The sequence below is a fragment of the Acinetobacter sp. YH12219 genome, assembly GCF_013417875.1.
In the GTDB taxonomy this organism is placed as follows: domain Bacteria; phylum Pseudomonadota; class Gammaproteobacteria; order Pseudomonadales; family Moraxellaceae; genus Acinetobacter; species Acinetobacter amyesii.
Window position 1 is genome coordinate 1 of record NZ_VPDC01000014.1, and the last position, 114769, is coordinate 114769.

Consider the following 114769-nt stretch of genomic DNA (forward strand, 5'->3'; position numbering starts at 1 on the left):
AAAACCTTCAAAATTCTTGCTGAGCGATATCGCAATCGAGGCAAAAGACTAGCATTAAGATTCAATCTAATTGCTGGAATTTATAACTTGGAGCTGAGTGAAAAATGACTTATGAAAGAAATCTAATATTTGTATTATTCGATGTAAATTCTTTATTTGAGTTTCTGTGTATAAAAATATAATTGATTATTTTATAAATTTCTAAATATTTTTTATTATTAGTAAAGATGTATTGTGTACTAAGATTTTCCATGATTTCCAAAACTAATTTTCTTTGTACGCCTTCTCCAAGAACTAAATCATCTATTCTTTTCTCTGAATTTTTTGAGTTAAGGTCAAATAGTGTATCAGTTTTCGCTTCTCTTGAAATCTTTGCATGTATTTTTTCAAAATAATTAAAATTAATCATAAAGCTGTTCCAGTAATTAAAAATTTATATTTGATATACTCTTAAAAAACAATTTAAGTAATATCGATAACTGCTAAAGTGACCTTGCGTTAGCCTTTATTTCCAACAAAAGTTAGTTTTCTTCACTTTTTTTTAACAACTCTTCAATCATTTGAAAATATTTGTTGTTATTTTCAATACTCTGTTTTAATAATTCACGAAGATCATTTACTTCGTGTTCACTAGTAATAGGTTCTTCAAAACTTTGCTCCAAACGAGCGACAATATCCGCATTCATAGAGCGGTTCAGCTCTTTAGCAGATTCTGCAATTTTATCCTTTAGTTCTTGGGACATACGCATTTTGTATTCCACACCAAGATTTCTTCCCATATTTCAAACTCTGAAGTTGAATGATTTTTTTAAATAGTAATATCCCCAGCAGGGATTGACAAGTGGTTATTATAAGAATAAATTTAAAAACATCCCTAGCAGGGGTATAAAAACGCCCCGAATAATCTTGGCGGATCACGGGGCGAGTTACCAATCATTTTCGAGAACAATTGATATGAACAGTCTAACATTTAATGCAATGCAATTTCATCCAATACAAAGCAATGATGATCAAATTTGGATTACATCATCTGAACTCGCACGTGCTTTAGGATATGCGCGAGAAGATTCAGCGTCTCGTATTTATGATCGTAAGTCAGATGAATTTACTTCTGATATGACAAAAGTTGTCGCTAACCCTCAGACCGTCAATTTGACGGTACGGGTTTTTTCATTACGTGGCTGCCATCTCATCACATTCTTTGCCCGTACACCAGTCGCCAAAGAATTCCGCAAATGGGTACTCGACGTACTGGAAAAAGAAGTCCTGCAGCAGCAAATCGATACTCGAGTAAAAATCAACGCAGAGCAGCAAGTCGAACTTAAAGAAATCGTCGACCGACGTGCTCAAGGTGAACGCAAACTTCATGCAGAAATGTGGTCACGTCACAACAAACACTTCCGCATAACACGCTATAGTGATCTGTTGGCCATTCATTTCCAAGATGCAGTGAATTACCTAGAAACCCTAGAAGTTAAGTCAAAAGGGAACATCTATATAGATGAAAAACAATCCCTAGAAATGCTTTGCGTACATGCTCGATTCTTTCAGGCATGGTGGAACACGCATAGTCCAGCATTGGCCAAACTTAATCCATTACTGGTGACCATGTTAAACGACAATATGTTCTCTATGAGCAGTGCCATATCAAACGTAAGTAAAAATGTGGATTCATAATGCCAAACTATGATTACGACCACATGTTTGAATTACAGACCCTTTCACATGCAAGATACGGACTGCTCAAGTAAAAAATAAGCCACCTTCGTACGGTTTTTTTATATCAATGGATAACAAAAGGAAATGGCAAAAGTGCTTTGTACATCTTACGATATAAATGAAAAATCATTGATGAAATTTAGAATTTCACATGATTAAAAATGATCAATTTAAAAATGGCACATAGTGATGAAAAAATTAACTTTGTTAGGTTCAATAACTTTGGCTTTGTCTGCGGCGGTTTCGCCAAGTGTATCTGCTGCACCAGTAAAACCCATTCAGTTTGCAAAAGGTGCTATTGGTACTACAGTTGCAGGATCATTTAAAGGCTACGATGACATTCAGTATAGTTTGAATGCTAAGGCTGGACAAACTTTAAGCTATAAGCTGACAAGCAATCATGATTTAGCCCAAATTAATATATATGCTCCTGGTGATAAACCAGGAAAAACAGAAGCTTTAGTGATTGGATCTACAACAGGAGCATCTGGAAAATTCAAGCTGCCAGAATCAGGCAATTATTTGATTCAGATCTACCAAATGCGGAATACGGCACGGAATAATAGAACGGTTAATTATAAATTGCATGTTGAAGCAGTTCGCTAAACTTACTTTATCTGGATCTGGATAACTTAGAAAGTAACCGAAGAAAAACCAACCAGATGAAATTATATAAGTGATAAAAAATGTTCAAAAAACCACCAAAAAGTGGTTTTTTGAGTTTTGTATTAATTGGAAAATTATAAGAAATTAAGAAAAATGATATTGATAAATATAATGAATTTAGAATGAAGACATTAAATTGATCGTTTTCTTAATTTGATAAATTGCTTAATATTTAATTTAGTATCTAAAAATATGATAACATGTGCACATTCTAAACAGTGGCTTAGATTGAGTTAGCCTTTAATTTTCAATTTATGCACATGAATATTTTTAATATTTATCGTATAGAGCGAAATTACAATCGCCAGCACTCATCTTTACAAGCCTGTTTCTTCCGCAGTTAGCGGATATCTCTTTGATCAATTTTGATCTGTCTTACAAATAAAACGGAATAGGGAAGGTATGTCTTCATTGAAACCGTCATGGTATTCCAATGTGAATCCAAATGTGTTTATTAGCACAGTTGTTATTATCGGCATTTTCATTGCCATTGTATTTTTAGCTCCCAATGCTTTTGATCTAATTACTAAACAACTAAATCAATGGGTTACAAACTCATTCAGTTGGTTCTATGTGCTATCTGTAGCCATTTTTCTAATAGTGCTTATTTATATTGCTTGTTCAAATATGGGTAAAATTAAATTAGGTTTAGATCATAGCCAGCCCAAATATAGTAATAGTTCTTGGTTCGCTATGCTATTTACTGCTGGTATGGGTATTGGCTTAATGTTCTTCGGTGTCGCGGAGCCAGTGATGCACTATGTATCACCTCCAACTGGTGATCCTGAAACGATCCAATCAGCGCAGCAAGCCATGCGCGTAACCTTCTTCCACTGGGGACTTCATGCATGGGCAATCTACACCATCGTTGGCTTAGCGTTAGCTTACTTTGCTTATAGACACAATCTACCTCTAAAAATTCGCTCTGCGTTATATCCTCTCATTGGAAAGAGAATCTATGGTCCAATCGGTGATGGTGTAGATACCTTTGCGACGATCGGTACTGTATTTGGTGTCGCAACGACATTAGGTTTTGGTGTAACCCAAATTAATTCTGGCTTGAATTATCTATTTGGGATTGAATATTCAACGACGACACAGCTAATACTAATAGTCATTGTTACAGCTATGGCCTCTTTGTCCGTATTTATGGGCTTAGACAAGGGTATTAAACGATTATCAGAGATCAATTTAGGCTTAGCATTAACTCTCTTATTATTTGTATTTTTTGCTAGTTCAACAATATTTATATTGCAAGCGACTATACAAAATGCTGGTCAGTATTTTTCAAACTTATTTAACATGACCTTTAATTTATATGCCTATCAATCTGATGGTTGGATTGGTGGTTGGACCATTATGTACTGGGCATGGTGGATTTCATGGTCACCATTTGTAGGTATGTTCATTGCCCGTGTGTCTGAAGGCCGTACTATTCGTGAGTTTATTGTAGGTGTTTTACTTATTCCAACAGGGTTCACCTTGATTTGGATGGGAGTCATGGGGAATGCTGCACTCTATAGTATTTTAAACGAAGCGAACACCTCGCTGATTTCTGCAGTGCAACGAGATTCATCCGTTGCGTTATTTGAATATTTAGGGACCTTGCCATTCTCAGGCATTATGAGTTTTGTTGCGACTATACTGGTTATGCTTTTTTTTGTGACTTCAGCTGACTCTGGTGCACTTGTTACAGACTATTTAACAGCAAAATCGGAAAATTCTCCGACCTGGCAACGATTGTTTTGGACAACGTTAATGGCTGTACTTGCGATTGTTTTGTTGTTTGCAGGAGGTTTAGGAGCTTTGCAATCTGCAACAATGTTAAGTGCACTACCATTCACCTTCGTAATGCTTTTAATTTGCTGGGGCTTAGTCAAGGCTCTACATTTAGATGCAACCAAGATGCAAGCATTACAGGATGCGCGTATTACACCTAGAGCAATTCATAATCCAAGAAGTTGGCAGCAACGTTTAGGATTGATTATGCATTATCCGCATACACGTGAAGAAGTTGAACAATATATTGATACAACGGTAAGCCAGGCATTTTCAAATCTACAGAAAGAGTTTAAGCGTCGTCATTTAGATGTGACGGTAAACACGATAGATGATGGCTTGCAGCTTCGTGTAAACCATCAAGATGAGATTAACTTTATCTACCAAGTAGTTGTCCAAGAAAAAAATACACCAAGCTTTATGATTGATTCAGGAGAAATTACGCAAGATTATCAAGCTGAAGTATTTTTGAGGGAAGGTGGTCAAAATTATGACATCATCGAATGGACGCAAGAAGATATCTTGCAAGATGTCATTGATCAATATGAGCGTCATCTGCATTTTTTAAATTTAGTTCGAACTAAGAGCCAATAGATAAAAAACCGCCCAAATGGGCGGTTTTTATTAACATATGAGAGTTTTATAGGTAAAAATAACATATTGTTTAATAAATAGAATAATGAGGAAATTTGATATTTTGATAAAATTGTACAAATTTTGAAATAATTTAATTAAAATAAATTTGTATACTCGTCATATCCTAACCAAGCCTTTTAGATGCAAAAGCATACAACTCTGAAAAGTTTATAACTTACTGTAAATACTAAGGAATACAGTTTGATGCTTAACATTCCAATCCAATCCAAACTCGGTGGATTCTACTTTTTCTATAACACACCTGTGGGGTTTTTAAATCTAATATACTAATAATAAACAATGAGTTATAGTTGAAATAATAGGGTGTTTATAGCTTGAAAACTTGGCTTGTAGACTATTTGTAGACTGTTGTAAATGGTGTTTAAATTAAGCATCAATAATTTTAGATGCAACCATGAAACTAAATAAATCTAATGTTGACGCAATAACATTAACAGAAAAAGGTCAAAAAATTTATCGTGACCAGGATCTAATAGGTTTCGCTGTTCGCGCTACAACAAAAAGTAAATCTTACATTATCGAACGACGTTTTAATGGTGAACTCTTCCGAGTTACATTAGGCAAAACTTCAGACTTACCAGTCGCTGCAGCTCGGGCAAAGGCTCAGCTTATTTTAGCGCAGATCGCAAATGGCACCTACAAAGCAACTTTGAAGGGTGCAGTCAAAGATAATCCATTAGACATTACAGTAGCGGAAGCTTTAAACATTTATATCAGCCGAAATGATTTTAGACCTAAGACGATACGACAATATAAAAAATACTTTGATCTATATTTGGGTTGGTCAAATAGAAAGTTATTTGAAATTACCAAAGACGAGCTTTTGAATAAATTTTTAGAAGTCTCTGAAAAAAGTCCTTCTGCAGCAAATGGGTCAATATCTCTTTTGGGGACACTTTGGAAATATATGCACGTCGTTTATTCGACAGATGAAAAACCCATCCTGAAATCTAACCCTGTAGACGTCATTGCTGTAACAAAAGGGTGGAATGTACTTCAGCGTAGAGAAAAATATCTTCATAAGGATGTGATTTTTAAATATTACAATGCTGTGCTGAATTATCAGGATGAATTGAATTTAGAAAATACAGCTCGTTCAAATACCAATAGAGATATTATTTTATTCGCGATGTACACAGGCTGTAGACGCCAAGAGGTTTGTGGTCTCAGCTGGGCAGATGTTAATTTCAAGAATGGTACTGTGTTGTTCCGCGATACTAAAAATGGTACCGACCATCTTTTTCCAATAGGTGACCACTTACTGTCAATCCTAAAAGATCGATATTTACTAAGAGAAAATGATTGGGTTTTTCCTGCAACCAAAATGCCTACTTCTTCAAATGTTCATGCCACTAAGGTGGATACATTATTGAAGCGAGTTGGAGATGAAGTGGATTTTTATGTATCTATGCATGACTTCCGACGTACCTTTGCGACGATCTGCAACCTATTAAGGTTCAACATCTATGTAACGAAACGTCTTCTTAATCATACAGCTAAGCCAAGAATTGATGTAACTGGTGGTTATGTTCAAATTCCAATGGAAGAACTTCGTGCTTCAATGAATATGGTTGAGGCTGTATATCAAGGAAAAATTGATTGCTTCAATTATGAGAGCGTTTGGAGTGAGAGACTAAAACAAATAAAGGCAGGGTAACCCTGCCTTTATTTTATGCATATTGTGCTGTGGAATTTACTGTCTTGCTTTCCTCAAAAGCCAGCACATCTGACTTTTTATATGCAACACGTCGTCCAATCTTTTTAAATGGTAAGGCGTTTGATTCGCAGCGCATTTTTGCCAAAGTCCAAGGTGAGCAATCTAAATATAAAGCTACAACTTCTTGAGGGAAGTTTTGTTCCAATGGCGCGGCAATAAAGCGTTCCAATACTTCTTGACGGTCATTTTCATCAACTTTATTTAACGTTTTAAGAGCCATTAATTTCTCCATGTCGCTTCTTTAAATTTCGCATCAGTAAGCAGCTCTTCAATTTCACCAGCGCCTACATTGTTAAATATGTGAGTCATTTTTGCCCCGTATACAGTCAGTATTCGAGTCATTGATTAGTAGTTGAATTTCATTGGACAGTAAGCGTCCGCTGAACCCCATGCCTATTTTTTAATTTGAGTTGGATTTCCAGCGATGTGGCAGTAATTCTTCAATCTGAGTCACTTTATGTGTCGGCAACCTTTTCAGCACATCACTTAAATAGGCATAGGGATCCAGCCCATTCAGCTTTGCTGACTGGATTAATGTCATAATATTGGCTGCTCGCTGACCGCTGCGCAGCGAACCTGCAAATAACCAGTTCTTACGTCCCAACGCCCAGGGGCGCATCTGGTTTTCCACCCAGTTATTGCAAATCGGTAGATTGCCATCATCCAGATAGCGGCTTAAGGCTGGCCAACGCTTCAGAGTGTAATTGATGGCCTTGGCGGTAGGAGAACTCGATGGCACTGTCAGATGATGTTGGTTGAGCCATTCATATAGTTGTTGCATCACTGGTTGACTATGCTGTTGTCGGTATTCGCGGCGGTCTTCCGCTGTACCATCGGTCTTTTTCCTGAGTTCTGCTTCTATCGCATACAGTTTCTGAATCAGCACTAAGGCCTGTTCAGCGACCTGACTTTTCCCAGTTACATGCAGTTCATGGAATTTACGACGTGCATGGGCCATGCAGCCCACCTCTATGACCTGGCCTGATTTAAAGCGTGCTTTATAACCACTGTAATCATCACAGACTAGATAGCCCTGCCAGCCTTTCAAGAACTCTGCAGCATGCTGGCCTGAACGACTATCCTGAAAGTCATAGATCACCGCCTGAACTGGATTGTACTGTGTGGTGGCATAGGCCCAGACATAACCTTTCTTCGGTTTTTTATCATTCTCACCCATCCGCATGATGGTGACTGGTGTTTCATCTGCATGCAGCACCTGCTGTTGTAGTACCACCTCTTTTAAGGCATTGGCCAGAGGTTCCAGTTCCACACCGCAGCGACCTATCCAGTCAGATAAAGTTGATCTAGAAAGTTCGATTCCCGCCCGCTGATAGATCAGACGTTGACGGTACAGCGGCAAATGATCGGCATACTTCGATACCAGCACATGGCTGAGCAATTCAGGTGAAGCAATGCCTTTATCAATCACATAGGCGGGCATCGCTTGCTGAGTCAGAGTGTCACACTGATCACAGACCCATTTACCACGCACATGCTGTTCCTTATAGAACTGTGCCGGTCTGAAATGCAGTTTTTCACTGATATCTTCGCCGATACGACGTAACTGGCAGCCACAACTGCATTGGGTTGATGCAGGTTCATGCTCAATACGGATGGTGTGTAGATGATCTGGCAGCAGTCGACGTTTAGGTTTGTTGACTGTGGCTTTCTGTGTCGCTGCATGGGTTTTATCTGCATTTAATCGTTCTAATTCCAGATCAACGGCTGCGATATCTTCTTCGACCGCCTCATCCCACAGATGGATTTGTTTTGCGGTGAGATGTTCGTTTTTACTGCCGAATTTATGCTGTTTAAACAGCGCCAGTTCATGCTCGTATTTTTGATTGAGAATAGAAAGATGCTGAACTTTAGAATCTAATTGCTGATTGGTGACTTCAAGATGTTGAACTTTGGCATCTAATTGTTGATTTGATACTTCCAGATGTTGAACTTGAGCATCTAATTGTTGTTTATCTTCTGCGAGTTGTTGATGCTGCATCGCCAACTGCCGGGTGAATTCCAGCAGTTGTTCATGGGTCAGTTGGCTTAAATCTGGCAGCGTATTCATGACCGCAGTATGCCTGAGGTCATGAGAAGAATGAAATAGAACGTTTGGAGGATGGCAGAATAGCCGAGCTTGGTTTAGAGCATCGTGACCACCTGCTGTCGTCCAATGCGCTGCCAAGGCAAACCCTGGATTAATGCCTGTAACTGTTCCGGGTTGAGAGCTACGCTTTCACCCTGGTGAACTTTAGCCCAGTGGAATTTTCCCTGTTCCAAACGCCGGGCACACAGCCAGATGCCCAGTCCATCATGTACCAGCACTTTCATGCGATGGCCACGTTTATTACAGAACAGGTAAGCACAATGCGGTTTAATGTAGCCAAAGGCTCTCACCACCTGAGCCATGACAGTATCCATCCCTGCTCGCATATCCAGAGGTTGGGTAGAAAGCCAGATTTCATCGATACGGATCATGTTGCCAGCACCTTGAGTAATTCTGCCAAGGCAGGTATTTCTGATACTTGCCATTTCAAGCCAATTTCTGCTTTTGAGTGGGGTAAAGTAATTTGAACTTTTAACATGTCAGTAGGAGTAGGATCTAATGGTGCAGAGCAAGATAAGGCAATAAATGCAGGTTTATTCGGTAGTGGTGAGCGATCACTCCCTGGCTTAGCATCAATTAAGCGAATCCATTTGGATACAAGATTTGTATTCAATCCATGTTGCAAAGCGACTGAAGCAATTGAAACGTCCGGTGCTTTACAAGCCTGAACGATCTGCTGTTTAAATTCAGCACTGTATGTTCTTCGTTTTTTCGCAAGAGATGCGATGGATGTCTGATGATTTGTAGTCATAAATTTAAGTCCCCACTTGTTTCTAAGTGGGGACTAAATTAAGGCTTATAGGATGAATTCAGAAGGTGTGTTCAGCGGACGCTTACATTGGACAACCTCACTTGCTTGATTTTCAAGCTCGAAGCGGCGCTTTTTAACGTAGTCCATTAACTTTGGTTGAATTTCAGGACTACGTGCAGAAACATCAATTTCCAATGCATCTAATGCCGTTAAGTCTGGTGCATTTTGAATCTGAACCATCAGTGAAGGTGGAGTTTTAATTTCAGCTTCTGCAGGTGCAAGCTCACGTAAGCGCTTATGAATAGCATCCAATAATGGTTTGCGCTGTGCTTCAGTCCAGTTGCGTGTATAGCCGGTAAGGACGGTAGCTTCTTTAGGTGTTTGAGCATTTGTTGCACTGGTTATTAAATCTTTCAAAAGATTTTGATACTCGGCGTCTGCTGACTCACTAGCTAACTTTTTCTCTACTACTAACTTTTCAGCCTCAACCTGCAAACGTTTGAGTTCTTCTACACTTAAGTTGTTAGTCGTATGTTCTGGCTTAGGTGTATATTGCTCTGGATCTAGTTCAAGCAGCTTATCCTCAGTTAACTTACATAGGTGCTGAGTGTGTTCACGTTCTAAATGACCATTTGCCATAAACACCGGACGTAATGCCAAGACTGCTTCGTTGGTGGTACATGCATTAATTTGCATAGTGAACTTTTCAACCAGTTTCACTGGATCTGTTTCAATCTCTTCAACTGCAGGTTCAACCGATGTCTTTTCTTCAACATCATTTGATGTTTGAATTTGGCTATTTTCAGCTTCTGTAGCCGGTTCATTTTCCCAAGGCAATGATGTGTCAGAGACAGGTTCTTCTGTACTTAAAGAGCCACCACTTACCGAAATCAATGCCTGAGCATGAACTACCGCATTATCTTCATGTAGATGAACTAAACCACGAGTAAGTAATTCCAAGTCAGATTCTGAGTTTTTCCATTTGAATGATTTACTCAATTCAGTTATTAAAAGTGATGGGGCAAAACATGGTGTGCCTTTTGCTGGTGCTTCGGATATGGCTTCTGGAACTTGCATGGTACCAATGGTCATATATACGACAGCAATACGGAATTCATGATCAGGGTCAAAGTAAACAGTCGCAGGGAAATTACGAATGCTATCAAAATCTAAATCAGATCCAGTATGACGACACTCAATGTTTTGACCTGCAGCCATGGCAGCAAATGCTTCTTGTCCGTTTAAGATAATCATGAATTTACTCCCGCTTTAGCAATTTGATCTATTTCCTGTTTTACTTCTTGAATTTTCGATACATCGATCTGCATCAGTGAATCTATACCTAGATGTTCGCATACAGTTTTTGTATCTAATCCACGCTCATCGATGAAGGTTAATAGGTCATCACGTTGCGCATCTGATATGCCATTAAATTCAGGTGGACTAATCCATGTTTCTTTATGCTTATCAAAGGTACAATTCAGTTCTTTGGCTTTGAGTAGCATGGCTTGGCGCATGTTTTGGTAATACATATGGCTCTTATCAAGAGACTCAGTTAACTGGTTTAGATCACTGGCATATAGCGCTTCATCACAGCTTTGTTTCCAGTTTTCTAAGTCTTCAAGCGCTTTTGCGGAAGCCAATTGCGCAGGGGTTAATGTATTGATGTGTGCCTTAGCTGCTGAAATTAATTGTGCTAAAAACATCGGTTCTGTTTTTAAGTCAGGTACCCAAACTTCACCAGTTTCTCCACCAAGAGCACCTGAGTTTTTTGCATGGTGAGTGGGAGATGGTTTGAAGTTGATGACACGAGCATTTTTACCTTCACCAGTAGTGACAGTAGTCATATAACCCATCATATCTGCGATACGGTACAGCTCATTTCTATTCTTACCGCCTAAGTCAGGACGGTAGATGATCTGATCATTATTTTGGTCCTCAGAGGCGTGAGCAATAAAAACAACATCCTTACCCATGCTGATTAGAGTGTTCACATACTGCTTGAATGTTTGATTGGCCAAACCTTGGGCTTTAAGTTTTAAAGCGCCATCTTTCTGCCGGTTGTTAGGATGAAGTAGTAGGTGGGTTTTAATGCATTCAAGCATCGCGCCTACTGTATCAATAACGACAGTGTTGTAAGGTGCTAAGTCTTGAGTTGTAAGACCTGCAACGTCAGCCCATTGTTGAACTGGAATTACTGCACCACGACGAAGCTCACCGGTACGATGAGCACCACGGTCGAAGTCAAATGAAACAGCTTTATCTGCAGTAAAGCCTAAAGAGGATTTACCGAGGCCTGGATCTGCATAGATGTAAGTGATGATGGCACTGACATTTAGAGCTTGGTCTGCTGGAATAATGTTAATAGTCATCACACTTCTCCCAACAAACGGTTTTTAATCATGTGCTGCACCAACATTTCATTGATGTTGCGGTGGTCGTTGTAGTCCGTGAAGTCAGGGAAAGGATTGCCGTATTCATCGGAGATGTGATCTACAGATAACTGGGTGATTTCAGCCGTATCAAATTCACTACCGGGTACGCCGTAGCTGTCTTCAAATGGTTCAAAGTCAAAGCTTACGTCTAGAGTGAAGTTGTCTAAACGGATAACAGCATTACCTGAGTTTTTAGAAGTTAGCTCCATTGCAGCAACAGTAGTAAATTCAGGAATACTTTTGTGAAGCACCTGAGTGTTACTTAAAGCAGGCTTGTAGGCACATGCTAAAACACCGATTGTTACGGTTGCAGCGACAAGTGTTACCTTGAGGCTATTGAAAGGGGTTAAGGTTTTGTTCATACTTATCTCGCAGTTTGCAAAGCACATCGGGGGTAGAAGATCGATGTGCTTTTTTGTTGTTTGTGAGATAAATATTACCTAAAAGGTAATTTAATGCAATATAAAATTATCTTTTTTTATCTTTTTGGTTGTTTTTGCTTTGTGGTAGGCAAAAGAAAACCCACGCTAGGGGGGGTTAGATTCTTCGACTAGATTGACTTAACTACAACTGATCTTTAGCTTTTCTTTATAATAATACTCGGTTGTCTTATGATCTTTTAGTAGGCCTGGCTCGGTATAGTCTTTGGGCTGAAGCATCAATAGTGCTGGCATATAGTTGTTTGTGTATTCAGCTGGAAAATCCTTGCAAATTATCCGGATTTTTTCTCTTTGGGTTATATCTGGGTTATCAAGCTTAGCTAAATATTTTCCGAGTTGATCATCTGATTTTTCAAACTGGGTTTTGACAGCTTCATCAACTTTTGGTTCTTCCGTATTCTACTTTTGGCAGCCAGTGAGTGTCAAAGTGATGAGTAGTGTGCTTAGAATTGTAGTTTTCAAATTTTTGTATTGTTGTTATTGGTGGATGAATTATAAGGGGAAATAGGGGGAATAAAACCTACCGCTGAGATTTTATTTGATTTAATTAAAATTCTCAGCCTACTCAATATCCATAAGTAGATAAAGGAAGGCCACTTATAAAAGTGGCCATCTAAGGTGTGTGAGATCGAATTTCATTGTGTAAAAGTTGAAATATATGAGTTAAATTCTGTGAGATATTTCTCATAATTTTTTGTATTTAATAATTTTTTTGTATCTTGCAATGTGTAAATTTTGGAACAGGATTTTTTAAACTCGTCTATTAATGGGTGCTCCATTGCTCCTAAAAAAAGTTGAGTATCATTTGGCAGATCTTTTTTAAATGAATTTAAAATTCGTTGGTAATTTTCATTAGATTGTTCTTGCTGATTTGGAGTGTCTATAAATAATGGTGAAATAACTTCATCTGAATATTTAGATATTACTGAATATAGTGATAGATAGTACATTAGTAATGACCTAGCACTATCAGCCGCTCCACCATTTTTTTCATATTTTGAATATTGTTTAAAGCTCGGAATACTTTGATCTGGTATAGAAATAGAAAGTTTATTAGAGTAATGTTGTACTGCTTCCTTGAAAGAGCTGTTAATTGATTTTTTATCAATTAGATCTTCTATTTTTTTCAAGTCATCTTCAAGATTAGCAATGGAAATAGTATTTTCTCCAATGATTTCAATTTGTTTGGTAATAAATTTTTGTGATTTATCCTCAATTATCTGACTTGAATAGAAATTAATTGTATCTTCAAAATTGTTAAAAGAATGAATTTTATTGTCATACTCTAAAAGCTGATCATCTAATAACTGTATAGAATTTTCAATTTCACTAGCATCCTTTTCTTTTGCTTCAATTTCTAAATTTACTTCAGATAAAAGTGTATTAAGTTTATCCGCATCCAATAGTATATCTGTTCTATTTTCAAGATTATTGTTGTGATTAACACCACATAATGGGCATTCAACTACATCATCCAGACTTTCAACAGAAAAATAATAATCATTTTTTAATTCAGTAATATTGCTATTTATAAACTTAGATTGATTTTTTAACTCAATTAGATTTTCTTTAACTAACGTGAGTTGATCATATTTTTCTTTTCTAACATTAAGGCTGCTTTCGTATAATTTTTTTATTTCATTTAATTCATCAGTATTTGATAGGTTTGAATTATCTTTTTCTTGAGTTAGATCAAGATTAGGTAATGGCGATGTATCAATACTAATTGAACTATCCTTAGGTATTTCGTTTTCAAGAGCATTGATTTTATCAGTAAGCAATTCCTTTACAAGAGAAATTGAGTCTAAAACTTTTTCTTTTTTACTTTCGGCAGAGTGATTTAGTTTTTTGTATTCAGATATTTTTAACTTATAATTCATTATGTTGGAATTTGTATACCCCACATGGTATTCAAGAATAGGATGATGCCATCTCTCATAATGCCCTAGTTTATCCAAACTAGCGAAAGCTTTTCCCCATCCTTTAATTTGATCAATATAAAAGGAAATAAAGTAGTATGCTGGTGGAGCTATATCGTAAATATAATCATCGCCTCTCGTCTTAAGGATTGGGTTGAAATTTAATAACTCTGAGAATTTTTTTGAAAAATCTTTAAAGTTATCATAATAGAATTTTTTATTATCATTTGATAAGTAATACTCATTTTTTAATCTAGCAATCTGATAGTTCTTATCTGCAATACAAAATTCTATGAGGTAATTACATTGCAGATCTCTCCATCTTTTATCGTAAAATGGTTCCGCTCCAAAAGAGCTAAGGATACTTTTGATTAAGGAGCTTTTTCCAACACTATTTTTAGAGCTTGTTATTAGATTTATACCGTTCCCAAAAGTAAATTGATTCCCTGACTTTTCTGTAGTCGCCAAGATTGTAAGCTTCTTTAATATTAATTTTTTTGCCATTTTTAATTCCCCGTAAATTTCTAACCAATAAGCGAAAGTTCTTATCTTTCATTGTTTAATCTCTCAATTATGTAAAAGATCACAGTGCATTGAAAGTCAATTTCATCTATAAATTGATCAAATAACTCTTTTGGAGAATTACTTCTCATATAGTTGATTAACTCATCCGTATCTTCAGTTAAATTATAACCTTTATCGAAAATTGGCTTAAAATTTTTCTCCAAAAAAATGTTTTTTTGGCTTGTTGTGCTATTACTAATTAGGATATCTCTATATCTATTATGATATTTTAATCGTACTCTTGCTTTTAAGTTAAGCTCATCTAAAAAATCATTAATTTGTGTAGTATCAAGCGAAGGAGATATGACAACATTTTTGATTAAGTTATTTATTTTTTCAGAGGAAATGGCTTTTTTATCCACAGCTTCATCCCAATCCTTATAGTCACATACTTTTTCACCCTTTTTACAAATTTCATCAAATACAGATTGGTATATTGTTGTTGCATTAAAATTTGATTTTGGATGCTTTTCAGTTAGTACATCAGATATTCTTCCGATAACAGCATATCTCTGTGTTGCAGGTGGTAATTCTGGATCAATAAAGTTTAGATTTTTTGGAAGTTCTTCTAGAGACATTTCATTTATTAATTTATCTTTATATCCTTCTGTATCGTTAATATCATTTATATTAATTTTAGAAATTTTTGTTCCATCTTTTATTTTAAAATTATAACCACAACTTGCTACAAGGTTTAGATTTTTAATTCTGGAACTATATGTATGTGAGTTATTGTTCTCTAGTAACTTACCTAGGATTGAAGAGGTATTCTTGGAAGGACTTTTATACACTAAATCAGCTAAAGTATATTTCTCACCTGTTTCAATACATTTGACTTGGTTAAAATCAAAAAAAACTTCATCAAATTTTGTTGAATTTCCAATCACAATATCTTCATGTAGCTCTGGGAAAACAACATATTGAGAGTCATTTTTATAAAAATCAAAAATTGTAAAAATAGCCCAATTATATTGATATAAATATTTATGAAATGTTTGAGCACCAGAGTATTCTCTTTGTTGAGCATACAATGGGTTTGTTCCAGTACTCATATATTTGGGTCCTTTTATTACACGTCTCTATATAATCCAACAACCTTACCAACCAACTTACAACCATCCTCTAAAGCAATAGTTTTCTCTGGCCAGTCAGGATTCAAAGGTTGCAAATACATATTCCCACTTTCAACAATAAGCTTCTTAAACGTCGCTTCACTATCACCTTGGCAAGAAACAATAACTAAATCACCTGTTTTTAAATCTGTTATTTGAAAGTCAGGATTTACATAAATCTTATCGCCAGGCCTAAAGTCGGGGAGCATTGACTCTCCAACCACTTCCAAACCATAGCCATTCTTTCCGCATTTAGGATTTGGCGGTAACCATTCCTCAAACTGAGTACCTGCGGGTACGGAATCCACCGTAGTCCATGCACCGGCTTGTACCCAAGAAATTACTGGTACTAATTTTCCTATTAATGGGATTGGGTCTGACACATTCTTTTCAATATTTTGTGTGCCTTCTTGCGGTAAATCTAACCAACCATGTGGCTTACCAAAAGCCTCCTCGATTTCTCGGGCAACTTTATTACCAATACCTTTGATTGGATTTGTGCCTGCAAATTGGCTTGTTTGAGATTGTCCTTTCCCAATTTTGTCAGCAAAACTGGATACACCACCAACTTGATCAACAAGTAAGCGAGTGTTTTGGTATCTAATTGATTTGCTGTCCATAAATTTCCTGAAATTGTTGTGACACGTCACATTTGTTAATTGTAGTTTCATCACCAAAAAGGTAAACAAGAAAAAAGGTTGTATTTACATTACCTAAAAGGTAATATTTGGATTGATACGAGAGGATCAATCTATGAATTTCCGCGACTTTATTCTTAAGAAAAGCCCAGAAGATTTAGAAAAATATGCAAAAGATGCAGGAACAACAGTTGGTTATATAAAGTCACATTTGCTGTATGGATATAAAGAACCGCGTAAAACGCTGCGTAAAGCATTGTCTACAGCTAGTAATGGTGAGGTTTCTGAAATGGAAGTACTTCAACATTTTGGGTTATATCCTAATCAAATTCCTAATAACCAAAATGGTAATAACCCAGCCCTCCAATAACCACGTTCAAAGGACACCGATATGAACATATTGGACGCTGCTTACAACACAGTTCACGACTACCAAGGTGGAGCGAATGCATTAGCGCCACGAATGGGCATCAAAAGCCCAGCGGTGCTGAACAGTAAAGTGAATCCCAATACGGAAACACATCACATTACTTTGCTTGAGGCTTCAAAACTTATGGAGCTGACAGGGGATTACCGAATTCTGCAAAGACTGAATGCTCAACACGGAAAAGTGGCCATTAACTTGCCATGCATACCCGAATGCCGTGATACAGCGCTCACAGACCTAGTGTTGAGTATTGGAATGGGCGGTGGGGATATATGTGCGCAGTTCAAAGAAATGATGGCAGACGGTCGGATCACCCGAGGTGAAGCGATAGATATGTCAAAGGTCATTCACATGCTGCACGAAATTTTGGCAGAGCTAGAAATGCAAATAAACAAATGTGTCGAGCAATAAAAAAGCCTGATCTCGAACATCAGGCTTCCAATTCAATTTATGAGGCAAATCACAAATGAATATGAAACCAAATATACCACAAAACAATCACATGGCAAACGATGGGTTTCTTAATGGCGACGTCGTGGTCTTCACAGACCCAATCAAACCAGGCCATCTAATGACCGTACATAAAGTCCAAGGTGATGGCGTATTGCTAGATGGAAATCACAACTTTGCACTGAGCCATTTAGTGCGTCCGGCAACGGTTGCAGAGATCTTGGCCAAACGTCGTTTGACTGCTGCTGAACAAGCGCTTGCGGAGGTTCCATGATCACCAACAAGGCAATCAAAAAGCAGCCTGAGCATAAACACCTGCAAGGCGTTCAGAGTTGGTATAACCCAGCGCTACGCACGCTCAATGGTTTATTGGATATCCGAAAGGCCAACTTACGCAAGATCAATCGTGATGAAGCCAATGCTGCAGTCACACGTGATGAGTTTATCGAAATGCTAACCAATGAACATCGGATCTCGGCCTGGTATGCCGGTGAAATTATCTCAAGCTTACTGCGTTCAGAAATGATTTTGATGTTTGGACGTTTTATACAGATTAATGAAGGGGTGGGTGAGGTATGACACTTGATGATGTGATGAGTTTCATAAACGAAGCGGATGAAAGTGATCTTGAATCAATTGCTGAAGAATTGATGGATCGCGGTGTTGATTTCCATTGCTCTGAGTGTGAAAACCATGAGTGTGAATGCGATTGTGACGAATATGATGGTGATCATGAAAAAAATGAATTTATTCGCCATCTCATCAATAGAGCAAATCAATTTGGACTGCAAGACTTGCTTGATGAGCTGAAATATGAGGGCGACAGAGTAGGCGCTCTCTTAAATATTAAAGGTGGCGTGCTATGAAAAAAATCACCAAAATTAAGCAAGACATCACGGTTTCACCAGCACCGATTGAATCGATTATTTCTTTGCTTGATCCAGTAAAAATTTATTCAGCAAAAGAATTGGCGGCGATGCCATTGTCCCAAATGAACGCTGCTATTGAAGCTCAAGAATCATATTACATCTTGGAGCACACCACCCAAATGGGGGGGCGAGCTATTTCTATTCGTCGACAAATGCAAAATGGCGAGAAGCTTGTTCAGGTCAAAGAAAAGTCACGTGTACGATACAAGATAAACAACGAATTTGTAGAGCCTCGAATTATTCGCCAATTGGAGAAACGTGGCCTGGTCAAATTGGAGTGTGCTAAGTGAGCCATTATTCAACATTAAAAGGGCTTGGTAGAGCGATTGCGTACTTCCCACAGCTTGGTATTCACCTTGGTAACCCTTTGGCTGGTATTTTTCTAAGTCAGCTTATTTACTGGCACGATAAAACAGACAATGAATTAGGTGTATACAAGACATCTGAAGAGTGGTTGATGGAGACTGGCCTAACTTATAGACAGCAAGCAACCGCGCGCACACTGCTTAAAAATTTAGGTATTTTGAGTGAAACAGAGAAGCGTTTAGAGCATAAATTATACTTCAAATTAAACATTCAAGCGTTCGATTTATGGTTTGAGAACTGCATAAATTCCGATCAAATTAACATGGAAAAAGAGAGTAATTCCCGAACTGCGGATGATGCATTTCCCGAACGACGAATCCGCAATTCGGGGGAATACGAAAGCGCAATCCGCGGAGATACGGATGCGCAATTCGTTACTACAGAGAATACAACAAAGAATACAACAGATATAAACACACACAGTAACGCGCACGTTGAAAATCAAAACGTGGATTCGTGGACACCAGATCTTGAGCAGTTGGCATTCGCTTTGAAAACCACAAAATACTCACAACGAGTTTCTGAAATTCTAGGCATGGCAGATTTTCAATTCCATCTTGGGAACTTCAACGCTCACCACGAAAATAATCACCAGATCACGAACAACCAAAAACTTCGCAAGTTTGCACAATGGATTTTTCAGGAATTTGAAAAACAATTGGCTAAGACTGAGCGTGAAGCTAAAAAATCTACAGGCCGTATTCCTGAAAAACAAAATTCACGAAACGTAAACGATGCATGGGGTGAAGTTCAGCACTACGCACCTGCCAGTGACAACATTGAATTGGAGGATTTGGTATGAACGCATCAATCCTGAATACAAAAATTCAAATGAGTGCTGAGTTCTGTGAAGCTCACAAGGTTCAAAAAGTTCGAGTAGGACAAACAGCAATTTGCAAGCAATGCGCTTCAGAGATTTTAAACAAAGCTCACAAGGATCACGAGGTTGAAGTAAATCGCATGGTTCGTGAAAAGCATTTTGAGGGGGCTAAGTTACCAGCTCGTCATGCGAATAGCGGCTTCAAAGATTACATCGTAAAAAACATTGGTCAGCAGAACGCCAAGCAACACTGCACAGCATTCACAAAGGACTTCAAGCAAGGCGTTAACCGTAATCTGATCATGGTTGGTCGTACAGGCACAGGCAAAACACACTTGGCATGCGCTGTAGCTCGAAACATCTTGGAATCACGCAAATATGCTCGTTACATCACTTCGGAAGATATGGGTAATGAGATTGCAAATGCGTGGAAAAAGCCTGATGACACAGAATCAAACGCAATTCACCGATTCACTGAATATGACCTGTTAATTCTTGATGAATATGGCTTGCATGACCGTCATGAAAATCGGTTGCAGCTTGTACACAAAGTTTTATATGCGCGTTATGACGCTGCTAAGCCAACCATGTTGATTTCGAACATGACGATGGCTGAGTTGCAAAAGGATTTGGGTGACCGTTTATGGTCTCGTTTTCAGCATGATGGCCTGGTGATTGTTGAATGTAATTGGGCGGATCAGCGTGTAGGAGGTGGGGTGTGAGTTTTACTGTTCCAGAGAAATACAGAATTAAATCAGGACCATTGGCGAGCAGTGATAGCTATGGAAATAATGGTGCATTTTGGGTGAAGACCAAGAAATGTGTTTTCACTGTCATTGCTAGCGATCAAATGGGCTGGGAGCATGTCAGTGTTTCACTTCCGTCACGTTGTCCAACTTGGGAAGAGATGTGTTTCATCAAGTCCTTGTTTTGGAGTGAAGATGACTGCGTAATTCAGTATCACCCACCTAAAAGTGACTATGTGAACAACCATCCGTATTGCTTACACCTGTGGCGACCAATAGAACAATCGTTACCTACTCCACCAAGCTTTATGGTTGGTAAGGCAGGTGCAGCATGAACGAATTACTACAACAGCGTATCGAATCCGTGCAAGCAGGTCGAAATACAACTCATGCTCAGCTTGAAGCTAAACGCAGTCTACGTGAGCAGCTTGATAGTGATCTTGAGGCTTTCTTAAAAAACGGTGGAGCTGTTGAGCAATTACCTCGAGGCTTTTCAGGTGAATGCAGCAAAGGATGGAATGGCTCAAAACCAAAATCTCAAAAGACTATGCGTCAAGTGATGGCGAATTCTGTTGCGCAGACAGATAAAAAGCGTGCTCGTCAAAAAGAGGATCAGGCAGCCTTAGTAGAGATTAAGGCTTTGGATCAGTGGTGCAAAGAACGCAAAGGCCGTGGTGGTGATTTGTGTCGAGAGTTGAAAGTGGCTCATGCGTTCATATCGCAAATAACCAATCAAACTAGACCATGCTCAAAAGAGCGTTATGAGCAAATTAAGTTAGCAATGAAAGCGATTGAACAACGGGAGAAGGCAGCATGAACCTAACAATCGAACAAATGCGGGAAATTGTGGAGCGACATCGCAAACTTGGAACTCATTTTACTAAATTCAAATATTACTCAGCAGAAAAAGACGATTTCTTTTTGTCGCAATTGTCTACTGATTTTATCTGTGTCAACGACCTTCGCGCTGCCATCGCAGACCACGACCGCACCGACTTTGTAAGTGACATTGCTAATCATATAGCGCCGACGACGAAGGTGATTGAGGGATGAGTGAATTTAAGGACGTGAAGCCATACACACAAGCCGAGCTAGATCAGCAGGCGATTTGGGTGAATGAATTTGATCAATGGTGGGAAAACGAAGGTCAATACCAACGTGCAGGTGGTGGTCAATATGAGAGAACTTTTGCTTGGTGGGCTTGGTTGAATCGAGAGCAAAAGCAACAAGCCATCATTGATGAGCTAAAAGCCCAGCTCAACAACATAGAGGCTTGTTATATCGAGAAGAAGAAGCAGGTTGAGGACCAACAAAAGCGAATTGATGAATACAAGAAACTTACCACCAGTATAAGAAATGAATTTGATTTGTGGTCTAACGATAGCGAGTTTGCGGATGTTATCGAGGCTCAAATTGAGAATTTAGAAGCCCTGCGAGGTGATCATGAGTAATCAGGACTTAGAAAAAATTGGAATGATGTTTATTAACTGGATACAAGTACATCGAGACGCGTGTAACCGGTTTGAGGATTTCCGAAATTATTTTGATACCGAAAATCCTGATGCTCCGATTCATAGCAGAGAGGAATTAAACAAAGCATTTGCTATTCAGGAAGAAGCTTCGAATTTAGCGGCTGAATCCAAGAAGCGTTACAACACCTTGCTAGAAGAAGTGGATGTTTATCTGGCCCGAGAAAGAACAGATGTTCTAGGACGAGGTGCCAATGACTTACTCACTGATGCGCGTCAGAAAGCGGAAGATCAAATAAACAATGGTGCTCGCCTTACTAAGCACCAGATCGATTTGCGAGATGAGCATGAGTAAATTCCAACAAGAAGTAGTGGTGCTTCTGCTCTGCAATGTGATTCTTTTTGCTGAATTTAAAACGACTTGGCTTGGCTTTGTGATGATTTTTTTGACAGTAGCATTTGTGGTGATGATGTGGCGAGGTGCCAATGACTAAATACAACAACAAGAAGGTGATGCTTAACGGCATCACTTTCGATAGTCAGAAAGAAGCAAGGCGTTATCGGGATTTATCGCTGTTAGAGCGTGCAGGGGAGATTAAAAACTTAGAACTGCAAAAAGCATTCATATTGGCTGAGTCGGTAAAGTTTGAAAGTGAGCCAAGACGCAAGCCAGCAATCAAGTATGTCGCAGATTTTGTTTATCGGGAAAAGGGACAGCTGGTCGTTGAGGATGTCAAAAGCAAGATGACACGGAGTTTGCCAGTTTATCGCTTGAAGAAGCACTTAATGAAATCGGTTCATGGTTTAGAGATTAGAGAAATTTAGGGGATTGGGATGAATGCAGTAACAGAAAGATTTGAACCGTTTGAGTGGTTAACCAAAGGTATTACAGCGAAGTCACCAAACTTTGAACCACAGGCACATGGCACTGGGGAGAAGCCTTTGAATTATGAAGATCGTTTGGGTGCGATTGCGAGTATGGAGACGCAATTAGAAAAATCCGTAACGTCAATAATTATCTTTGGAATAAAGTCAGAAATTGATTATCGGTGTGTTCAATCTCATCTTGCTGCAATTATGCAAAGCAATGCGCTTACTGATGGGCGTAGAGAGCCAGAGAAAATCAAAATTTCCGAATTGGCGGATATGATGGCGCGCATGGTAATTGATTTTTCATTAAACCCAGAATTGGAAGCGAATTTCACAAAGCAAGGTCGATTGTATTATGCGGGCATACGCTCATGGCAGATGACATTGAAAGCGTATGATTGCACTTGGAAGCAATACGAAAACTTGATGGTAATAGCGCTTGAGTCAGCTATTGATAGTGCCGCAAAAGCAATCGAGGCATACCGAAAAAAAACTTACAAAGAGTCGAAAAATTAATGCTAGGAAAATTTTCCTGACTAAGGTATAGTTTTACTATACTGGTCGTATTACGCAGTTTCTGACCATGATTAAATTAAGCTCACTAAAAGGTGGGCTTTTTTAATGCCCTGAGAAATGTTTTTGTGTAAGCAATATCAGGGCACCCATGGCGGTTCCTATTAATTTCTAGTGGTTTTTAAATTGATTACCGCCACCCAATGCGCTTATGGCAGAAAGGATTATGCATCGGACTTCTATTCCGACTTATGTGGGTTCGAATCCTACTGGGCGCGCCAATATTCAGGAGATTCACATGCTCCAATTTTTAAAATGCTTATTCGGCTTTCATGGTGCGGTTGAGATTGACCACACGATCGATGGTGATGAGATAAAAGTTTGTCGTAGTTGTTTGAAAGAAGTTGAATAGCAAAAACCCCATTAAGAAATGGGGCCTGAGCAAGAATACATCGCCTGTGTTTTATTAAAAATTAAAAGGATCATATTTAGTATCCTTGATTTTTAGGCCCACTAAAACTGCTGACAAGGTGAGAAGCCCTGAAATTTCTAAAAAGAATATGTCATGTGAAATTGTTGCTAATACCAAACAAGCCACAGATACACAAATAAAAATGCCTAATACGGAATATAGAAAAGAGAGTTTCATGATGAGATATATATTCAAAAAATAAAGCGTGATCAAATTAACATAAAATTTAAGTTATTATTAACGTAAATTATACACAAACAATACACTTTAATCGAAACCTTAAATAGCCGAACGTATTACGGCACGCAAAGCCCCTCGCATTCTAGATGTTGAGGGGTTTTTCTTTTCTTATTTGGTGGTGGGTATGGCTTATATCGTAGTGGGTTTAGTTTCATTCTTATTTGGGTACGGGTTGTGCTTTAAGTGGTTTAAGAAAGACATTGTTGAAAGTAAGCCGATCGCATTTAACGAAGGTGTTTATGTAGCATCTAAAAAGAAGATTGAGCTATGACAGATAAAGTACAAGCAAAACATGACTTAGAAATTTGCATGAAGTGGTGCAATGTTTATCACCTAGATATTGGATAGCTAGCAGAAGGAGAATATATAAATCACAAATATAAATAAAATTGAAATAAAGTTAGGTAAATATTAATATATCTGATATAGTTTGTTTGATCGAATCCGTAAGCGGAACGGTAGTGTTTGAGTTGTTAACGGAATTGCGTATTCCCTCCATTCTGATGTTCAAGCATCAAATTCAAACAGTTAACGCATAGCATGAATTCGCATCATGCCGATCAAGGGAAGCCTGCAGCTATCCGTGGGTTTTCCTTAAATTTTATTTTTAAGATACTAATTTAATTTTTATATCTTTTTTAAATTTCACAGCTACTGTAAATATCATAAGTTTAAATATCTTCTTAAGTGAATTATCTCCAACCTTACAATTGGTTTTATCTTTAAATACTTTCTTGTTTGCAAAAGCTCATCACATGAGTGATTAAATGAACATTTCAAATGGGTGGACAACCGCCGCAGCAATCAATGGCGATGTTATACGTGTAAACATTATTCCATTAAACAAAATTCAAAGCACAATGAATGGACATACTTGGGTTGAAGTTGCAAAGCAAGTTGAACTTGAGTCAGGCAAAAAAATTGAACTGAATTTAGATGGTAAGTCTTTTTATACTGAATTGAATAAGCTTTATAAACTGTACTCTTAATTCGTCAACATTATTCAATACGTCACATAGAGTAAGATTTTTAATTTATTTTTTGTTTTTTACATTTTTAAACTAAGGGTATTTCGAATTTTTCTCTATCACAAAAAATCTATAAGGAAAAATATATGTCTAATTTAACTACTGGCACTGTGAAGTGGTTCAATGATGCAAAAGGTTTTGGTTTTATTGCCGCAGATAATGGTAATGAAGTTTTTGCACATTTTTCTCAAATTATGTCAAATGGTTTTAAAAGCTTAGCTGAAGGGCAACGGGTTCAGTTTTCACAATCTAAAGGACAACGCGGATTTCAGGCAAGTGAAATTGTAGCGATTGATAATTAATTATGAATACGCCATTAAATAAAGTAATGCTGGACGTAGTTGATCAACATGGTGCTGTTTATACAGTAGAAGCTATGTGTGAAAAATCAACTGACGAGCCAAATAGTTTCGGTGATTGTGTCCGTTATCTAAATATAGATGATGAAATAATTAAGCCTAGTTTTGATATGCATTTTTACAGTGATAAAACTGGGAAAATTTTTAAGTTGTCTTGATTTGACTAAGTAATTCAAAGAATCTCCTTCGGGAGGTTTTTTTATGGGTGAAATATGGAACCTGATGCATATAAAGCCCTAACCAACAAGATGCCTCCCAAAAAGAAACCACGTACCAGGCCATTACCTAAGGCCAGTGAAAAATACTTAGAAGCATTCGACCGACTAAAAGAAATATTAGACCGGATGGAAATGAAGTATGAGGAGTACTTTCATTTCAAAAGTACGAAACATTGGCGCTTTGATTTACACCTAATTGAACATCGCATGCTAATTGAAATAGCAACTGGTCCATGGTCTGGCGGTCGTAAGGCCAAACTTGCAACAAAAGCTTGGAGTATGGATCGCTATGACCATGCAGAAGAAATGGGGTATCGATTTCACCGGTTTGAACTTGCAGATATCAATATGGGGCGTGCAACGGCCTGGTTAAAAGCTTTAAAAAAAGATGAATTATTATAAGTTAGATATTTCAAAGCTTATTGTTTCAGGATGTTTGATTACTTTAACTTTCTCATAATATCCGTTAGTTTGGGATTTCAACCTTAACAATTATGAGAAGAAAGTCATGAATAAAAATTTTGAATTACATGTTTTAAGCCAGATTTATGATTTTCTAATAGAGCGAACTGAACATTCACATCAAGGTTTGCATAACAAGGTTCTTGAGTTTTTTAAAGAACTGAATTTAGGTAATGATGATGATTTTGAAATAGTCGATCCTAAAAAGATTGCGGGTAAATTCGGTGCAGTCAATTTCATTCACTTAATTAATGTCCCAAACTTTGATGATAAAGATAGATTTCTAAAGTGGGCATACACGCAGTTGAATCGGTAGTTAATACCAATATGATTTAAAGATATATTTTAAATGCATATTTGATTAAATAGCCCTATAATCCGCTGGCTCATATCAGCGCAAATGAATTGGGTGAAGCCTCACATGAATATGTGGGGCTTTTTTATGCTGATACCTTATATTTAATGCAGAATAAGTAATTTGAACTGTTTTGCATTTCGGCATAATTTGTTGAATTAAACGATTTTGCTCTTGATAGGTTACTTTTAAAATCCAATTTTCAACACACGAATAACATATGTATCAGGATGTTTTAGATTGATTGTTTATATTGGTATAGCTTGATTATTAATCAGATTAAACAAGCGTATTCATCATTAATATTTAAAACATCTAAGGATAAGTAATGACAAATTTAACAACTGGCACCGTCAAATGGTTCAACGAAGCTAAAGGCTATGGGTTCATTCTTAGTGATGCAGGAGAGGATCTTTTTGCACATTATAGTGAGGTCAAAATTGACGGTTTTAAGGTTTTACGTGAAGGCCAAAGAGTAGAGTTTGAAATCACGAATGGGAAAAAGGGAAAGCAAGCTAGTAATATCAACATTATTTAAATCTAATTTCTCTTAAAATGACCCGTCATTAATTGACGGGTTTTTGTCATTAATTGCCATTAAGTTTTAATATTGAAATGCTTAATTTAGGTGAAAATGACATTATAAGAGCAATAAAAAATGACCTTTACTAGAATGCAATTATTGATTGGTGGCTTAATCATAAGTGTCTTTATTTCCACAATATGGATCTACCACGAAAAGAAAAAACAACGTCGTGAAGAGATTCAAAAAATCATTATCGAAGCTAGAGCAGGATTAAGTCACGCTCAATAACAGGAGCTAAACTTATGGATCCCTTTAGACCATTCCCACCGACTGAACTTCTAGATCAGGCTGAGGAAGAAGACGCTATACGCCTTGCACCAGCACAAGAATTACTGGCCTGGGTGAAAGACAATTATCTAACTATGGGTGGCCAACTTCATAACCCAGACCATGATCATATCGCTGAGCTGCTACACGACAATGAAGAGTTTTTGGCATTTGCATGGGCATCTTCAGCGGCTATGGCCAAAAAGCGCATGGTACTGGGTCAATGTGAAAAAGTGATGTTTAACCAAGGCGGATGGAAGAAAGCCCGTCAAGAACAACAAATGCGAGACTGGTTTGGCTTCGTACCTCAGTACTTAATCACAATTGATGCGGCATTCTGTGAGCAAACCTCTGATCGTGAATTCTGCCGTTTGATAGAACACGAGCTATATCACATTGGTGTAGAGCGAGATGAAGATGGCGAGATCATTTATAGCGATGTGACTGGTTTACCAAAGCATTACTTAGCTGGCCATGATGTTGAAGTGTTCTTTGGTGAAATACGTCAGCATGGAATTGATAGCTCAGTACAACGATTATTGGATATTGCTAAAAATGCTCCATTTGTATCGGAGACAAGCATTGCAGCGTGTTGCGGAAACTGTGTGATTAACTGAGCCGAAAGGCTCTTTTTTTTGCCTATCTTGCTATACGTAGCTATACAAAGAGGTGTTTATGGCAGCACTAAAAGAGCCTGTAAAAATGTTTATTGTTCAGTCTCTTGCATGCTTTGAAACCCCTCAACAAGTAGTAGAAGCTGTAAAGCAAGATTATAAGATTGAAATTACCCGTCAACAGGTTGCACTTTATGACCCAACTAAAGTGGCTGGACGTAATCTAAGTAAAAAACTCAAGGATCTATTCAAGCGAACTCGCGAAGATTTTAGGAAAAATATCGAAGACATCGCGATTGCGAATAAGGCTTTTCGACTCATGGAACTTCAAAAGATGTATGAAGACTCAGGTCGAAATAAACGGGCTAAACAAAACCTACTAAAGCAAGCATTCCAAGAAACTGATGGTCGTATCACCAAGCAAGAGATTACGGGCAAAGGTGGCAATCCGATTGAAACTGAGCATAAACATGCACTACCGGCTTATACACCTGAGCAACTGGCAGGAATGAGCGCTCAGGAGCTTTCGCGTTTAGCAATTAATGGTAAATTATGAGTTATTCAATTGAGGAAATAGCACCGCTCATTAAAGAGTGGACCATAAACACTCGTTTACCCGAAGTAATAGCTGAAATGACCAGACGCTATTACTACCGAGCTTTAATTGAACAGAATGAATTAAGTCGCCAGGCCGAAATATACAAATGCAGTCAAGATCCGATTCATTGGTTTAATCATTGGGTCTGGACATACGATCCACGCGGTATGCCATTTGGTTTACCTGCCAACATCCCATTTGTGTTGCGGCCTGGTCAGGTTGATTTGGTTCATTGGCTATTAGAGCGAGAAAGTACCCAAACCCATGGACTGATTGAAAAGTCGCGAGATGAGGGAATGAGTTACGTACTACTCGGTTTCTATTTACACCGTTGGCTGTATGTAGATGGATTTGCCGGTGGAGTTGGAAGCCGTAAAGAGGATTTAGTCGATAAGAAAGGCGATCCAAAGACGCTATTACACAAATTCCGCGATATGTTTTCAAAACTCCCTGATTGGATGAGGCCTGAAGGTTTTGTGGCGAAAGTCCATGATAACTACCTTCGAATCATTAACCCTGATAATGGCTCAACTGTTACGGGTGAAGCCGGTGACAACATTGGTCGTGGTGGACGTACCACAATGTACTTTCTAGATGAATGGGCATTCGTAGAACGTCAGGAAGCGGTGGATGCTGCAATCTCGCAGAACACCAATGTACATATCAAAGGGTCAACTCCCAATGGTATTGGTGACCGCTTTTATCAGGATCGTTTCAGTGGTCGATATGCTGTATTCACAATGCCATGGCGCTTGAATCCAGATAAGAATTGGCAGGTTGAGCTGAGAGGCAAGTTGATCTACCCATGGTACGAAAAACAAGTGGCCACCTTAGATGATGTGGTATTAGCTCAGGAAGTAGATATTAACTATGCGGCATCGGTCGAAGGCGTCTTGATCCCATCAGCTTGGGTTCAATCTGCTATTGATGCTCATAAGAGACTCGATATACGCCCTTCAGGTGATCGAATTGGTGGCTTAGACGTTGCAGATGAGGGTAAGGATAAAAACTCATTTGCAGGACGTCATGGTGTTGTTTTGAATTATCTAGACACATGGTCTGGTAAGGGTGATGACATCTTTGGGACGACTCAGAAGGCAATTGATATCTGTTTGGATCTGAATATTCGAGCATTTCTCTATGATGCAGATGGCCTGGGCGCAGGTGTACGTGGTGATGCACGAGTCATTAATGAGCGCAATGAGGATCAAGGTATTGCTGAAATTCAAACTGATCCATTTAGAGGTTCAGGTTCAGTTCATGAGCCTGATGAAGAAATGGTAGAGGCTCGCAAGAATATTGATTTCTTTGCCAACCTTAAAGCCCAAATGTGGTGGTCGCTTCGTATGCGTTTCCAAAATACATACAGGGCATTGAATGGCATGGAATACGATCCTGATTCAATCATTTCACTGAGCTCTGATGATTTGAATGAGTCTGAGCTGAAAGCATTGACCGTGGAATTATCTCAGCCGACCTACACCAAAAATGGTGCAGGGAAGATATTAGTCAATAAACAACCTGCAGGTGCAGCTTCACCAAACAGAGCTGATAGCGTGATGATCTGCTTTAGTGATGTGCAAGAACAAGAGACTAAGCAACCTTATGTTGCTGGTAATCGAATCTTTTAATTAGGTGCTGACATGGCTAAGTCTAAAAAGGACAAAGAATCTAAGAAGGCTTTGTCCAAGGGGAGTCTGTACTCTCAAGAAGCTGTTTTTAATTTTCTAACCAATTTCGGCCGTCAGCCTGATAACGATGAAGTACTTCGTAAAGCTGGCATTTCTCGACACAAGCTACGTGTACTGTTAGATGACGATGAAATTGCCCAGGCCGTTGAAACACGCATTGATGCATTGCTTTCAACCCCATATCAGTTGGAACCTAGTGATTCTGCTGCTTCTAAAACGTTAAAGCTCATACTTGACGAATGGTACTGTGAAATTGCTACTGCATCTCTGAATGCTTTGTTCTTTGGTTATGCAGTACAAGAGGCGGTCTACGAGCTTAAACCCGAAGGTTATATTGGTTTGCAGTGGATTGGTGAAAAGCCAATGCAGTGGTTTGAACCTAAGAACGACGGACGTTTGATTTTACGCAAGGAAGGAAATTCTCAGGAACTTGTCGTTGATCAGATGTTTAAGTTTTTCCTTACACGTCGTAAAGCCACATATGAGCAGCCATACGGTAAAGCCATGTTGGCAACCCTATATTGGCTTTCATTCTTTAAACAAAACGGCTTTAAGTTTTGGGCTAAGTTTCTTGAACGCTTTGGTACCCCAATCCTAGTGGGTAAAGTTGGCAGTAAAATCACAACCGAAGCAATGAGTCATGCACTGTTAGATGCTCATGCTCAAAGTATTCTATCGATCGATGCCAAAGACAGCGTTGAGGTGCTATCTGCTCAAGGTGCAAATGGTACCGCAGGATCTGCCTTTGAGATGTTTAATAAGACATTGATACAGCAGATTCAAAAAGTTGTACTCGGTCAAACTCTTACCAGTGGTACTGATGGTAAAGGGAGTTATGGCCTGGGTAAGGTTCATGAAAATGTACGACTTGATAAGCTTAAATCTGATATTCGTTTAGTGACTCCAACTGTTCAGGCTGTAGTAAATGCTTTGTGTGTTCTGAATAATTGGGAACCGCACAAAATTAAGTTAGGCGAGAAAGAAAAAGTACTGAACGTCGAGCAGGCCACTCGCGATACACATTTAAAAAATGCAGGTGCAAACCTTTCAGATCAGTACTTCATTCGTGAATATGGTCTACAGGAAGGTGATTTAAAACCCGCTATAGATGCGTCTCAGCAGTTATTTTCAGCTTTACCTAAACGTGCATTTAGCTTTAAAGCCCAGGCCAATAAACTTTCAGCTGAACAGCAAAAAGTTGAGGAATTAACCGATGGCCAAAAGGATCTGCAGCTTTTAAGTAATGAGCAGATTAAGCAACTTGTTGCTGAGTCGGATAGTCCTGAAGGCTTGGCATTCAATTTAATGCAGTTGATTCCGTCTGTATCTGAATCTCAGTTTAAGGCCAATTTAGATCAGGCTTTATATGCTGCAGATGTATTGGGGTATGCGACAGCACAGGGTGGGAAGTGATGAATAAGAAATGTGATTCGTGTCGCCGTGGCTTTAATGGTCGAAATGGTAATGGCTACTCACCATGCAGTTGCAAAAAAGCTATTTATGCTACTCCAATGACGGCACTAGAGTGTGAAAATTTTAAAGCTGCCATGAAAAAGGATTTGAGTGAAAATCCTCTTTACTCAAAAAGAAGCCGTATTGAAGCTATTCCTGAGTTTGTGCCGCCACCTCCTCTGGTTGCTTGGAATAATTCTGAATATAAAACGATTTATCCATGGTTCTATCATGCCGCCATTTACTTTGTGTTGGGTTTAATAGTCGGGATTGTGGGGTGTTTATATGCAACCGGTTACATTCCTTGAAGCGCTTCAGTACGCGCATGACAAAAAGATTGTGCTACCTGATGAGTTTTACTCAATGGACTTAAAGACTAGGCAGATGGCTACTACGGTGAGTTTTCTATCGAGTCTTGAGCAAGTTGAGACGGTCATAAAGTCATTGAATAAGACTTTGGCCAATGGTGGAACGTTTAATGATTTTCAGAAGCTCGTTGCTGAGTCAGAGATCATACTATCTAAGCATTATCTAGATACCGTATTTCGTACCAATATCCAAAGTGCTTATGGTCATGGGCGATGGCAGCAGCAGAATCGAAATAAAGCCAAACGCCCTTATCTAATGTACTCGGCTATCGATGATAGTCGTGTACGTCCTGCACATTTGGCATTGAATCGAATTGTACTGCCGATTGATCATCCATTTTGGCTGACACATTACCCACCATTAGGCTTTCGTTGCCGTTGTACAGTCATCGCACTTACAGAAGCTCAGGCACTCAAATACGGTATTACACCGGATGATAAGTTGCCGGAAGTTGCTGAGGCCTTAGACTGGTCATCGCATCCTTTGCAATTTGGTGATTTGGAAGCATTGGTTGATAAAAAGATCAATGTGTCAGTACTAGATAAGGAATACCTCCTCGAGCAGAAAGAAGTCATCAAGGCTGAATGGACTGCATCGAATAAGCTTACGAGTCTATTAGCTCCTATGGATGATAAGACTCGGGACTTATTCAATACGGTGGCCAATGAAGTAATTCCATTAGATCCATCGATTCGACCAAGTGCTATTCGTACTTTCTTGGATTATGTACTAGGCAATGACCAGGCCATTACAGGTTATTTGAATAGTAAAACCTCATCCAAGGCTGCCCAAGTGCTTAAGCAATGGTTGGTTCAGGATATGGCAGCGATTCATTCAGTGGCCAAAAACTCCTCAGATGTTATTACAGGTGCAACCTCACTGGCTTACGCAGCTTCACTTGAAGTAGGCAAGGTGTTGACCTTGGATGCACCAATGCTTTTGGCAGGTCAGTCAAACATCATGATTCAGATTGAAAATGCTAATGGCCTGGGGATTGATCTTGAATTACTAAATGCCGGGGAAGGGATCTTGCTACCTTCGGGAATAACTTTTGAAGTTGTTTCGATAGAGATGGTTGAGGGGAAAATGGTTTACACACTGAAGGCATTGATAAATTAAATTGAAATTAACTAGAGACCGTCCGAAAGGGCGGTTTTTTTATGGAGCATGAAAATGCCAATAGATGAAAAACAGGATCACTACTGTTTTCGGTTGGGTGATTTAAGTGTTGATCCAGCTGAAGACGGAAAAAAGAAGCGAACCTTTTCAGGTATTGCGTATAGCGGTGAAGTTATTACGGATCACTGGTATTGGACTCGCGTCATCTTTGATTTGGACAGCATGCAAATTAAAGGGCGAATTCCTGCACTACTTGAGCATAGCTCTCGACAACGTGCAGGAGCTATCAATAGCCACACGATTAGCCATCAGGATGGTTTAGTTGTGCAAGGTGATCTGATGAGTAATGAGTTTGGTGCTCAGGTTGCTCAGGATTCTGACGATGGCTTTCCATGGCAGATGTCAGTTCGAATTGAGCCAGCAAAAACGGAAGAGGTGGCAGCCGATCAGACGGTCATCGTGAATGGCAAGACTTTGCAAGGACCAATCACAGTATTTCGTGGTGGTCGTATCCGCGAAGTTTCATTTTGCGCTTTAGGTGCAGATGAAAACACCATGGCTGTAGCTGCAAGCCATAATCCACAAACGTTTACCCCAACCCAAGAGGACACTAACGTGACCGAATTAGAACAAACCCAGGCCAAATTAAAGCAGGCTGAAACAGACCGCGATGCTGCACAAGCCGAACTTAAAAAGTTCAAAGCAGATAAGCGTGAAGATGACATTAAAAGCTTAGAAACAGCAATGAATAAACAATTCAGCGCTGAAGAAAAGAAATCCTACACCGATATGGATGACGCTGCTTTTGCATTTATGTCTCAACAGTTAATGCAATTCTCTGCAGGTAATCAACCACCAGTTGGTCAGCAGCAACAGCAAAACAATACGGTACCACTGCAATTTGCACACTTGTTTAGCCATCAGGCCACAGGTGGTCAGGGTGATCAACAAGGGCAAGGCAATCAGCAGGGTACAGCCCTAGACCAAGCTTTTAGTAAGTTCGCAGCCTCTCAGGAGCAAAAATAATGGGAACCATTACTCAAACAATCACGACTACACAGCTTGTAGTGGGTGATGGCGTTCGTACAGAAAACGCCAAAGTAAAAACGGCTACCGCATACAAACGTGGTGATTTGCTGAAGGTGGGGGCAAATAATGTTGCTGACCATCCCGAAATTGCGCTTGAAGTCGTGGGTGATTGGAATGCGATTGCGATTTCTGACTTTACTGCAGAGCAGGCAACTTACCATGCAGCCAATGGCCTGGAAATGCCAATTTACGTACAAGGTGCATTTGATATTGCTGTTGTGACTGTGAATGGCACGCCATTAACGGAAGCTCAATATGACGCAGTACGTGCCCAAGCTTTAATCAACAAAATCGAACTTCGTAAAGTCGTGGGGAAATAATCAATGAGTCAGTCGTTTACTTTTCAAAATGCACCAGTTGAACTACTGGATGTACCTCAGTTGGTACTATTAACGGATACTACTCAAAAGGTGGACACATGGTTGATGGATCGTTTCTTCCCTCAGCGTGTGTCGTACACTAAAACAGAAGTACCTGTAGGTGAGTTAAATACCGCAACTCCGCTTGCGCCATTTGTTACACCGACAGCTGCGGGCCGTCAAATTAAGGTTGGTGAATCTGGCAACGTGAAATTTGTTAAACCGGCTTATTTAAAGCCGATGATGACGGTCATGCCAAGTGATGTGCAAAATACTGCGCTAATCACTCAGCTGCGTAAATTTGGTGTCATTGCAACAGGTTCAAATCGTTTAAGCGATGCAGATCTTCTATTGATTGATCAGGCTCAAAAGGCTTTATACCTGCGCCAGTCCATTGAAAATCGAAAGTTGCTGATTGCTCGTGATGTATTGCTCTATGGTAAGACAACATTCGCTTCTGCTGACTTCCCAATGTATGAAGTGGATTATGAGCGTAATGCTGCCTGTACTTTTGCACCATTAATCAAATGGGGGCAAGTGGGTGCAACGCCTGTGAAAGATATTCAATCGATGATTGATCTATCTGTAGAACATTCAGGTACGTCTCCAAACATGGCACTGACCACATCGAAGGTCTACAACACACTAATCAAAGATCCTGAGTTCAAGGAGAAGTTCATTGCGCCTTATGCAGGCATTAGTGTTCCTCTTACCCCAACGTTTGATCAAATCGATAAGCCACAATTCCGTGGTACGGTCGACAACATTGAAATTTGGACGTATGACGTTCAACACAGTATTGGTGGCGGTACACCAGATCGTTTTATTCCAGAAGACTTCTTCGGTCTAATCTCTGATGCTAATGGGTGGATTGCTCACTGTGCTATCCAAAACGTAGAAGCTTTTGGCCAAGCTCTAGAGTTCTATCTAAGCCAATGGCAAGAAAAGAACCCTTCAAGCATCCAAATGCTTGCTGAATCATCTCCATTGGCGATTCCAAACAATAAGAATGGCCTGGTAGGCGGTCGCGGGTTCGTATAAGGAAAATTATTATGACGAAGTATATTGCAAAGCAGTCGCTTGGGCATTTCCGTCCAGGCCAAGAAATCACAGGGCTTGAAGCTAAACAACTTCAGGCCCTTTTAGCATCTGGGGCGATTGAAGAATATCAAGAACCTTTAGCACCTGAGGCCGATGGTGCAGCCGCTCGCTTAGCAGAGCTTGAAAAAGCCAATACTGATCTTCTTACAGCAAATAAGCTGATGACTGATGAAAAGGTCAAATCAGATCAGGAGAATGGCGAGCTTAAAGCGAAGGTTGCAGAGCTTGAAAAAGCATTAGCTGCACCTGAAACTGCCATAAAAAAAGCAACTGCTGAAGCGAAGAAGGCTGCTACAGAAGCCAAGTAGGTGATCCATGTATGCGACTAAATCTGACTTAGTGGCGCGATTTGGTGATGAGTTGGAGCAATTGTTAATGATGCTACCCAATGTCACCGCTGTAGATGATGCCATTCAGGACGCGACAGAGGAAATTAACGGTCACATAGGTGGCCGTTATTCTTTGCCGTTACCCAATGTGCCAAGTAACTTGAAACGTATGGCATGTGATATTGCACGCTATCGCTTGTATTTCCAGCAACCAACGGAAGAAGTCCGAAAGCGCTATGAGGATGCAATCTCATTCTTAAAGCGCGTGGCTGAAAACAAGGCGCATTTACAGATCCAGTCTGAGGAATCGGACGAGATTATTGATGATGAGCCTACAAAGAAGCCAAGTACTTTACCTATTGGTAGTACTTATCGTGGTGGGGTATTTGGTGACGATGTCTTAAATATGATGCCTAGCATCAAGTGAGGCTGATATGTCAGGCGTAGCAATTACCATTGAGGCAGATGGTGAGTCTGCCGTTATGCAGGCTTTGGAACGTTTATCAAATTTCGATCAAAGCAAACCAAAGCTCTTTGATGCTATTGGTCATTCGGTTGTGAGCAATATTCGCAACCGGTGGACCAATGGTGAGGGCTTGGAAGGTAAGTGGCGTTTATCAGGTCGGGTTGCCCGTAAAGGTGGTACCACTTTGCGTGATACATCAAGGCTTATGAATTCTATTACTCATAATGTACTAGGTGGTGGTGTTGAAATTGGAACTGACGTGGAATATGGCGCTATTCATCACTTCGGTGGCGAAATCTACTATGAAGCGCGTATGCGTCGCACCTACTTTCGACAAAATCAACGCACCGGCCTGGTTGGCAATAAGTTTGTACGTAAAGCGCGTTCCAATTTTATGCAGGAAAGCATGAGTAAGGCCTACAAGGTGAATATGCCGCGTAGACCATTCCTAGGCCTAACCGAAAGCGATGAATTGCAAGTGATGGATTTAATTGTGGAGCATTTAACAAATGACGGATGAAGATAATTTCTTTGCTGTGCGAAGTGAAATTGAAGAAAAGCTAAAAGAAATTCCTGATTTCAAGGAGATCTATACACCGGCTAATTCTGCAAAAGTAACAGAGCTGTCACAGGTCACCCCGAATGCTCAAATATATTACCGACGCGTCCGAAAGTCAGATGATGTTGGGCGATCTGCAATGATGAGTTTAGGGCAGCAATGGGAAGTCACAATTTGCGAACGTCATGCCGCTTCACAGCAAAAAGATGGCTCGGCCGTATTAGATCGTGTAGGCAAGTTAACGATGAAAGTATTAAAGCTTTTATCCGGTTGGAAGCCTGCATCCAGTAATCGTCCATTAAGTATGGTCGCGATCGAAGAAGATTATTCACCAACGTGTGTATATATCACCTTGGTGTTTGAATCAAAAATGTTTGTATAGGAGCCATTCATGGCAAAACAATATAAAGCCCGGCAACCAGTCGGGCGTTTTAATTCAGGGGATATCGTTGGTGGTTTAAACGAATCTCAAATTCAGGATCTACTTCAGCGTGGTGTGATTGAATTGGATAAAAAGCCTACCCAGGCCAAAGCAACTCAAGCCAAAAAAGAAGAGGTGAAAACCGATGGCTAAAAATTATATCTCACTGCAGGGCAAATTCTATTTGTCAGAAATTGCCAATGGTGTCGCAGGTGCTATGCGTCATATCGGTAACGTGCCTGAATTTGAACTTGAAATCACAACTGATCAGGTTGAGCACACAGAAAGCACATCCGGTCAGCGTACAACAGACTTTGTGCTAACCAAGACCACAGGTGTTAACTTCTCGGGGCAACTTGAAGAAGTGGATGATGCCAACCTTCAGTACATCCTTTCTGGTATGAAGTCAGAAGTTGCAAGCGATACGGTGACAGATCAAGCACTTGGTACCGTGAAAGTCGGTGAAGAAATTAAGCTCAATGGTTACAGTTTATCTGCTGTTGCATTTACTGCAGGTTCAACAGCTATTGATGAATCGAAATATGAGCTTGATGCTGTGTTTGGTACCGTCATCTTTAAAGAGGCGATTGCTGAACCGATCACGGCCACTTATACCACTGGTGCAGTAAGTCATACCACCATTGCTAGTGATTTCAACAAAGAATATGAATTGTTCTTTAAAGGGATTAACACCGCAACCGGTGACAATATGGCTGTTCGCTTATGGCGTACCAAAAAATCACCAGAAACCACCTTCCCATTGATTCATGAAGACCTTGGCCAATATGAAATTTCGGGTCAAGCCTTATCTGATGTGACGAAGGGAGCGGATGCAACACTTGGTCTATATGGCCATGTTGTGACAATTCCGGCAGCTGTCTAGCCCATACAGGCACAAAGAACTCCACGGCGCATTAGCGTCTTTTTTTGTGCCCATAAAAAGCAAAAGCCCAGCGACTGCAATCGCTGGGCTTTTTTTATTTCCAATACTTTAATAAGGATTAGAAAAAAACTTGTATGAATGATTTTATCACAAACTTAAATGGGTTGTTGAAAATGACAGCAGATATTTCGATATGGCGATTAGTATTTTTGTTATTGGCTGTGATAGTTTGCATTCTTGCTTGGCAATCACCGCAGTTTTTTAAAGCTTATCTTGAGTATAAAAAACACAAGGGCGGTGATAATGAATGAGTTTTTTTTAGTAAATAATCGAAGCATTACGATTGGCGATATTAATATTCGCCAACTGTGCATGCATAACTTTGACGAATGGGGCCTGGCAGCGCAAGCCGTTAAAGGTTATTTAAAAGGTCATTCAGATGAAATTAATGGCGAGCTTCTGAAGGCGCACACAAGCCACGTTTTTACATTGCTGAGTAAATCCACACACCTAGATGAAACAGCGCTTATTTCGATGGCTGAGGCGTCAGAATCATTATTGATTCAGCTTGTTGGCGCAATGATTAAAGTGAATGATGCATTCTTTAGTGAAAAAGAGTCAAAACGCAAATCTAGGCGAAAGTCACAGAGTAAAAATGCGGATCAGGCCAATTGGTTTGATAGTTTCCAACTGCTTATTGAGTCTGGTCATCACTCCGCAGACATAATGCAAATGAGCTACGGTGCTTTCACCAACTATCTAAAAGCAGCTCAAAAGCAACGATCACAAAACCTCTTAACAAATACACATCTAATGCGTGCAGCACAGCATGCGAAAGATAAAGCTTATGCAAAACTAACAGATGAGCTGAAACCGAGTGAAGATTAAGCATTGTTATGTGTAATTGATCACGCTAATATCCAGTAAATACTTAAAACACTGGGGGATATAGTGAAAAAACTACTTGTTGCTGCAACATTGATGACTGCATTTTCATTTGCCAATGCAAATTTAACCAACGCTGGCATTAATGGTGAGCGTGTTCGTGTGGGTGATACTTACGGGCAGATCGTTGGAAAACTTGGTCAGCCATCTTCTACATACGACTTCACTAAAAATGTGAATGGCAAAGAAACACCGGTGCGCGAAGTGTCATACAACAGCGATGGTAAGACCTACACGATTACTATTGAGAATGGCAAAGTGACAAGTATTAAGACTTCGCGTTGAGGGTTTGATTGTGAATATTAAGGTTTTGATTGTAGCTGCTGTATTAATTGTTGGTGGGTTGTTTTACTTCGTTAATCAGAGCAATAAGGCAGATGTAGAGCGACTAAAGCAAGCTGAGATTGCACACCAACAGAAGCTCGAGAAGGAAAAAGCTGCGGAACTAAATGAGCAATATGGTGGCTCCCCAATTAAAGAAGAAACTATTAATAAGATTGTTGATGCCAAGATGGAAAAAACAGTGGAGGTTACTCCACAGCAAGCACAAGAGTTAAATAAAATTATTCTTGAGTGGGCGGATGCAGCAACAGTAGCAGGTGCTACAAGTAGAATTGCTTTATCGCAACCAGTGGCAAAAATGCAGGAAATTAAAAGAGGTATTTCTTCAAAAAAGTATCAGGGGTGTGTTGAGTCTACACGCTTATTATATATGGATGCCATGTCAACAAATATTAATGCTTATCTGGAGTTTATGAAGGGTAAAGAATATGAGTTTCAAGCAGCATCACTATTAACAGACTATCAAAAGCAATTGGAAATGGCTGAAAGAGAGAAGAAAAATTGCACAATATTGCAATAATAAAAAAGCACCCTAAGGTGCTTTTTGTATATTTGATACATACCCACCATTGAGTGGGTTTTTTATTGCTAGAAATTTGAGGTTCGCCATGTCTGGAAAAAATCTAACTTTTAAATTAGTGATGGATGCTGATACCAAGACATTTATTACCAACATGAACCAGTCGGAAAAGGCTGCTAGAGGTGCGCTTGATGCAATTAGAACCGGCTCAGCCAACATGGTTGCTGATACTGGTAGCGCCGCAAAGGAGGTTGGTGAGCTTGGAACGCAATCACAAGAGGCAGCTCAACAAGTTAATAAGCTTGATCGAGAGCTTGGAGAAACAAATAAGGAATTACAACAAACAGAATCATTTACTCAGCAAGCATCAAATGAAATACAGGGTTTAAAAACTGGTTTCACTGCTTTAACCGGTGCGCTTGCCGCTCTTGGTATTGGCACTTCTGCAATGGAAATTGCTCAGACTGCGGATGAGTATAAGAATTTATCTGGACGTATTAATATCGCAATTGGTGAACATGGCAATCTACAAAAAGCCATGGATGATGTAAAAAACGTAGCAATTGCGACTAATTCAAATTTAACTGCTACAGGTGACTTGTATTCTCGACTAACCAAGATTGGTCAGGAAATAAAATGGCCTCAAGAGCAGGCTTTGGCTCTTACCGAAACTATTAATAAAGCAATTCAAGTGGGTGGTGGATCGGCGGCATCTAATGAAGCAGCTATTACACAGTTAAATCAGGCCTTAGGTTCTGGTGTTCTACGTGGTGATGAATTTAACTCCATAATGGAGCAGTCACCACGTTTAGCGCAGGCTTTAGCAGATGGTTTAGGTGTAACAACTGGTAAGCTTCGTGAACTAGCAGGCGAAGGAAAGCTCACAACAGATGTTGTGACAAAAGCCCTTCTAAGTCAGGCCGAAGTAATCAACACTGAGTATGCAAAGTTTCCAGCAACAATAGGGGCTTCAATTGAAAACCTTAAAACAGCATGGACTGTATATATTGGTGAGGCGGATGCGGCTACCGGTGCAAGTGAGAAGGTTGTTAATGCAATCAAATATGTTGCTGAAAACCTAGATACCATTGTTTCAACATTAACTTTAGCCGGACAAGCTTTCATTGCTTATAAAGCATTAAATATTGCAAGCGTGTTCCTTGATAAAGCAGCAGGTGTGAGAGCAGCTTCTACTGCAATTGCACAAGAAACAACGGTGGTGGTTGCAAATACACAAGCTCAAATTGCGAATGCAGCAGCCACGCGAGGTGCAGCTGCAGCCAAAACCCAGCTTGCCACCAATTCAGCGGCTGCAAGCACATCGATGGCCGCTACTGGTGGTTCAGTTATGACTTTAATTAGTCGGCTGGGTGCTTTAGGTGTGGCGATTACTGCTGTGGGTGTGTTAGTGGGTGCAGTCGCGGTTCCAATTGGTACTGCACTCGGAGAGGGTTTTGCTAAGCTTAAAGGGTATGGTAAGGCGTTTGAAGATCTTGAAAATCAAATTGCTTTAGAAACAGCAAGAGCAAAAGTCTCAGCTGAAATTAAAGAGGAGCAGGCAGCTGCAGCTGAAAAAGCACGAGACAAAACCTATCAACTAACAGAAGAATGTAAAAAATTAATTGCGCAGTTTGATGAGTTAATCAAAAAAGGTGAACCAACCAAAGAGGCTTTGGAGAAAATATCCAATGCTATGAAATTTGATTCAACTAAAGGGATTAATGATTCAGTAACTGCACTAATTCTTCTACAAGAACAAGGCAAAATTACAAGTGAGGAATTACAACTCAGCTTAAGCCAGGCCTTAGACGGTAAAGATCTCTTGGTATTCGAAACAAATGCCAAGGCTGCATTTGCTGGAACATCTAAGGAAGCAGAAAAAACAGCCGCATTAACTGAAGCTGTAATGAAGGCCTCATTAGAGCGCACGGGGCTTAGCACAGAGCAACTGCAAGGTAAGTTTTCACTTGCATTTCAATCGGCCAGTAATGATGTGCAGGTTGTGCTTAACAATCTTGATGCTTATAAGGCAAAGGGTATCGATACTGGTCTTGCATTATCTGCAAACCTTAATAAAGCAATTGATACGGCTCAAACACGCGCTGAATTGGATTATGCGAAAAGCAAACTGATTGAACTTGAAAAACAAGGCTTAATTACTGGCGAGCAGGTCGCTCTTGGCTTAACTAAGATTGAGCAAAAAGCCAAACAATTGCCGGTAGCATTAAATCCAGTTCAAGCAGCTTTTAGTGCACTTGGGATACAAACTAAAGAGCAATTAAACGATGCTGCAACAAGTGCTCAACGTAATTTTGATGTGGTGAGTAAAAGTGGTCAGGCAGCAGCAGATGGTATTCAGCAGGCATACAAGTTAATGCTGGATGCAACCATTGCTACTGGTGATAAAGCCAAAATTGCTATAGCTCAAGCAAAGGCCGCAAGCCTTGGCCTGGAGGTCCAACTCGATGCAACTGGAAAAGCCACTGTTTCTAAACTCGGTGAGATTCAGCAAGCTGCAATTGCAACTCAGCGCACTATGAGTCAGGTTTCTAGAGCTGAAACGCCAAGTAACCCAACAGGGGTTTCAGACGGTCTTGCTGGCCAAGACTTCTGGGAAGAATTCAAAGCTGAACGCGCCAAGATCAATGAGGCTACCAAAGCGCGGATGGCGCTGGTTAATGGCAAAGGAGGCGGCAACTTTTCACAGCTTACTGTCAATCCTGCAGTGTCCGCGATGGCACCATCTGTGGAGCCTGTAGACATTAATACCGAACCGCTGGAAGCAACATCATTCGGTACGGTTCAAGTGGATCTGCGTACAGATAGCGGAACCAAGCCAGTGCAAGTCATGGCTGGCAGCGAACAGAACCTGCTGGACGCCTTGGCTGAAATGAAAAAACGATCTTAAGGGCCCACCGATTGGTGGGTTTTTTTACATTCAAGGAAAAGCATGAAACTGCAGAAATTGACTGGCGCTGGATATGTGCCGGAAGGCGAAGCTATTGAGCTGAGTGATGAGCTGCTTTGGGTAGACGAATTCAGTTGGTCCAAGGTGGCATCGAATGACAGTGAATACACCATTGCCGGCGCACTCATTGTTGAACAAAGCGAAAAACTGGCGGGTCGCCCAATCACGCTGGAGCGTCCAGATGACAAAACTGGTTGGGCTAAGCGCGGTATCGTAAAGACATTGCATGAGTGGGCAAACTTAAAAGGCCAGCGTTTTCGCTTGACCTTTGAGCGCGGCGGCAGCCGAAGTTTCACAGTGATGTTTAAAACTTCACAGCCGCTCAAGTCTGAACCAGTGAAAGGCTTTGTAGGCACAAATAGCGATGATGAGCTGTGGTTCTGTAATTTAAATTTTATTGAGGTTGACTGATGGCTGAGATTAAAAGCGGCGATATTAAGTTAATGAAGTCACAAGTGCTGCTAGACACACCGGACGGCGGTGGGCAAATGACGGCCAATGAAATTATTGACGGGCAGTCTAATAACCTATTTCCAGATGTCGATGAAATGGATCGCTTGTATGGGCGTGTTGGACTACGTAAGTTTTTCCCAGCGATTAAAACCCCAATGACACCGACAGCATTCGGTGTGCATGTGATTATTTCGCGCATGCCTGCCGATCCGAATGTTTCAGTGAATTTGTTTACCACTAAGAATTGGTTTGATCGCCGTACAAATGCGCAGAATCAAGTTGAACAATATTTGGCGCGTGATGTGAAGTGGGAAGGTCATTTACTTGAACTTCAATTGCAAGGCCAGCGTTCTTTCCAAATTTCCCTGAACGAAAACAGTCAGAACATTCCAGCGCAGGGCAAAACCGTTGTTTTGATTGCTAATGAAAATAAGGCTACTGAAAAAGTTCAATTTGTACGTGTAACTGAGATTGTGGCCAATGAGGTGCGTGAGTTTGAAATCAGCGGCCGCGTCGTGAAGCGCCGTATTGTAACGTGCGGTATTTCAGATGCATTACGCAATGATTTTGAAGGCCAGACAGTACAGCAATTTCTCAACGGTAACACACCGATTGCTTTTGTACGTGATACTCGTGTTGCAGATGCTACAAACTACTACGGCATTAAAAAACTGGTGCAGGATATTCAGCTGGGATCAACCAAGATTCAAGTTGATTCTATTTATTCTCAGCTGGTGCCGAGCGCGCAAACTGAAACACCGCTTTCAGAAATTGATGCAGCAGGGCAATTGAATTCTTTGGTTGCTGGACGTGGCACACCATTAACCAAACAATATTCGATTACGGTCAGTAGTTCACAGGGCTTTTATTTGGGTTCTGCTGTATTGCCTAAAAGCGTGTCATTTACGTTATTTGGTAGTGCAATTACGGATGTTGGTGGCGAGCTAAAAAATAGTGCTGGCACCGTCGTTGGAACAATCGATTATCAAAATGGTTTGATCAGCTGGAATGCTAATGCGGGAACTGGTGCAACCACACTGAATTTAAGTTTTACGCCTGCTGCTTCACCGAGCTTTCCACAAGAATCAGCATTGATTTATGTGACCGCTGAAAACCGTGGTTATAACTGGCTTCGCAATATTCTGCCTTTGCCAGCACCCGCATCATTACAAGCATCCTACGTGGCCCAAGGCAAGGTTTACACTTTACGTGATAATGGTGCAGGGCAATTACGTGGTGCAGATTCAGCCTATGGTTCAGGAACCATTAATTATGAAACTGGCGCAATGGTGATGACTACGGGTGCTTTGCCAGATGCCAATACTGCAATCCTGCTGACATGGGGGAATAAGGTTTCAGTATTTGAGCGTGCAAGTTTGTCGATTAAAAAGGCCTACATCGAGTTTGATTCTGGCACTGATTTTGTACCGGGTACTTTAACCGTGAATTGGCTGCTGAATGGTGTAGAAAAGTCTGCTGTCGATGATGGTGTTGGTAACTTTACAGGCGATGCAACAGGCATAATTAACTACGCTGACGGCATTGCGAAAATGATGCCGGCATTATTGCCTAATGGCGGCACTACGCTGAATTTATCTGCTCAAAAGGGCGATAAGCTTGCAGAAACAGTTTCCGTGGTACCGAGCAATGGTGCTGTTAATTTTGTGCTTGAAAATGGCAGTCAGGCACTGATTCCAAAATCGATTCGTGTGCGCGTACCGGTGCGCTCAGAAGATGGAAAATACAGCGGTGAAGTCGATTTATATGACAAGCCGATTAATGCGACAACAGGTCGATTGGTTACAGCGTCTGGTATACAGCAAGGCAATGTGAATTATGCAACCCGCACATTCAGCATTGCGCCGTCATCCAGTGTTGATTCGTACAGCTATGAGCTTGAGGCCGAAGTTCGTCAAAAAAATATGCTGAGCTCACAGGTTAGTTACGACATTGCACCGCGTAAAGACGTGGTGCGCCAGACAATCACAATCAAGAAAGAGCATTCACTGAATTTAAGTAATGTTGTGACTGCGATTTCAATTGCTGTTTCATATCGCGATACATCAGCCGCGCAATCGCTTACTGATGAAATTGTTATGTCTACGCTTAAGCTTGATTTAACTGAAGGTTTTGCTGAGCAGATTCTTTCTGGATCTGTGCGTTTCACCCTGGGAGGCTCTACATACATTGACCGCATGGGATCAATTTACCGCAATCCATCCGTGACAACAGGTTCGGGTACGATTGCAGGTCAAATCCACTACGGCAACGGCAATATTGAATTAACTGGATGGGATGCGGGCGCTGCAAACAGCCCAGCGCTTGAAAGCTTGGTCACGCAGATTGAACCGAGTACGACGAATCAGGTTTCATTCCGTGCACCGATGTTGCCGCTGCGTCCGCAGTCACTGACATTGACTGCAACCAAGGTAGAAGGTGGGCAAATCAATGTAATGCCCGATGCGGATGGCTATGTAGATACTACAGACTGCGAAGGATATTTCAATTTCGATCAGGCGGTTGGCCAGTTTGTATTTCGCAACAAAGTTCAGATTACTTCTGCCAACCGTCCAGAAATAGAAGCTCAGCCGTGGTATGACGTGGGCATGGAGTTTACGGAAAATGGCGTAACGTACATTAATACGCCAGTGTTTGTGCTGCCTGAGACGATCCGCTTTAGCGCAGTGGCATTCAGCTATTTGCCACTGAATGCTGATCTACTGGGTCTTGATCCAGTGCGTCTGCCAAGTGATGGGCGTGTACCGATTTTCCGCCGAGGTGACATTGCTGTGATTCACAATACCCAGCGGATCAATGTTGATTCAGCTGTGGCGCTAGCAACTTTCAATGTTGGGCGCACACGTTTGTCATACATTAAATTGTATGACAGCACGGGGCTGCCCGTGGATCAGAATATGTATCAAAGTGATCCTGATTTGGGTGATGTAACGTTCCTTGGCACTTTCGATGCATCAGCATATCAGCTGCCTATTGTTGCAGAGCATCGCATTGAAGATGCAGGAATGTGCCTTGATGTTCAGATCAACGGTGAGCTAACGCTGAATATCCCAATCTCTCATGCATACAGCGCTGGGCAGACCTTTGTGTCTTCCGCAATGATTGTCGGGGATATGCAAGCGCGAGCACATACCGTATTCAGTCAAGCATCTTGGTCGAATACGTGGAGTGATGAGCGTGAAGGCAGTGCAATCAATGCGCAATACAATGAGGTGCTTTATCCAATTGAAGTCTCAAACAAGTCTGCCAATGAAGAAAACTGGGCTTTAATTTTTACGTCAGCTACAGAGTTCCGAATCGTGGGTAAAAATTTGGGTCAAATAGGAACGGGCAATACTTCTGCAGATACAGCGCCGCCAAATCCAATTGATGGCAGTCCATATTTCAAAATTAAGGCATTGGGATTTGGTGCTGGATGGAGTGCTGGCAATGTTCTGCGCTTTAACACCGCCGCAGCGAATTATCCTATCTGGGCTGCACGAACAGTGAAGCAAGGGCAATCAACCGTTATAGATGATTCATTTCAACTGCAAGTGCGCTGCGGTGTTGACCGAGTTTAGAAAATTTCATAAGACCGCTTCTGCGGTCATTTTTTTGTGAGAAAGAAATGATTAAGCAAACTCAAACCAAGATGTTTGATTTCTCTGATGCTGATTTAGATTTCTGCGCTGGATCTAAAAATAAATTTCCTACAGCATTTAAAAAGATGTTGGCGCAAGGATATAACGGCAAAGTAGTGTCAAGTGTTTCGGTTGTCGGCGACCAAGTGACTCTAGATTATGGTGTTAACCATGGCTATGCTGCTGATCGCGTTTTATCAATCAATACCCCTGGATTAGTTGGCGAGTTCTATATTGATAGTGTGACGTCTAATACAGTCACATTGACTGTTCCTGGTGCATTAACTGGGATTGCCGGTGGTTTTACAACAAAAGTTGCACCGCTGGGCTGGGAGCTTGTTTATGAGTTAGATAATATTCAAATATATGCGATGCGGCAGCTTGATGACACTGTGCGCTATGTGCGTTTCTGTTTTCAGAATAATGCTGCACACAGAAATGCGATTGCTGTTTGTGTCGGTAAAACTTTTGATGCTGAAACAGGATTTATTAATGATCCACTTGCATTACAAAGCACAGCGGCGGTTGCTACCCCTAATATTGCCAACCTCCCTCGATGGGATGGAGATGCTGCAGGTTCGACATACAATAATTACACATACGCTCAAGGTTTATCACTTTTCGGCAAAGCGATGGTTGTTGGAAGCTTGTATCACATAGCATTACTTATGTGCTCTGGTGAAACGTATCCGCTAAATGTGTACGGTATTTTTGCTGCTCACTGTCATGAGTACGAGGCTCTTGATTATCCAGTGCTTCTTGCTAAAAATAATCGGTCAGGCACTTCATCTTCAAGTGGGGTTTCCTACGGCAACTTGAGCGGTTCCAGCGGTTATGGTCATGCATCGGTTGGTAATATACTAGTTCGTTTTTATGGTTCAAGTGTTGCGACACAAACACCGGGGCCACAATTTACCCCCGCATCCAATGCTTCCGTGCTTAGTTCAAATATCGATAATTTTGATACCACAACTGCAAAGCCTCTTGATGTGTTTGAAGCGGCAACCGGGCAGTATCTGGGCGGGTGTTATGGTGTATATGAATGCATGTTTAGCGGTGATTCCAAAACACCGGCGATTTCAAAGACAACACTCCCTCTCGTCATGACAGATATAGATTTTAATAATCAAATTATCATCTATAACGCCAGAGATTCCAGTAAAAGCAGCACAACATTTTTAGGATTTCCAATTGAGGAGATTAAAGTTGGCTATTAAATTGATGCGTATTTTTTTGGGTGGATACACCCCAAGTGCTGAAAAAATGGAAGAAAAAGGCTATTTGATTCGCCGCCTGATTCGTCCTTTAATTTTAGTTTCCAACTCTAATCACGGACTAGGACAAATAAAAGGCATTACGACAGAAGATGATGCTGATAGTACAAGACTCTTCCCGAACGCACAGGTCTGCGTTTTCAAGAAAAGCACGCGTGAACTGCTCTGGGAAACCAAGTCAAAAGCTAATGGCGATTATCACATTAGAAACATTGCGGTTGGGCTTGAATGCTTTGTTGTGGCCTTTGATCCAACCCGCGAATACAACGCAGTCATTGAAGATGCAGTGGTGGCAAAATGAGTATTTCTTTTAGTAATGCGGTTAAGTCAGATCGCTTGCAAGCTTTTACACGTGCACTCGACGCTGGCAGCGCCGGCGGAAAAATCAAATTATATGGCGGAGCTCAGCCACCAGCTGGTACAACACATTCACAACAGCTGTTGTGTGAACTAACTTTACCAAAGCCAAGCGCATCGGGCGTTACAGATGGAATACTTACGATTGCTGCACCATTTTCTGGTATGGCGCTTCTGGATGGTACGGTAACTTGGTGCCGGCTAACGGATGCTGCTGGTTTGTGGGTTGCTGACTGTAATGCAGGTGGCTCGGAATCAACTGCAGTATTTCGTATCCAGAATGTGAATGGTGAAGTGTTCGCTGGCGGCCAAGTGATTGTGAGTCAGGCACAGCTTAAAGAGGTGTAAGCATGTGGATGAAAAAAACGCCCATAATCTAGTTTTAGGCTTTAGTAAAAAGTTAGAGCAAAAAGATTCACATAATTTAGTTTTAAAGTTTGGAGAAAGCGGCATATCAAAAGATGTGACCGCTTTTTTTGCAGTCAGTATTCCATCGCCTTTACTGAGTATCACAGCAGATATTTTTCAGACGGGCAATGCGCTGGTACACATATCAGTAAATATTCCTCAGCCAGTTTTTGAAATAACGGCTGAGAGTACAGCGATTCCACCAGCGAATGCAGTACTTGCTGCAGAGGTGTCTGCGCCAGTTTTAAGTGTTGATGCGAAATATACGCTGTCATCTGTATCTGAATTTTATGCAGAGATAGCAGCACCATTGCTCAGTTTTACTGCTGACTATGATTTCAATGTTTTGCGATATACAACTGCAGGTATCAGCACTGATTATCAATTTACCAATCCTGTTGCAGGCTTAACATATGCAGCGCATCAAGCATCAAATTTTTATAAAGATCAGTTTGGCTTAAATCATCAGCTTGCTCAAAAACTAGATGCAGCTGGCGGCGATGTCTATCAGAACGTGGCTCAGTTTAAAGATCAGATAAATTTTAAATGTGAGCAAACGGGTGCTGCTCAAGTAACCAGCGGTGATGCTTATCAAAGCAATATGTTGCGCAGAAATTCAAGTAAGCAGATTTGGCAGGAAACCGATGCGCATACATTGGTTGCTGCTGATCGCTATGACTACAACGTAGCAAAAAGTCGGTCTAATTTGAGCTGGTGGCAGCAGGCAATTCAAAAAGGCATTACATGCGGATTTGGGTTTAATGCATCTGTTTGGCTGCAAGTCATAGAACGTCTGCGCTATCAGCAGACAGTAAGTCCCAAAACTGGCGCCTGGGTTGAGCCGCCGGCACCCGAGCTAAACTCGGATTATGCGGGTAGCTCAGAACTGCATTTTTGCTGCAAGAAAGCTGCCGTTGATCCGCTGAATGTTGTTCTGAATTTCACGCATGAACGATGCAAACCTGGTCAACCTGAGCAACTGGATAATAAAAAGGTTTATTTCATTATGAATGAGGGATATCTAAAGCGTGTCAGTGATGGTGCGTCGATTGAAGTGAAAAGCCTAAATCTATCAATCGACCGTGATTCTTGGTGTTGGAGCTTCAGTGCATCATTACCGTTTACTGAAGAATTAAAAGTAAATACTGATGATGAATACATTGAAGTTGAACTGGGTTTGAATGGCTTTATCTGGCGCTTCTTAATTGAATCTAATACTAGTAATCAGCAATTTGCCAGCACGGATATTCAAATCAAGGGGCGTTCGGTGACTGCGATGCTAGCAGAGGAAGCAGGAACCCGCAGCTACAATCAAACAATTGCCGCATCATCTGTGCAATTAGCGCAGGCAGAATTGCAGCGAATTACTTTAGATTCACCGTTTAGTCTTCAGTGGTCATTGGTAGATGAGCTGGGCTGGAATGTGCCGGCAAATGCTTGGTCCTATGCTGAATTGACACCAATTAAAGCTATTCAGGAAATTGCTGAAGGTGCGGGCGGGTTTGTTTCATCTCACATGAAAGACCGTAAGCTGCTGATCCAGCCGCGCTATGCCTATGCTCCATGGGAATGGGCAGGGCTTACGCCTGACGTATCCATTCCATTCAATTTGGTGTTGCAGCGCACGCGGGAGAAAGACTTTAAGCCAAACTATAACGCTGTAACCGTGGCTGCTGAACACCAGGGCATTCAAGCTATTGTTAAGCGCGAAGGCACAGCAGGCGACAAAATGGCGCCGACAGCGGTCACGCCTTTTATCAACTCAGAACAGCCTGCGCGAACCATGGCCAGAGCAGAGCTTTCAAAATACGGCAAGAAGCGGATATACCAGGACACAATTCCGCTGCATCCGAATATCGGAGTTATTCTTCCGAGCCAAATTATTAGTATGCAGGACAGGGATTTAGGCACGTGGAATGGCCATAGCTACGGCACATCAATTTCAGCCAGCTGGAGCAGCGATGCCGGCCTTAAAATCAGGCAAACATTTACGGTGGAGCGCTATATTGCATGAAAAATATTTGGAAGCAATTCATAGATGATGTGCTGCCTAGTCAGCCGATGAATTTAGGGGAAGTCACCGCAGTTTATGGCAATGGCCAATATTCAGTAGGTCTGATCGGCGGTGGCTCAATACGCGCTGTTTCAGATAGCAACTTGAGCACAGGAGATAAAGTCAAAATTGTCGGCAGTCGTATCGAATCCAAAGCGCCCGATCTGCCGATCTATCAACTTGAAATTTAATCAACAGCATCCTAAAGGGTGCTTTTTTTTGCCTATAAATTAGGGGAATTTAATGGAGCCTGTCTCTACAAGTGGTTTCGCAGCTTTTTTAAAATTTTATGGTGCTGCAGTTGCAGTTACATTGGCCATCTGCTTGGTTGCAACAGTCGTCATTATGATGCGTCTACCGCGTTCACCACAGGAATGGGCTGTTGGCTTAATCTGTACTGTCGTTTCGAGTCTGACTGGTGGTGCATTCATTATCGTGAAATGGGGCTTACATGAATGGGTAACTGATATTTGGGGAATGATTGCCTTAGGCGGTTTCTTCTTTATTTGTGGTTTACCCGGTTGGGCTATTGTGCGTTGGACCTTTAACTTCATCAATAAGCAAGAAGGTAAAACTATTGTTGAAGTTGTGAAAGAGCTGAAAGATGCGAGAAATGATCTTAGAAAATAATCAAAAATTTTAAAAAGTAAAAAGCCCGTGATTCGCAGTCATGGGCTTTTTTGTTTCCCACAAATTGACAAGAAATAAGTGAGAACATTAGTGAATTTTAACACCAAACCCGATATCAGCATAGAGGGAAAAATGAGCGAAAAAGATACAGGAAAAGTAGCCATCATTATGGCGTGGGGTAAGTCTATTTCACTGGTGGTTGGTAGTCTTACAGGCGCAATAGTCGCCATAACAGCATTAATGAAATGGATTGTGTGATATGGCAGTATGGCGATTTATAGCAATTCTTTTCACGATCAATGTCTGTACATTTATTTCGAGAATGTGAATCGGCTACTGAGAGGTTGGTTTTATTACATACGCACCGAAAGGTGCTTTTTTTATGCCTAAAGAAAAACCCCAGTGTTAGAGCACTGAGGTCTTTTGATTCCAACCCACAACGCAGACTTGAGGATCAGAACATATATGAATCTTAACCTAGATTTAAAGGTTGATAAAGCAGTGAATAAAATTTCTGAAAGCAAAACGCTAAGGATTTGGACATACATAATTGCTTGTTTTGTGGTATTGGGCTTAATTGTATGGCAGACCGCACCAATATTGAATGCAATTGCCACACTTGTTGAAGTCCTGAAATAAAAGTCAGACTTCAAGTGTCGGTTTCTTTTTGCCCACAAAATTAGTATCTTGTTCTAAATTATAAATTTGGGGTTGGGTGTGAAATCCAAACTATTTGTTTTTATAACCTTATTTTCTTACTCAATAGCTCATGCTGATTTAATAGATAAACATACTAAAGTGCTTAAAGAAGGAGCGTACTACCCAGAACCAATAACAACCAATTCTGATGTAGAGAGCGATCCAGAATTAAAAAACAAAATATGTTCTGCGGTTTTTAGATTTGCGGAAAACTCCTTTAAAGCAAGACAAAGTGGTGCTAGCGCAGAGGAAATGTTCTCTGTAATTCGTGAGAAGGATGAGCCTTCAGTAAAAAAAGCTATGCAATCAATAATTGTTGATAGTTTCAAATACCCAATAATTATGTATAGCGAAGATGGGTTAATTTCTGCCGCATCTGAGTATGCAAGCCAGTTTTACATCGACTGCATGGATTAACTTTAAACGATACAAAAAACCGCCCATTGAGGTGGTTTTTTTATGCCTGAATTTTAGGAAATAGTTCCACATTTAAGTGTGAGCTTGGGCCGATATAGTGGCCTAGAAAAGCAAAAAGCCCATGACGGCAATCACGGGCTTTTTAAATCTCAACCCACCGACAAAAGTAAGAGGAGAAACATTTCGTATGGATGATGTTATCAAATTGGCTAATTTCTGTCTAATGGAGTTAAGGAAAATGTCAGCATGGCGATTTATAGCAATTCTTTTCACGATCAATGTCTGTACATTTATTTCGAGAATGTGAATCGGCTACTGAGAGGTTGGTTTTATTACATACGCACCGAAAGGTGCTTTTTTTATGCCTAAAGAAAAACCCCAGTGTTAGAGCACTGAGGTCTTTTGATTCCAACCCACAACGCAGACTTGAGGATCAGAACATATATGAATCTTAACCTAGATTTAAAGGTTGATAAAGCAGTGAATAAAATTTCTGAAAGCAAAACGCTAAGGATTTGGACATACATAATTGCTTGTTTTGTGGTATTGGGCTTAATTGTATGGCAGACCGCACCAATATTGAATGCAATTGCCACACTTGTTGAAGTCCTGAAATAAAAGTCAGACTTCAAGTGTCGGTTTCTTTTTGCCCACAAAATTAGTATCTTGTTCTAAATTATAAATTTGGGGTTGGGTGTGAAATCCAAACTATTTGTTTTTATAACCTTATTTTCTTACTCAATAGCTCATGCTGATTTAATAGATAAACATACTAAAGTGCTTAAAGAAGGAGCGTACTACCCAGAACCAATAACAACCAATTCTGATGTAGAGAGCGATCCAGAATTAAAAAACAAAATATGTTCTGCGGTTTTTAGATTTGCGGAAAACTCCTTTAAAGCAAGACAAAGTGGTGCTAGCGCAGAGGAAATGTTCTCTGTAATTCGTGAGAAGGATGAGCCTTCAGTAAAAAAAGCTATGCAATCAATAATTGTTGATAGTTTCAAATACCCAATAATTATGTATAGCGAAGATGGGTTAATTTCTGCCGCATCTGAGTATGCAAGCCAGTTTTACATCGACTGCATGGATTAACTTTAAACGATACAAAAAACCGCCCATTGAGGTGGTTTTTTTATGCCTGAATTTTAGGAAATAGTTCCACATTTAAGTGTGAGCTTGGGCCGATATAGTGGCCTAGAAAAGCAAAAAGCCCATGACGGCAATCACGGGCTTTTTAAATCTCAACCCACCGACAAAAGTAAGAGGAGAAACATTTCGTATGGATGATGTTATCAAATTGGCTAATTTCTGTCTAATGGAGTTAAGGAAAATGTCAGCATGGCGATTTATAGCAATTATTTTTACGATCATTGTCTGTACATATATTTGGAGAATGTAAATCGGCTCTGATAGTCCATTTCTATTACATAAGCACCGAAAGGTGCTTTTTTTATGCCTAAAGAAAAACCCCAGTGTTAGAGCACTGGGGTTTTTTTCATATCAACCTAAAGGAAAGGAGACATGATCAATCTATGTTCGAATATTCTAAACCAATAGTGGAGCTTATAAAAGTGTCTATTGAAAAACATGGATTATGGCAAACTATTTTTGCCTTCTTGGTATTATTTTCCATTCCAATTCTATTTTGGAAATTGCCTGAAATTATCTTAGCTATCAAATCTTAAACCGACTTCTTTTAAAGGTCATTTTTTTATTGTCTGTGCGCCATAAGGCGCTTTTTTATACCCAAAGAAAACCCCGATGAGGCAAACATCAGGGTTTTGTTTTTCCCCAATCCACAGAGCGAGAAAAGAGGAAAAGGATGTATGCCTGAAAGTATAACAGTGATTATTAAATTTGTAGAGGCAATCATGGATAAATATGGTTTCTGGAAGGTAACACTCATCGTCATATTAATGATACTGGCATGGAAATCCCCTGAATTGGTATCAGCAATCAAAGCTTAAGCCGACCCAATACAAGGTCGGTTTTTTATTGTCAGTGTATGCGTCATAAGGCGCTTTTTTTATGCCTAAAGGAAAGTGAAATGAGTAAAAAATTAACAACAGCACAAATTGCAACCCAAGCAAAATTGCTAGGGGTTGAAACTGCAGCATTGCGGGCTGTGATAGAAGTTGAATGTAAAGGATCAGGCTTTAATGCTGACAACACACCAGTGATTCTATTTGAGCGTCATGTGATGCGGCAGCGCTTGATTGCCAATGGCCAAGCAAAGACAGTGGAACTTATGATGGTCAAGCGACCGGATCTATGCAGTAAAAGTACAGGTGGATATGGTCTGTATTCAGCTCAACACGGTCGCTTAAATGCTGCAGCACAATATCATCGGGCTTCAGCCTTAGAGTCGGCGAGTTGGGGGATTGGGCAGGTCATGGGCTATCACTGGAAGGCTTTAGGATATGCATCTCTACAAGCATTTATAAATGCCATGTATAAAGATGAAGCCTCGCAACTTGATGCTATGTGTCGATACATTCAAGTGAATGGCCTGGTCAATGCATTAAAAAATAAAGATTGGAAAGCCTTTGCACGTGGCTATAACGGGGTCGCATACGCTAAAAACTCTTATGATGTGAAACTGGCCAATGCTTACAAAAAGTGGTCAGTTCAATAAATTCTATTTTAGATTTCTATACATATTTTCCAATGTGGTGTATATTGTATATATATGCTATACGAATGGATGCTGAAGCTTGATTAAGAGTTTTAAACATAAAGGTCTTCAGGCTTTCTTCCAAACTGGTACAACAGCAGGTATTCAAGCAGCACATTCTTCTAAATTACGTTTAATACTTGCTGCATTACATGCCGCATCTACAGTAAATGATTTGAGAACACCGCCCAATTGGCGCTTACATAAGCTGAATGGGAATTTGCAAGATCAATGGTCGTTAACTGTAAACGGTAATTGGCGGGTAATTTTTAAATTTGAAGATGGTGATGTCTACATCGTGGATTATCTGGACTATCACTAGGCTTTCAGCTCAGGAGTACTAATCATGAATATGATGTTTAATGCACCTCATCCAGGGGAAATGCTTCGCGAGTATATTGGTGAAACCCCAGTGACTGAGGCTGCTCTTGCATTAGGTGTAACGCGGGCCAATCTATCTCGTATTTTAAATGGCCATACAGGTATTTCTGCAGACATGGCTATCCGTTTAAGTGAGGCTTTGGAAACTTCTCCAGAGTTTTGGTTGAATTTGCAGATGCAGCATGACTTATGGAATGCAAGTCAGCGCCAGCGACCAGTCATAAAGAAATTGGTTCAGGATTTTGCATAAGTAGAGCGCCGTGAGGCGCTATACTAATAATCAATATGAATTTCTTGTTCGTTTTGAGACTTCATTTCACAAAGCCTGCGTGCCCATAATGGCTTTATTCCTTCATTAAGAAACATGAAACCTGCTATAAATAAAATAAGACTGTATAGAATTATAAGAGTGACATTACCGAAGGATATTTTTTGCAATAATAAAGCTTGTTGCTTTGTGTTTAATAAAGAGTAGTAAAAGTATGGTAATGCAGCAAGAAAACTAAAAAATAAGTAAATCAGTAATCCGACGAACCAATTCAGATGAATCCGCCAAGCAGGGAATCTTCCATCAAACTTTGGCAATTGTTTTAGATTATCCCATGTTAATAAGCTTTTTGTTGATTTATATCTTTGAATTGCTATTCCAACTTCCTCTCTAGTAAGTAAATAATGTGCCATTTGTTTAGAGCATGTTGAATCACCAATAGTCGCTTGTAATTGTATTTCTGAAAGATATTGGGCAAGCGTTGATTTTAAGTCATTATTACCATCGTAAAGGTCCGCGATTTCAATTTCCGTTTTAAGTTTATCGATTAAGCGTTTTTTAGAAATATCTCTTAGTTCAAAAAAGAAATAGATTAGATCTCGGCCTTTATATGCAACTAGAATAAATACAAATAAAACAATTACGAATGGTGAGGGATTCTCTATAAAGAATTTTGTTGTTTCTAAAGCTTCTGGAACCATATCTATACCTTATCTTTTCTTCTTCAGGCACTTCTTCCCATTTCCACCCGGCAGGCAATCACAGGCCTGGCCATCGCCGTCGCGGTCTAAGCTTTTCCAGCCTGTTTGTCCTGATTTTTTCCTTTGTTCATACCATTTCTGTGCTTGCTGTTGAGTACTAAAGTCAGCGCACTTTTTTGCATAAACTTGGATAGAAGTGAACCCCAAAACGAAAATGAGTAAAAATTTCATAAATTATTTTAAAGTCAGTGTATTAGACGAAGTTTAACGACTTTTAGTTTGTTTGTTCAATGAATCTAGGTAGAAAGTATTATTAAAAGTGATTGCATTTAGTAAGAACAATTTAAGTCAAAAAATGTTAGTTGACAAAAATTAAAATTGAACCTAGATTTAGAGTTCTTTTTGACCTGTAACTAATTTATATTTAAAATAATTTATGAAGCTTTTATCAAGAAATAAACGAGATTATCTAAAGAGAATTCAGCGATTTCGGGAGCTTCGAAGAATAAAACTTAATTCTTTAAGAAATCGAAAGAAAGAAAATTATAGAAGAGCTTCAAAAATTGATAAGCCTAAGGTTGTCATTGATTTAAAATTAGCAAGTCAAATTGCTTTATTGAACCCTAAGTCTAGAAAAAGACTTAGAAAAATTACTAAAAAATTTCGAGAATACTACTTTAGGAAAGATGTTTGCCTACGTTTGAATTTTAAAGATACTAAATTAATGTACTCAGACGGCACGTTGTATCTTTTAGCAGAACTTGAGACATTGACTTTAATTAATCCAGATATAACCTTTAAGATTATCCCATCTGATGAAAAAATTGTGAACCAAGTATTGGAACAGACGGGAATATTGAAACTATTAAAGCAGTCCATTAAGTTTGATGATGATGAATTTGATGAGTCTGTTAAGTATTGGAATTATTCTTCGGGACACAATTCGGAAATTGATTCAGCGGATTCCATGCTTGATGATTTCGATGAAATCCTTTCTGAGGATACGAGCAAAAATATTTTTACATCTTTGACGGAAGCTTTGACGAATTGCCACCACCATGCTTATGAAGAAAAAAGAATTCCGACGGAATCGAAAAGTATAAAAAAATGGTGGTTATTTTCACAAGAAAGAGATGGAGTTCTTACTGTGTGTGTTTGTGATTTAGGTATAGGTATTCCTAGGTCTTTGACGCGTAATGCTCCAAATGTTAAAGAAGATTGGTTTACTCGACTCAAAGGATTTATTACAGAAAATAAAGGTAAATATGATAAGGATAGTGCAGCTATCAAGGCTGCAATCGAAATTGGAAATACAAGGACCAACTTACCAAATAGAGGTAAAGGGCTGAATCAAATCATAAACAAAATTAATACTATGTGTGAGCACAGAGCATCTATTGCAATTTACAGCAATAAAGGATCATATATAATTAATAGAGGTTTCGTGACTGATCTTCCGACAACTGATATCATTAATGGGATAGCAATTCCGTATACAGAGTCTATCGAAGGAACTGTTATTGTATGGCATATACCTTTAGATAAGCAAAATCAAGATGAAGCTTTGGTAACGTCAGATGAGTAAAAGTGTTATGAGAATTAATGTAGCGAAAGATTTTTCTAAAAATCCTTCAGGTCGTTATGTCAAAGATGGAAAAACTTCTGGCGAAGTTTTTCTTAAAAATTTACTTTTGCCAGCAGTCAAGACTCATGATCTTGTAGAAATTAATTTTGACGGTGTAAGAGGTTATGGTTCTTCATTTTTAGAAGAAGCATTTGGTGGATTTATTCGTGAGACAAAAATGACTTTAGTTGAATTTTTTAATAAAGTTAAAATTATTACGAAAGATCCTCTTTTACAGCTAGAAATACAAGGCTATTTAGAAGATGAAGTTAATCGTTTGAGTGTTTTAAAGCACTAAAATGGTCAATATTGTTAAAGATGTAATTCTACCTTTTTTACCTTCAGCCTTAACAATTGTTGGTTGGTGGATTGTTGCTAATAGGGATAGCAGTTCAAAGAAGAATGCTATCCATAATAAAAGAGTTGAATCTGCATCTAAGTTGATTGATAAAATTTTATTAGATGCAAAGAAGTTTTATTCTTTACTTGGATCAGATGTGGAAGCACAAGGAATAGGCTCTTTACTTACTAGTGACTTTAAAAAATTAAGTTCAATAATAACTTTAATTACGAAAGAGCTTAGTGATGCTGAAAAACAGTCTTTATCAGTAGCGTTTATTGAATACAAGAAGATGGTAACTGGTGGTCAGTTTGAAACAGTTTCACGCCCAATTATAAGTACATCTAACCAGTTATATTTTGATATAGATGCAACCTATAATGACTTGTATATCGAATTGGAAAAAATGTACTTAATTTAAATAAATCTAATAAAAGCACCTTAAGGTGCTTTTATTAAGTTCTTAATATAAGGTTGTAAACTCTCAATAATTTTTTCTGCTTTTAAATGACAGTTTTGTTCATGAGATAGTGATATATCATGAAATTGATTTGCATAAGCAACTGCTTTATTAAAGACTCTATGGAATTCTCTTTCCCTAGAATAGCTTATGGCTCTATCCATTATGTGCCCAAAAGATACGCGAACTGATTCAGGTTTATACATTTCATAGTCATAAATTTTTTTAATTTGATCTGGAGTGAAATTTAATTCAATGATTATATCAATTTCTTCGCCTGTCATTGGATTTATTGCATAAAGTATTTGGTTAGTCTCACCTAAATAATTATTAGACATACAGGCAACAATTCGTTGAAAACCAAAATATTCAATGTAAGCTAAGATTTGTCCAGTTTCTTTAATCGCATTTATATATATACAGTGAAATGGCAGGCCCAACTCACGATTTTTCACTAAATCGTTATTACAATCATAATATCCGAAGTTGGGCTCCCCACGATTAGTTAGAAAATCAATTGCTAAGTTACAGTCAAATGGATTAATACCACCAGAAGCAGCTAACGCTAATGCTGATTTTATTGTAGATCGTCCAGATTTTTCTGCATCAAATGAAAAATTATGTACTATGGGTTCATCAAGATAAAAATCTTTAACAGCTATTTGTTCCTTTAATGGTTTAATTGATTCTTCTTTTAATTTATATTTTTTTTGAACTCCCTCCAACATTCGCTGTGCTTCATCAGGAGTTCTTGCTTGGATTGAGATATCGAAACCCTTTTCTTCTTTTGCAATTACATTCAAGCTTGGATTTAATGGCTGGAATGTGCCATCTTCAAATTGTTTGTACTCTATTCCGCTTATAGTCTTCACTCTTAATGGCGGAACATCACCTCGGTCTTTTTTTATTCCAAACATAGTACAAAATGGAGCAAAATTTTTTGCAAGCTCTGAATCCCAGTTTTCCCCAGTTTTGTTATTACATTCATTGCAAATAAAATTACGAATCTTTTTCCTACCTCCAATTGAATTAGGAATGATGTGTTCATTAGTATTATTTTCTTCTGTTATTTGTGTTAGACATAGTGCACATTTAAATTCAGACATTATTCACTTCCCAAATATAAATTAATTTTTTCAAATTAATTTATATTTAACACTAAAACTAACTTAACTTAGATTTCATCACTTTTTTTTGAAGTGTCGACATAATGATCTTCCACCACGAGCCAACCTAAACCTTTCTTACCATTATCAACGATGTTTAGATGATTATTGCCTTGAGCGACAATTACATCTTTAGTTAGAAATTGAAGAGCTTTCCAGATGGATGAACGGCTTAAAGTTTCAAGTGCAAGCTCAATATCAACCTTCAAATCACTCAGTGATTGGGTGTAATCTAAATCTAGTGTATTCAGTAGTTTCCCGTAAATCACACGCTTCTTCCCATCATGCAATGGAAGAATTCTTATATCAGCTTGGGAATTGGTGTTAATCGCTGATGCTACAAAACTATCTTCTAGACGGGCAACCATTTCCGCACTTTGCGAGCGATTATGATTTTCAGCCGATTCTTCTATTTGCTTTTTTAATTCAGGTGGTACACGCAATCTAACTATGGTGTGATCAGCTTGATTACTCATTAAAACCTCAATGCCACAAAGTGTGGTAAATATTTTGTGTTAAGTATTTACATTACCACAAAGTGTGGCTATAGTTATTCAAATGCCACAAAGTGGGGCATCTATAAGGGTTGATATGAAAGAAAAAGTTGTGTACGTAAAGGCGCGCTTACAAAGCGATTTGCATGAAAAGCTTAAAACTCACGGTAAAGAAGATAAACGCTCAATGAACTATCTTATTAATAAGGCTGTTGAGCAATTTTTGAAACAACAAGAGAATGCGAAGGTATGAAATTAGCAGACAACAAAAAAGCCCGAACTTTGGACGGCAAGGGCTTTAGTGTAGTCAAATCAGCGAGATATGAACTATGGGCAGTTTAACATTAAGTTTTAACGAAGTAAATTTTTCACCGATGGTACAAGATGGTCAAACATATTTAACATCAAAAGAATTGGCGACAGCTTTAGGATATGCGGACACTAGATCTGTTACTAAGATCTTTAATCGTTATGCAGATGAGTTTACGCTAAAAATGACTAAAATTATTGAATCTTCCGAGGTGGCCAATTTGAGCACCTCGAATTTAACAATAAAGACTCGTATCTTTTCTCTACGTGGTTGTCATCTAATTGCTATGTTTGCCCGTACACCAGTCGCCAAAGAATTCCGCAAATGGGTACTCGACGTACTGGAAAAAGAAGTCCTGCAGCAGAAAATCGATACTCGAGTAAAAATAAACGCAGAGCAGCAAGCTGAACTCAAAGAGATCGTAGACCGACGTGCTCAAGGCGAACGTAAACTCCATGCAGAAATGTGGTCACGTCACAACAAACACTTCCGCATCTCACGCTATAGCGATCTGTTGGCCATTCATTTCCAAGATTCAGTGAATTACCTAGAAACTCTAGAAATTAAGTCAAAAGGCAGTATCTATATAGATGAAAAACAATCCCTAGAAATGCTCTGCGTGCATGCTCGATTCTTTCAAGCGTGGTGGAATACACATAGCCCAGCATTGGCCAAACTCAATCCATTACTGGTGACCATGCTTAACGACAATATGTTCTCTATGAGCAGTGCTATATCAGACGTGAGTAAAAAATGCGGATTCAAAATGCCACATTATGATTACGACCACATGTTTGAGCTACAAACTCTACCGCATGCAAGATATAGATTGCTCAAGTGAAAAAATAGACCGCCTTCGGGCGGTTTTTCTTTTGTGCGAAAAACAGTGATAATATAGTGAAAATTAATGAGTTTTTAAAGCAGTCTACAAAAAATCAAAAAAAATATTTTTTTGCAATTTGTAGACTCATTTGTAGACTGTTGAGCTACAAATACAGCCAAATGACTGCAACCTTATACAACCATTAAAATTTTTAAGTGTTTGAAAATACAAGTGAATACAACCAAATGCAATCAATTCCAATCCAAACAAAACTAGGTGGATTCTACTTTTTCTATTATTCAATAGTGGGTACATTCATGCCGTATTGGAGTTTGTATTTAGAGGATCAAGGGTTTAATTATCAAGAAATAGGTGTTTTATCTTCGATTGCAATTGTGACACGTTTTTTTGCGCCATTTATTTGGGGGTGGATTGCAGATAAATCCGGAAAGCGCATGCTTTTAGTTCGAATCGCAACATGGATGGAAGCCTGTATTTGGTTTCTGATTTTTATAATTCCAAACAGTTTTCAGTCTGTTGCATTACTCATGTTGGTATTCAGTTTCTTTCAAAATGCCATTTTAGCTCAGTTTGAAGGGGTAACTTTATTTTGGTTGGCTGAGCGTCGTGCAGAACTTTATGGAAAAGTCAGAAAATGGGGATCAGTTGGTTTCATTGTTGGTGTATTTGGAATAGGGGCTTTGCTAGAAATAATACCTGTTTCAATGCTGCCTATCATGTTGTTATGCATTGCATTTCTCGCATTTATTTGGTCATTTACGATTAAAGAGCCCGCTACTGCACCATCTTCACAGAAAAAACTTGAACCACTTTGGCCTATCTTAAAACGACCAGTTGTAGCTAGTTTTTTTATCATTGAATTTTTTCTACTTTTTTCGCATGCGCCGTTTTATAGTTTTTATAGCAATTACCTTAAGCAGGCTGATTTTTCGACGAGCCAAATCGGTTTTTTATGGTCTGTAGGAGTCATTGCAGAAATCATTATGTTTGCCTATGCCAATGTCTTTTTTAATCGATATTCTTGGCGCAATTTAGTGCTCATTTGTCTGGGGCTAACAGGGATGCGATGGTTGATTGTAGGTTTATATCCGAAGGTGTTTATCACTCAATTTGCAGCGCAAACGATTCATGCCTTTAGTTTTGGATTATTCCACTTAATCGCGATGCGGATCATTTTTCAAAATTTTACTGCGAGTCAACAAGGGCGTGGTCAAGCGCTATACAGTACCATGTGGGGCTTAGGTGTTGCGAGTGGCAGTATTTTAGCAGGCCGATATTGGGACATGCTTTCGGGACCCGTTATTTTTATGATCGCAGGACTGGTGGTTATACCTGCCATGTTTTTGGTCGTGGGCTTGCCTAAAACGATCCAAAAGCAAGCTTAAAACAATTCAGTATTTTGATAAATCTCAATGAACTAAAATCACCTGATTACGGCCGAGCTCTTTGGCTTGATATAAGGCCTGATCGGCTTGATTTATCATACTTTGCAAACTTGGAGCATTGGGCAAAGACTGATGAATCAGACCTATACTCACCGTAATATAAATCGTATTTTTTTTATCAATGAAAATAGGCGTAGTTTCAACGACTTTTCGGATACGCTCAGCAATACCTTGAGCTTCAGCTGCTGCAATGTTCGTGAGTAATACACTAAACTCTTCACCACCAATACGTGCAAATAAATCAGTTTCACGTAAATTCTTACGCACAACGCTCGAAAATTCTTGTAAAACTTGGTCACCGACATAATGCCCATATTGATCATTTAATTTTTTAAAATGATCAATATCCATCATGATAATGGAAAAGTTAAGCTGAATTTGGTTTTGTAGGTAAAGCTCACCTTGCTCGAAAAAATATCGACGATTCATCGCATGCGTTAAACTATCATGATTTGCAAGGTATAAAACTTCTTTATACAGTTCGTGCCGATTGCGGCTAATAATACAAAGAATTAATGGAGCGATTATCAGCATGGCAAGGCCAATGCGTACAGAAATGGCTGTAGACAAGTAGGTGAGTGATGAATCATGTAAATAGAAGGCATTTAAATTGTAATAGGTCGCTAAAATGACTACGGCATTAATCAGAGATAGGGTAAATAATCGATAGGTTAAAGCTGCCCAAATCAGAGCCGCTAAAGGGTAGAGAATTGCGCCCGGACCAGTAGTCACTGTCGTTAAAAATACGCAGAAGATAACCGCAATAGCTGGAAATATCTTGTTGATTTGAAAGCTTTGATTGCGTCGGTCTTTGCAATACAGTTTAAGATCGGCCAGTTTAGGAAATGACAGAATAAGCGGTAAAACAATGAGAGCATTTAATATTTCGGTAATCCACCACATACCAAAATCAATCGACAATCGATCGGTCGACATAAACGTGTTGGGGATATAAGGCACAGTGAAAATAGCAAAAAGAGCACCTGCAAGGCATCCACCACAGGCGATGATGACAATCATGGTCAGAAAGGTGAAACCTTTATTATAGTTTTGATAGTTCACCTGAAAATATCGCATAAAAAATAACGATACCATGCTGTTGGTTAAATTTGAAAAAGTGAGAAATAAAGTGAGTTGGAAATAATTGCCCGTCACTAAATCTGCGAGCATATAACCGGTAAATGCACCTAACCATCCTCCCAGATTACTCAGTTTAGGGAACCTTAAGAATAATGCTAATAGCACTGCATTGGCAGGCCAAAAAATCGCTAAATAGCTTAATGGGCGGGTGAAAATACCGATTAAGCAGCAGCAAAGAATAACTGCAGCGACTATGACAAAAGCCATGCTGTGGCTTGCATTAAGCGTAGCAAGACTATTCGAATGCAGTTTCATTAGCTTATGTAAGCCTAGGTTAAATATGGGAGAATTCGTTTTTTTCGTATATTAAACGATAAAAAAGATTTTATATTATTTTATTGTAAATAGTGTGATTTGTTTGGCATTTAGCTGATTTGTAGTTTCGTTAACCGAGATTGATTTTTTGGATAAATAGGAAAAATGATTGTTATGAAAATGTGATAAACCGCGGATTTGTAAAAAAATGTGTTACTTTAAGAGCATGATTTATATGACTGATTAAATGTATGAAAATAGCATATCTTACAGTTTTACTCATGTTGAGTTCATCGTTGGTGATGGCGGCAGATAATAAGAATACAACTCAAAATTCAGAGGCTAAAAATCAAGTTGAAGCGGTGAATAGCTTTAGGGTGACAACACGTTCTGAATTGGTCGGCTTATGGGGTATGGAAATTCCGACCAATAAAAAGTGCGTTGAATATTATAATTTTAAGAGCAATAATGATGTTGTGATCAAAAGCGGTGAAGAGTGGTCATCTGGGGTATATGACTATCAACCTGCGCAAGATCCGAATGTGCAAATTCCAGCACTGATTTTACAAGTGAAATATGACAATAATCAGATGGATTGTTCGGGCAATATTCAAGATCAAACCGGCGAAATTTCACAGTACTTTGTAAAGTGGAAAAGTCCATCTGTTATTAATTTCTGTGCCAATGATCAGGGTCAACAGTGTTTTGCGACATTGCGTCGAGTTTTACCTTAAGTATGACTATAGATCTTTCTTATGAAAATAAAAAAACCACTCATTTGAGTGGTTTTTTTGACGCTGAAGATTTATTTATCTTCATGTCCTTCGACTTTCTTTAATAGATGCTTTTCAAGATAGTGAATATCCATTGCTTGTTCGCAGAAATTTTTATCTTGAAGAATCAAATCTTTATGTAGCGGAATATTGGTTTTCACGCCAGTTAAGATAATCTCTTCCAGAGCTTGTTTCATGCGCGCAATAGAGGTTTCACGATCTTTACCATGCGCAATGAGTTTTGCGATCATTGAATCATAGTATGGTGGGATGCTATATCCTTGATAGATATGAGAATCTAATCGGATACCTGCGCCACCCGGTGCATAAAAATGGTCGATTTTACCCGGTGAAGGCATAAATGTAGATGGATCTTCTGCATTAATACGACATTCAATCGCATGACCTTTAAGTTGAATATCTTCTTGTTGAAGATCCAAACCTAAGCCAGCAGCAATGCGTAATTGTTGCTCGATAATATCCACACCAGTTACTTGCTCAGTAACAGGATGTTCTACTTGTACACGAGTATTCATTTCAATAAAGAAGAATTCACCTTCTTCAAATAAGAACTCAAATGTACCAGCACCACGGTATTGCATCAATTTACAAGCATTTACACATGCTTCAAGAATATGCGCACGTGCTTCTTCAGGTAAACCCGGTGCAGGCGCTTCTTCAAGCACTTTTTGATGGCGACGTTGCAATGAACAGTCACGATCATAAAGGTGAATTGCATGGCCATTACCATCTGCAAGAACTTGCACTTCGACATGGCGTGGCTTTTGAAGGAAACGTTCCATATAAACGGTGTCGTCACCAAACCACATTTCCGCATCACGTTGAGCGGCTTGTACAGATTCGAGTAGCGTGTCTACACGTTCAACGATACGCATACCACGACCACCACCACCTGAGGCAGCTTTTACAATCAATGGGAAGCCAATTTCTTTGGCTTCTGCCAATGCATTGTGAATCGTTACAGCATGGTCACAACCCGGAACTGTTGGTACGCCAGCTTTTTTCATCGCAATAATGGCAGAAACTTTGTTCCCCATTAAGCGAATGTGTTCAGGACGCGGACCGATAAAGATAAAACCTGAGTTTTCTACAATTTCTGCAAACTCAGCGTTTTCAGATAAGAAACCATAACCTGGATGGATGGCATCTGCACCGGTGATTTCAGCCGCTGTAATAATGGCAGGGATATTGAGATAACTTTCGCTGCTGGCACCTGGTCCAATACACACTGCTTCGTCACAGAAGCGTAAGTGCATTAGGTCTTTGTCGGCATCGGAATAAATCCCTACGGTTTTAATTCCTAAAGTTTTGCAAGCGCGGGTGATGCGGAGCGCAATCTCACCACGGTTTGCAATTAAAACTTTTTGCAACATTGTGATTCCCCGTGGTCTTAAGCGCGATAGCGGAATAATGGTTGACCGAATTGGATCACTTCGCCATTTTTAACCAAAATTTCTTCAATTACACCGCTTTGAGTTGCTTCAATTGGGTTCATGATTTTCATTGCTTCGATGATACCGAGTGTTTCACCAGCAGATACAGTTTGACCAACTTTCACAAATGGTGCTTCACCTGGATTTGGCGCAGCATAGAACACACCAACCATAGGAGACGGCTCAACAGCACCACGTGGTGAACGAGGTGCAGCAGGCGCAGCGGCAGGAGCAGCCATAGCAGGCGCAGCGGCAGCAACTACTGGATTGCGACGAGTTAGAGCAATCGATTGATCGCCTTCTTTAACTTCAATCGCCTGTAAGTCAGATTCAATCATCAAATCGATGAGTTTCTTGATTTTACGGATATCCATGAACAGTATTCCTAATTAAGATTGAGAAGTTGGTTGAATTTTTTCGATGGCGAAGTCTAGTGCTGCGGCATAACCTTTTGCACCTAAACCACAAATAACGCCAACGGCTTTATCAGATAGATAGGAGTGATGTCTAAATGCTTCGCGAGCGTGGACATTTGATAGATGTACTTCGATAAACGGAATGGCTACACCAAGAAGGGCATCACGCACAGCAACCGAAGTATGTGTTAGGGCTGCTGGATTAATAATGATGAATTGAACGCCTTCTTGTTGCGCTTGATGAATTCGGTCGACGACAGCGCCTTCCCAATTACTTTGGAAAGTGTCGAGAGAAATGGAAGCGTTTTGAGCCTGTGAAATCAGTTTTTGGTTGATATCTTCAAGTGTCAGATAGCCGTAAACTTCGGGTTCACGTTTTCCTAGTAAGTTGAGATTCGGTCCATGAATGACCAAAATGGTCGAGCTCATTCAGCCTGCTCCAATAAAAAGTTGCAAATTTACTTTGCAAGATACCTGCAAAGTTTGCTCATTATGGCATAAAATTCCACATTTTTTTTATAATTTCTTTGAATTGACGTGAAAAGCATGTGCCGAGAATGGGCTATATAATGCGAACTTTGCAGAGAATTGGCAATGTTAAAAAATTACATTTTTATCATTATATTGTAGGACATCATTTTAAACCCAATTGGCTAAAACTGTTGATATCTTTTGTGTAAACTTGCTTTATCGTGGTGCATTCGTGTAGCAATAACCAGTATAAATGATTTGAAAGGTGAGATGGCTTGTACATTTGTCTTATAGATCGTCAGTTGAACTGCCTACGCATGCATAGTCGTAAAGATAGTATTTATTCAGCGTATTAAAAATTCTAAGGTTTAACTTATTTCACGCGTAAAGGAATCTAAATTGTTCTCAGTTTTCAATCGAGTTATTTGAAAGAATAAATCAGGTTTGTGTGCTAAGTATATAAAAATTAAAAGATAGTTACTTTTTCTATGGTTTATAAAGCATATTTCTAGGCCAATGAAATTTTTTTCATAGATGATAGGGCTCAAGCTAGATATTTTGTTTGCCTTAGCGAATTAAATATTCTGTGGGAGCATTTCCTTATAAGTAGGCAGCTTTAGATATGATGAACATTTATTGCCTAGCTAAGTCATACTTTATAGACCTATATATAAGCGTATTAACCATCCTGTGTATTTTCTAGTCAGTGTTTTGAATCTATGAAACGTGCAAGGCATTGACGATTTCTTTCATAAATCATGTAAGTTTGGAAAATCGGGTATTTGTCCAAATTTGCACAGGCATTGGCAAAAGTTAAATCTGTGGTGGTAAAGAAGCTTGCTGTTTGAATGTTGATTCTATTTTTTTTCGTCTATTTCTGTGTTTGAGCGGTATATGTCTTAAATTAAGTTTCCTTTATTCCTGTTTATACCTTTACATGGAATCTACAGCATTGAGTCTTTTGTTATAAATGAATTGATAAAACAAGGCACGAATGCTTTCGCACGGAAAAAATTTATCTATATAAGTGTAATTCACGGTAGAATGCCCGAAACCTATATGGCCTGAGAACAAACATGGCAAAACATACGCAAAATTCATCACCTTTGGCAGAACTGATTGCAGAACAAAAACTTTTATGTGAAGAAGTGGGTTCTGCATATGTAGAAGTGCAGGGCGATGATGTAATTGCTGTGGCTGTCCATACCTTAAATAAAGATCCAATAGTCGGTATTCGTAAGCCTGCAGAAGGTGATGAAAATGTCAGTTGGTATATTTATGGCGGGGAGCTTGAAGGCGCAGATAACTTTGAAACAATGACTGTGCGTAAACTGCAAGATGTCGTGCCTGAAGTGCTACCGTATTTAGCTTTGGATGTAGGTTATCGTTTTATGATCGATGCTGATGATTATGAAGATGTCTGGAAAGAAGGTGATGAGGCTTAATTTATGCATTCTCCATTGATGTATAAACTTTATGTCTTTATTTTCTCTGTGTTTACTTCTTCTGTAATACATGCAAATGTGAAAGAAGCCGTTACTCCACAACTGACTCAAGCTGAATATAATGCTCAGATACAAGCATATACTGAGCAAATTAATTCAACCAAAGCCATTTTAGATGACCCTGCATCTACTGCAACGGGTCAGCAGCAAACTCAAGCGTTTTGTTTAAGATTGAATGCATATCGACAGATTTTAGAAATTTCTCAGCAAAACTCAGCTCTTGAAATGGCCAATCTAATGCGAGTGGCTTCACAGCACTATTTACAACAACAGCAACAGAGTATGCAGTCATCTGGCTTAAACGAAAGTGCATTTTGTTCGAGTCCTACAAAATAATTTAGGTTTAAATTTCTCTTCTAAAACTTTTGGGCTCTCGTCTAACTTTCTTTCATTTTGTTCTATTTTTCATAATTCGAAATGGTCTAATATTTCAAAATTATTACAGCATAATTCACTATAGGTGCAGTTTCTAATAATCTTAGAAGTTGAAAATGTAGATTGTCAGAAAATGATATAAAATATGCTTAAAATGATAAGTCCATCACATTATTATAATCAGGTTAGAACGATTTATATGCAACAAACATCCCTGGTCCTGTTGCATAGATCAGTACTAATACATCAACTTGTTAATGTCGTTCTCTTTTGGCCACTGAATAAGTGGCTATTTTTTTTGTGAAAAATTAAATGCTTAATTGGGTGATAAATCTAATGTAGGTAACTTTTACATAATTCTTGATTTACTATCCACACACATTGACTCATATACGACATTCTTTTCGAGTAAGATAATCAAATGATTTAAGCACTTTGAATTTTTATCGATTTCCTTTCAGTATGAGTGATGGATAAATAGACAAATATTGCGAGTATGATAAGATGATTGAACACATTATTTTTGATGTTTGAGGAGTTGTTACATGACAGCTTATACTTCAGTAATGAAAGCAAGCCAATATGAGGACGATATGATCCCGAGCCTTGCTATCCATGCATTTCGCCATGCTTTTGAACAAGCAAGTGCGTCATCCACTGTGGTTTATGTAAAAGGTCTACAACTGGTTCAACGTCTGCAAAATGGTCAAGAAGTACAAATAAAAGATGTATCAGCCGACTTTGTGCAAGTGGATGATCTACCAAAAATTTTAAAACGAAAAAAGAAAATAGAGGAAATTGTTTAATACATGCCTCCACAACCTCGCATTAGAATGTTCGCGGGTCCAAATGGTTCAGGTAAAAGCACAGTTAAAGAATATTTATTGCCCCATCATATTGGGGCATATTTAAATGCGGATGAACTCGAAGCTCAACTGAAACATTCACACCGGCTCAATTTGTTGGATTACCATCCCGCTTTAAAATCCGAAGCACTAATTGACTTTCTATATACGAAAAAGCGTCCCGCTGATGGAGAATTTATTCCGCTATTAGCACGAAAACCTCAGATATTAGATCCGTGGAAAATTGAATTTCATCCAGATCAGATTGATTCATATCTTTGTGCAAGAATTATCGATTACATCCGTTTGCAGTTTTTAGAACTAAAAATTAGTTTTACCTTTGAAACGGTGATGTCCCATATTTCCAAAGTAGAATTTCTACGCGAAGCAAAAAGAAAAGGCTTTCGAACCTATCTGTATTATGTTTCCACTATTGATCCTGTTATCAATATTTCACGTGTTCAGTACCGAGTGAAAACGGGTGGACATGGTGTTCCAGAACAAAAAATTCGCGAACGTTATTATCGAAGTATGGATTTGTTAATGCAGGCGGTAGAAGCAACGGATCGTAGTTATTTATTTGATAACTCTGCCGATGGACAGCATGCTTCTTTCATTGCGGAAATTGAACAAGCTGAAATTTTAAAGATGAATTCAGGTATTCAGCGTTTACCTTGGTGGTTTGTAGATAAGGTGCTTAAAGAGTTTGAACCAAATTAATATCAACTGAACGTAATAGAAAACAACATAACAGGCTGAACTTATGCAGAATAATGACTATGAATTACAACAACATTCAAACTCATCTCCATTAGATCAAACTCATCTTGATCAAGCCATTGAGCAGCAAGCTGAACAAGAACAGCAAAAAAATAATACATCATCTGATCCTTTATCTTCTCTAGATTTGACTGACTTAGCTGAAATTGGTTCGAATATTATAGAATTGGGTTCAGATGCTTTAACATGGGTGAGCGATGCACTCAGCGATATCAGTATTGATCTATAAATTATCTATTATTTCAATTAACTTCATAATAAACAGCCTTTATTGAAAAATCTCCGAGGAAATATTTCGTGATTTTTCAAGTTTATAAATTAATTCTAAATAAAACTAATCAAACACTCTTGAAGCGTTAAATTTTTCAATCAGGAAAAGGCAAGTCAGAACGAATATTTAGACTGGAGCGCTTGCATCTTTTTCAAAATAACATATTATAAAAACATATAATGTTTTAAGGCTGATGAATATGCATCCCTTTCTAACCGCTTTTCTCGGTGGGACCTTATTGGGCCTGGCCGCAGTTGGCTACCTATACGTACATGGTCGAATCGCCGGTATCAGTGGTTTAATTGCGCAAATGTTGAATCCTCAAACGATTTTAAAAACACCTGCGATATGGTTTTTAGCGGGACTTTTTATTGTGCCTTTTATCTACGGGAAAATGACCTCTGTGACAATTGAACTGGATGCAAGCCCATGGATGATGATCATTGCCGGGGTATTGGTTGGATTCGGAACGCGATTAGGTTCAGGTTGTACAAGCGGACATGGCATTTGCGGTATTAGTCGTCTTTCTAAGCGTTCATTCGTTGCAACTGCTAGTTTTATGTTGGCAGGGATTATCACAGTTTATGTAATGAGACATGTAATCGGAGCTTAATGATGAAAAATATATTGGCTTTTATTTTTGGTGGAATTTTCTCATTAGGTTTAATGATTTCTGGCATGTCTAATCCAGAAAAGGTCTTAAGTTTCCTTGATATAACAGGGCAGTGGGATGCGAGTTTAGCTTTTGTGATGATGGGAGCCATTGCAGTTGCATTTATTCCATTTCAAATGGCCGTTCGTCAATCAAAACCGACAACCTTTGATGGGACGGCGATTGAATTACCGAGTAATAATCAAATTGATGCAAAACTCATCATGGGGAGTGTTATCTTTGGAATAGGTTGGGGAATTGCAGGAATCTGTCCAGCGCCAGCCTTTACTTTGATTGGACTTGGCTACTATCAAGCAATTTATTTTGTTGTGGCGATGTTTGCAGGCGTCTATCTACATCGAAAATTTGCGGGAGCAAATTAATGTCAAACCGTGCACAGGTACAACCTTTTTTTGATGAAAATACCAATACATTCAGTTATGTGGTATCTGATCTACAAACAAAACGATGTGCGATTATAGACAGTGTATTGGATTATGATGCTGCTTCTGCAACTACTCAAACGAAGCATGCAGATTTGATTGTTCGCTATATTCAAGAAAATAGCCTAAGCGTAGAATGGATTTTAGAAACGCATGTGCACGCAGATCACTTAACGGCATCACAATATTTAAAACAGGTTCTTGGTGGCAAAATTGCGATGAGCCATAACATCAAGATTGTGCAGGAAACATTCAGCGCCATTTATAATTTTGATGTGAAATATTTTAATTCACATCAGTCTTTTGATTATTTATTTGCAGATCATGAAGCATTTAAAATCGGCGAGTTAAATGCGTATAACATTCCAACGCCTGGACATACACCTGCTTGTCTGAGCTATGTGGTTGGTGATGATGCTGTGTTTGTCGGTGATACCTTATTTATGCCTGATTATGGCACAGCACGCTGTGATTTTCCCAAGGGCAGTGCAGCAGTATTATTCGATTCAGTACAAAAGATTTATCAGTTAGCACCTGAAATGCGCTTGTTTTTATGCCATGACTATTTACCAGAAAATCGGTCAGAATACTGCTGTGAAAGCAGTGTACATGCACAAAAGGAGCAGAATATTCATATTCACGTTGGTACGAAAAAAGAAGATTTTGTCACAATGCGAACTCAGCGTGATGCAAATTTGGCTATGCCAAAACTGATTTTACCTGCAATACAAATCAATATGGATGCAGGTAAATTTCCAAAACCAGAAGGGAATGGTATTCGCTATTTAAAAATTCCTTTTAATCACTTTAAATCTGCAAATTAAAGACAAAAATCCTTTAGGTTGAATGTAGCTCGCTATTTCATTTTATTAAATAGCCTAAGCAAATTAAATAGTTGTTACATAAAATAGCCTAAGTGTGATTAATAAATTTTAACGGTCATTTGATTTCATTCCATCAACTAGGCATCATAATGCCAATTTAACATAGTATTCAGAAATGATCCTAAATTACGAATATCATCAAAAATTAGAAGGCGAAACGCATCCACTAGTCTTTATTCACGGTTTATTTGGCAGCCTGAGCAACTTAGGGATGCTTGCTAGAGCTTTTCAAAATTCACATTCAGTGATTCAGCTCGATTTACGAAATCATGGTAAATCACATCAAAGTACAGAAATGAATTATCGTGAAATGGCAAACGATGTACTTGAGACATTAGATGTAATTGGCATCGATAAGTTTTCAGTGATTGGCCATTCCATGGGAGGAAAGGTCGCAATGCAATTGGCTTTAATCTCAGAGCGGGTAGTGCAACTTGTTGTATTGGATATCGCGCCCTTTGCATATCAAGAACGTCATCATGATGAAATTTTTACAGCTTTGATTGCTGTACAAAATGCACAAATTCAATCTAGACAACAAGCGGTTGAAATTATGCGTGAGTATATTCATTCAGATATGGTGATACAGTTTCTACTCAAGTCGTTTAGTAAAGGACAATGGTTGTTTAATGTAGATGCGTTGTATAAACAGTATGACCAAATTATTGGTTGGGAAAATATCGGAAATATTTGGCAACAGCCTGTATTGTTCCTCAAAGGTGGACAGTCACCTTATATTTCAAAAGCAGAACATATCAATGCGATAGAACACCAATTTCCACATGCGAAAATTGTAGAAATAGAAGGTGCAGGCCATTGGTTACATGCAGAAAAAACAACTGAAGTTATAGAGCAAATACAAAATTATTTAGATTAATACGGTGTGCCTTCAATTATATTTTGCAGGCACAACATCGAAATACTACTCAATCGAAATGTTATTGGCTTGAAGCTGACCTTCAGAGGTGAGTAATGCCGCCATCTCTGCAGTTTTTTTCAGGCCTGGCATACGATATTCTGTATGACCATAATCTTGAATAGATTTCCAGCGTCCACCCCATGTTAAACCGACAGACTCAGCGGCTTGACCATAAAGTTGATAACCACGCATAGCCCAAGGATCTCGCTCAGTAATGACCACTTTGCCATTGCGTTTAAAGGCGACATCGGCTGCTAAACCAAACTGATGATAACTTTGGAAACCACGCGCACGAGTGGTATTTTTATTGGTGGCTAAATTATTTTGACGCTCTGGACTACGATAACCTTCAAGCAAAACCATTTCATAACCATGTTGTTCACGCATGATTTTGAACACCATCAATAAACGCTGCTTATAACGTGGGTTCATTTTATGCCATTTACGATCTGCTGAAGGCACATCTGTAGAGTATGAATGCGTATGGATATCTTGAACTTCTGGGTTAAAGCTTGAAGCCATAACAGATGGCTGCTCAATCATTGCCGCTTCTTCAGCGATTGCTTCTTGAACAAGATATTCTTCGACTTCAGGAGGCGCATCTAAAACTTGTCCATCGAGCATGGCGTAAATTTGTGGATCGACTTTACGTAAATAATCAGCTTCTACTTTACTTGCAGTAATCGGGCGAGTAAAAGCAAATAATAAAATACTGGCAAACAGTAAAAAGCCTGCAAATAAAATCCACCATTGTTGTAAATGCCAGTGTGATTGAATCTGTTGTGGTGCTGCTGCATAGTTCAGTTCATAAGCAAAATTTTTGGCGTGCTGAATTCTTTTTTTACTTTGTGGAATGATTTGAAAGAAAAAATCCTGAACTTTAATTCTGAGTTCATAAGAAAAACAAAGCACTGTCACCAGTGCTAAGACAAAGAAACAACTAACCAAAAAGATGATCATGGGGAAACTGTAGCGCTCACAGTCGCATTCGCCGTGTTTGTTGCAGCAACCACTTTCGGACGTTTTGTTTCAGAAATTTGCGTTCCGCCCATCGGCTCTTCAAAGTGCTCATCTTCTTTTGCTGCTTTTGTAGATGGCTCTGTAGGCTTGGTCACCTTGGCTGTTGTTGGTGCAGCTTTTGGTTTTGCTAATGTAGCTGGAATATGTTGTTTAACTGTTGTTGTAGCAGCTACAACGGGACGCTGTGGTTGGGTAATTTCAAAAGGTGAACGGTTATTCGCTACAGCTTGAACAGGCTGAGTTACCTTAGTCGTATTGCCATGATTGAAAGCAGTAGCTAAATCATTCGAATATAAACCACTATCCTGATCTTTTTCTTCAGTTGCATGAACGGTTTGCGGTGCTTTTTCAGCTGAAGCTTGCTCATTTTCGTTTTGACGGGGTACAGCGGATGCCTCAGTTTCAGCTTTATCTTCAGTTGGGGCAGAAGTTGTCATTTCTGCATTTGCAGGCTGATCGTCAGAACTTAGATAAAAATATCCCAGGCCAACAACAATAATCACCGCTGCACCAACAAGAAAGCCGATAGCAGCATGAGCTAAAGGCGGTAAATTATTTTTTTGAGTCGACTGTAAAATTCTAACGTTATTCGATTTTTCGTTTGCCATGGTGTCTAAGTCTTATGGTAAATGAATGGTGATATAAGCCTGTTCCGATGGGGCAGTTATGACGTTTTGATATTGTGATAACGCCTGATTATTTTGGCTAGATAACATATATCTCAGTCCACCAAATGCTAATACAGCAAACAAAGCCCAAAAGATAATGATCCAAAAAAATGGTAATTCACGGTGAATAATGTTTTTAATTTGATCCGGCAATGCAGCGAAAGGCGAAAACGCCTTTTTACCTTTCATATAATCAATTTCATCGCCAACACGTGCAACGAGTGAATTGAGCATTTCAATCGATTCAAGTCGGTATTTACCGTGAAAACCAAGGAGCATGCAGTAATGATAAACTTCAAGTGCGGCTAAGCGATCTTTATTCTTAGAACGAATTTGCTCTAAATTTTCAAAAAAGCGATAACCCGCAAGTTGTGAACCAAAAAGACTTAATTGCAGTGGATTCATCATCCAATTGTTTTGTAAATCAAAAAAACGTGCATCTTGTTGGGTGACAATAGTTTCATCTAATAAAGCGCAATAGGCATATTTTGCGTCCGTGATATCTTCATTGCTGAATTGAAGCTTACGGGCTTGGCTTTCAAATCGGTTTAATAGATCCATAATTTTTGTCCTGAAACTTTCAGGGCTGGATGGAACATATTGATTTTTGAGTAAGAACACGATGTAAAAACCATCATGTAGTAGATCAACTAAATTGGTTGAACTGTTGATTTTCGGTTCAGCACTTGGTTTTGAAGAGCCTAATCCAATTTGACCATCGTCAAAAAGTGAAGGGGCATTATTTGAAATATTCATGATTGCTCCTTAACCATTCATCACTGCAATAAGTTCAATCGAGATATCTTGGAAGCCAGCTGGTATGTAAACGCAGATCGATTCAGAATCAAGCATACGCTGATACAAATCATTATTTGGCTCAACTTCAAAATAACTCACACCTGAACGAACTGGAATTGCTGTTGGCACTTGCATCATATGTTGCAATGGAACAGCAGGTAATGCCGCCATGACACGCTGTTCAACATCGACAGTATTGCCGACTTTAAAGCGCAGCGGTACATAAGAAATAATGTCATGTGTAGGCATCACACTACTTGAAACAGCTAAATACAGGCGCGAATCGCGAGTAATTTTGTCACTTTCAAGACTGCCCACCCAGTAGGATTGACGGGTTTCTTTCAAGTTAATACTGATATATCGATTTGAAATAATCGTATCGAGCAACTCACGTAAAATCACATCTAATTGAGCAAAACTTTCTTGCAAATTATGATGTTGATACTGTGGAAGCCGATCTACTTCATAAGCTGTAGAGAAGGTGAGTAAGGAACCTGTCAGACGCAATAATTCAAAATACAAACGTTCAGGATGAATCAGTGGATATTGCAATAAATGATTTAAGGTCGCATGCGCAGTATTCAGCGCATTAACCAACCAAAATGAAACGATATCACCAGAACGGAATTCAATTAACTTTTGTTCGTTTTCACGATTATTCGATTGAATGGTTTTAATTTTAGCTTTGATAATATTGAGCGTTCGTTTAAGCCCGGTAATCAGTGAATCACACGAACTAATATGTAATATTGGTGGGATAAATTGATAATCTAAAACAAAATTACCTGAACTTTGGCGCTTAATTCGGCCTATAGGCATGTAAAGAAAACCATCAAGATTGTGCTGTGGTTCTTGGCCTAATTCAAAGATTTTGAACTCTGCACGGCGGCGTAATAAAGTGATTTCAGCAGCCGTTGCATCTGTAAACAAATCATGAGTTTCAGTCAAATGTGAATGATAGCGACTCGATTGGGTATTTTCTTCAAAATTGACGTTTCGTTTATTCGGTTGAACGATTGGTAATGCTAAATAAATTTGCATTTCACCGCGTAAATTTAATGAATCAAGTAGTACAGGCTCAGGTAATAAGTCTTGTGCAGGTGCTTGATAAATCTCGCCATCTTGCCAAATCATTTCAACTTTATTCAAAGCCAAAGTATTGGTACTGAGTTGTGATTCATCAAAATTTAAACTTTGAATACCATAAGCGAACGGTATCGTTGCGCGAACCGTATGGTTTAAACGCTGTTCATGATAAGCATCTTGTAATTGAAAGTGTTGTGGGCGTAAAAATAATCCTTCGCCCCATAAAATTTTTTCTGCTTTAAACATTGTTTTTACCAGTCGCTATTCGATTCATTGCTTTGTTGCTGAACACCTAACATTTCTTGTACAGCTTCAAGAGGGTTTTCATCCTTAATCACATGGGTTAACCATTCATGCAGTGGCATTTGTGACCATTTAATGGTTTTTTGCAGCATATAACTAACAGGGCTATGCGGCTCATTCACTTGAAAATAGTCAGCAATATCTTGCAAGACTTTCATGGCTTGTTCACGATTTTCAAGATGATTTTGCACTTGAGGTTTAAATTGCTGTGTATGCTGTTGTTGTATTATTTGCATATCATTCTGCACGGAAGTTACAGTGGAAAGTGTCTGGCTTTCAATTGGAGAATTTGATTGAACCTGTTCAGCGCTCGATGAATTGATAAAAGCATCTGCTTTATAGATTTTTTTTAAGCTCAAGTGAATCATTTCGATTTGAGAGTCAATGCCAGCAAAGCTTGGCGCATCTAAACCCATCAAATCATCAAGAGTCGTTTTTAAGTTTTCCCAATGGTTTAAAATATCTAAAAACTGTTGGTAATACTGGTATTGAATTGATTTTGACGTATTGAACAAGGCATGTTCAAACTGTTCCATACCATTAAAAGACTCTTCTTGATCATCATCTTCATGGTTGGATTTACGTCTTTGGTTTTGAACATGAAGTAGTCGATCATAGTCGGATAGGGAATAAGCTGCCGCGCCATGAACGATTGAAACTGATTTAATTAATGTTGGGATTTGATTAATTATCCCTTGTAATAAACCTAGACGTTGATCAAGGTCATCATCTTCAATTTCAGGATGAAGTTGTAGCCAAAAGTCTTGCAAACTTTTTTGTGTAAGTTCAATCCCTTTGGCAATCCCTTCAAAACCATGAATGTGGGTCCACGCTTCAAGCAACCAACCATATAAGCGAATATCTTTAGTTTGTTCGCGAAGTAGATCTGACGATTTTTGGTGCACAAAGCCCCAATCTGCTTGTTTCGGTTCTGCGATCCAGTCGCCTTGATCCAAGAGTGGGTCATCTTGTGTTTTAGCTTTTTTAATTGCATGAAAATCATTGGAAAATGAAAAATCACTACCGCAAGGTAAATCATCCGTAATCGGTTGCAATAAAGCGTCGAGCTCTAAACTCATATTCTACATCGTTCCTAGCTTATGCTTCTAAGGTTTTAGTCTTTTTGCTGCTGCGTTTTTTCGCAGGTTTACTTTTAGGATCTAAAACATAAATAATTTCATCGTCTTTGACATCGATTTCAATGACCGATGGAATCTTTTGCTCACTCATTGCCATGAGTAATTCAGTGGCTAAAGCAGGCAAGACCGTCGCATTTAAAATGTTGTCGACATTACGCGCACCACTATCGACCTCAGTACAGCGACTTAATAATAATTCGACTAAATCATCGGTATAGCGTGTTTGCGTACCATATTGTTTTTCAATACGCGCGGTGATTTTGCCTAATTTATGCTGAATAATGCGTACGAGCAGATCATCGTGCAATGGGAAATACGGCACGATACGCATACGACCTAAAAATGCCGGCTTAAATTGTTTATATAAAGCTGGTTTTAATACATCTAAAAGTTCTTCTGCTGACGGCCATTCTTCTACTGGCTGATTTAAACAGGCCTGCATAATGGCACTAGAGCCTGCATTTGAAGTCAATAAGATCGTAGTATTTTTAAAGTCAATGACACGACCTTCGCCATCTTCCAAAGTACCTTTATCGAATACTTGGTAGAATAATTCTTGAACATCGCTGTGTGCTTTTTCAATCTCATCAAGTAAAACCACACTATATGGGTTACGGCGAACTGCTTCTGTCAGTACGCCACCTTGGCCATAACCGACATAGCCTGGAGGAGCACCTTTTAAAGACGACACGGTATGTGCTTCTTGATATTCAGACATGTTAATGGTGATTAAATGAGACTCACCACCATATAACTCGTTTGCTAACGCAAGTGCAGTTTCGGTTTTACCCACACCACTTGGGCCAACCAGCATGAAAACGCCTTGAGGTTTATTTGGATCTTCCAATTTTGCTTTGGAGGTTTTAATGCCTTGTACCAGTTGATGTAGTGCATAATCTTGACCCATCACACGTTGTTCTAACTGTGTTTCAAGCTTCAAAATTTGCTGAATTTCATCATTCACCATTTTTCCAACTGGGATACCGGTCCAGTCTGAAATGATTTCATTAATAATTTGTGCATTCACACGTTCAAAAACCAGCGGCGTTTGACCTTGTAAAGTTGCCAGTTGGTTACGAATATTGCTTAAAGTTTCAATATTTTCTGGTTTTTGCTCGGACTCTTGTTCAAGCGTTTTAATCTGTTGAACGATTTCGAGTTCTATTTTCCACTGCGTTTCTGTCGACTGAATTTCTTGTTCAAGCGCGGATATTTGTGTTTTTACACTTTCAATGCGTTCGTGGTGAATAGGAATATTCTTATGTTCATTTTCAAGAATCGCCAATTCAAGCTTCAAATTATGTAATTGAGCATGAAGTTGATCCAATTTTACAGGTTGTGCATTTTGCGTTAACGCAACACGCGCAGAAGCCGTATCTAAGACACTAATCGCTTTATCAGGCAATTGACGGCCAGTGATATAACGGTGTGATGCATGGACTGCAGTAACGATAGCTTCATCGTCAATTTGTAAATTGAAATGTTTTGCCATCACGGGAATCATGGCACGCAGCATATCGATTGCGACTTCTTCAGTCGGTTCTTCAACCTGAATTACTTGGAAGCGTCGGCTTAATGCGGCATCTTTTTCAAAATACTGCTTATATTCAGCCCATGTGGTTGCGGCAATGGTTCTTAACTCACCACGTGCAAGCGCCGGTTTTAACAGGTTTGCTGCATCATTTTGACCTGCTTGACCACCCGCACCAATCAACGTGTGTGCTTCATCAATAAATAAAATGATTGGATGTGCAGAGGCTTGAACTTCATGAATGACTTGTTTTAAGCGATTTTCGAATTCACCTTTAACACTGGCACCCGCTTGTAGTAAGCCCATATCTAAAGTATGAATGCTGACATTTTTTAAAGCATCTGGAACTTGGTTGGTTGCAATTTTTAATGCAAGACCTTCAACAACGGCCGTTTTACCAACACCAGGCTCACCCGTTAAAATCGGATTGTTTTGACGACGACGCATCAAAATATCGAGCATTAAGCGGATTTCAAACTCACGACCAATCACAGGATCAATGCCACCATTTTTAGCTTTTTCAGTAAGATTAATGGTGTATTGGTCTAGAGCTGGTGTTTTAACTGGCGTAGTTACATTCGTTTGTACTGCTGATTTTTCATCAAGTGATGCTGTTGCTAAATCTTCATTTTCAATGCTTTTTAGGCAAAGATCTAAAAATTTATGTTTAATCGTATCGATAGGTAATAAATCGAATAGAGAAGAAGCTCTTGCTGCGATTTGGTATAAATCTGGCGCGGTAAGCAGTGCAACAAGTAAATGACCACTACGAATTTGTGGATTTTGTTCAGCAGATGCTAATAACCAAGCTTGTTCAAGTAAGCGCACAATGGATTGGGCAAAAATCGGGGTGCGCGTATTTCCTTTTGGAAGTTGAGCGATACTTTCTTTGAGGTCATCTGCCAAACCGTCTGCAGAAACTTTGTATTTTTCTAAGAGTATTTGAAGGTCATTTTTATTGTTATAGGTTAATAATTCGAGTAAAAAATGTTCAATTTCGATTTCATAATTTTGCTGTGAAATACATGTATTGGCTGACTTTTCGAGTGAAATGCGGGCGTGAGGTGAAAGTTTAGTAATTAAAACTTTTAAATTATTCATAAATAACTCATCAAATTTAGAATCCACAGTACGAAATTTTACAAGTTTGACTGTGATCTCTTTTTTCTTGCTATAAAAATAAAAACTTTAAAATCAACACCTTATATATTATTAGTGTCTTGCTTTAGGCGATATAATACAGATTAAATAAAAAAAGGAAAAAGATTTTTTTATAAAATGAAACAAAAAAAAACAAATAGTCGACAAACTTTGGAGTATTTGGCACATTTTTGTATTGACTCTATGTGCTTATTTTTTGTTAAATCTGCAGCATATTTTTAATTTTGATAAATGAAGAGAAAACCCACGGGAAAATAAGTGGTGATTTCTCCACATAAATTAAGTTTTAGCACGTAGAAATACAGAGGCAATTTTGAATAAATTTAGTGTTTTATTACCTATAATTTTAGCAGCCAGTTTAACACAAACCGTTTTTGCAAAAGATAAAGCGGCATTTGTGAAAAAATCCTGTTTAAAGGATTATCCACTGGCAGTAGGTGATACAGATCCAGAGATTATTGGTTTTTATAATCAGTTATGTGACAAGAAAAATAAGAAAAATGAGAACTTAAAAAATGAAATTTTTGTAGATATTGCCAAAAAATATCAAGCTAATGGTTACAATTTAAAAGCATTGCAAGCGGTCAATCTGCTGCGAGAAAAGAACTATCAGTCGCCTGAACTTACTGATGTCACTTTTTTAGCAGGTATCGCTATTTCTTATAATGCGCTGAATCATATGCGGAGTAATGAAAATCGTACTCTAGATGAACAGACCTATTCTCCTGCCAAAGTGTTGTCGGATAATATTCGTTATATTCAGCCGACGATTGATAAATCTACGTCTGCTGCAGCAGATGTTCGTGAAAAAAGTACAGAATCATCGAGCAATGTGAAATCTAAACAGACAACACCAGCTAAAAAACGAACCAATACAGCGTCTACCAAGCCTAAACAAACGACTACAGCTGCAAGCAAAAAGAAAACCACCACGACAGCAAAACCGCAGACTACAGCGAAAAAACCTGCTACTGGTGGTTCACCTTTCGATACATTGAAGAATAAATAACAAGGAAAAGCACTCATGGCAAAACGTGAAAGTGTACAGAAAAAACTTCAACGAATTCGTCCTCCTCGTGTTCAATTGACTTACGATGTTGAAGTTGGCGACGGTAAAGAAATTAAAGAGTTACCATTCGTTGTTGGGGTGTTAGGTGATTTCTCTGCGGCATCTGAAGTAGAGAAAACTAAATTAAAAGACAAGAAATTCATTAATGTTGATTTAGATAATATTGATGAGGTAATGGAGTCTTTAGCGCCACGTGCTAATTTTCAAGTTGAGAATACCTTGACTGAAGACGGTGGAAAAATGTCGGTAGATCTTACCTTTAAGAGCATGGCCGATTTCACTCCAGAGCAAGTTGTACAACAGGTTGATCCATTACAAAAGTTAGTTGCCGCGCGTGAGCGTCTGTCTGACTTGCGTAATAAAATTTCAAATAATGAACGCTTAGAAGATTTACTGGATGAAGTGTTACATAACACTGATCAAATTCGTAAGTTGAGTGTGGAGGCAGAAAATGAGTAATTTTAATACTGCAACTGCTGCAAACCTTGAAGCAACTGAAGAATATTCGCTTTTAGATTCAATTGTTGAACAAAGTCGTATTGCGCGTACAGATCAAGAACATGATCGTGCAAAAAGTCTGATCGGTGAACTTGCCAAAGAAGTCATGGCAGGTACCATCACCGTTTCGGACAATATGACTTTATCAATTGATAAGCGTATTGCTGAAATTGATGCGTTGATTTCATCTCAGTTAAGTAAAATCATGCACCATGCTGAATTTCAAAAAATTGAATCGACATGGCGTGGTTTGTATTATTTCTGCCAAGAAACACCTTCAAACTCTTTAACAAAAATTCGTATGTTAAATACGACGAAAAAAGAGCTGATTAAAGATTTCCAAGGTGCGACAGATTTTGACCAAAGCACGTTGTTCAAAAAAATCTATGAAGAAGAATATGGATCGTTCGGTGGTGCGCCTTATGCAACATTGATTGGTGATTTTGAGTTTGACCGTACACCTTCTGACATGTACTTGCTTGAGCAAATTTCACATGTCGCGGCGGCTGCACATGCACCGTTTATTTCGGCAGCAAGCCCGAATATGTTGGGTCTAGAATCTTTCACTGATATTGATCGTCCACGCGATGTGTCTAAAATCTTTGAAACTGCTGAATATGTACAATGGCGTTCATTCCGTGAAAGTGATGATGCACGTTATGTTGCATTGACAATGCCACGTGTATTGGGTCGTTTGCCATATGATCCAAAAGAAGGTATTGCCACTGAAGGATTTAACTTCGTTGAAGAAGTTTCAGGCGAAAACCATAATGAATATTTATGGATGAACGCGGCTTATGCCTTTGGTACACGTTTAACCAATGCTTTTGATATGCATGGTTGGTGTGCTGCGATTCGTGGTGTAGAAGGTGGTGGTTTAGTTGAAGGTTTGCCTGTCCATACGTTCAAAACCAATGATGGTGAAGTGGTCTTTAAATGCCCAACTGAAATTGCCATTACAGACCGTCGTGAAAAAGAACTGAGTGATCTTGGTTTTATTCCGTTGGTACACTGCAAAAATACGGATTATGCAGCATTTTTCGGTGCGCAATCGACGCAAAAACCTAAAAAATATGATAGCGATACAGCAAATGCCAACTCTGCATTGTCTAGCCAGATCCAATACATCATGGCAGTTTCACGTATTGCACATTATTTAAAAGCAATGATGCGTGACAAAGTGGGTAGTTTTGCATCAGCGGGTAATGTTGAGACCTTCTTAAATGAATGGTTGTCGCAATATGTATTACTCGATGATGGTGCATCTCAAGAAGCTAAAGCTCAGTATCCATTGCGTGAAGCTTCTGTAAAAGTTGTAGAAAATCCAGCTTTGCCTGGTCACTACAAATCTGTGGTTTTCTTAAGACCACATTTCCAGTTGGATGAGTTGTCTGTTTCATTACGACTTGTGACCGAGTTACCTCAGTCCTCAAATTAATTTTGGGTCAACACTATAATAACTTTAAATAAATAGGTATTCAGAACAATGAAAGATATATACATTCAATTTCGTGGTAAGTACAAAGTAGACGGCGAATCTCGTGATGCAGAGCACAAGAGTTGGTTAGAAGTAAACTCTTGGACGCATAACATCCGTCAACCTAAATCTGCGACTTCTTCAAGTGTGGGTGGTCACACTGCAGAACGTGTAGAACATTCTGATATGGTTTTTGTTAAAGATTTAGACGCGACAAGCCCTAAACTTTGGGAAGCATGTTCAGCAGGTTATACATTTGATGAAGTTCAAATTGATTTCTACCGTGCGAATGGCGATAAACGTATTAAATATCTTCAAATCAAACTGAAACATGTGTTGGTTTCTAGTGTGACTCCAACTGTAAATGATGAAGGTGTTCCGCACGAATCATTTGGTTTGAAATATGCTGCAGTAGAGTGGACATATAACCAACAAGATATTAACGGTACTGCGAAAGGTGCTGTTACTAAGAAGTGGTCATTATCTAACAACACTGCTTCATACGCGGCGTAATAGATGGATTCAGATAGAGGCTAACTTGGGTAGCCTCTATTTTCATTTTTTTAAATATTTATAAGAAGATATGAATCTCGATCAGCTTTATCCTTATGGTTTTAGAACGACATTATTTGACCGTTTATTACCAGCAGATGCTCAGCAGACTCAAGGTCTGTCTTTGCAAGAACTTCGTGAATCTGTTGCCTCCGATTTAGAGGATCTCCTCAATAGTCGGGTGGCAAAGTTAGATGAACTGATTGATGACTTTCCATTAGCAAAAAAATCTATTTTGCAATTTGGCATTATCGATTTTGTTGGCTTATCGACAGCAAATCCATCGGATCGCGACAAAATTTGCCAGTCAATTGAGCAATCGATTGCTGCACATGAACCGCGTTTAAAACAGATTCGGGTCGAAATGCTTATGGATGGCCATAATATGGGGGCGCTATGTTTAAGTATTCAGGCTTATTTAAATATTCATCCCCTATATGAGCCAGTTATTTTTGATGCTTTATTAAAACCAACAACACAACAATATGTTATTTCTCCAAGAGCTTAATGAAGTGGGTTATCTGTGATTGAAGAGCTGTTACCGTATTACGAAAAACAACTACAGGAATTTGGACAACAGTCCCGTGAATTTGCCAGTAAATACCCCAAAATCGCCCAGCGTTTGTCTTTAAACCAAGAACAAATAGATGACCCGCATATTGAGCGTTTAATTCAAGCATTTTCTCTAATTTCTGCACGGATTGATAAAAAACTTGCAGATAGTTATGACGTTTTTACCCGTTCAATTTTTGAGGTGATGTTTCCTCAATATTTAAAACCATTTCCTGCATGTTCTGTGGTGAGCTTCGAAGATATAAATAAAATTAAGCAATTAACAGATCGACACGTTATTCCAAAGGCGACCAGTCTAAAAGCCAAAAGTACGCGTGGTGTTCAATGTGAATATCAGACGGTACAAGAAGTCACATTATTACCGATTCAATTAAAACAGCTCAATTTCAAAACTCATCCATCGGCACATATGCATTTAAATCAAAATGCTACATTGAGCTTAGGATTTGAAATTTTTTCGAATAAGCGCGCTTTACTCAAAAATGAAACTTTGCCGATATTTTTAGACGCTATTTCTAATTTTCCTTTACAGGTTTTAGATAGTATTTTTAAATCGACTACGAGTTTTTCGATTCGTGTGGGGCAGCACATTTTTGATATTGCCAATCCATTTGAAATTATGGGCTTTGATGAAGTTCAAAGTGTTCTACCTATCGATCAGCATACGCATCATGCATATCGTTTATTGATGGAATATTTTTGTGTTCCTGAAAAATTCAATTTTTTAAATCTAAATTTAGATTTCATTAAGTTTTTAAGTTTAGAACACAGTGAATTTGAAGTTCAAATGCACTTTAAACTCAATTTAAATGATCAAGCGGCGATTCGAAATTATTCAGAATTAAATGCGGCAAATTTTAAATTGTTTGCTACACCAATTGTTAATCTTTTCAATAAACAAGCAGAGCCGCAAAAGATTAATCATAAGCGAATGGAATATCCATTGGTGACAGATGCACACCATCCTGAATATTTTCAGGCCTATAGCATTTTAAAAATGAATATGGTGCGTGAAAAAAGTAACCAAGATGAAGTGTATTATCCGGTACTGCCTTTTTTTGCAATGAGTCATTATCATCAGGATAAAGTCCAGTTTTTTTATAGTTTAAATCCGCAGCAGATGAAGAATAAACATCAGGAATTAAACTATTCAATCATATCTCGTGCTTTAGACCCACATAGTACTCAGTCCGATTTTATTAGTACTGAACTTTTGTGTAGTAATCGTGAGTTACCTTACGAAAGTTATAATAAAGATCAGAATGCATTAACTCTGAATGATAGTAATTTGGCCCGTCGTGCCCTGATGCTCAAACGACCGTCGTTACCGTATTATTTTGAGCAAAATAAACAAGAACAGTGGCGGGTCATTTCACATTTATCTTTGAATAATATGTCTTTAATGAAAGGCGATACGGTCTCTCATATTAAAGAACTTTTGGAATTGTATAATTTACCTAAATCGAAAGAAAACCAAATTATTATCGACTCCATAAAAAATATTCAGTTTTCTACTACGCAGAAACTTGTGGATAGTAAACCATTTCCATTATTTGTCAGAGGTTTAAAAGTACAGCTCGATATCGATGCGGATATATTTAGAGGACATAGCCTATATATATTTAGTCAATTGCTGGCCCATATCTTTAATTTAAAAGTCAATATGAACAGCTTTGTCGATGTCTCGGTTTTTGATGCAAATAGTCAACAGGAGTTATACCAATGCGTGCAGAACGTTGGTGGCAAGAAAGCTCTGTAATTGACGGACTTTTCCAAGAACCGAAAGCCTACGAGTTTGTTCAAGCTACTCGTTTGTTAAGACATGCACCTTATGGAGCAGCTCAAGTCCATTGGGCCAATGACTTTGAGTTTAATAGTTCACTTAATTTGAACTTCCCGAACACTGAAATTGAAAGTTTAGAGTTCAACGATGAGAAAGTTGAACTGACAAATTTAATGGTGGGTTTAACGGGTATTCAAGGTGCATTACCTTATAGCTATACCAATAAGATTAAGCTCAGCGGGCGACATCAGCGACACGAAACACAAAAGTTTTTAGGGCTGTTTAATCATAAATTAACAGCACATTATGTTGATGCCAGTTTAAATTATCATTTACCTATTCGTTATGAAATCGAGCAGGATAATCACTATCTTGATATTTTACATGCATTAAATGGTTATATCAGTAGCCAGCATGATCAGCCAGATTTAGATGATTATTTTGCTGAATTCTCAGGTTTAATGCAGGGGCAAAACAATACAGCTTATGCATTAAAAACCATGCTGAATTGTATCTTTAAGCAGAAATTTGATATTCGAGAATTTATCCCTGAAACTTTTGTATTTGAAGAAGATCAGAGAACATGTTTAGGTGGATCTCAGCCGAGCTTATTGGGGCTGAATACTTTTTGTGGTGAGAAGATTCAACAGATTGACGAAAAAATTGAAATCGTGATTGGACCTTTAAATCATGAAGATTATTTAACATTTTTACCGAATCAGGCACGCAGCCTAAAATTAAAACAAATGATTCAAACTTGGTGCAGTCCAACATTAATGGTGGATGTGCGCTTAATTTTACAAAAAGAAGAAATAAAACCGGTGTGTTTAAATTCTTTGAGCGGAATTGGTTTAGCTCAGGGAGCATTTTTACAGCCGAATAAACAGGTCGATAATACAGAAACCTGTTATGCCTTAATGGGGAATTTATAATAATGCTGAAATTAATAATTGGTACCTTTAGTACGCTTTTTGTTTTGTGTACTGCTTTCGTGATTTTTTACTGGCGAGATACAGGCTATGACCCGACAGCTTTTGACCTGGTCACCTATTTTCTAATTCTTCCTGTCGCTTTATGTGCAATTATTTTGTCGCCTTATTTGATTTATAAGGGCATTCAACATCAAAAAGAAAAAAAATTTGAAGCTGAAAAACGTGCAGAAGAACAAGCTGAGCAACAACAACTTGAGGCCATTGAACAAGCAAAACCGAAGCCTGTCGATGTACAGCAATTTCGTTTAAATGTTCATTCTTCAGCGGCTTGGCATAGTTTTGGTGAAAATGAACAAATTATCCAAGATATTCAACAATTCAAAAGTCCTGAACTCGATGATAAATTATTCAATGCATACGGTTTACCTGTTCTTTCATTTCGAATCAAAGATTTAGATGATCTCACCAATGAAGAAGCGGATGATGAATATAGTGCCATCACCATGCGTGAAAAACGAATCCAGTCACTTATTCAGCAACAACTAGAGCAACACGTTGAAAGTCTATTTTTAATTGCTGAGCATCTGAAGCAATCAGCACTCTTTTATGATAGTGAATTGGCATATCAGTACCGTATGCATCCGGGTTGGGTGGATCCAGATTATACGCAAGATGAACATCCAGAACATTTGGCGAACAATGCACAGCAAGTTTCACGTTTAAATCGTTTAAATGTCCATATTTTGCTTGCTGATAATTTGATTCATCAATGGAATGATGATTATGCTCAAATTATTCAGCAGTATCTATCTGACGGATTTTCGATCATTCCCGAACAAATTCATATCGAGCCACATTTTATCGGCACTCAAGTCGCTTATTCAGAATGGTTAAGCATTTTAGAGATGATTTCAAAACAAAAGTTTGAAGTCAGTTTGATTCTCAATGCTGACTCTGAAATCGACCAAGAATGGATTGATGAAAAGATGTGGTTACAAGAAAAATACATTGCTGCAGAGTTTGCATCGAGTTGGTGTTTGGCTGCTTCAGACGTTCAAGTTCGAGGTTTAACTCCAAATAAAGTGCTACAAGTGGTGGCACATGAGCCTGAGTTGAAACGTAATTTAGAGCTTAAAGCACTGAATAATTTAGATCAGTATGATCAAGAACAACCCTTTTTATTGATGTTAGATGATGCAACGGATATGAAAGTGGTGAAAAAATTACAGTATAAATTTAATGAAACCGCGATTGAAACCTATCATTTTTTATATACAAAACAGAATCTTGGAAATACCCAGCAATTGGCAAAAATTTTTGGATTCATGTTGGGTATGCACTTGCCAGAAGAGTTAACTGCCATGATTTATAGCACAGACCAAGAATCGACATTTGCTTTTATTCAAGCATTTTCAGTAGAAGATGAACTTGAACAAGAAACTGTTTAATTAGAATTAAGACGAAATTGAGAACATTGTGAACACACTATTTTATACGATCCTCGGTTATGTTTGGCAGTACGTCACCAATCCTAAAGCGATGGTGGCTTTGTCATTTTTTGTGGCCATTGTTGCCATGCATAATTCGATTCCGCAAAAGACTTTTTACATTGTGGTTGCTGTTTATATTCTCGGATTAATTCTGTGGGGTATTTATGAATTAGTGCAGCATTATCGTCATAAACAGCAAGGCGAAGAGCTTGCTGAGGCGATTGCCAAAGATAATGAAGCTGAATACGGCAAACAAAAGAATAAAGAAGAACTTGCGCTGATCAATCAGCAAATGAAAGACTCGATTCAACTTATCCGTAAATCAAAACTTGGTGATAAAAAGGGTAATGCAGCGCTATATGAATTGCCTTGGTACATGGTGATTGGTAACCCAGCAGCGGGTAAGAGTTCGGCGATTTATAATTCTGGCCTTAGATTTCCATTTGAAGAAACTCATCAGAAAATGGTGTCTGCAGGTTTAAGTGGGACACGTAACTGCGATTGGTTTTTCTCTACAGATGGTGTATTACTCGATACCGCAGGTCGATATTCTGTTTATGCCGAAGACCATTCAGAATGGTTAGGCTTTTTAAATATTCTAAAGAAAAACCGTTCTAAAGCACCAATTAACGGTTTAATCGTGATTGTTTCTGTGGCGGAGCTTGTTAGTCAAAGTCCTGAAAAATCAATCAAATTAGCCAAAAACTTACGCGCACGTATACAGGATTTGACTGAACGTTTAGAAATTTTTGCGCCAGTGTATATCGTTTTTTCAAAAATGGATTTGATTGCCGGCTTTACTGAATTTTTTGATTGTTATGATAAGGATGAATTTGATCAAGTTTGGGGTGCAACACTGCCTTATGATCCAGACTCATCTGAGCATGCCGTTGAGATGTTCGAAAAGCATTATTCAATTTTATACGATGGCTTGAAGAGCGTCAGTACTACGCACTTGAGTCGTCGTCATTCGCAAAATATTTCTCCAAGTGTAATGACATTTCCACTTGAGTTTAAAAGTTTAAAGCCAGTGTTAAAAACTTTTATTGGTACGTTGTTTCAAGACAACCCTTATCAGTTTAAACCGGTATTCCGTGGGTTCTATTTCACCAGTGCGTTACAAGAAGGTGTGATTGAAAGTCCGATGACCGAACAAATTGCTGAAGATTTTCATTTGGTGAAAAGTACGGATAGTGAGTTTGGCATTCCGACAAATTCTGTTTCGCAAGATCATGGTTATTTCTTAAAAGGACTCTTTTCAACCGTCATTTTAAAAGATAAAAATCTGGTTAAACAACATATCAATCCTGCACGTAAGCGTCAGCGTTTTATGGCATTTATTGCTGCATTATTATTGGTTGCTGTGGTGCTTGGATTATGGGTTTGGTCGTATCGTAATAACCAACAACTCGTGGCTGAAGTTCAGGCAGACCTAGACAAAGTTGTACAAATGGAAAGCCGTAGCGGAAGTGAGCTTTCGACTCAATTGGATGCATTGCTGATATTACAAGGGCATTTACAGCAGCTCGATCATTTTGATGAAGATCGTCCTTTGAAATATAGCTTTGGTTTATACCAAGGGAATAAAATTCGTGAAAAACTCAAAGTTGAGTATTTACGAGGTATTCAACAAATTGTATTGGCACCATCTCAGCAAAATATGGCGCAGTACTTACAGCGCGTTAAAGCCAATGAAGCGACGTTGAAAGAAAATCACGTCAATGTGCAAATCACTCAAGCTGTGAAATCAAATCAGCCCTATTTAGAACCATCGGATACTAATCCTCAGGATGCCTACAATGCACTGAAGGCGTATTTGATGATGAGCAATCATAAATATATGGAATCGAGCCATTTGAGTGACCAAGTTACTCGTTTCTGGCGTTCATGGTTAGATTCAAATCGTGGTCAAATGCCACGTGGGGAAATGATTCAAAAAGCAGAACAAGTTTTATCTTATGCGATGACTTTAGCTGCTGATCCTGCGTTCCCGCAAATGGAATCTGATCCTTTATTGGTTGATCAAACACGTCAATTATTGACGGCTGTTACCATGGGTATTCCTGCACGCGACCGCGTTTATAATGAAATTAAAATGCGTGGTTCGGTACGTTTCCCAGCAGTAACTGTGAAGCAAATTTTAGGTGAAACAGGCCAAAACAGCATGTTAGGTAGTTATGCCTTGCCGGGTATTTTTACTTACCAAGCTTGGAATGATTATGTAAAAGATGCGATTAACCAAGCTGCGAATAATCCGACGGATACTCAAGATTGGGTACTCAATACCAATCGTTCTGATGACCTGACGTTTAGTGGTAGTCCAGACCAGATCAGTAAACAGTTAACCGAACTTTATAAGCAGGAATATATCGCTGAATGGCGTAAATTCTTAAATGCAGTACATTATGGCAAGGGTGCTGATGTTGCTCAGCAGTCACGTTTTATCGATATTTTAGGTGAACCTGAAAATTCGCCAATTCGTAAAGTGGTCGACCGTATAGCGAAAGAAACCAGCTGGGATAATCCAATTGTTCAAGCAGAACTGGCTGCGCCTCAGAAAGGTTTTATTGCGTGGTTTAAACGTAAAGTCCTCAGCCGTGATGATGCGCAGCAGGCACAGCAAGTTGCTTCTAAAGCCGGTCAAGGTGTTATTGCAAAAGAATTTGATGTGTTCTATCAATTGGTTCGTAAGCGTGATGATCAGCAAAACAAATCTATTTTAGATGAATACATGCTTTCTTTGAGTCAAGTACGTAGTAAGTTCAATGACTTAAAGAGTGGCGGTGATATGGGGCCTGCAAGCATGACATTGGTGAAACAAACCATCAATGATCAAAGCTCTGTCTTTAATAGCACGCAAAAATTTGTGGATGAAAAAATGTCTGTGGGTCTAAATGAATTAGATCAACAGTTGATTCAAAAACTCTTTATGCAGCCGGTGACTCAGTCATTTGAAGTTCTTTTGATCCCAGCTCAAAACGAAATTAATAAGTTGTGGGCAATGCAGGCGTATCAACCATTTACAACTAATCTTGCGCCTAAATATCCATTTAATAGCAATGCAACTTTACAAGCGACCAGTAATGAAATTAGCCAAATTTTTGGTGAAAACGGAAGTATCGCTCGCTTTGTAAAAGAATATTTAGATCCATTGGTGATTCGTCGTGGCTATACCTTAACCACGAAAACATGGAAAGATTTGGGCATTGGTTTAAATCCACAATTCGTAGCGAATTTCCAACGCTATGTTGCGCCAAGTAATGGCGTAGCTACAGGGGAATTGAGTCAAGCAGCACCTGCGGCAACCAATCAATCGAACTTCCAGTTCTTCCCATTAGAAAACACACAGTTACTTTCATATACCATTGATATTGATGGTCAGCGTATGGTGTATGAAAACGGTGTTCAGCAATGGGTGAACTTCGTTTGGCCAAATAAAGGGGCAATTCCGGGTGCACGTATTACTGCAATTGACTTGGAAGGTCAAACGCATACGATTTTTGATGAGCCGGGTGAATATGGTATTAACCGATTGGTTGAAGGCGCTCAGCGTACACAAAATGGTAATTCATTTGAAATGGTGTGGCGTAGCAAACAAAATCCAAAAGTGTTTGTAAAAGTGAACTTCCGTTTAATTAGTGGTAACGCATCTGGCCCAACTACAGGTTCAGGCTATTCAGGTATGACTCTTGTTGATCAAGTGGTGACGAATAAAGGTGTTCGTGTCGTCGCAGCGCAAACGATGCCTGGAGGACAAGCGCCTGTAGCTCCAGCGACTTCACCGATGAGTGTTGTACAAGGAACAGCAACACCATGATGATGAATTTAAAAATGAGAGCGGTGGCATTCGTGCAAAAGAACAAGGAGTGTGACGATGTATGAAGTGAGAACGACACCGCTGTATTATGGAAAATGTCCAGCTCGTGGTGACTTCTTAAAGAGCCGTGAACAATATTCACTGATTCAGTTAATCGATCAGTGGATCACGGAGGCGCTTGAGTTCGCTATGCGTTCAGACAATTTTAATGCAGCGTATAACTCACTACCTTCATTAGATTTCTTTATTGCCAGTCCAAAAGATAAGCGTTTTTTGGTTGCCAATTTGATTAGCAGTGAAGACAGTTCAAAGCGTCAATTTCCAATGGTGCTCGCTCATCTGCTAGAAATCGATGATCCTTTCGATAATATTTTGTATGCACCATATCGTTATAAACAGACCTTAATTGATTTATATCAGCGTAACCGAGTGATGCGTTCTATTCGCGATCCCGATATTTTGCTCGATAAATTAGGCAAACTGAATAACGAAATTCAAGTGTTCGGGACAGAAGAAACCTCTTCTTTTTATGAGCATCATACGTTGCATTCATTTGCGCGTTTATTGAATTTTACGCCTTATCAGTTGGCGCAAAGCATGATTGGTCTCGGTTTGCTGCTACAACCGATTATTCATCAGGGCACGTCTCGGTTGAATAAAGTGTTGATTTTACCAATTAATAATATTAGTTACTGCTATGAAATTGCGGCTTTTTGGGTCAACCTAATTAGTCGTTTTGTCGAAAACCAAGATGCTGAGTTACTCATTGGCATCCTACACAGTGATTCACCTGTTTTACTGTTTGGTTTTCAAGGTGCTGATATTACTGCACTCAATGATGTTTTTACCCAAAATATGCAAAGTGATCATTGGGTTTCCTTGATTGATGCCAGTTGGATTGATCCTTATCTTGAACAAAATGCAGGCTTAGCCGTATTGGAACAGTCTTTGAGTGAGCGTCAGATCAGCCTTATTCATGGCATTAAACTTTTTAGACAGACTTTTATAGAAGAATAATGATGCAAAGAATCTTACCAATGTTGCCCAAATTTCTTGCGAGTGTGTGCATTTTAGGTTGTTCGACTTTGCTTTGGGCAGAGCCTATTGTGATTGAAGGCGCTGTACCGAATGAAGCAACCAAGCAAGAAATATTAAATAAAGCCTATTTGACCTATGGTCAGGCAAATGTGGTTGATAAAATTCAGGTTCGAGCGGTTACTGCACCCAATGGTTGGGGCAATAGCGTAAGCCAAATGATTAATGATGACTTAAAAAAAGTAAAACAGGGAAAACTCTCTGTTCGCGGAACGCAAGTCGATTTAAGTGGCAAGATGTCGAATCAAAACGATATCCAACCCACGACCACCAAGTTTCAGTCTTTGGTCACAGCACCTTTTCGTTTCAATGCACAGCTTTCTGTCAATCAGGCTGAACAGGCAATTATTAATGCGGCTTTACGTAATCGTATTATTGAATTTGAATCGGGCAGTGCTATTTTAGCGCCATCTGGGGTACAGATCTTAGATGAAATGGTTGTCGCACTGAATCGCGTCGGTGGGAAAAAAGTACGAATTATTGGTCACACAGACAGCTCGGGGAATCCTGAGAAAAACTTAAGTTTAAGCCAAGATCGTGCTAATGCAGTTAAAAACTACCTGATTTCAAAAAATATTGCAGCGGCGAACTTAAGTACTGAAGGGATGGGCTCAAATAAGCCTGTAGCAGACAATGCTACGCCTGAAGGTCGTAAGAAAAACCGTCGTATTGAGTTTGAAGTGCTGTAACTATTTCAACTTAACTACAACGGCTAATGCGTCGAACCCAGTGTATCTAGACTGGGTTTTTTTATGCCTATTGATTCAGTAAATTATTTGATGTCAAAAAAAGACATTTTTAAAGCAGCAGAGCGAAAACAAAATACGACCATATTTTGAACTAGGCTCAAGCTTTAATTTTTGCATTTTATACCACTAAAGCATTCATATTTTGAGCAATAAAACAGTGGATTCTAAAATCATTTAAGGTTAAAACATAAGAATCAGTTTTGGATATGCGTTTCATATCTACTGCTTTCAACCTTGTCGATAAAGAACAATCACTTTTGACATGGTGCAAAGTTTTAAAAAATCTGCAGGACAGTGTGGAAAAACAACAACTCAATATGGATGAATGTGGGAGCAAAGAATGCTTGGTAATATGATGTTTAAACCGCTTTTGATTAGTAGCATGATTGAACATGCGGGTCGCTATCATGCGGATAGTTTAGTAATTTCAAAAAATACAGACACGACGATTACGAAAACCACTTGGGGTGAAGTCCATAAAAATTCAAAACGTTTTGCGAATGTTCTCGCATCACTCGGTTTAAATTTAGGGGATCGTGTTGCGACGATCGCTTGGAATAACCATCGCCACTTAGAGTCTTGGTACGCTATTTCTGGTAGTGGCTATGTTTGTCACACCATCAATCCTCGACTATTTCCTGAACAATTAGTTTTTATCATCAATGATGCATCTGATCGTGTCATGTTATTTGATAAAACTTTTTTGCCTTTAATCAAAGCAGTAAAACCTTTATTAAAATCTGTTGAGCACTTTATTTGCTTAGATGCACCAGATGCAGCGATTGTCGAAGCTGTGCCAGATGTTAAATTTTATGACGAACTTATCGCGGGGCAATCTGCAGACTATACATGGCCAGAATTAGATGAATTATCGGCTAGTTCTTTATGTTATACCTCGGGTACCACAGGCAATCCTAAAGGTGTGTTGTATAGTCATCGTTCAACAGTCTTACACAGTTATGCGATTTGTATGCCAGATTCATTAAATATCTCAGCGCGAGATATTATGATGCCTGTTGTGCCGATGTTCCATGTCAATGCATGGGGTACGCCATATGCTGCGGCTATGGTGGGTTGCACCTTAGTGCTGCCAGGCCCAGGTTTAGATGGAGCAAGCCTGACGCAAATGATTGATGACTATAAAGTATCCGTTGCATTGGGTGTTCCAACGATTTGGCAGGGTTTAATCAATGCTGCGCAACAAGCAGGTAGTCAGCTCGAAAGTTTAGTGCGTAATGTGGTGGGTGGATCTGCTTGCCCACCTGCGATGTTGAAAGTGTTTAAAGAGCAATTTAACTGTGAAACGATTCATGCTTGGGGCATGACCGAAACCAGTCCATTAGGTTCTTCAAACCAGTTTAAAGCCAAACATTTGTTATTATCTGAAGAAGAACAATTACAAGTGCGTTTGTCACAAGGTCGTCCACCATTTGGGGTCGATTTACGTATTACCGATGAAGAAAGCGGTACATATGAAGTTGCACGTGATGGTGAAACGACAGGTAATTTACAAATCCAAGGGCATTGGATTATTGGCAATTACTTTGGCAAAACAGAGTCCGCATTAACCTCAGATGGTTGGTTTGATACCGGGGATATTGCTACGCTGAATGAAGATGGTTTCTTAAAAATTAGTGACCGTTCAAAAGATTTGATCAAATCGGGCGGCGAATGGATTTCTTCTGTTGAGTTAGAAAATTTAGCTATGGGACATCCTAAAATTGCAATGGCGGCAGTGATTGCAGCGACCCATCCGAAATGGGATGAGCGTCCTGTATTGATTGCGATTAAAAAGCCAGATGTCGATTTATCTGATACAGAAATTTTGGATTACTATGCAGATAAAGTCGCTAAATGGCAGGTGCCAGATAAAGTGATTTTCGTGGATGCTATTCCTTTGAGTGGAACAGGTAAAATGCTGAAAAAAGATCTACGTGAGCAATTTGGTGCTGTACTACTTGAAAGCTAACTTAACGTAAGTCGCTAACTAAATGTTGGTAAAGTGCAAAATGCAAAGGTGATATGCCTTTGCATTTTTTTATAAAAACTTACCTTTCGATACATACCAAGTTCTTAATATCAGGTTTTTAAATAAATTTTTTTCAACGAATCTATAACCAAGTTCAATGAATAATCTAGCCGTGTTGGGTCGCATTCAATTCAATAAAAGCGTAAATTGATGAGGCATCCACCGTTAAACCACCTTTCTTATGTTTCCAGTTTGGATCTTATTCACTTTAATGGCTGCTTTTATGCAGTCATGGCGCAATGCATTTCAAAAGCAACTCAGTACCACTGTTGATGTGTATGGTGTCACCCTTGCACGGTTTATTTTTGGGCTCCCATTTGCCTGTATTTATTTGTTCGTGTTGTACCAGCAACAGCCTGTGACTCAGGTGACCACATTTACACCTATGTTTTGGGTTTATGTGGTGATTGCAGGGCTAAGTCAAATTTTAGCGACGATTTTAATGGTCTTGCTTTTTAAACAAAAGAATTATGCCATCGGCGTCGGTTTAGCGAAAAGTGAAGCGATCTTTGCGGCCATTGTTGGAGTGATTTTCTTAAGTGAACATTTAAGTTTATTTGGTTGGATTGGTGTTTTGGTTGGTAGTGTTGCCGTTTTTCTTTTAAGCAAAGGTTCTCAACGACAAAAATTATCTCTGCCAACTTTATGCATCGGTGTAGGAAGTGGATTAAGTTTTGCAATTACCTCTTTATTGGTTCGTGAAGCCAGTTTAGAGCTAAGTGATTTACCGACTTTGCATCGTGCGGCGTGGGTGTTGTTGAGTGTAATTGGCTTTCAATGTGTGATTATGCTGTTGTACCTCAGTCTATTTAGCCGTAAAACGCTCATTGCCATGTGGGAGAGAGTAGGTCTGACCTTTCGCGTTAGTGTCTGTAGCTTTCTAGCATCCTTGGGCTGGTTTACTGCTATGAGTATGCAAACGGTTGCGATTGTCAAAACCCTAGGTCAAATCGAAATATTATTTAGCCTCTTAATCTCTGCCTATTTCTTTAAGGAAAAACTCGCAAGAACTGATCATTGGGGTTTAGCCCTAGTGGTGATTGCGGCGATTATGGTGATTTGGGCTTAATGTGTGCTTTAAACAGACATGAAGGTAAAAAAGTCCGAATTTAAGTCAGATTTTCGAATATTTTTTTTAATTAAAAGATGAGAAATATTTGATGTCCACTAGGATATTTATCATGGAATTGTTTATGATTTAAAGTATGACTAAACTTTGAACATGATTGAAAATTCTCAAGTTGTTAAATTTATATGTTTTTTTCAAATTTTAGCGTTAAATTTTTATATTATTTTTTATTTATATTGCCAAAATAAACAATGTATTGATGGGAGGGCTTAAATTTGGAAATACTCATACAAACATTATCCTTCCCAGCGTTGTTAACTATTTTAGCTTCGGCTTTAGGCTGTGGATTGCTCATCGGTTTGGAGCGTCAACGTAACAACAATTTGGACAGTGAACAGAGCTTTGCCGGTTTACGCTCATTTACCATTTGTGCGCTGTTTGGAGCATTGTGTTTTTTAATCCATTTAGCTGTTGGTGTAATCGGTGCAATTGTCGTCAGTGTGTTTAGCTATTATGGATTAAGCCAGCAAAAACAAGATATTGGCACAACCACAGAACTAGCTTTTGTTATGACCTATTTAATCGGCGCTGCTTGTGTATTTAATATTCCATTGGCTGCGTGTTTGGCTGTGGTGTTGACCCTCATATTAGTTGGAAAAAAAGGCTTACATCATTTTGCAGCACATTGGATCAAAGACTATGAGTTAAGAGATGGTGTATTTTTACTGGCATTGATCCTAATTGCCTTACCTTTAACGCCGAATCAGGCCTATTGGGGTTCTGTATTAAATCCCTATGTGATTTTAAAATTACTGATATTGATCTTGGTGGTGCAGTCATTAGCGCACATCGCCAAGCGGCTTCTATCTTCTGATAAAGCGATTATCTTATCGGCCTTGGCATCAGGTTTTGTGTCGAGCACAGCAACAATCGCAAGCTTAGGCATGGAAGTGCGAGCAGGAAAAGCCAGTGCCAAAAGTAATGCAGGGGCAGGACTTTTTTCATGTGTTGCGACATTGGTTCAACTTTTGATCATTGTCCTTGGGGTGAGTTTTGCTTGGTTTAAAATATTAGTTATACCAAGTATCGTCGGCATCTTGATATTGGTCCTTACTGCGTTATATCTGATTTATGGCTCATCTCAAGTTCAGCATAATAAAGAGTCAGAACCTGAAATGCTTCGTGTAGAGGCGAATGAAACAGTGCCGTTAGAAAATACTGATAGTCGAATGTTTAGCTTAAAACAGGCGGCAATCATTGCCATCACGCTTACTTTGATCCAAGCACTTGTTTATGGATTAAATCTCGCTTTAGGTGATAAAGGCTTAATTTTAGGGACATTATTAGCATCACTCTTTGAAGTCCATGCAGCTATGGCAACCGTGGTGATGCAAGGTAATATCGACAATTTAACATTGGTTTATGCTGTGGTGATTGGATTATCAGCCCATGCGATTTCAAAATGTGTGAATGCATTTCTCACAGGTGGCTGGAAATATTTTCTATATTTTGCACCAACACAGTTACTTCATATGCTGTGCCTAATCGCGGTTTTGCTATTCAGTTTAAGATAAATGAGCCAAGTGACTGCTTCTTATTATTCATGGCGCAATTGCATTAATCTGGCTTTAATTTGTGGCCAACTGGTTGAAATCCAACATACCAGCGAACCTAATGTCACCAAAATGGCACCATGCCAAAAACTTAAACTCAGTGGTGTCTGTAATATAAACATTGAAATAACCGAAGAAAAAATCGGACTAAAATACGATAAAGTCACCAATATCGTAATATTGCCTTTAATAATACCTACATTCCACGCTGCATAACCCAAAGCGGTTACAATGGACACGGTCAACATATACATACCGGTATGTAAGTCTACGGCAGGCATTCGCGGAATACCGTGAAATATCAACATTTTTAGCCATAGCATAATCGTGATCACGACGAAAAAGAATGAAATAGGGTTATGTCCAAGACTGTATTTACGTGTAATCACACAGTAGAGTGACCATAAACTCGCTCCCATAAAAGCAAGAAAATAGCTTAATGGATTAGACTGAATGTTCGTAAAGACTGTAGACCAGTTAAAACTTCCATTACCCGTTTGGATCAAAATGATGCCACCCAAACTAATGACTAAACCAATGATTACGAAAAAGTTAAATTTTAATTCTTTAAATAAAATTAACGCGGCAATTGTCAGACTCGGCCATAAATAATTGACTAAACTGATTTCAATCGCTTGTTGAGCAGTTTGAGCCAAAGCAATGGCATACGAAAAACACAACTCATAAATCACAAATAAAAGGGTGGCGTATATCAAAAATTGGCGCGGAACCAGTTTAAGGTTTGGAATTTTAAATAAGAGCAATAGAATAATTGCGCTCAAGGTATACATAAAGAGCACAGCAAGATCAGGGCTAATACTGAAACTAATTTTCTTAAGTAAACCAACAATAGAAGACCATTGTAAGATTGCACTGAATCCAATCAGCGTTGCAAGATTTTTGGACATGATTGCTCGAAGATTTCGCAAATGGCGAATGAATTTTTAATTTTTATTATAGTCTTTATTCAGTCGTTTAGTATAAGCGTGAAATTATCAAACTCTATTTAATTAAAAAGATTTAGAGCTCGTCGTACGTCAAGAGCAGCATGGCGATGAACTAGGTTTAGGTTCTGGTTTATTAACGCACGATTTAAAACTTGGACAATGTATTCATGCCTATATTCGTGCGAATCTAAATTTTCACTTAGCAGAGGGCGTTAAGTCGGCAATTATGATTGGCAATGGCTCAGGAATGGCGGGTTTGCTTTCACATCTTAAGCAACGTGTCGCAAAAGAGCACTGTCAAAACTGGTTAATTTATGGTGAGCGTCAACAAGCTTTCGATGCAATTTTTGCTGATGAACTGCATGAATTACAAAACCAAGGTAAAATTGCAGAAATCGATCGGGTATTTTCTCGTGATGGATTTGCTGAAAAGTATGTGCAAGATGTCCTAGTTGTAAAAAAAGCTGAATTGATTGATTGGCTAGAGCAAGGGGCTTGTCTCTATATCTGCGGCAGTTTGAATATGGCCAAAGCGGTAGATGCCACTTTGCAAGAGATACTGGGCATTGAACAACTGCATACACTGCGTAAAGCAGGTCGTTACCGCCGTGATGTGTATTAAAAATAATGGCTATTCAATAAATAAAGTAAAAAATCCTCCAAACGTGGGGGATTTTTATGTTTTCTGAATTCATTCAGCATTTATGCCTCACATATATTTTAAAATTGTGCTGAAAAATATTTGAATGACAATTGCATATTGGATGTACAATGTATATCACACTCAAAATCTGCCACCCATTTCACTTTAAAATCTACCACTCTTAAAGAGTGGTAGTTGTATCTAGCATTACAGTTTTCCTCATTGAGTCACCATCTATTTCCAGTGTATAAGAGTTATGGATAATTCGATCTAGAATTGCATCAGCAATGGTAGGATCTTGGAATTTTGTGTGCCATAAATCATATGTGAATTGACTTGTAATAAGTAAGCTGCCGCATATTGAATAATTATCAATAAATTCTAGTAAAAGAGTTTCTATTTTTGGAGGAATATTACTAAGACCAAAATCATCAATTATCAGTAAATCATATCTAATCAATTTTTTAATAAAAAGCTTTTCATTTGATTGATCTATAGCTTGTTCTAATGCTTCAAAAAACTCAGATGCTCTATAAAAAATAGTCTTATAACCTTTTTTACATGCTTCAGTTGCGAAAGCACATGCAAGCCATGTTTTTCCTACCCCAGTTGGACCTTGTATGCTCATGTTCTTATGTAAATTAATCCAAGTGCACTCTGAAAATCTATTAACAAATTGCTTTGATAAGCCACGACGTTCTATATCAAACTTAATTTCATCAATACAAGCATGAGGATATCTTAGATGCGCATTTCGTATTAGTCGTTCAGTGAGCTTTCGTGCTCGAGTTAACAACTCGGTTTTACAAGCATCAATCATAGCTTCTTCAAAATTGATTTCACCTGAATAAACAGCATCAATATTAGAATCTAATGATTGAGTAAAACCATGCAATTTCAACTGTGCAAGTAATGTTGATAAATGAGGATTTAACATTTATTTACCCCCTTTATAATAACTGGAACCACGCAGATTTTTATGTTCTTTTACAACATCTTGTTGATCAAACTCCAAATATGATCTTGATTCAATAATGGACTTTAATCTAGCCAAATTTTCTATTTTTAATTTATAGGCATAACATAAGGCCTGTTCAAGTCGATCAATGAATTGTTTACTATTAACCCAACTTCTGAAATCAAATAAATAATTTAAGTTGTTGTATAAATTTGAGTTTTTGCAAATAATCATATTGCAGTAATTAAACGTGTTAGTGCCAATTGATTGGGACCAATTTAAAATACTTTCCTTCGATAGATAATCTGTAGTTCTATGATTCTCCGTTTTATGTTCATAAAATGTAGAGATTTTTCCTTCGCCTTGAAGAAGCGTATGTTGAGCGATTAGTTTTTTATCTTGATAGATATATAGCTGATTATCTAAAATTTTTAGCTCAACTTTTTCTCTAATATACTGATGAGGAACAGAGTAAGAATTGTTCAAATATTTCACATGATAATCAGAAGGTACTATTGTTTTCGAATATTCATTCAATACTTTGTATTTGATTAAAGGTAAGGGTCTAAGTAATTTTTTTTCATGCTCAAGAAATATAGCCATCCGCCCCTGCGAAAAAGTTTTAGTTTTTTTATGATTATAGCAATCCACCATATATTCAAGTCTTTCATTCAAAGCCTTTATACTTGTAAATTTTTCATGACGTATTCTCATTAAAATCTGCTTTTGTACAATATTCACGGCATTTTCACTGACTGCCTTATCTCTTGGTTTCCGTGGTCGAGCTGGAAGAACATTAATTTTATGAAATTCTAAAAATTCTTGAAAATATGGATTAACTTCAACGATTCGATTTCTATGTTTGGTAATTAATGCTTTAGCATTGTCACAAACAATAGTTTGAGGAATACCATCAATTTTATCAAACATTTGAGAGCATCCTCGAATCCAATCTTCGGTTTTTTGTGATTCCGTGGCATAAGCAAAAATTAAACTAGAAAAAGGTAAAGCCCCAACAAAAATATTGGCATTTATTACATCACCATTAAATAAGTCAATATCTACAAGATCCCCACTGTAATCAATTTGTACTATTTCACCCGGATAATATTCTTGCTTCATTGGAATGTCTTTTTGTTTTTGTGCTTGATTTATTAGTTCACAAAACCGTGTGTATCCAACACCATTTCCATGAGTTTTCAATCTATATTCTTCCCAAAGAATAGCCTTTGTAAGCCCTTTATACGTAGCTAACTCACTACAAATCGCTTCGCAGTCAGGTTGTGACTTTTTGATACGTTTTATTGAGCGATTAATTTTTAATTTTTGTTCTAATTCTGAATTGTTTAGTTTAGTAAAATCTTCATAAGTTAATTCTGTCAAAATTAGTAAGGACTTGATTTTTGACACAGTTTCACGAGAGATTTCTACAATTTTAGCTATTTCTCGATTGCTTTTATGACTAAATATATAGCTAATTACTAGCCTAATTTTTTCAATAGATGTGTTCATAATTATACCTCAGAATAAAAAATGAGGCAGAAAGCACCCTAAACATTGATAAAAGCATCAATGTCTTTTAGAATAAATTTGTCTTGTACGTGCAAGTTAAAGACAAATCTATAAAGACTCATGTTGCCGCATGGGTCTTTATACTTTCTGCAGTTTAAATAAAAAATTAATGTAAATTAATCCATATCTTTTTGCTCCTTAATTCCTAGCTTCACAGCTATTTTATGGCTTTCGCCACGTTGTGGAATCTTGTTGTTTCTAAAAATTCTATATACTAAATCAGGAGAAAATTTATTATCTCTAGCCCATTTAGCAATCGATTTTCCAGTAGAAGAAAAATCTTCTTTTACCTGTTCAATAGACTTGATCATATTTGAATAAACTTGACTAAATTTGAGCTAAATTTAGAATAAAAAAACAGCTCTTGTCAAGCTGAAATTATATTTAAGTTGTTGATATAACTAAATATATGTTTTTGTTATTTGGTGTTTATTTTTATTTAAAAACAAAATCTAACAAAATTTTCAATTGTCTTTAATTGAATTTCATACTTCTTAAAATCTATTAATATTTTATTTTTATATTCTTCTAATTTCTCACTAATTTCAGAATGTTGTAAAATTAATTTATTAATAAAATCCAATTCTATCTCTATATTTTTTAAATTTTCTTTTATATCAATAATATTTTCTTCAAAAACATGATTCAATCTATCTTCTTTATGTTTTTTTTGCATACTAATTAAATTTTCAGAGGCACTATATAAATATATTCTTTTATTTATTTTAGATGGTTTGGCGACTAAAAAACCTTTTTGTACAAATATTTTTAAATATCTATACATCTGTCCCTTAACTTTGTTTGTGTTATCTAAAAATTCTGATTCCATGTGCTGCCAAAAACGATTAGCTTTCCAATCAATAATTTCATGTTCTTCAAAAATGTCAAAAAAGCGATCAAGTAGAGGTAAATTTTTTGCCATGTTTCATAGACCTACATAAAAAGAGGATTATAGTCCGTGGATGTATAGTCCTCAATTGCTGATATTTCTGTTTTTTAAACAGTTGATCTCAAATGTCAGAATTATCCATCAAAATTGGTCAATTAATCTGCAATAAAAGAAAAGAGAAAAATATTACGCAAGAATCTCTGTCATTGCAGTGTGGCATTGATCGTAGTTATATGGGGCGTATAGAGCGTGGAGAAGTCAATATGACGATTGATAAGCTTTATGAAATTGCGAATACTTTGAAAGTTGATCCCAAAGAGTTATTACCATAAGAGAATCAGTCATTAGGTAGTAGATCGCTTAGTACCTCCCTTAAATTTTGCATTTTATTTCTTTCAATTAACCTTGCCGACATTCCTAAAGTGATAGGTACTTCCACATCTAAAAGAGGATTATCTCCAATGAATAGCATATCTGGCATTTGGCAGGCTAATTGCTCTCGTATTACTTCATAGATGTGATGTTCAGGTTTTATTGCTCCTACCTCGTAACTCAAAATAACCACATCAAATAGATTAGGAAGCAGTGTTTTAAGCCTTTCGCCATAAGGCATTGCCAGGTTAGAACAGAGCGCGATTTTGAAGCCAAGGTTTTTTAAACTTCTAAGTGTATGAACAGTATCTTCGTATAGTTCGATTGTATTTACCTCAAACTGTAGATCATCATTAATTTCATTCAAAAGTGGTGCTGGAATCACTTTTCCAAAGAGCTTAGTCAATTGCTCAATATCAACAGCATTAGACATAATAATATTGGCGTCTGTTGTGCCTGGTTTTCTACCATTATCTTTCAACCATTTCATCAACTTACGATATGGAGATCGGCTCTCACCAATTTTCACAAGAGTTCCAAAAGCGTCAAAAACTATTACTTGGGGGAAATCATTCATAAAATTTAAATGGTAGCATTAAGAGTTATTGCTAAGTTTATTCTGATTTACTTTTAAATATCATCTAATAACGCCAAACCTTGTCGCATCTCCTTTAATTCCAATAGCTTTTCCCCTCTAAATCCAACACAATACCCTCAAAGAAATTTGAGAGTCATCTACGTGATTACAGGCGAAATTAAAAGCAAAATTGACCAGATTTGGAATGCGTTTTGGAGTGGTGGAATTTCCAATCCATTAGAAGTCATGGAGCAAATGACGTATTTGCTGTTTATTCGCCGACTTGATGAAATTCAGATCACCAAAGAAAAGAAAGCCAACCGTTTAAAAAAACCTGTAGAACATCCAATTTTTACACCCGAGCAAGATCATTTACGTTGGTCAAAGTTCATTACTTTGGGTGATGCTGCAACGTTATATAGCACCGTTGCTAATGAAGTCTTTCCATTCATTAAAAACTTAGGTGCAGAAGATGACACAACCTATAGTAATCACATGAAAGATGCACGTTTTACCATTCCTACGCCTGCACTGTTAACCAAAGTGGTTGATCTGTTAGCTGAAGTCCCAATGGATGACAAAGATACCAAGGGTGATATTTACGAATATATGCTCGGTAAAATTGCTTCAGCGGGTCAAAACGGTCAGTTCCGTACTCCTCGTCATATCATCAAGATGATTGTAGAGCTGATGCAACCGAAGCCTACAGATACGATCTGTGACCCTGCGTGTGGTACAGCTGGTTTCCTTGTAGCTGCAAGTGAATATCTAAACGAGCATCACAGCACTGAGATTTTTGCCAATCCCGAAGCCGCAAAGCGTTTTAGTGAAGAAACCTTCTTTGGTTATGATTTTGATAGCACCATGCTTCGTATTGGTTCGATGAACATGATGCTACACGGTGTAGAAAACCCACGAATTGAAAACCGTGACTCTTTAAGTGAAACGCATTCACATATTGCTGAAAAATACAGTTTAATTCTTGCCAATCCACCTTTTGCAGGCAGTTTGGACAATGAAAGCTGTGCCAAGAATATTCAGGCTGTAGTAAAAACTAAAAAGACTGAATTGCTATTTTTAGCCTTGTTCTTACGTTTGTTGAAAACTGGTGGTCGTGCTGCGGTGATTGTGCCTGATGGGGTGTTATTTGGCTCATCGACTGCGCATAAAGAACTTCGTAGGAAGATTGTTGAAGAGCAAAAGCTTGAAGCAATTATTTCGATGCCGTCTGGTGTGTTTAAGCCTTATGCAGGGGTTTCTACTGCCATTATGATTTTTACTAAAACCATGTCAGGCGGTACGGACAAAGTTTGGTTTTATGATATGCAGGCGGATGGTTATTCGCTGGATGATAAGCGTAATGAACTCGATGCGTCTAAGCATGAAAATAACAACATTCCTGACATTATTGCTCGTTTCCATAACTTAGCATCGGAATCAGGTCGTAAAGCGACAGATCAAAGTTTCTTGGTGGATAAAGCCGACATTGCTGCCAATGGTTATGACTTGTCAATTAACCGTTATAAGGAAGTTGTATATGAGCAAGTGGAATATGAAGCACCAAGTAAAATATTGGCGGATTTAGAAGCGCTTGAGCAGGATATTTTAAAAGGAATGGCTACGCTTAAGGAGATGCTTAAGTGAGTTCAGATAAAAAACTTTTAAGTGATTTTGCGACCGTTATTTCTGGTTATGCTTTTAAAAGTGAATGGTTTGGAACTGGGAATGACAAAGTTATTAGAATTGGTGATCTACAAGAGGGTTCTATTCAAACAGAATCTGCTTTAACTGTTGATGCAGCTCAATATAAGATTTCTGATAATTTTAAAATTCAAGATAAAGATATTTTAATGGCTTTATCAGGGGCTACTGTTGGAAAAATTGCAGTTGCTTCGGATGGTGATGTAGGTGCTTATATTAATCAGCGTGTAGCAATTATCAGAGCTAAAGATGAAATTACAGCAGATTATTTAAAGTTCTTTTTTAGTGGTGAATTTTTAGATGAACTTTTGAAAAATGCAGGTGGTGCAGCTCAACCTAATTTAAGCCCTAAGCAATTATTACTTATGGAAATACCTTTCCCACCACCTGCAGAACAACGCCGAATTGCCTCTATTTTAGATCAAGCGGATGAGCTACGCCAAAAACGTCAGCAAGCGATTGAAAAGTTAGATCAGCTTTTACAAGCCACATTTATTGATATGTTTGGCGATCCTGTCAGTAATCCTAAAGGGTGGGATGTAAAAAAACTGTCAGAGCTATCGACAAAAATTCATAGTGGTAATACGCCTAAAGGTGGATCTGAAAATTATGTAGATCAAGGTATCATTTTCTTAAGAAGTCAAAATGTTTGGAAAAACAAAGTGATTCTTGATGATGTTGCCTATATTGATGCTGAAACTCACTCTAAAATGATGAAAAGTAGTGTTAAACATGAAGATTTGTTAATGACAAAAACAGGTCGAATTAACACTGAAAACAGTAGTTTAGGTCGTGCTGCGATTTATTTGGGTGAGGATGATAGTGCCAATATCAATGGTCACGTATACTTAATTCGTATTAAAGACGGTTTCAACAAATACTTTATTTTAAGAATCCTTACACTGCCTGATTATTATGAATATATTCGTTCAGTATGCGTTGGTGGAATTGATAAACGGCAGTTGAATAAAGAGCATATAGAGAATTTTCCAATCATTCAGCCTCCTATGGAACTGCAAAACAAGTTTTCAGATATTGTTCAGGTAATTGAGAGCCAAAAACCTAAATTACTTGAACAATTAGATTTAGCTGAAAATTTATTTAAAACATTACAACAGAAAGCATTTAACGGCACTTTATAAAATTTAATTAAAAATATGAGGGAATATATACATGAGCAATTTTCAGTTTTTAGAACCTGAATTTAAAAGCTTGGCAGCGACTGCCAAAGAAGCCGAAAAGCTCACGTATATATCCCCACAATTTGCCCTTGCTGCGGCTCGTACATCACTTGAAAACCTTGTTTTATGGTTGTACCAATACGACAAAAAACTTACTCAACCCTACGATCCATCACTGCATAACTTACTCAACGATCTCAAATTTAAAGACCTGATTCCACCCTATATTTGGGACAAAATGGACAACATTCGCATGGTCGGCAACAGTGCCGTACATGGGAAAAAGTTCAAACAACTCACTACTGAAGAAACGGTAAGACACATTCAGCATCTTTTCTTGATGTATGTCTGGTTTGAGCGTAACTACGGTTCACCGTCAAAAGACCGTTCTCAGTCGATTATATTTAATCCAAAACTGATTCCAAATGCTGACAATACTCAGCAAATCACCGCCAACAAAGAACAACTGCAAAAAGAAACAGAAGCTAAAGAAAAACAGTTTGCTGAACAACATAAAGCTTTACGGGAACGTGAACAAAAACTATTTGAACTGTCCGCAAGTTTAGAAGAGCGTGAAAAATTACTTGCAAATATAGACGCTGAACTTGCACAAAAACGTGCAGACGTTGAACAAGCCAAGATTGCCAACAGCAAAATCGAAGACCCTACCGACTATAAAGAAGACGAAACTCGAAAACTTAAAATTGACCTCATGCTTGAAGAAGCAGGCTGGGAAATAGGTACATCGGTTCGAGAGGAAGTTGCTGTAACAGGTATGCCGAGTCTATCGGGTAAAGGTGCAGTGGATTATGTGCTGTATGATGCCAATGGCTTGCCTTTGGCGGTGGTTGAAGCAAAACGCACATCGACTGATCCTGATATAGGACAGCAACAAGCCAAACTCTATGCAGACTGTTTAGAGCAACAAACAGGACAACGACCAGTCATATTCTATACCAATGGCTACAAAACCCGAATCTGGAATGATGTGCAAGGTGGCCCACCACGCTTAGTTCATGGCTTTTACACACAAGCAGAACTCAAACGCTTGATCGAAAGACGTAAGAACAACCCTGATTTAAGCAGCTTCCCGATCAATGCAGAGATTGTCGAGCGTTACTACCAAACTCGTGCCATCAAAGCCATGCTTGCAGCCTATCAACGTAAAGAACGTGCAGGCTTACTGATTATGGCAACAGGCACAGGTAAAACACGTACTGCCATTGCACTGGTCGATGTGCTGATGAAAGCCAATGTAGTGCAAAAAGCATTATTCCTTGCAGACCGAACTTCATTGGTCAATCAGGCACACAACGCTTTTAAAGCCAATTTAAAAGATGCCTCATTCGTTAATTTACTTGAGGATAAAAATCAGGTTGGTCGAGTGTATTTCTCGACCTATCAAACCATGATGGGTTTGATTGATGAAATGAATGCCGATGGTACACGTAAATTCGGTACAGGCATGTTTGACCTAATTATTATTGATGAAGCGCATCGAAGCGTATACCAAAAATTTGGTGAGATTTTTAAATACTTCGATAGTTTGCTTGTTGGTTTAACTGCAACGCCACGAGATGAAGTAGATCGTGATACATACGCACTGTTTGGCTTAGAAAGCGGTGTCCCAACCGATTACTACGACCTTGATCAAGCCATTGCCGATGGCTATCTTGTGCCACCGAAAGCCTATTCTGTCCCACTTAAATTCATGCGTGAAGGCGTGAAATATGATGAACTCTCAGAAGAAGAAAAACAACATTGGGATAGTCTAAATTGGGGCAATCAAGATGCACCTGAAGAAGTCTCAGCATCCAAGATTAATAAAGAGCTGTTTAATACAGGCACGATTGATTTAATGCTCAAGCACTTGATGGAAAATGGTATTAAGACCGAAGGCGGTGATCGTCTTGGTAAAACCATTATCTTTGCCGTCAATCAAAAACATGCCCAGTTTATTGCTGATCGCTTCAATGAAAACTATCCGCAATATGATGGTAAGTTTGCCCGTGTCATTACTCATGCCACTAAGTATCCACAAAGCTTAATTGATGACTTTAGCAAGAAAGATTTACCTGAGCCACAGATTGCGATTTCAGTGGATATGCTCGATACAGGGATTGATGTACCTGAAGTGGTCAACTTAGTATTCTTTAAAGCGGTTCGCTCTAAAGTCAAATTTATGCAGATGATTGGGCGTGGTACACGACTCTGCAAAGAATTGTTTAGCCCTGAAGATGATAAAAAAGAATTTTATATCTTTGACTACTGTTCTAACTTTGAATACTTCAATGAAAATCCAGATGGTGCGCCTGTTGCGACCACAGAGCCACTCGGACAACGCTTGTTTAAAGCACGTTTAAATATCATTAGTCTGCTCAATGCGAAGGACGATGCCACCGAAGAATTAAAAGCTGTACAGCAAGATATGCGTCAGAGTTTACAGACTGAAGTGAAGTCCATGAACAATGAGAATTTCATTGTGAAATCTGAACTTGAGCATGTTGAACACTTCAAAAATGATGATGCTTGGAACAACTTGGATGACCTTGCCATTGGTACGTTACGAGAACACATTTCTAAATTACCAAACCAACTTGAGCCTGAAACCTTAGAAGCCAAACTGTTTGATATGCTTTGCTACAACCTTGAGTTGGCAGTATTGCAAAAGAACAATACAGCGATTCAGAGTTATGCCAATAAAGTGATTGAAATTGCTTCTAAACTGGAAAGCAAAGAAAATATTCCTGTTGTTGCAGAACAGATTGCGCTAATTCAAGACATTCAAACCGTTGAATATTGGAAAGGCATTACCTTGCCAATGCTTGAGGCGATGCGTAAACGTATTCGCGGTTTGGTCAAACTTATAGAGAAATCAACCTCAACCATTGTCTACTCCATGCTTGATGATGAAATTGGAGATATGCAAGCGGTTGATATTCCTGTCGTATCAAGTGGTGTCAATCTTGCACAGTACCGTAAGCGTGTAGAAAGTTTCATCAAAGCGAATGAAAATCATATTACGATTGCAAAGTTAAAACGTGGTTTGACTCTTACACCGACTGATTTAAGTGAGTTAGAACGCTTTGTTTTTGAAGCTCAAGAAGTTGAAAGCCGAGATAAATTTGAAGAATGTTTTGGGACTGAAAAATCCTTACCTCTCTTCATTCGTTCTCTGGTCGGATTAGAGCGTCAGGCGGTACAAGAAGCCTTTTCTAAGTATTTGCAAGGCTCAACGTATAACGAGAAACAAATACGTTTTGTGGAAATGCTAATTGATCATTTAACTCAAAATGGCGTGCTAGAAGCAGCGCAGTTATATGAACCACCGTTTAATCAGATCCACTATGAAGGGATTGATGGTGTGTTTGGTGATGCGGATGCTGACAACATATTTGGGGTTGTTGAAGCGTTTAATGATGCGGTGGCTTAGTTATATTATTTTTTTGGGGAAAAATTTTGGGTATATTATTAGATAAGGTCAGAGTTTGTGGTTTTCGCGGTATTTCGAATCTTGAAATGACTTTGTCTAAAGTCACGGTACTCTTAGGGCAAAATAATGCTGGTAAAACTTCGGTCATTAAAGCACTACAGTTAGCATTAGGAGATTATTCTCGTTTTTTGTCGGATGAAGACTTTCATATAAATCAAAATACATCTGATCAAAAGAAAATCATTATTGATGTGAGGTTTATCGCATTTGAAGATGAACAAAAAGAGAGCTTTTCTGAAGCTTGGCAACAAGCTTTTGAGGATAAGATACAGTCACAAGCAGATGGGCAGCAATTTGTAGTTATTCGAACTATTGTCAAACCTGACTTGATTAAAGGTGGATATACTCTTGAAAGGTATCATCTAGATAATTGGCCAAGCTTCGATAATTGGCAGATTACAAACGTAAGTATTAATAATAAATTAAAGAAAAAATTAGATTGTATTCCGTTTATTTCGATTGATGCTCAACGTGATATTCACAGCGAATTAAAAGAGAAATCGTCTTTTATTGGTCGTATTCTTTCTGGTATAGAATACAATCTAGAAGATGTTGCATCACTAGAACAAATGGTTGCTACGGTAAATCACACAGCCATCGAAAAAAGTGATGCATTAAAAAAACTAAAAGGCCATTTAGATGCATTAAACCAATCTTTAAACAGCCAAGGATCAACTGAATTAACACCATTTCCGAAAAAGATACGAGATTTTTCAAAAAGGTTTAGTGTGCATTATGGTAGCTCAGTCGATAGTTCATTTTCTATGGAATACCATGGGATGGGGACAAGAAGTTGGGCATCTATGCTTTCTGTTAAAGCCTTTTCTGAGTTATTAGTGCATAAACATACAGAGGAAATGGAGCCATTGTTTCCAATCATGGCAGCAGAAGAACCTGAAGCACATTTACATCCAAATGCTCAAAGGACGTTGTATAAACAATTAATTAACTCCCCTGGCCAAGTCATAATTAGTTCGCACTCACCTTATATTGCTGGGTTAGCAGATGTTAATGAGATTAGATACTTGAAGATTATTGAGGATTCAGTAAAGGTATTTGAGTTAAGAGGAAATTTTGAAGACGATGATTTAAGAAAAATAAAACGTGAAGTGATTCATTCGAGAGGAGAATTGCTATTTTCAAGGGCCATAGTTCTTTCTGAAGGAGAGACAGAAGATCAAGTTTTACCATTGTTATTTGAGGCTTACTCTGGAAAGACGCCTTTTGAGCTAGGTGTAAATTTTGTTGGAGTAAAC

At 38.6% G+C, this 114769-nt stretch carries 130 protein-coding genes, 1 tRNA gene and 1 pseudogene (1 of these 132 cut by a window edge); 100 read left to right on the forward strand and 32 right to left on the reverse strand.

Annotated features, from left to right (window positions below; all coding sequences use genetic code 11):
- Positions 1-108: pseudogene (locus tag FTV04_RS10175) on the forward strand (IS5/IS1182 family transposase); the annotation flags it as partial.
- A gap of 1 nt (position 109) precedes the next feature.
- Here FTV04_RS10175 and FTV04_RS10180 read toward each other — a convergent pair.
- Positions 110-409, reverse strand: a complete 300-nt coding sequence (locus FTV04_RS10180) for a hypothetical protein (RefSeq protein ID WP_180089387.1) — start codon at positions 407-409, stop codon at positions 110-112.
- 112 nt (positions 410-521) lie between these two features.
- Positions 522-779 (reverse strand): Arc family DNA-binding protein, encoded by a 258-nt coding sequence (locus tag FTV04_RS10185; protein WP_180089388.1) that lies wholly within the window; start codon positions 777-779, stop codon positions 522-524.
- A 175-nt stretch (positions 780-954) separates the two neighbouring features.
- Here FTV04_RS10185 and FTV04_RS10190 point away from each other — a divergent pair, with 175 nt between their 5' ends.
- From FTV04_RS10190 to FTV04_RS10205, 4 genes are all read left to right on the forward strand, one after another.
- The gene (locus tag FTV04_RS10190; RefSeq protein WP_180089389.1) at positions 955-1677 is read left to right on the forward strand and encodes a BRO family protein; all 723 of its coding nucleotides are present in this window, start codon (positions 955-957) and stop codon (positions 1675-1677) included.
- A 231-nt stretch (positions 1678-1908) separates the two neighbouring features.
- Positions 1909-2325: a DNA breaking-rejoining protein gene (locus FTV04_RS10195; RefSeq protein WP_180089390.1), complete on the forward strand. Its 417-nt coding sequence runs from the start codon at positions 1909-1911 to the stop codon at positions 2323-2325.
- Between the two features lie 462 nt (positions 2326-2787).
- Complete coding sequence (locus FTV04_RS10200; protein WP_180089391.1) at positions 2788-4758, forward strand: choline BCCT transporter BetT; 1971 nt, start codon at positions 2788-2790, stop codon at positions 4756-4758.
- Between the two features lie 457 nt (positions 4759-5215).
- The gene (locus FTV04_RS10205) at positions 5216-6478 is read left to right on the forward strand and encodes an integrase family protein (RefSeq protein WP_180089392.1); all 1263 of its coding nucleotides are present in this window, start codon (positions 5216-5218) and stop codon (positions 6476-6478) included.
- Positions 6479-6491: 13 nt separating this feature from the next.
- On the opposite strand, the gene FTV04_RS10210 is transcribed toward FTV04_RS10205, so the two are convergent.
- The 10 genes from FTV04_RS10210 to FTV04_RS10255 form a co-directional block, all read right to left on the reverse strand.
- Positions 6492-6758 carry a helix-turn-helix domain-containing protein gene (locus FTV04_RS10210; RefSeq protein ID WP_180089393.1) on the reverse strand — a complete coding sequence of 89 codons (267 nt, stop codon included), beginning with the start codon at positions 6756-6758 and terminating at the stop codon, positions 6492-6494.
- A gap of 180 nt (positions 6759-6938) precedes the next feature.
- Complete coding sequence (locus FTV04_RS10215; protein ID WP_180009710.1) at positions 6939-8606, reverse strand: IS66 family transposase; 1668 nt, start codon at positions 8604-8606, stop codon at positions 6939-6941.
- 74 nt (positions 8607-8680) lie between these two features.
- A complete protein-coding gene (gene tnpB / locus FTV04_RS10220) occupies positions 8681-9016 on the reverse strand; it encodes an IS66 family insertion sequence element accessory protein TnpB (protein WP_004828548.1) in 336 nt (111 codons plus the stop codon).
- Positions 9013-9396, reverse strand: a complete 384-nt coding sequence (locus FTV04_RS10225) for a transposase (RefSeq protein WP_004828545.1) — start codon at positions 9394-9396, stop codon at positions 9013-9015. Before FTV04_RS10225 ends, tnpB begins: the two co-directional genes overlap by 4 nt.
- A gap of 45 nt (positions 9397-9441) precedes the next feature.
- A complete protein-coding gene (locus tag FTV04_RS10230) occupies positions 9442-10650 on the reverse strand; it encodes a hypothetical protein (protein WP_180089394.1) in 1209 nt (402 codons plus the stop codon).
- Positions 10647-11768: an ATP-binding protein gene (locus FTV04_RS10235; protein WP_180089395.1), complete on the reverse strand. Its 1122-nt coding sequence runs from the start codon at positions 11766-11768 to the stop codon at positions 10647-10649. Before FTV04_RS10235 ends, FTV04_RS10230 begins: the two co-directional genes overlap by 4 nt.
- On the reverse strand, positions 11768-12082 hold the full coding sequence (locus FTV04_RS10240) for a hypothetical protein (protein WP_257221020.1): 315 nt from the start codon (positions 12080-12082) through the stop codon (positions 11768-11770). The genes FTV04_RS10235 and FTV04_RS10240 overlap by 1 nt, the downstream gene beginning before the upstream one ends.
- Positions 12083-12906: 824 nt before the next feature.
- Positions 12907-14694, reverse strand: coding sequence for a hypothetical protein (locus FTV04_RS10245; protein ID WP_180089397.1), 1788 nt, complete (start codon positions 14692-14694; stop codon positions 12907-12909).
- Positions 14695-14735: 41 nt separating this feature from the next.
- Positions 14736-15806, reverse strand: a complete 1071-nt coding sequence (locus FTV04_RS10250) for a dsDNA nuclease domain-containing protein (RefSeq protein WP_180089398.1) — start codon at positions 15804-15806, stop codon at positions 14736-14738.
- Positions 15807-15823: 17 nt separating this feature from the next.
- Positions 15824-16486: a LexA family transcriptional regulator gene (locus FTV04_RS10255; protein WP_180089399.1), complete on the reverse strand. Its 663-nt coding sequence runs from the start codon at positions 16484-16486 to the stop codon at positions 15824-15826.
- Positions 16487-16619: 133 nt separating this feature from the next.
- Between FTV04_RS10255 and FTV04_RS10260 the strand changes: the two genes are divergently transcribed.
- The 59 genes from FTV04_RS10260 to FTV04_RS10550 all read left to right on the forward strand — a co-directional run bounded on the left by FTV04_RS10260 (position 16620) and on the right by FTV04_RS10550 (position 56143).
- A complete protein-coding gene (locus FTV04_RS10260; RefSeq protein WP_180089400.1) occupies positions 16620-16874 on the forward strand; it encodes a hypothetical protein in 255 nt (84 codons plus the stop codon).
- Positions 16875-16895: 21 nt separating this feature from the next.
- Complete coding sequence (locus FTV04_RS10265; protein ID WP_180089401.1) at positions 16896-17342, forward strand: phage regulatory CII family protein; 447 nt, start codon at positions 16896-16898, stop codon at positions 17340-17342.
- Between the two features lie 55 nt (positions 17343-17397).
- Positions 17398-17655: a hypothetical protein gene (locus FTV04_RS10270; protein ID WP_257221022.1), complete on the forward strand. Its 258-nt coding sequence runs from the start codon at positions 17398-17400 to the stop codon at positions 17653-17655.
- Positions 17652-17960 (forward strand): hypothetical protein, encoded by a 309-nt coding sequence (locus FTV04_RS10275; RefSeq protein ID WP_180089402.1) that lies wholly within the window; start codon positions 17652-17654, stop codon positions 17958-17960. The genes FTV04_RS10270 and FTV04_RS10275 overlap by 4 nt, the downstream gene beginning before the upstream one ends.
- On the forward strand, positions 17957-18247 hold the full coding sequence (locus FTV04_RS10280) for a hypothetical protein (RefSeq protein ID WP_180089403.1): 291 nt from the start codon (positions 17957-17959) through the stop codon (positions 18245-18247). Before FTV04_RS10275 ends, FTV04_RS10280 begins: the two co-directional genes overlap by 4 nt.
- Positions 18244-18600: a hypothetical protein gene (locus FTV04_RS10285; RefSeq protein ID WP_180089405.1), complete on the forward strand. Its 357-nt coding sequence runs from the start codon at positions 18244-18246 to the stop codon at positions 18598-18600. The genes FTV04_RS10280 and FTV04_RS10285 overlap by 4 nt, the downstream gene beginning before the upstream one ends.
- Positions 18597-19478, forward strand: coding sequence for a hypothetical protein (locus FTV04_RS10290; RefSeq protein WP_180089407.1), 882 nt, complete (start codon positions 18597-18599; stop codon positions 19476-19478). Before FTV04_RS10285 ends, FTV04_RS10290 begins: the two co-directional genes overlap by 4 nt.
- Positions 19475-20218 carry an ATP-binding protein gene (locus tag FTV04_RS10295; protein ID WP_180089409.1) on the forward strand — a complete coding sequence of 248 codons (744 nt, stop codon included), beginning with the start codon at positions 19475-19477 and terminating at the stop codon, positions 20216-20218. The genes FTV04_RS10290 and FTV04_RS10295 overlap by 4 nt, the downstream gene beginning before the upstream one ends.
- Entirely contained in the window at positions 20215-20577 is a 363-nt protein-coding gene (locus FTV04_RS10300; RefSeq protein ID WP_180089384.1) for a hypothetical protein, read from the forward strand. The genes FTV04_RS10295 and FTV04_RS10300 overlap by 4 nt, the downstream gene beginning before the upstream one ends.
- A complete protein-coding gene (locus FTV04_RS16835; protein WP_257221024.1) occupies positions 20574-21059 on the forward strand; it encodes a hypothetical protein in 486 nt (161 codons plus the stop codon). The genes FTV04_RS10300 and FTV04_RS16835 overlap by 4 nt, the downstream gene beginning before the upstream one ends.
- Complete coding sequence (locus FTV04_RS10310; protein WP_180089411.1) at positions 21056-21295, forward strand: hypothetical protein; 240 nt, start codon at positions 21056-21058, stop codon at positions 21293-21295. Before FTV04_RS16835 ends, FTV04_RS10310 begins: the two co-directional genes overlap by 4 nt.
- Positions 21292-21693: a hypothetical protein gene (locus FTV04_RS10315; RefSeq protein WP_180089385.1), complete on the forward strand. Its 402-nt coding sequence runs from the start codon at positions 21292-21294 to the stop codon at positions 21691-21693. Before FTV04_RS10310 ends, FTV04_RS10315 begins: the two co-directional genes overlap by 4 nt.
- The gene (locus FTV04_RS10320; RefSeq protein ID WP_257221025.1) at positions 21686-22066 is read left to right on the forward strand and encodes a hypothetical protein; all 381 of its coding nucleotides are present in this window, start codon (positions 21686-21688) and stop codon (positions 22064-22066) included. The genes FTV04_RS10315 and FTV04_RS10320 overlap by 8 nt, the downstream gene beginning before the upstream one ends.
- Entirely contained in the window at positions 22059-22205 is a 147-nt protein-coding gene (locus FTV04_RS10325) for a hypothetical protein (protein WP_180089413.1), read from the forward strand. Before FTV04_RS10320 ends, FTV04_RS10325 begins: the two co-directional genes overlap by 8 nt.
- The gene (locus tag FTV04_RS10330) at positions 22198-22536 is read left to right on the forward strand and encodes a DUF1064 domain-containing protein (protein ID WP_180089415.1); all 339 of its coding nucleotides are present in this window, start codon (positions 22198-22200) and stop codon (positions 22534-22536) included. The genes FTV04_RS10325 and FTV04_RS10330 overlap by 8 nt, the downstream gene beginning before the upstream one ends.
- A 9-nt stretch (positions 22537-22545) precedes the next feature.
- Positions 22546-23097 (forward strand): hypothetical protein, encoded by a 552-nt coding sequence (locus tag FTV04_RS10335; protein WP_180089417.1) that lies wholly within the window; start codon positions 22546-22548, stop codon positions 23095-23097.
- A 202-nt stretch (positions 23098-23299) separates the two neighbouring features.
- A tRNA-Arg gene (locus FTV04_RS10340) sits at positions 23300-23375 on the forward strand.
- Positions 23376-24573: 1198 nt separating this feature from the next.
- Positions 24574-24795 carry a transposase gene (locus FTV04_RS10345; protein WP_180063595.1) on the forward strand — a complete coding sequence of 74 codons (222 nt, stop codon included), beginning with the start codon at positions 24574-24576 and terminating at the stop codon, positions 24793-24795.
- A gap of 125 nt (positions 24796-24920) precedes the next feature.
- Positions 24921-25136 carry a cold-shock protein gene (locus FTV04_RS10350; RefSeq protein ID WP_180063596.1) on the forward strand — a complete coding sequence of 72 codons (216 nt, stop codon included), beginning with the start codon at positions 24921-24923 and terminating at the stop codon, positions 25134-25136.
- Positions 25137-25138: 2 nt separating this feature from the next.
- On the forward strand, positions 25139-25351 hold the full coding sequence (locus FTV04_RS10355) for a hypothetical protein (RefSeq protein WP_180073678.1): 213 nt from the start codon (positions 25139-25141) through the stop codon (positions 25349-25351).
- Positions 25352-25405: 54 nt separating this feature from the next.
- The gene (locus FTV04_RS10360; protein ID WP_180089419.1) at positions 25406-25813 is read left to right on the forward strand and encodes a hypothetical protein; all 408 of its coding nucleotides are present in this window, start codon (positions 25406-25408) and stop codon (positions 25811-25813) included.
- A gap of 106 nt (positions 25814-25919) precedes the next feature.
- Positions 25920-26189 (forward strand): hypothetical protein, encoded by a 270-nt coding sequence (locus FTV04_RS10365; protein WP_078190833.1) that lies wholly within the window; start codon positions 25920-25922, stop codon positions 26187-26189.
- A 367-nt stretch (positions 26190-26556) separates the two neighbouring features.
- Positions 26557-26766, forward strand: a complete 210-nt coding sequence (locus tag FTV04_RS10370) for a cold-shock protein (RefSeq protein WP_078190832.1) — start codon at positions 26557-26559, stop codon at positions 26764-26766.
- A gap of 120 nt (positions 26767-26886) precedes the next feature.
- A complete protein-coding gene (locus FTV04_RS10375; RefSeq protein ID WP_171262648.1) occupies positions 26887-27042 on the forward strand; it encodes a hypothetical protein in 156 nt (51 codons plus the stop codon).
- A gap of 14 nt (positions 27043-27056) precedes the next feature.
- The gene (locus tag FTV04_RS10380) at positions 27057-27698 is read left to right on the forward strand and encodes a putative metallopeptidase (protein WP_180089421.1); all 642 of its coding nucleotides are present in this window, start codon (positions 27057-27059) and stop codon (positions 27696-27698) included.
- 58 nt (positions 27699-27756) lie between these two features.
- On the forward strand, positions 27757-28251 hold the full coding sequence (locus FTV04_RS10385; protein ID WP_078190830.1) for a DUF2280 domain-containing protein: 495 nt from the start codon (positions 27757-27759) through the stop codon (positions 28249-28251).
- On the forward strand, positions 28248-29924 hold the full coding sequence (locus FTV04_RS10390) for a terminase (RefSeq protein ID WP_180089423.1): 1677 nt from the start codon (positions 28248-28250) through the stop codon (positions 29922-29924). The genes FTV04_RS10385 and FTV04_RS10390 overlap by 4 nt, the downstream gene beginning before the upstream one ends.
- A gap of 12 nt (positions 29925-29936) precedes the next feature.
- The gene (locus FTV04_RS10395) at positions 29937-31397 is read left to right on the forward strand and encodes a DUF935 family protein (protein WP_180089425.1); all 1461 of its coding nucleotides are present in this window, start codon (positions 29937-29939) and stop codon (positions 31395-31397) included.
- Positions 31397-31744 carry a hypothetical protein gene (locus tag FTV04_RS10400; RefSeq protein ID WP_180089427.1) on the forward strand — a complete coding sequence of 116 codons (348 nt, stop codon included), beginning with the start codon at positions 31397-31399 and terminating at the stop codon, positions 31742-31744. The genes FTV04_RS10395 and FTV04_RS10400 overlap by 1 nt, the downstream gene beginning before the upstream one ends.
- Positions 31722-32924, forward strand: a complete 1203-nt coding sequence (locus FTV04_RS10405) for a phage minor head protein (RefSeq protein WP_180089428.1) — start codon at positions 31722-31724, stop codon at positions 32922-32924. The genes FTV04_RS10400 and FTV04_RS10405 overlap by 23 nt, the downstream gene beginning before the upstream one ends.
- A gap of 54 nt (positions 32925-32978) precedes the next feature.
- Entirely contained in the window at positions 32979-33950 is a 972-nt protein-coding gene (locus tag FTV04_RS10410; RefSeq protein ID WP_180089430.1) for a hypothetical protein, read from the forward strand.
- On the forward strand, positions 33950-34333 hold the full coding sequence (locus FTV04_RS10415) for a hypothetical protein (RefSeq protein ID WP_180089432.1): 384 nt from the start codon (positions 33950-33952) through the stop codon (positions 34331-34333). The genes FTV04_RS10410 and FTV04_RS10415 overlap by 1 nt, the downstream gene beginning before the upstream one ends.
- Before the next feature lie 3 nt (positions 34334-34336).
- Complete coding sequence (locus FTV04_RS10420) at positions 34337-35413, forward strand: major capsid protein (protein WP_180089434.1); 1077 nt, start codon at positions 34337-34339, stop codon at positions 35411-35413.
- An 11-nt stretch (positions 35414-35424) separates the two neighbouring features.
- Positions 35425-35781: a hypothetical protein gene (locus tag FTV04_RS10425; protein WP_180089436.1), complete on the forward strand. Its 357-nt coding sequence runs from the start codon at positions 35425-35427 to the stop codon at positions 35779-35781.
- A 7-nt stretch (positions 35782-35788) separates the two neighbouring features.
- Entirely contained in the window at positions 35789-36229 is a 441-nt protein-coding gene (locus FTV04_RS10430; RefSeq protein WP_180089438.1) for a gp436 family protein, read from the forward strand.
- A gap of 7 nt (positions 36230-36236) precedes the next feature.
- Entirely contained in the window at positions 36237-36788 is a 552-nt protein-coding gene (locus FTV04_RS10435; RefSeq protein WP_180089440.1) for a phage virion morphogenesis protein, read from the forward strand.
- The gene (locus FTV04_RS10440) at positions 36778-37209 is read left to right on the forward strand and encodes a hypothetical protein (RefSeq protein ID WP_180089442.1); all 432 of its coding nucleotides are present in this window, start codon (positions 36778-36780) and stop codon (positions 37207-37209) included. Before FTV04_RS10435 ends, FTV04_RS10440 begins: the two co-directional genes overlap by 11 nt.
- A 9-nt stretch (positions 37210-37218) precedes the next feature.
- Positions 37219-37401, forward strand: coding sequence for a hypothetical protein (locus FTV04_RS10445; RefSeq protein WP_180089444.1), 183 nt, complete (start codon positions 37219-37221; stop codon positions 37399-37401).
- On the forward strand, positions 37394-38131 hold the full coding sequence (locus FTV04_RS10450) for a hypothetical protein (protein ID WP_180089446.1): 738 nt from the start codon (positions 37394-37396) through the stop codon (positions 38129-38131). The genes FTV04_RS10445 and FTV04_RS10450 overlap by 8 nt, the downstream gene beginning before the upstream one ends.
- Positions 38132-38434: 303 nt before the next feature.
- Entirely contained in the window at positions 38435-39019 is a 585-nt protein-coding gene (locus FTV04_RS10455; protein WP_180089448.1) for a hypothetical protein, read from the forward strand.
- 63 nt (positions 39020-39082) lie between these two features.
- Complete coding sequence (locus tag FTV04_RS10460) at positions 39083-39361, forward strand: hypothetical protein (RefSeq protein WP_180010453.1); 279 nt, start codon at positions 39083-39085, stop codon at positions 39359-39361.
- A gap of 10 nt (positions 39362-39371) precedes the next feature.
- Positions 39372-39938 carry a hypothetical protein gene (locus tag FTV04_RS10465; protein WP_180010452.1) on the forward strand — a complete coding sequence of 189 codons (567 nt, stop codon included), beginning with the start codon at positions 39372-39374 and terminating at the stop codon, positions 39936-39938.
- Positions 39939-40026: 88 nt separating this feature from the next.
- Positions 40027-42846 (forward strand): tape measure protein, encoded by a 2820-nt coding sequence (locus FTV04_RS16840; RefSeq protein ID WP_257221026.1) that lies wholly within the window; start codon positions 40027-40029, stop codon positions 42844-42846.
- A 42-nt stretch (positions 42847-42888) separates the two neighbouring features.
- Entirely contained in the window at positions 42889-43317 is a 429-nt protein-coding gene (locus FTV04_RS10475; protein ID WP_180089450.1) for a hypothetical protein, read from the forward strand.
- A complete protein-coding gene (locus FTV04_RS10480; protein ID WP_180089452.1) occupies positions 43317-46937 on the forward strand; it encodes a hypothetical protein in 3621 nt (1206 codons plus the stop codon). The genes FTV04_RS10475 and FTV04_RS10480 overlap by 1 nt, the downstream gene beginning before the upstream one ends.
- A 47-nt stretch (positions 46938-46984) precedes the next feature.
- Positions 46985-48214, forward strand: coding sequence for a hypothetical protein (locus FTV04_RS10485; protein ID WP_180089454.1), 1230 nt, complete (start codon positions 46985-46987; stop codon positions 48212-48214).
- Entirely contained in the window at positions 48204-48572 is a 369-nt protein-coding gene (locus FTV04_RS10490; protein ID WP_180089456.1) for a carboxypeptidase regulatory-like domain-containing protein, read from the forward strand. The genes FTV04_RS10485 and FTV04_RS10490 overlap by 11 nt, the downstream gene beginning before the upstream one ends.
- Positions 48569-48976 (forward strand): hypothetical protein, encoded by a 408-nt coding sequence (locus FTV04_RS10495; RefSeq protein WP_180089458.1) that lies wholly within the window; start codon positions 48569-48571, stop codon positions 48974-48976. The genes FTV04_RS10490 and FTV04_RS10495 overlap by 4 nt, the downstream gene beginning before the upstream one ends.
- Positions 48977-48980: 4 nt before the next feature.
- Entirely contained in the window at positions 48981-51050 is a 2070-nt protein-coding gene (locus FTV04_RS10500; RefSeq protein WP_180089460.1) for a hypothetical protein, read from the forward strand.
- Entirely contained in the window at positions 51047-51280 is a 234-nt protein-coding gene (locus tag FTV04_RS10505) for a hypothetical protein (RefSeq protein WP_180089462.1), read from the forward strand. Before FTV04_RS10500 ends, FTV04_RS10505 begins: the two co-directional genes overlap by 4 nt.
- A 52-nt stretch (positions 51281-51332) precedes the next feature.
- Entirely contained in the window at positions 51333-51719 is a 387-nt protein-coding gene (locus tag FTV04_RS10510; RefSeq protein WP_180089464.1) for a hypothetical protein, read from the forward strand.
- A gap of 90 nt (positions 51720-51809) precedes the next feature.
- Positions 51810-51977, forward strand: a complete 168-nt coding sequence (locus FTV04_RS10515) for a hypothetical protein (RefSeq protein ID WP_180089386.1) — start codon at positions 51810-51812, stop codon at positions 51975-51977.
- Positions 51978-52184: 207 nt separating this feature from the next.
- Positions 52185-52358 (forward strand): hypothetical protein, encoded by a 174-nt coding sequence (locus FTV04_RS10520; RefSeq protein ID WP_180089466.1) that lies wholly within the window; start codon positions 52185-52187, stop codon positions 52356-52358.
- 78 nt (positions 52359-52436) lie between these two features.
- Positions 52437-52835, forward strand: a complete 399-nt coding sequence (locus FTV04_RS10525; protein WP_180089468.1) for a hypothetical protein — start codon at positions 52437-52439, stop codon at positions 52833-52835.
- A gap of 444 nt (positions 52836-53279) precedes the next feature.
- Positions 53280-53453: a hypothetical protein gene (locus FTV04_RS10530; RefSeq protein ID WP_180089466.1), complete on the forward strand. Its 174-nt coding sequence runs from the start codon at positions 53280-53282 to the stop codon at positions 53451-53453.
- A 78-nt stretch (positions 53454-53531) separates the two neighbouring features.
- On the forward strand, positions 53532-53930 hold the full coding sequence (locus FTV04_RS10535; RefSeq protein ID WP_180089468.1) for a hypothetical protein: 399 nt from the start codon (positions 53532-53534) through the stop codon (positions 53928-53930).
- A gap of 955 nt (positions 53931-54885) precedes the next feature.
- Positions 54886-55473 carry an N-acetylmuramidase family protein gene (locus FTV04_RS10540; RefSeq protein WP_180089470.1) on the forward strand — a complete coding sequence of 196 codons (588 nt, stop codon included), beginning with the start codon at positions 54886-54888 and terminating at the stop codon, positions 55471-55473.
- A 79-nt stretch (positions 55474-55552) separates the two neighbouring features.
- Positions 55553-55834, forward strand: a complete 282-nt coding sequence (locus FTV04_RS10545; RefSeq protein ID WP_180089472.1) for a type II toxin-antitoxin system RelE/ParE family toxin — start codon at positions 55553-55555, stop codon at positions 55832-55834.
- A 24-nt stretch (positions 55835-55858) separates the two neighbouring features.
- Complete coding sequence (locus tag FTV04_RS10550; RefSeq protein ID WP_078193389.1) at positions 55859-56143, forward strand: HigA family addiction module antitoxin; 285 nt, start codon at positions 55859-55861, stop codon at positions 56141-56143.
- Between the two features lie 23 nt (positions 56144-56166).
- Here the strand turns inward: FTV04_RS10550 and FTV04_RS10555 are convergent, their stop codons facing one another.
- Positions 56167-56862: a hypothetical protein gene (locus FTV04_RS10555; RefSeq protein ID WP_180089474.1), complete on the reverse strand. Its 696-nt coding sequence runs from the start codon at positions 56860-56862 to the stop codon at positions 56167-56169.
- 9 nt (positions 56863-56871) lie between these two features.
- Positions 56872-57093, reverse strand: a complete 222-nt coding sequence (locus tag FTV04_RS10560) for an excalibur calcium-binding domain-containing protein (RefSeq protein WP_180089476.1) — start codon at positions 57091-57093, stop codon at positions 56872-56874.
- A gap of 205 nt (positions 57094-57298) precedes the next feature.
- Between FTV04_RS10560 and FTV04_RS10565 the strand changes: the two genes are divergently transcribed.
- Genes FTV04_RS10565 through FTV04_RS10575 form a run of 3 tightly spaced genes read left to right on the forward strand, consistent with a single transcriptional unit; the run spans position 57299 to position 59247 of the window.
- Positions 57299-58447 (forward strand): hypothetical protein, encoded by a 1149-nt coding sequence (locus tag FTV04_RS10565; protein ID WP_180089478.1) that lies wholly within the window; start codon positions 57299-57301, stop codon positions 58445-58447.
- Positions 58440-58784 carry an STAS-like domain-containing protein gene (locus tag FTV04_RS10570; protein ID WP_180089480.1) on the forward strand — a complete coding sequence of 115 codons (345 nt, stop codon included), beginning with the start codon at positions 58440-58442 and terminating at the stop codon, positions 58782-58784. The genes FTV04_RS10565 and FTV04_RS10570 overlap by 8 nt, the downstream gene beginning before the upstream one ends.
- Position 58785: 1 nt before the next feature.
- The gene (locus FTV04_RS10575) at positions 58786-59247 is read left to right on the forward strand and encodes a hypothetical protein (protein WP_180089482.1); all 462 of its coding nucleotides are present in this window, start codon (positions 58786-58788) and stop codon (positions 59245-59247) included.
- Positions 59248-59267: 20 nt separating this feature from the next.
- Here FTV04_RS10575 and FTV04_RS10580 read toward each other — a convergent pair whose 3' ends face one another.
- Both FTV04_RS10580 and FTV04_RS10585 read right to left on the reverse strand, forming a co-directional pair.
- The gene (locus tag FTV04_RS10580; protein ID WP_180089483.1) at positions 59268-60392 is read right to left on the reverse strand and encodes an HNH endonuclease; all 1125 of its coding nucleotides are present in this window, start codon (positions 60390-60392) and stop codon (positions 59268-59270) included.
- 68 nt (positions 60393-60460) lie between these two features.
- Positions 60461-60928 (reverse strand): Arc family DNA-binding protein, encoded by a 468-nt coding sequence (locus FTV04_RS10585; protein ID WP_180089485.1) that lies wholly within the window; start codon positions 60926-60928, stop codon positions 60461-60463.
- Between the two features lie 115 nt (positions 60929-61043).
- On the opposite strand from FTV04_RS10585, the gene FTV04_RS10590 reads away from it, so the two are divergent.
- From FTV04_RS10590 to FTV04_RS10600, 3 genes are all read left to right on the forward strand, one after another.
- The gene (locus FTV04_RS10590) at positions 61044-61199 is read left to right on the forward strand and encodes a hypothetical protein (protein ID WP_180089487.1); all 156 of its coding nucleotides are present in this window, start codon (positions 61044-61046) and stop codon (positions 61197-61199) included.
- Positions 61200-61275: 76 nt separating this feature from the next.
- A complete protein-coding gene (locus tag FTV04_RS10595; RefSeq protein ID WP_180089489.1) occupies positions 61276-62097 on the forward strand; it encodes a Bro-N domain-containing protein in 822 nt (273 codons plus the stop codon).
- Between the two features lie 227 nt (positions 62098-62324).
- Positions 62325-63485: an MFS transporter gene (locus tag FTV04_RS10600; protein WP_180089491.1), complete on the forward strand. Its 1161-nt coding sequence runs from the start codon at positions 62325-62327 to the stop codon at positions 63483-63485.
- A 24-nt stretch (positions 63486-63509) separates the two neighbouring features.
- Here FTV04_RS10600 and FTV04_RS10605 read toward each other — a convergent pair whose 3' ends face one another.
- On the reverse strand, positions 63510-64892 hold the full coding sequence (locus FTV04_RS10605) for a sensor domain-containing diguanylate cyclase (protein WP_257221027.1): 1383 nt from the start codon (positions 64890-64892) through the stop codon (positions 63510-63512).
- A 299-nt stretch (positions 64893-65191) separates the two neighbouring features.
- Between FTV04_RS10605 and FTV04_RS10610 the strand changes: the two genes are divergently transcribed.
- Complete coding sequence (locus FTV04_RS10610; RefSeq protein ID WP_180064171.1) at positions 65192-65674, forward strand: hypothetical protein; 483 nt, start codon at positions 65192-65194, stop codon at positions 65672-65674.
- 71 nt (positions 65675-65745) lie between these two features.
- On the opposite strand, the gene accC is transcribed toward FTV04_RS10610, so the two are convergent.
- The 3 genes from accC to aroQ are packed head-to-tail and all read right to left on the reverse strand — an operon-like array spanning position 65746 to position 68012.
- Positions 65746-67107, reverse strand: coding sequence for an acetyl-CoA carboxylase biotin carboxylase subunit (accC, locus tag FTV04_RS10615; RefSeq protein ID WP_111885487.1), 1362 nt, complete (start codon positions 67105-67107; stop codon positions 65746-65748).
- Positions 67108-67124: 17 nt separating this feature from the next.
- Entirely contained in the window at positions 67125-67541 is a 417-nt protein-coding gene (gene accB / locus FTV04_RS10620; protein WP_078190790.1) for an acetyl-CoA carboxylase biotin carboxyl carrier protein, read from the reverse strand.
- A 15-nt stretch (positions 67542-67556) separates the two neighbouring features.
- Positions 67557-68012 carry a type II 3-dehydroquinate dehydratase gene (aroQ, locus tag FTV04_RS10625; protein WP_078190789.1) on the reverse strand — a complete coding sequence of 152 codons (456 nt, stop codon included), beginning with the start codon at positions 68010-68012 and terminating at the stop codon, positions 67557-67559.
- Between the two features lie 1118 nt (positions 68013-69130).
- Between aroQ and FTV04_RS10630 the strand changes: the two genes are divergently transcribed.
- From FTV04_RS10630 to FTV04_RS10670, 9 genes are all read left to right on the forward strand, one after another.
- A complete protein-coding gene (locus tag FTV04_RS10630; protein ID WP_078190788.1) occupies positions 69131-69499 on the forward strand; it encodes a hypothetical protein in 369 nt (122 codons plus the stop codon).
- A 3-nt stretch (positions 69500-69502) separates the two neighbouring features.
- Positions 69503-69895 carry a hypothetical protein gene (locus FTV04_RS10635; RefSeq protein ID WP_257221029.1) on the forward strand — a complete coding sequence of 131 codons (393 nt, stop codon included), beginning with the start codon at positions 69503-69505 and terminating at the stop codon, positions 69893-69895.
- 584 nt (positions 69896-70479) lie between these two features.
- Positions 70480-70740 (forward strand): hypothetical protein, encoded by a 261-nt coding sequence (locus tag FTV04_RS10640; protein WP_168379492.1) that lies wholly within the window; start codon positions 70480-70482, stop codon positions 70738-70740.
- A gap of 3 nt (positions 70741-70743) precedes the next feature.
- Positions 70744-71499 (forward strand): zeta toxin, encoded by a 756-nt coding sequence (locus FTV04_RS10645; protein ID WP_252725865.1) that lies wholly within the window; start codon positions 70744-70746, stop codon positions 71497-71499.
- Positions 71500-71542: 43 nt separating this feature from the next.
- Positions 71543-71788: a hypothetical protein gene (locus FTV04_RS10650; protein ID WP_168379491.1), complete on the forward strand. Its 246-nt coding sequence runs from the start codon at positions 71543-71545 to the stop codon at positions 71786-71788.
- Between the two features lie 241 nt (positions 71789-72029).
- Complete coding sequence (locus FTV04_RS10655; RefSeq protein ID WP_180005525.1) at positions 72030-72443, forward strand: YeeE/YedE family protein; 414 nt, start codon at positions 72030-72032, stop codon at positions 72441-72443.
- 2 nt (positions 72444-72445) lie between these two features.
- Positions 72446-72865 (forward strand): DUF6691 family protein, encoded by a 420-nt coding sequence (locus FTV04_RS10660; protein WP_180008166.1) that lies wholly within the window; start codon positions 72446-72448, stop codon positions 72863-72865.
- Positions 72865-73749: an MBL fold metallo-hydrolase gene (locus FTV04_RS10665; RefSeq protein ID WP_180089495.1), complete on the forward strand. Its 885-nt coding sequence runs from the start codon at positions 72865-72867 to the stop codon at positions 73747-73749. Before FTV04_RS10660 ends, FTV04_RS10665 begins: the two co-directional genes overlap by 1 nt.
- A 175-nt stretch (positions 73750-73924) precedes the next feature.
- Positions 73925-74686, forward strand: coding sequence for an alpha/beta fold hydrolase (locus FTV04_RS10670; protein WP_180089497.1), 762 nt, complete (start codon positions 73925-73927; stop codon positions 74684-74686).
- Positions 74687-74731: 45 nt separating this feature from the next.
- Here the strand turns inward: FTV04_RS10670 and FTV04_RS10675 are convergent, their stop codons facing one another.
- The 6 genes from FTV04_RS10675 to tssH are packed head-to-tail and all read right to left on the reverse strand — an operon-like array spanning position 74732 to position 82374.
- On the reverse strand, positions 74732-75688 hold the full coding sequence (locus FTV04_RS10675) for a M15 family metallopeptidase (protein WP_180008112.1): 957 nt from the start codon (positions 75686-75688) through the stop codon (positions 74732-74734).
- The gene (locus FTV04_RS10680; RefSeq protein WP_180059879.1) at positions 75685-76356 is read right to left on the reverse strand and encodes a hypothetical protein; all 672 of its coding nucleotides are present in this window, start codon (positions 76354-76356) and stop codon (positions 75685-75687) included. Before FTV04_RS10680 ends, FTV04_RS10675 begins: the two co-directional genes overlap by 4 nt.
- Before the next feature lie 12 nt (positions 76357-76368).
- A complete protein-coding gene (gene icmH / locus FTV04_RS10685) occupies positions 76369-77172 on the reverse strand; it encodes a type IVB secretion system protein IcmH/DotU (protein WP_111885479.1) in 804 nt (267 codons plus the stop codon).
- A 9-nt stretch (positions 77173-77181) separates the two neighbouring features.
- Positions 77182-78546, reverse strand: a complete 1365-nt coding sequence (gene tssK, locus FTV04_RS10690) for a type VI secretion system baseplate subunit TssK (RefSeq protein WP_180089499.1) — start codon at positions 78544-78546, stop codon at positions 77182-77184.
- A gap of 5 nt (positions 78547-78551) precedes the next feature.
- On the reverse strand, positions 78552-79682 hold the full coding sequence (gene tssA / locus FTV04_RS10695; RefSeq protein WP_180027198.1) for a type VI secretion system protein TssA: 1131 nt from the start codon (positions 79680-79682) through the stop codon (positions 78552-78554).
- 19 nt (positions 79683-79701) lie between these two features.
- On the reverse strand, positions 79702-82374 hold the full coding sequence (gene tssH / locus FTV04_RS10700; protein ID WP_180089501.1) for a type VI secretion system ATPase TssH: 2673 nt from the start codon (positions 82372-82374) through the stop codon (positions 79702-79704).
- Between the two features lie 373 nt (positions 82375-82747).
- Here tssH and FTV04_RS10705 point away from each other — a divergent pair, with 373 nt between their 5' ends.
- The 14 genes from FTV04_RS10705 (at position 82748) to FTV04_RS10770 (ending at position 101141) form a co-directional block, all read left to right on the forward strand.
- Positions 82748-83443, forward strand: coding sequence for a hypothetical protein (locus FTV04_RS10705; RefSeq protein ID WP_180089503.1), 696 nt, complete (start codon positions 82748-82750; stop codon positions 83441-83443).
- 15 nt (positions 83444-83458) lie between these two features.
- Positions 83459-83962, forward strand: coding sequence for a type VI secretion system contractile sheath small subunit (gene tssB, locus FTV04_RS10710; protein WP_078193364.1), 504 nt, complete (start codon positions 83459-83461; stop codon positions 83960-83962).
- Positions 83955-85439: a type VI secretion system contractile sheath large subunit gene (tssC, locus tag FTV04_RS10715; protein WP_168379480.1), complete on the forward strand. Its 1485-nt coding sequence runs from the start codon at positions 83955-83957 to the stop codon at positions 85437-85439. The genes tssB and tssC overlap by 8 nt, the downstream gene beginning before the upstream one ends.
- Before the next feature lie 48 nt (positions 85440-85487).
- Complete coding sequence (locus FTV04_RS10720; RefSeq protein ID WP_078190771.1) at positions 85488-85991, forward strand: type VI secretion system tube protein Hcp; 504 nt, start codon at positions 85488-85490, stop codon at positions 85989-85991.
- Positions 85992-86061: 70 nt separating this feature from the next.
- Positions 86062-86538: a type VI secretion system baseplate subunit TssE gene (gene tssE, locus FTV04_RS10725; RefSeq protein WP_078190770.1), complete on the forward strand. Its 477-nt coding sequence runs from the start codon at positions 86062-86064 to the stop codon at positions 86536-86538.
- Positions 86539-86553: 15 nt separating this feature from the next.
- On the forward strand, positions 86554-88362 hold the full coding sequence (gene tssF / locus FTV04_RS10730) for a type VI secretion system baseplate subunit TssF (protein WP_180089505.1): 1809 nt from the start codon (positions 86554-86556) through the stop codon (positions 88360-88362).
- Positions 88326-89318 carry a type VI secretion system baseplate subunit TssG gene (tssG, locus tag FTV04_RS10735; RefSeq protein WP_180041440.1) on the forward strand — a complete coding sequence of 331 codons (993 nt, stop codon included), beginning with the start codon at positions 88326-88328 and terminating at the stop codon, positions 89316-89318. Before tssF ends, tssG begins: the two co-directional genes overlap by 37 nt.
- A 2-nt stretch (positions 89319-89320) precedes the next feature.
- Positions 89321-90766 (forward strand): hypothetical protein, encoded by a 1446-nt coding sequence (locus tag FTV04_RS10740; protein WP_180089507.1) that lies wholly within the window; start codon positions 89321-89323, stop codon positions 90764-90766.
- A 28-nt stretch (positions 90767-90794) separates the two neighbouring features.
- Positions 90795-94625 (forward strand): type VI secretion system membrane subunit TssM, encoded by a 3831-nt coding sequence (gene tssM, locus FTV04_RS10745; RefSeq protein ID WP_180089509.1) that lies wholly within the window; start codon positions 90795-90797, stop codon positions 94623-94625.
- 57 nt (positions 94626-94682) lie between these two features.
- Positions 94683-95642, forward strand: coding sequence for a type VI secretion system-associated protein TagF (gene tagF, locus FTV04_RS10750; RefSeq protein ID WP_168379476.1), 960 nt, complete (start codon positions 94683-94685; stop codon positions 95640-95642).
- 20 nt (positions 95643-95662) lie between these two features.
- On the forward strand, positions 95663-96409 hold the full coding sequence (locus tag FTV04_RS10755; RefSeq protein ID WP_257221031.1) for an OmpA family protein: 747 nt from the start codon (positions 95663-95665) through the stop codon (positions 96407-96409).
- A gap of 400 nt (positions 96410-96809) precedes the next feature.
- A complete protein-coding gene (locus tag FTV04_RS10760; protein ID WP_180089513.1) occupies positions 96810-98438 on the forward strand; it encodes a long-chain-fatty-acid--CoA ligase in 1629 nt (542 codons plus the stop codon).
- Between the two features lie 241 nt (positions 98439-98679).
- On the forward strand, positions 98680-99567 hold the full coding sequence (locus FTV04_RS10765; RefSeq protein ID WP_180008123.1) for a DMT family transporter: 888 nt from the start codon (positions 98680-98682) through the stop codon (positions 99565-99567).
- A gap of 275 nt (positions 99568-99842) precedes the next feature.
- Entirely contained in the window at positions 99843-101141 is a 1299-nt protein-coding gene (locus FTV04_RS10770; protein WP_180008124.1) for an MgtC/SapB family protein, read from the forward strand.
- A gap of 23 nt (positions 101142-101164) precedes the next feature.
- Here the strand turns inward: FTV04_RS10770 and yddG are convergent, their stop codons facing one another.
- Complete coding sequence (yddG, locus tag FTV04_RS10775; RefSeq protein ID WP_180089515.1) at positions 101165-102088, reverse strand: aromatic amino acid DMT transporter YddG; 924 nt, start codon at positions 102086-102088, stop codon at positions 101165-101167.
- Positions 102089-102353: 265 nt separating this feature from the next.
- Here yddG and FTV04_RS10780 point away from each other — a divergent pair, with 265 nt between their 5' ends.
- Positions 102354-102749, forward strand: coding sequence for a hypothetical protein (locus FTV04_RS10780; RefSeq protein ID WP_180089517.1), 396 nt, complete (start codon positions 102354-102356; stop codon positions 102747-102749).
- Between the two features lie 202 nt (positions 102750-102951).
- On the opposite strand, the gene istB is transcribed toward FTV04_RS10780, so the two are convergent.
- The 4 genes from istB to FTV04_RS10800 form a co-directional block, all read right to left on the reverse strand.
- Positions 102952-103707 (reverse strand): IS21-like element helper ATPase IstB, encoded by a 756-nt coding sequence (istB, locus tag FTV04_RS10785; RefSeq protein ID WP_017386450.1) that lies wholly within the window; start codon positions 103705-103707, stop codon positions 102952-102954.
- On the reverse strand, positions 103708-105240 hold the full coding sequence (gene istA / locus FTV04_RS10790) for an IS21 family transposase (protein WP_180089519.1): 1533 nt from the start codon (positions 105238-105240) through the stop codon (positions 103708-103710). It abuts the gene before it with no gap.
- Positions 105241-105416: 176 nt separating this feature from the next.
- The gene (locus FTV04_RS10795; RefSeq protein WP_180089521.1) at positions 105417-105611 is read right to left on the reverse strand and encodes a DNA-binding protein; all 195 of its coding nucleotides are present in this window, start codon (positions 105609-105611) and stop codon (positions 105417-105419) included.
- A gap of 128 nt (positions 105612-105739) precedes the next feature.
- Complete coding sequence (locus FTV04_RS10800) at positions 105740-106222, reverse strand: hypothetical protein (protein ID WP_179988793.1); 483 nt, start codon at positions 106220-106222, stop codon at positions 105740-105742.
- Positions 106223-106314: 92 nt separating this feature from the next.
- On the opposite strand from FTV04_RS10800, the gene FTV04_RS10805 reads away from it, so the two are divergent.
- Positions 106315-106521 (forward strand): helix-turn-helix domain-containing protein, encoded by a 207-nt coding sequence (locus FTV04_RS10805; RefSeq protein ID WP_005171195.1) that lies wholly within the window; start codon positions 106315-106317, stop codon positions 106519-106521.
- Between the two features lie 5 nt (positions 106522-106526).
- Here the strand turns inward: FTV04_RS10805 and FTV04_RS10810 are convergent, their stop codons facing one another.
- Positions 106527-107138 carry an HAD family hydrolase gene (locus FTV04_RS10810; protein ID WP_180089523.1) on the reverse strand — a complete coding sequence of 204 codons (612 nt, stop codon included), beginning with the start codon at positions 107136-107138 and terminating at the stop codon, positions 106527-106529.
- A 162-nt stretch (positions 107139-107300) separates the two neighbouring features.
- Here FTV04_RS10810 and FTV04_RS10815 point away from each other — a divergent pair, with 162 nt between their 5' ends.
- The 4 genes in view from FTV04_RS10815 to FTV04_RS10830 are tightly spaced (at most 31 nt apart) and all read left to right on the forward strand, a layout consistent with a single transcriptional unit that may run on beyond the window.
- Complete coding sequence (locus tag FTV04_RS10815) at positions 107301-108782, forward strand: class I SAM-dependent DNA methyltransferase (RefSeq protein ID WP_180089525.1); 1482 nt, start codon at positions 107301-107303, stop codon at positions 108780-108782.
- Positions 108779-109981, forward strand: coding sequence for a restriction endonuclease subunit S (locus FTV04_RS17015; protein ID WP_099143602.1), 1203 nt, complete (start codon positions 108779-108781; stop codon positions 109979-109981). Before FTV04_RS10815 ends, FTV04_RS17015 begins: the two co-directional genes overlap by 4 nt.
- Before the next feature lie 31 nt (positions 109982-110012).
- Positions 110013-113453: a DEAD/DEAH box helicase family protein gene (locus FTV04_RS10825; RefSeq protein WP_180089527.1), complete on the forward strand. Its 3441-nt coding sequence runs from the start codon at positions 110013-110015 to the stop codon at positions 113451-113453.
- Between the two features lie 26 nt (positions 113454-113479).
- On the forward strand, positions 113480-114769 hold the 5' portion of the coding sequence (locus FTV04_RS10830; RefSeq protein ID WP_180089529.1) for an ATP-dependent endonuclease. It continues 567 nt past the right edge of the window; the window shows 1290 of its 1857 coding nt (coding positions 1-1290); its start codon is at positions 113480-113482; its stop codon lies beyond the right edge, outside the window.

What these genes read in the sequence shown, in the direction of transcription:
- FTV04_RS10180 (WP_180089387.1), bottom strand. Translation starts at nt 409, where the DNA reads ATGATTAATTTTAATTATTTTGAAAAAATACATGCAAAGATTTCAAGA.
- FTV04_RS10185 (WP_180089388.1), bottom strand. Translation starts at nt 779, where the DNA reads ATGGGAAGAAATCTTGGTGTGGAATACAAAATGCGTATGTCCCAAGAA.
- FTV04_RS10190 (WP_180089389.1), top strand. Translation starts at nt 955, where the DNA reads ATGAACAGTCTAACATTTAATGCAATGCAATTTCATCCAATACAAAGC.
- FTV04_RS10195 (WP_180089390.1), top strand. Translation starts at nt 1,909, where the DNA reads ATGAAAAAATTAACTTTGTTAGGTTCAATAACTTTGGCTTTGTCTGCG.
- FTV04_RS10200 (WP_180089391.1), top strand. Translation starts at nt 2,788, where the DNA reads ATGTCTTCATTGAAACCGTCATGGTATTCCAATGTGAATCCAAATGTG.
- FTV04_RS10205 (WP_180089392.1), top strand. Translation starts at nt 5,216, where the DNA reads ATGAAACTAAATAAATCTAATGTTGACGCAATAACATTAACAGAAAAA.
- FTV04_RS10210 (WP_180089393.1), bottom strand. Translation starts at nt 6,758, where the DNA reads ATGGCTCTTAAAACGTTAAATAAAGTTGATGAAAATGACCGTCAAGAA.
- FTV04_RS10215 (WP_180009710.1), bottom strand. Translation starts at nt 8,606, where the DNA reads ATGAATACGCTGCCAGATTTAAGCCAACTGACCCATGAACAACTGCTG.
- tnpB (WP_004828548.1), bottom strand. Translation starts at nt 9,016, where the DNA reads ATGATCCGTATCGATGAAATCTGGCTTTCTACCCAACCTCTGGATATG.
- FTV04_RS10225 (WP_004828545.1), bottom strand. Translation starts at nt 9,396, where the DNA reads ATGACTACAAATCATCAGACATCCATCGCATCTCTTGCGAAAAAACGA.
- FTV04_RS10230 (WP_180089394.1), bottom strand. Translation starts at nt 10,650, where the DNA reads ATGATTATCTTAAACGGACAAGAAGCATTTGCTGCCATGGCTGCAGGT.
- FTV04_RS10235 (WP_180089395.1), bottom strand. Translation starts at nt 11,768, where the DNA reads ATGACTATTAACATTATTCCAGCAGACCAAGCTCTAAATGTCAGTGCC.
- FTV04_RS10245 (WP_180089397.1), bottom strand. Translation starts at nt 14,694, where the DNA reads ATGGCAAAAAAATTAATATTAAAGAAGCTTACAATCTTGGCGACTACA.
- FTV04_RS10250 (WP_180089398.1), bottom strand. Translation starts at nt 15,806, where the DNA reads ATGAGTACTGGAACAAACCCATTGTATGCTCAACAAAGAGAATACTCT.
- FTV04_RS10255 (WP_180089399.1), bottom strand. Translation starts at nt 16,486, where the DNA reads ATGGACAGCAAATCAATTAGATACCAAAACACTCGCTTACTTGTTGAT.
- FTV04_RS10260 (WP_180089400.1), top strand. Translation starts at nt 16,620, where the DNA reads ATGAATTTCCGCGACTTTATTCTTAAGAAAAGCCCAGAAGATTTAGAA.
- FTV04_RS10265 (WP_180089401.1), top strand. Translation starts at nt 16,896, where the DNA reads ATGAACATATTGGACGCTGCTTACAACACAGTTCACGACTACCAAGGT.
- FTV04_RS10270 (WP_257221022.1), top strand. Translation starts at nt 17,398, where the DNA reads ATGAATATGAAACCAAATATACCACAAAACAATCACATGGCAAACGAT.
- FTV04_RS10275 (WP_180089402.1), top strand. Translation starts at nt 17,652, where the DNA reads ATGATCACCAACAAGGCAATCAAAAAGCAGCCTGAGCATAAACACCTG.
- FTV04_RS10280 (WP_180089403.1), top strand. Translation starts at nt 17,957, where the DNA reads ATGACACTTGATGATGTGATGAGTTTCATAAACGAAGCGGATGAAAGT.
- FTV04_RS10285 (WP_180089405.1), top strand. Translation starts at nt 18,244, where the DNA reads ATGAAAAAAATCACCAAAATTAAGCAAGACATCACGGTTTCACCAGCA.
- FTV04_RS10295 (WP_180089409.1), top strand. Translation starts at nt 19,475, where the DNA reads ATGAACGCATCAATCCTGAATACAAAAATTCAAATGAGTGCTGAGTTC.
- FTV04_RS16835 (WP_257221024.1), top strand. Translation starts at nt 20,574, where the DNA reads ATGAACGAATTACTACAACAGCGTATCGAATCCGTGCAAGCAGGTCGA.
- FTV04_RS10310 (WP_180089411.1), top strand. Translation starts at nt 21,056, where the DNA reads ATGAACCTAACAATCGAACAAATGCGGGAAATTGTGGAGCGACATCGC.
- FTV04_RS10315 (WP_180089385.1), top strand. Translation starts at nt 21,292, where the DNA reads ATGAGTGAATTTAAGGACGTGAAGCCATACACACAAGCCGAGCTAGAT.
- FTV04_RS10320 (WP_257221025.1), top strand. Translation starts at nt 21,686, where the DNA reads ATGAGTAATCAGGACTTAGAAAAAATTGGAATGATGTTTATTAACTGG.
- FTV04_RS10325 (WP_180089413.1), top strand. Translation starts at nt 22,059, where the DNA reads ATGAGTAAATTCCAACAAGAAGTAGTGGTGCTTCTGCTCTGCAATGTG.
- FTV04_RS10330 (WP_180089415.1), top strand. Translation starts at nt 22,198, where the DNA reads ATGACTAAATACAACAACAAGAAGGTGATGCTTAACGGCATCACTTTC.
- FTV04_RS10335 (WP_180089417.1), top strand. Translation starts at nt 22,546, where the DNA reads ATGAATGCAGTAACAGAAAGATTTGAACCGTTTGAGTGGTTAACCAAA.
- FTV04_RS10345 (WP_180063595.1), top strand. Translation starts at nt 24,574, where the DNA reads ATGAACATTTCAAATGGGTGGACAACCGCCGCAGCAATCAATGGCGAT.
- FTV04_RS10350 (WP_180063596.1), top strand. Translation starts at nt 24,921, where the DNA reads ATGTCTAATTTAACTACTGGCACTGTGAAGTGGTTCAATGATGCAAAA.
- FTV04_RS10355 (WP_180073678.1), top strand. Translation starts at nt 25,139, where the DNA reads ATGAATACGCCATTAAATAAAGTAATGCTGGACGTAGTTGATCAACAT.
- FTV04_RS10360 (WP_180089419.1), top strand. Translation starts at nt 25,406, where the DNA reads ATGGAACCTGATGCATATAAAGCCCTAACCAACAAGATGCCTCCCAAA.
- FTV04_RS10365 (WP_078190833.1), top strand. Translation starts at nt 25,920, where the DNA reads ATGAATAAAAATTTTGAATTACATGTTTTAAGCCAGATTTATGATTTT.
- FTV04_RS10370 (WP_078190832.1), top strand. Translation starts at nt 26,557, where the DNA reads ATGACAAATTTAACAACTGGCACCGTCAAATGGTTCAACGAAGCTAAA.
- FTV04_RS10375 (WP_171262648.1), top strand. Translation starts at nt 26,887, where the DNA reads ATGACCTTTACTAGAATGCAATTATTGATTGGTGGCTTAATCATAAGT.
- FTV04_RS10380 (WP_180089421.1), top strand. Translation starts at nt 27,057, where the DNA reads ATGGATCCCTTTAGACCATTCCCACCGACTGAACTTCTAGATCAGGCT.
- FTV04_RS10385 (WP_078190830.1), top strand. Translation starts at nt 27,757, where the DNA reads ATGGCAGCACTAAAAGAGCCTGTAAAAATGTTTATTGTTCAGTCTCTT.
- FTV04_RS10390 (WP_180089423.1), top strand. Translation starts at nt 28,248, where the DNA reads ATGAGTTATTCAATTGAGGAAATAGCACCGCTCATTAAAGAGTGGACC.
- FTV04_RS10395 (WP_180089425.1), top strand. Translation starts at nt 29,937, where the DNA reads ATGGCTAAGTCTAAAAAGGACAAAGAATCTAAGAAGGCTTTGTCCAAG.
- FTV04_RS10400 (WP_180089427.1), top strand. Translation starts at nt 31,397, where the DNA reads ATGAATAAGAAATGTGATTCGTGTCGCCGTGGCTTTAATGGTCGAAAT.
- FTV04_RS10405 (WP_180089428.1), top strand. Translation starts at nt 31,722, where the DNA reads ATGCAACCGGTTACATTCCTTGAAGCGCTTCAGTACGCGCATGACAAA.
- FTV04_RS10410 (WP_180089430.1), top strand. Translation starts at nt 32,979, where the DNA reads ATGCCAATAGATGAAAAACAGGATCACTACTGTTTTCGGTTGGGTGAT.
- FTV04_RS10415 (WP_180089432.1), top strand. Translation starts at nt 33,950, where the DNA reads ATGGGAACCATTACTCAAACAATCACGACTACACAGCTTGTAGTGGGT.
- FTV04_RS10420 (WP_180089434.1), top strand. Translation starts at nt 34,337, where the DNA reads ATGAGTCAGTCGTTTACTTTTCAAAATGCACCAGTTGAACTACTGGAT.
- FTV04_RS10425 (WP_180089436.1), top strand. Translation starts at nt 35,425, where the DNA reads ATGACGAAGTATATTGCAAAGCAGTCGCTTGGGCATTTCCGTCCAGGC.
- FTV04_RS10430 (WP_180089438.1), top strand. Translation starts at nt 35,789, where the DNA reads ATGTATGCGACTAAATCTGACTTAGTGGCGCGATTTGGTGATGAGTTG.
- FTV04_RS10435 (WP_180089440.1), top strand. Translation starts at nt 36,237, where the DNA reads ATGTCAGGCGTAGCAATTACCATTGAGGCAGATGGTGAGTCTGCCGTT.
- FTV04_RS10440 (WP_180089442.1), top strand. Translation starts at nt 36,778, where the DNA reads ATGACGGATGAAGATAATTTCTTTGCTGTGCGAAGTGAAATTGAAGAA.
- FTV04_RS10445 (WP_180089444.1), top strand. Translation starts at nt 37,219, where the DNA reads ATGGCAAAACAATATAAAGCCCGGCAACCAGTCGGGCGTTTTAATTCA.
- FTV04_RS10450 (WP_180089446.1), top strand. Translation starts at nt 37,394, where the DNA reads ATGGCTAAAAATTATATCTCACTGCAGGGCAAATTCTATTTGTCAGAA.
- FTV04_RS10455 (WP_180089448.1), top strand. Translation starts at nt 38,435, where the DNA reads ATGAATGAGTTTTTTTTAGTAAATAATCGAAGCATTACGATTGGCGAT.
- FTV04_RS16840 (WP_257221026.1), top strand. Translation starts at nt 40,027, where the DNA reads ATGTCTGGAAAAAATCTAACTTTTAAATTAGTGATGGATGCTGATACC.
- FTV04_RS10475 (WP_180089450.1), top strand. Translation starts at nt 42,889, where the DNA reads ATGAAACTGCAGAAATTGACTGGCGCTGGATATGTGCCGGAAGGCGAA.
- FTV04_RS10480 (WP_180089452.1), top strand. Translation starts at nt 43,317, where the DNA reads ATGGCTGAGATTAAAAGCGGCGATATTAAGTTAATGAAGTCACAAGTG.
- FTV04_RS10485 (WP_180089454.1), top strand. Translation starts at nt 46,985, where the DNA reads ATGATTAAGCAAACTCAAACCAAGATGTTTGATTTCTCTGATGCTGAT.
- FTV04_RS10495 (WP_180089458.1), top strand. Translation starts at nt 48,569, where the DNA reads ATGAGTATTTCTTTTAGTAATGCGGTTAAGTCAGATCGCTTGCAAGCT.
- FTV04_RS10505 (WP_180089462.1), top strand. Translation starts at nt 51,047, where the DNA reads ATGAAAAATATTTGGAAGCAATTCATAGATGATGTGCTGCCTAGTCAG.
- FTV04_RS10510 (WP_180089464.1), top strand. Translation starts at nt 51,333, where the DNA reads ATGGAGCCTGTCTCTACAAGTGGTTTCGCAGCTTTTTTAAAATTTTAT.
- FTV04_RS10520 (WP_180089466.1), top strand. Translation starts at nt 52,185, where the DNA reads ATGAATCTTAACCTAGATTTAAAGGTTGATAAAGCAGTGAATAAAATT.
- FTV04_RS10530 (WP_180089466.1), top strand. Translation starts at nt 53,280, where the DNA reads ATGAATCTTAACCTAGATTTAAAGGTTGATAAAGCAGTGAATAAAATT.
- FTV04_RS10540 (WP_180089470.1), top strand. Translation starts at nt 54,886, where the DNA reads ATGAGTAAAAAATTAACAACAGCACAAATTGCAACCCAAGCAAAATTG.
- FTV04_RS10550 (WP_078193389.1), top strand. Translation starts at nt 55,859, where the DNA reads ATGAATATGATGTTTAATGCACCTCATCCAGGGGAAATGCTTCGCGAG.
- FTV04_RS10555 (WP_180089474.1), bottom strand. Translation starts at nt 56,862, where the DNA reads ATGGTTCCAGAAGCTTTAGAAACAACAAAATTCTTTATAGAGAATCCC.
- FTV04_RS10560 (WP_180089476.1), bottom strand. Translation starts at nt 57,093, where the DNA reads ATGAAATTTTTACTCATTTTCGTTTTGGGGTTCACTTCTATCCAAGTT.
- FTV04_RS10565 (WP_180089478.1), top strand. Translation starts at nt 57,299, where the DNA reads ATGAAGCTTTTATCAAGAAATAAACGAGATTATCTAAAGAGAATTCAG.
- FTV04_RS10570 (WP_180089480.1), top strand. Translation starts at nt 58,440, where the DNA reads ATGAGTAAAAGTGTTATGAGAATTAATGTAGCGAAAGATTTTTCTAAA.
- FTV04_RS10575 (WP_180089482.1), top strand. Translation starts at nt 58,786, where the DNA reads ATGGTCAATATTGTTAAAGATGTAATTCTACCTTTTTTACCTTCAGCC.
- FTV04_RS10580 (WP_180089483.1), bottom strand. Translation starts at nt 60,392, where the DNA reads ATGTCTGAATTTAAATGTGCACTATGTCTAACACAAATAACAGAAGAA.
- FTV04_RS10585 (WP_180089485.1), bottom strand. Translation starts at nt 60,928, where the DNA reads ATGAGTAATCAAGCTGATCACACCATAGTTAGATTGCGTGTACCACCT.
- FTV04_RS10590 (WP_180089487.1), top strand. Translation starts at nt 61,044, where the DNA reads ATGAAAGAAAAAGTTGTGTACGTAAAGGCGCGCTTACAAAGCGATTTG.
- FTV04_RS10595 (WP_180089489.1), top strand. Translation starts at nt 61,276, where the DNA reads ATGGGCAGTTTAACATTAAGTTTTAACGAAGTAAATTTTTCACCGATG.
- FTV04_RS10600 (WP_180089491.1), top strand. Translation starts at nt 62,325, where the DNA reads ATGCAATCAATTCCAATCCAAACAAAACTAGGTGGATTCTACTTTTTC.
- FTV04_RS10605 (WP_257221027.1), bottom strand. Translation starts at nt 64,892, where the DNA reads ATGGCTTTTGTCATAGTCGCTGCAGTTATTCTTTGCTGCTGCTTAATC.
- FTV04_RS10610 (WP_180064171.1), top strand. Translation starts at nt 65,192, where the DNA reads ATGAAAATAGCATATCTTACAGTTTTACTCATGTTGAGTTCATCGTTG.
- accC (WP_111885487.1), bottom strand. Translation starts at nt 67,107, where the DNA reads ATGTTGCAAAAAGTTTTAATTGCAAACCGTGGTGAGATTGCGCTCCGC.
- accB (WP_078190790.1), bottom strand. Translation starts at nt 67,541, where the DNA reads ATGGATATCCGTAAAATCAAGAAACTCATCGATTTGATGATTGAATCT.
- aroQ (WP_078190789.1), bottom strand. Translation starts at nt 68,012, where the DNA reads ATGAGCTCGACCATTTTGGTCATTCATGGACCGAATCTCAACTTACTA.
- FTV04_RS10630 (WP_078190788.1), top strand. Translation starts at nt 69,131, where the DNA reads ATGGCAAAACATACGCAAAATTCATCACCTTTGGCAGAACTGATTGCA.
- FTV04_RS10635 (WP_257221029.1), top strand. Translation starts at nt 69,503, where the DNA reads ATGCATTCTCCATTGATGTATAAACTTTATGTCTTTATTTTCTCTGTG.
- FTV04_RS10640 (WP_168379492.1), top strand. Translation starts at nt 70,480, where the DNA reads ATGACAGCTTATACTTCAGTAATGAAAGCAAGCCAATATGAGGACGAT.
- FTV04_RS10645 (WP_252725865.1), top strand. Translation starts at nt 70,744, where the DNA reads ATGCCTCCACAACCTCGCATTAGAATGTTCGCGGGTCCAAATGGTTCA.
- FTV04_RS10650 (WP_168379491.1), top strand. Translation starts at nt 71,543, where the DNA reads ATGCAGAATAATGACTATGAATTACAACAACATTCAAACTCATCTCCA.
- FTV04_RS10655 (WP_180005525.1), top strand. Translation starts at nt 72,030, where the DNA reads ATGCATCCCTTTCTAACCGCTTTTCTCGGTGGGACCTTATTGGGCCTG.
- FTV04_RS10660 (WP_180008166.1), top strand. Translation starts at nt 72,446, where the DNA reads ATGAAAAATATATTGGCTTTTATTTTTGGTGGAATTTTCTCATTAGGT.
- FTV04_RS10665 (WP_180089495.1), top strand. Translation starts at nt 72,865, where the DNA reads ATGTCAAACCGTGCACAGGTACAACCTTTTTTTGATGAAAATACCAAT.
- FTV04_RS10670 (WP_180089497.1), top strand. Translation starts at nt 73,925, where the DNA reads ATGATCCTAAATTACGAATATCATCAAAAATTAGAAGGCGAAACGCAT.
- FTV04_RS10675 (WP_180008112.1), bottom strand. Translation starts at nt 75,688, where the DNA reads ATGATCATCTTTTTGGTTAGTTGTTTCTTTGTCTTAGCACTGGTGACA.
- FTV04_RS10680 (WP_180059879.1), bottom strand. Translation starts at nt 76,356, where the DNA reads ATGGCAAACGAAAAATCGAATAACGTTAGAATTTTACAGTCGACTCAA.
- icmH (WP_111885479.1), bottom strand. Translation starts at nt 77,172, where the DNA reads ATGAATATTTCAAATAATGCCCCTTCACTTTTTGACGATGGTCAAATT.
- tssK (WP_180089499.1), bottom strand. Translation starts at nt 78,546, where the DNA reads ATGTTTAAAGCAGAAAAAATTTTATGGGGCGAAGGATTATTTTTACGC.
- tssA (WP_180027198.1), bottom strand. Translation starts at nt 79,682, where the DNA reads ATGAGTTTAGAGCTCGACGCTTTATTGCAACCGATTACGGATGATTTA.
- tssH (WP_180089501.1), bottom strand. Translation starts at nt 82,374, where the DNA reads ATGAATAATTTAAAAGTTTTAATTACTAAACTTTCACCTCACGCCCGC.
- tssB (WP_078193364.1), top strand. Translation starts at nt 83,459, where the DNA reads ATGGCAAAACGTGAAAGTGTACAGAAAAAACTTCAACGAATTCGTCCT.
- tssC (WP_168379480.1), top strand. Translation starts at nt 83,955, where the DNA reads ATGAGTAATTTTAATACTGCAACTGCTGCAAACCTTGAAGCAACTGAA.
- FTV04_RS10720 (WP_078190771.1), top strand. Translation starts at nt 85,488, where the DNA reads ATGAAAGATATATACATTCAATTTCGTGGTAAGTACAAAGTAGACGGC.
- tssE (WP_078190770.1), top strand. Translation starts at nt 86,062, where the DNA reads ATGAATCTCGATCAGCTTTATCCTTATGGTTTTAGAACGACATTATTT.
- tssG (WP_180041440.1), top strand. Translation starts at nt 88,326, where the DNA reads ATGCGTGCAGAACGTTGGTGGCAAGAAAGCTCTGTAATTGACGGACTT.
- FTV04_RS10740 (WP_180089507.1), top strand. Translation starts at nt 89,321, where the DNA reads ATGCTGAAATTAATAATTGGTACCTTTAGTACGCTTTTTGTTTTGTGT.
- tagF (WP_168379476.1), top strand. Translation starts at nt 94,683, where the DNA reads ATGTATGAAGTGAGAACGACACCGCTGTATTATGGAAAATGTCCAGCT.
- FTV04_RS10755 (WP_257221031.1), top strand. Translation starts at nt 95,663, where the DNA reads ATGTTGCCCAAATTTCTTGCGAGTGTGTGCATTTTAGGTTGTTCGACT.
- FTV04_RS10760 (WP_180089513.1), top strand. Translation starts at nt 96,810, where the DNA reads ATGCTTGGTAATATGATGTTTAAACCGCTTTTGATTAGTAGCATGATT.
- FTV04_RS10765 (WP_180008123.1), top strand. Translation starts at nt 98,680, where the DNA reads ATGTTTCCAGTTTGGATCTTATTCACTTTAATGGCTGCTTTTATGCAG.
- yddG (WP_180089515.1), bottom strand. Translation starts at nt 102,088, where the DNA reads ATGTCCAAAAATCTTGCAACGCTGATTGGATTCAGTGCAATCTTACAA.
- FTV04_RS10780 (WP_180089517.1), top strand. Translation starts at nt 102,354, where the DNA reads ATGATTGGCAATGGCTCAGGAATGGCGGGTTTGCTTTCACATCTTAAG.
- istB (WP_017386450.1), bottom strand. Translation starts at nt 103,707, where the DNA reads ATGTTAAATCCTCATTTATCAACATTACTTGCACAGTTGAAATTGCAT.
- istA (WP_180089519.1), bottom strand. Translation starts at nt 105,240, where the DNA reads ATGAACACATCTATTGAAAAAATTAGGCTAGTAATTAGCTATATATTT.
- FTV04_RS10795 (WP_180089521.1), bottom strand. Translation starts at nt 105,611, where the DNA reads ATGATCAAGTCTATTGAACAGGTAAAAGAAGATTTTTCTTCTACTGGA.
- FTV04_RS10800 (WP_179988793.1), bottom strand. Translation starts at nt 106,222, where the DNA reads ATGGCAAAAAATTTACCTCTACTTGATCGCTTTTTTGACATTTTTGAA.
- FTV04_RS10805 (WP_005171195.1), top strand. Translation starts at nt 106,315, where the DNA reads ATGTCAGAATTATCCATCAAAATTGGTCAATTAATCTGCAATAAAAGA.
- FTV04_RS10810 (WP_180089523.1), bottom strand. Translation starts at nt 107,138, where the DNA reads ATGAATGATTTCCCCCAAGTAATAGTTTTTGACGCTTTTGGAACTCTT.
- FTV04_RS10825 (WP_180089527.1), top strand. Translation starts at nt 110,013, where the DNA reads ATGAGCAATTTTCAGTTTTTAGAACCTGAATTTAAAAGCTTGGCAGCG.